Genomic DNA, 110,045 nt, shown 5'->3' with positions numbered 1-110,045 from the left:
CAAGCCGGTGCACGCCAAGCCCGGCGAGTGCGTCAAGGTGACCGGCAGCGACAACGACCCCAAGGTCGACACCGTCGACTGCGGCAGCGCCGACGCCAACTACAAGGTGATCTCGGTCGTCGACAACTCCTTCGACCCGGACGCCTGCAACAACGTCGAGGGCTCCACCGCCGGCCTCGCCCAGCAGCTGTACAGCGACAAGTTCGTCCTCTGCCTGGCCGAGAAGAAGTAACCGCGACGAAGCGGCCGGGGCGCAGCCACCGGCCGCCGCGGACACACCAGTGGGCCGCCGATCACCGATCGGCGGCCCACTGGCGCTGCGCTCCCCGGAGGCCGCGGGACGCGGCCCGGCCTCAGACCCGGGTGCGGTGGAAGTTCAGGTACGAGCGGGACGGCGTCGGGCCGCGCTGGCCCTGGTAGCGCGAGCCGTACCGCTCCGAGCCGTACGGGTGCTCGGCCGGCGAGGAGAGGCGGAACAGGCACAGCTGACCGATCTTCATGCCCGGGTAGAGCTTGATCGGCAGGGTGGCCACGTTCGACAGCTCCAGCGTGACGTGGCCGCTGAAGCCGGGGTCGATGAAGCCGGCCGTGGAGTGGGTCAGCAGGCCGAGCCGGCCCAGGCTGGACTTGCCCTCCAGGCGCGAGGCCACGTCCTCCGGCAGCGTGATCACCTCGAAGGTCGAGGCCAGCACGAACTCGCCGGGGTGCAGGATGAAGGCCTCGTCACCCTCCGGTTCGACCAGCCGGGTCAGGTCCGGCTGCTCCTCGGAGGGGTCGATGTGCGGGTAGCGGTGGTTCTCGAACACCCGGAAGAAGCGGTCCAGCCGGACGTCGATGCTGGAGGGCTGGACCATCGCAGGGTCGAACGGGTCGATCACGACCCGGCCCTTGTCGATTTCCGTCCGGATGTCCTTGTCAGAGAGCAGCACGCAGTCGAGGTTAAAGGCAATGCGGGGCCCCGGACGAATCAGGTCCGATCCGCCCGGGGCCCCGCGACCCGCCCGAACCCTCTCAGGCGAGGAATTCCACGGCCTCCAGCCGCATGGCGCGCGCCAGTTGCGCTCCGGACAGCTCGCTCACGTCCGCCGGCACCGAGCTCCGCAGGCGTCCGCACTGCGGACACCGGATGAGTCTGCCCGGCCCCAGCCGGGCGGCGCCGAGATTCTGCATCGGGAACGTGGTGGTGCTGAACAGGTGCCCTTCGGCACAACGAACGACGGTGCGCTGCTCCATCGATCCCCTTCCCATACTTCCCCGTGGTCCCCGTCCGCCTCGCGCCCCCGGCGCGGCCTGTACGGCGGCCCCGCACGGCTGCCGTGGCCCGCCCGGGCGGCGCCAGCGTCACATTAGGGGATGTTCCGGACATTCCATGTGGCGGCTCGCCGCCTCCCGCGGCCGGAACGGCCCACACAGTACGCCCCTCGGGCACCCGCCTGCACCGGCCCGGCGGCGCGTCCACGCCAGGCCCCGTGCCGCATCGCGGATGGGGTACAGTGGTGCTTGATCGGGCGATCCCTGACGGGTCGTCAGATGCGGGCGTAGTTTAATGGTAGAACATGAGCTTCCCAAGCTTAGAGCGCGAGTTCGATTCTCGTCGCCCGCTCCAGCGAGAAACCCCAGGTCAATGGCCTGGGGTTTCTGCTTTGTCCAGACCTCTTCGGGTGCCTTGCACCGGATCCGCACCAGATCGCTCCCGGACGGACTTCCGGTGTGCCTGGACGCGGGCGTCGAGCGCCTCGGCGATCTCCCTCTGTCGATCGAGGTCCGAGTGCCGGTAGATCATCGCGGCGCGCTCGGACGACTGCCCCGCGCGCACCATGGTGTCCTCGGGCTCGGTCCCGCCCAGGACCCGCCTGCCATTGGCCAGTTCGCCCGCCAGGTGCGCACACGCGAAGGAGTGATCTCGTCCAAGTCCCAGGCCCGAAGATGGGCAGGATGTGCTTCTTCAGGAGCTCCTCGAAGCTCACCCTGCCGGCGTTCGGGTCGCGCCAGTCGCGGCGGGACGGGTCGGCTTCGATCCGGGAGAGCCAGATTTCGGCGGCCTTCTTCGTCCCGAAGGTCTCCGGCGAGCGGTCTCCTGCCCGTCGGGCGCGCGGTAGGACGCCGTCCACCGGCCGGAGCGGTACTGGCGGACAGCACCGAAACTGCGCTTGCAGCCCTTGCTGTTGGCCGTCAGGCAGCTCTCCGCAGACGGGTCCGGCGGACAGCGACCGGCTGGACCGTGTTGGCCGCGATGTAGTCGGCGAGGACCGCCGCAGAGATGCGGACGTGGGGTCCGACCTTCACGAAGGCGACCCGGCGTTCGGCGATCAGGCGCCGCGGGAAGCGCTCCTTGCCGGGGCGGGCAGATGGGTAGAACCGCTCCACCACCCGCGAGCGCAAGGCGACGCGCTGAACCGTACCGAGTCACCGGTTACCGGCCCCCGCCGGCTCTCGGCTTGCAGGACAGAACAGTCACGGCGTGGCGCCGATGGGGACGGCCACGGCCGCGGCTTCGGTGGCGTCGGCGGGCACCGTGGCTTCGGGGCGGCGCAGGTCGAGCACAATGAGGACGGCGGCGGCGACGCCCAGGTAGACGAGCAGGGTGGTCAGGGCCTGGCCGGTTCCGTGGCCGTCGAAGTAGATCGTGTGGTGCAGCAGGATGTAGCCGTTGCGAGGTGGCAGGTAGGGCCCGATGTCACGCCAGAAGGCGGGCAGGTACGGCACTCCGGTCGCGCCGCCGGAGGACGGGTTGCCGAACAGGATGATCACGACGACGGTCACCAGGGTGCCCACCGGCCCGAGCAGCTTCTGCAGGATCGCTGCGACGAAGGCGACCACGGCGACGATCAGCGAGCAGATCGGCCAGGTGATCCAGAACTTGCTGCTGGGGAACCCCTGCAGCCAGTAGCACACGATCACATCGATGACGAGGCCGCTCACGACGGCGAATCCGGCGAGCTGGGCGGCTCGCCAGCGGCCGGCCGCCCTCCCGGTCGCGGCCATGAGCAGGGTCGAGCTCATGTATCCGCCGATGAGCAGCGGGACCAGCATGAGCCCCTGGACCAGGCCGAAGGGGTCCTTGGCCGCCAGTGGTGTCGGGGCGTACTGCTGCACCGTCAGGGTCTGGCCGGTGGCCTTGGCCGCGTCCTCGAACTTCACCGCGAGGTCGAGCGGTGCCAGGTCGCTCATGGACGGCACCACGATCAGGGTGTTCGAGGTGCCCGAGGAGATCAGCGCGCCGAAGAGCCGGGCTTCGTCCATCGCGGTCTTGGCGGCGGCTTCGTTCGGGTACTGGGTGACCTTCAGGGAGATGCTCTTCTCGGCCGCGGCCAGGACGGGGGAGGCGCCGACCGCACCGAACGGCAGGTTGGTGGCCTTGGGGGCGTGCGAGGCGCTCATGTAGTTGGTCGCGAACAGGCACTGCATGACGGCGCAGATACCCAGCGCCACGAGGATTCCGATCAGGGCGCGCCGGCGGTCGGGAGGATTCGCTGCAGGGGCGGTCGACGCCGCTGCGTCGGGCTTCCGGGCTGCCGCCCTGGCCGGTCGGATGCGGCCGTACCAGGCGATGACGGCCGTGCCGGCGAAGGCGTAGAGGAACAGGACGACGAGCGGGGTGGAGATGTCACTCCCGCCGAAGTAGAGCACGTGGTTGATCAGGGTGACCGCGCTCTGCGGCGGGAGGATCACGCCGATGTTGCGCCAGTAGACCGGCAGCAGGTAGGTGCCCAGCCCGCCGGCGGGCGGGCCGCCGATGACGATGAAGAGCACCGCCACGAGCAGGGTGCCCATCTTGCCCACCATGGCCTGCAGCGCGGCAGCGGCCAGTGCCACCGCCGAGGTGATGAGCCAGAAGCACGGCAGCAGCGGCCAGAAGTGGCTGCTGGCGTACGCGCCGATCCCCAATCCGGCGATCAGGTCGGTGAGCAGCGCGCCGACCAGCGCGTATCCGGCCAGGATGGCCGCGCGCCACGGCGCGGCGGCGGTGCCGTGGGCCGCCTTGTAGACCAGTACGGCGGCCAGGTATCCGCCGATCAGCAGCGGCAGCAGCAACAGCGACGTCACTGCGCCGACCGGGTCGGTGGAGGCGAGCGGCTTGACGGTCTGGACGGTTACCGGGCGACCCAGCTTGTGTGCCGCATCGACGAATGCCGGCTCCAGCTCGGTCTGGGCGAAGAAGCTCTTCGACGGAACCACGATCAACGTGTCGGCCGAACCGCCGCTGACGTATGCGCCGTACAGCTCGCCCCGATCGGCCGCATCCGTCACGGCTGAGGCGCTCGGATAGCTGGTCAGGTCCAGCCCGGTTCTGGACGCGACCTCGGCGACCACGGGCGAGGGCGGCCCGGTCACACCGAAGGGCATGTTCCTCGGCACGAGCAGCTGCTGGGCACTGACAAGGGACAGCGCGAGCAAGGCCTGCGCGAAGAGCACCAGCCCCAGCGCGAAGGCGATCTTCGCTGCGGCACTTCGTGTGCCCGCAGCCGAAGCAGCCTGCTTCGCCATCCCCAGTCCTCCAGCCGACCGTCGTTGCGGGCACCTGAGACGTACTCGCGTGCCCGCATGCACGGCACCCCGAGGTCCTGTGCCAGGATCGCGGGCCGCCTGCCGGCCTTCGAGCGGGCGCGTGCTGGATTGCACAAGCTCCGCACCGGAGCTCGACCCCGGCCCCGGCAGGACTGAGCTGCCATCAGCCCGATTCCCTCTTGTGAGCAATCACGACACGGGCCCGATCGCCCGGCAACTCAGGAGACGCCTCCAGGTGAAAGCCGCGCGGGCCTTGCGGCAGCGCTGGAGGTGAATCCTTTCCGGACCTCCCCGTCTCTTATCCGTGTGCCGGCCGAACGGGTCGGCGGAACCGGGAGGACACCAATGATGGTCACTGGCCTCGTAGTGGTCGGAGCCCTGCTCGTGGGCGCGTGCACCTGGCACCTGATGCGGCGCTACAAGGGCCGAGGCTGACCGGTGCCTGTGCACGGGACGCCTTCCGAGTGTGAGCAGCAAATGAACCAACGCTTCCCCTGGCCGGACGAGCGGCTGATCAAGGCCGCTCAGGACGGCGACGTCACCTCGCTCACCGCCGTCGTCATGAAATCGCAGCCTCATGTGCGCAAGTTCGCCGTATCGCTGTGCGCCTCACCGCAGGACGCGGAGGACGCGGCGCAGGAGGCGCTGATCATCCTTTACCGGAAGATCGGCACCTTGCGGGCCACCGGTGCGCTTGCCTCGTGGATGTTCCGGATCGTGCGCAACGAGTGCCTCCGGCAGGTGCGGCTGCTCGTCCCGCGGAGCGACGGGGCGTCGGCCGGACCGGAGGCGTCCGCGGAACCGTCCGCCGAGGATGCGGCGCTGCACAGGCTGGAGGTGGAGCGGATCGCGGCTGCGGTCTGTGCCCTGCCCCGTGACCAGCAGCAGGTCTTCATCATGCGGGACGTGCAGGGCCTGCCCGGCAGGACCGTCGCCCATGCGCTCGGTCTGAGCAGCGCCGCGATGAAATCGCGGCTGCACAGAGCGCGCGCAGCACTGCGTCACTCGCTGGCAGTGACCGATCAAACCGCCGACCGAGCCATCGACCAGCCAGTCGGAGGAGACTCATGACCGTCAACACCATGAAGCCCGTGCAGGGGGCGGACTTCGCCAGCAAGTCCGTCCTGCGCCACCTGGCGCGCGGCGCCATCGGCTTCGGGTTGATCATCGGCTCGATCGGCCTGGTGCCCGTCGTCGGCCCGGCCACCCTGCTGGCGGCCCCGTTGGCCCTGATCGCCTTCCGCGGCTGCCCCACCTGCTGGATGGTCGGCCTGGTGCAGACCGTTTCCCGCGGCCGTCTGGAGCGTCAGTGCGTGGACGGCGTCTGCACCCTCACCAAGGCGCCCCCGGCGGCGAAGGACGGGGACGAGCCGACAGCCGGCATCAAGATCCCCGCCGCTTCCCGGTGACCGGGCCATCCCGGTTCCCTTCGCCCGCTCCAGTGGAAAGCCCCAGGCCGTCGGCCTGGGGCTTTCGCCCTGTCCGGACCTTCCCGGGCGCCCTGCACCGGATCTGCACGCGCGGAGGGCGAGTACGGTGCCGGGCCGGGAGACCGGATGGGGTCAGAGGAGGCCGTGCCACATCTGCTCGAGCAGGACCGACCACCAGGTGGTGTCCCGGTGGAAGGCCTGCGGGTCGATTTCGGCCAGCTCGGTCTGGAGCTTCTCCAGGGCTGCCGCGGCGTCGTACGGGTCGAGCCCGGCCAGGACGGGCCAGGTGGAGGCGAGCAGTGCGAGGCTGCGCACGAAGGCGGAGACCGAGCTGTTGACGAAGCGCCCGCTGCCGGTGCGCGGGTGGACGGCCCAGACCGAGCCCTCGTCGTCGCCCGCGTGCTGGACGGCGACCATGCACAGCCCGTCCGAGCCGATCCGGGTCCAGTCGGCGAGCACGTCGAGGACGTCCTGCCCGGCCGGCGATTCCGCGGCGAGGAAGTGGGTGCGCAGATCGGCGAACAGGCCGCCCGCGGGCGGGTCGGCCGGGCGGTCCGCGGTGAAGAACAGCGGGAGGGCGGTGGGCAGTCCGGCCGACAGGCAGACGGACGCTCGGGCGGACGAGGGCTCGGCCGTGCTGTTCCGGGTGCTCCGGCCGGAGCCCCGGCTGCGCCTCGGCCTGGCCGAGGCGCGGGAGTTGGCGCCCCTGGTCGCCAGCTGGCTGGAACGCGGCAGCGGACCGGCCGACCTGGCCCAGGCCCTGCTGCCGCGCCTGCCCGCCCGGGTCCACTCGGCCTTGGGGATGCTTCGCTATCGCCTTCAGCACCTGATGCCTCCGGAGCCGGGCCCCAGGAGCCGGCGGTTGCGCGGTACTCGGAGTGCGGCAAGTGCCACGACCCGGTGCCGCAGCCCGGAATCTGCCGCGCCTGTGCGGGTCTCGGCACGAGAACGATCGCGGTCGGCAACGGTGCGGCGGCCACCCGCCGCGGGGCGGCCATGGTCCGCGACGCCCTGAGGAGCGCGAGAGGCGCAGTCCTCCGTCCGGGCACCGCGGCTGCCGCAGGCCAGTGACCCGTACGGGTGCCAGGGCCCCTGCTGTGCCGGTCAGACCGGATCGTGGAGCTGGACGAGGGCATGGGTGCCCGCGGTGCGCCAGGCCGGGTGGACGGTGTCCAGGCGGGCGACGGTGGCGGGGGCCAGGCCGACGGCGACGTCGGACTTCAGGGTGCGCAGGGCGGCGACCGCGGAGGGGAAGTGTCCTGCCACCTCGGCGAACGGGGTGGTCGGCGGCCAGTGGCGGTCGCCCACCAGGCGGCGGTAGTTGAGATCGCCCTTGAGGACCGTCACGGCTGCGCCGGCGAGTTCGGCGCGGAGGTCGTCGGGCATGTCGCGGTAGGGCAGCGGCGCGCAGAAGAACGGGTGCGTCCCGATCCGCAGGGCGCCGCTCTCCATCGCCTGCCAGAGGCGGTCTCCCACCGCCCGGGCGGGGGCGGGGGCGGCCGTCCGGAGGCGGTCGACCGTGGCGAGGACGTCCGCCATGGTGGCGTCGGAGACGAAGTACGGCCGGGGCTTCACGTACAGGACGACCCGGGCCGTCCGGACCTCGGCGAGGAGGTGGTCGACGAGGACGAGGTCGGGCAGCAGTTCCCGGCCGGCGTTGTCGGCGACGACGCAGACCGTACGGCCCCGGGCCCGGTCCAGTGCGGCCAGGAGTGCGGGGGTGTCGTCGGCGACGAGGCCGGCGGCCGCCTCTCCGGCGGACTCGGCGGTCATCCGGAAGCTGAGGTCGGCGCGGTTGCCCCAGAGTGCGGAGGACAGCAGGGCCCGGGCCCGCGGCCCCGCGGGCAGGCCGGCGAGTTCGCCGAGGGCGGCGAGTTCCCCGTCCACCGCCTCGCCGGCCAGCTCGGCGTCCTTGAAGGGTGCGAAGGGGTCGATGCCCTGCCAGGGCCCCGGCCTGAAGTACCCGGTGGCGTCGAGCAGCCGTCGGTAGAACCAGCTCTCCGCCCACAGGAAGGGCGCCTCGCGCCACGGTCGGCCCCACAGGCCGGCGCCCCACGCCAGCCAGTCGGCGTGGTCGTGGGCGTCGTCGCCGGGACGCTCCAGGACGCCGCCGGTGCTCTCCGCGAGCAGCCGTTCCACCGCGGCCCGCTCGGCCGGCCCGTACGGCCGCACCGCCAGCACCTGCCGGACGAGTTCGGGGTGCCGCTCGTGGAAGACGCCCCACGGGAACGATCCCGGGACGTTGATGCGGATCACGGGTGCGGTCGGCACGTGCGGGGCCCGTCCCTCGGTCGTCGGCGGCGGTCGGACGGCCGGCGGCAGCGGGCCGGCGGCGCTGCCGACAGTAGAGCAGACCGCCCGCGCGGCGACGCCCCCGCGCCGACCGCCCCGCGTCAACCGGGCGACGCCCTGGCCTCGATCGTGTGACGATGGCGGGATGGTGACGGACGATCGGCCGGACTCGGCGGCCGGCTACCGCGAGGACGCGGCGGCGCTGGCGGTGCAGTACGAGAGCGTGGGCTTCGAGGAGGTGCACGCCCAGGTGCTGCACCTGGTGCCGGAGCGGCCCGGCCGGGTGCTGGACGTCGGTGCGGGGACGGGGCGGGACGCGGCGGCGCTGGCGGCACGCGGCCACCGCGTGCTGGCGGTCGACCCCACCGTCGAGCTGCGGGTGCACCGGGGCTTCCCGTGGCTGGCCGACTCGCTGCCCGAACTGCCCAACACGAACGGCGAGTTCGAGCTCATCCTGGTGACCGCGGTGTGGATGCACCTGGACCGGCCGGAGCGCGAGCGCGGGATGCGGCGGATCGCGCAGCTGCTCGCCCCCGGCGGGCGGGTGCTCATGCTGCTGCGGAGCGGGCCGGTGCCGGCCGGTCGGCGGATGTTCGACGTCGGGCCGGACGAGACCGCGGCCCTGGCCGCCGCCTGCGGCCTGGCCGAGGTGCACCGCAGCGAGCGCGCCGACGCCCACGGCCGGGCCGGCGTCGTCTGGACACACCTCGCCCTCGAGGCGCCGAAATGAGCGGCCTCGGCCGCCCCGCGCGCGTACGGTGAGGCGCAGACAGGGCCCGAGACCACCGCACCGGCACTGGAGCACCCGGGATGACCCGACAGCTGATCACCAGCGCGCTTCCGTACATCAACGGGATCAAGCACCTGGGCAACATGGTCGGGTCGATGCTCCCGGCGGACGTGTACGCGCGCTACCTGCGCCGGCGCGGCCACGAGGTGCTGTACATCTGCGCCACCGACGAGCACGGCACCCCGGCCGAGCTGGCCGCCCAGGAGGCCGGCCTGCCCGTTGCCGAGTTCTGCGCCCGGGCGCACGAGCAGCAGCGGGCGGTCTACGAGGGGTTCCGGCTCACCTTCGACCACTTCGGCCGCAGCTCCTCCGCGCAGAACCGGGAGATCACCCAGCAGATCGCCCGCGAGCTGCACGCCAACGGCTTCGTCGAGAAGCGGTCCGTCCGGCAGGTGTACTCGGTCGCCGACGGCCGCTTCCTGCCGGACCGGTACATCGTCGGCACCTGCCCGTACTGCGGCTACGACCGGGCCCGCGGCGACCAGTGCGAGAACTGCACCCGCGTCCTCGACCCGACCGACCTGCTGGAGCCGCGGTCCGCGATCAGCGGCAGCACCGACCTGGAGGTCCGGGAGACCGAGCACCTGTTCCTGCTGCAGTCGGCACTGACCGGCGAGGTCGAGCGGTGGCTGGCCGACCGGGCCGGCGGCTGGCCCGTCCTGGCCTCCTCGATCGCCCGGAAGTGGCTGGCCGAGGGACTGCAGGACCGCTCGATCACCCGCGACCTGGAGTGGGGCGTGCCGGTGCCGGCCGACGTCTGGCCCGAGCTGGCGGCCGAGGGCAAGGTGTTCTACGTCTGGTTCGACGCCCCGATCGAGTACATCGGCGCCACCAAGGAGTGGGCCGACGCCGCTCCCACGGGCGAGGTCCGCGACTGGAAGTCCTGGTGGTACGAGGCCGACGACACCGTCCGGTACACCCAGTTCATGGCCAAGGACAACGTCCCGTTCCACACGGTGATGTTCCCCGCCACACTGCTCGGCTCGCGCCGGCCGTGGAAGAAGGTCGACCACGTCAAGGCCTTCAACTGGCTGACGTACTACGGCGGCAAGTTCTCCACCAGCCAACAGGTCGGCATCTTCACCGACACCGCACTGGAGCTGCTGCCGGCGGACTACTGGCGCTGGTTCCTGATGGCGCACGCCCCCGAGTCCGACGACTCCAGCTTCACCTGGGACCTCTTCGCCGCCGTGGTCAACAAGGACCTCGCCGACACCTTCGGCAACTTCGTCAACCGCGTGCTGTCCTTCAGCCGCAAGCGGTTCGGCGGAGAGGTGCCGGCCGGCGGCACGCCCGGCGACGCCGAGCGGCGCCTCGGCGCCCGGGCCGCCGAACTGCTCGCCGAGTACGAGGCCCACCTGGACGCGCTGAACTTCCGCAAGGCCGTGCAGAGCCTGCGCGCACTGTGGAGCGCCGGCAACTCCTACCTGGACGAGAAGGCGCCGTGGCTCCAGGTGAGGACCGATCCGGAGGGGGCCGCGCTCACCCTGCGCACGGCGATGAACCTGATGTTCCTCCACGCGGTCGTCTCCGAGCCGTTCGTCCCGACCGCGAGCCGGGCCGTCCGGGAGGCCTTCGCCCTCGCCGACGACGCGCCCGCCCGAACGCAGACCTGGGTGGACGCCGAGCAGGCCGGGGCCCTGGAGCTGGTGCCCGCCGGCACGCCGTTCACCGTCCCGCCGGTCCTCTTCGCCAAGGTCGCCGACGAGGACCTGGCCGCCTGGTCCGCCCGCTTCGGCGGCGGGCCCGAACGGGCGACGGGCAGCACCCCGCTCGGGTAGGGTGGCCGTCGTTCCGGGCAGGAACCGATCGAGGAGGTGGGACCCATCAACGCAGGTGCAGGCAGGGTGCCCTCCTCGTACGGCCGGACGGCCCGACCGCTGTAGCGGTCGCCGGGGGCGCCCTTCGGAAGTTCCCGAAAGGCTCCCGTGTCGCTCTCCCGTTCGCTCCACGACTTCCCGTCCCTCGTCCTGCGGCTGCGCGCCGCCGGCTGCGTCTTCGCCGAGGACGAGGCGGAACTGCTCCTCTCCACGGCCGGCTCGGCGGCCGAACTCGACGCCATGGTGGACCGGCGTGCCGCCGGCCTCCCGTTGGAACACGTCCTCGGCTGGGCGGAGTTCTGCGGCCTGCGGGTCGCCGTGGACCCCGGCGTCTTCGTACCGCGCCGCCGCACCGAGTTCCTGGTCGGCCGCGCCGCCGGACTGGCCGGCCCCGCACCCGTGGTGCTCGACCTGTGCTGCGGCGCCGGAGCCGTCGGGGCGGCCCTGGCCGCGGCCCTCGGCGGGGCGGCCGAACTGCACGCCGCCGACATCGACCCGGCTGCGGTGCGCTGCGCCCGCCGCAACCTGGCCGCGGCCGGCGGCACCGTGTACCAGGGAGACCTGTACACGCCGCTGCCCGAGGCCCTCCGCGGCCGGGTGGACGTACTGGTCGCCAACGCCCCCTACGTGCCGAGCGCGGCCATCGGCCTGCTGCCCGCCGAGGCCCGCGACCACGAACCGCTGGTCGCCCTCGACGGCGGGGCGGACGGCCTCGACGTGCAGCGCCGGGTGATCGCCGACGCACCCGCCTGGCTGGCACCCGGCGGCCACCTCCTGGTGGAGACCAGCGACCGCCAGGCGCCGCGCACCCTAGCGGCCTTCGCCGCGGCCGGGCTGGAGGCCCGGACCGCGGAGTGCGAGGACCTGGACGCCACCGTCGTCGTCGGCCGGCGGCGACCGTAGGCAGGACTCCGGAGGCGCGTGGGTGCCCCAAGGGACGCCGGGGGCACCCACATGCCTCAGGAGGCGCCGGTGATCAGGCCGAGGCGGCCGTCGAAGCGGCGGTACAGCACGCGGCCGCGGCCGTCGGCGGGGCGGGCGTAGAAGAGGAAGGGCAGTTCCGCGCCCACCAGTCGCTCGACGGCCTGCTCATCGGCGAGCAGCGGTGCGCTGTGCGGGCTGACGGTCAGCGGGGCCGCGGTGTTGCGCGGCGGGGCTGCGGCGATCGTCCGGGCGAGCCGGTAGCCGGTCGGGCCGACCCGGAAGACGACTGCGTCGGTCTCGGTGGCCGGGTCGGTGAACAGGTGGATGCGGTAGTCCATCGCGTCCAGCGTGCGGGCCGCAGCGTCGGGCGAACACCACACCAGAGAGGGCGACTTGACCCGGGCGATCGGCGGCGGACCGTCCGCGGGACGGATCGGCGGCGCGGGCGTGCGGTTCGGCTGCGGCCAGGCGCGGGGCGTCCAGGTGCCGGTGACGGAGGTGATCCGGCGGCGCAGCCCGTCCGCGAGGCGGTCGAGCGCCTCGCCGACGCCGCGGGCCGTCTCCTGCACCCTGATCCGCCGTCCGTCGACCTCGGCGTTGACCTGGGCGAGCCCGGCCGGGGAGAGCCGGACCCGCAGGGATTCCACGAGCGCGTTGGCGCAGTCCGCTGCGGCTGCGATCCGGGTACGGGCCTCGTCGAGCATCTCGCGCGGGACTCCGTCGAAGCCCTGAACGGTGATCGCCTCGGTCATGGACCGCTCCTCCTGCCGGTTCTGGTGTCTGCCTGCACCCCTCCTCTACCCAACTCCGGGCCGCGGCCCGCGCACAGGGCCGAACGGCCCGGCCGGAGGACCGCGGATGCGGTCACGGGCGGCTCCGGGCCGCGGTGACGGCGAGGACGGTGCCGAGTGCCGCGGCGGCCGCAGCGCAGGCGGCGACCGCGGGCGCCGGGACGGGGTGCGCCCGGCCCGCGGCGAGCAGGACGGCGGTGGCGACGGAGGCCGCGGCGCTGCCCGCCACCAGCCATCCGAGCAGTGCGGCGCGGGGCCGGACGGTCGGCACCGGCCGCGCCCCGGCCGGGCGGACGGCGGCCCACCGGCGGGCCTCCTCCCGCTGTTCGGCCCGGCGGCGCACTGCGGCAGCGAGCCGGAGCGCGCCGGCCGCGAGCGCGCCGCCGGCCGTGGTGGAGAGCGCCCAGCGGCCGGGCACGGGGGTGAGCAGCAGGGCGCTCGCCGCGGCCGTGCCGAGCCACCAGGTCAGGCAGGCGAGGGCGGCCAGGCGGGTGGAGTGCGGCCGGTCGTCGCCCGCCCGCAGGTCGGCGAGGGCCGGGAGGTACCAGACGCAGCCGGCCGCGGTGACCGCGGCGGCGCCGACGGCCGGAACGGTGTGGCTCATGGCTTCTCCTTGCCGCTGTGCGGCGGTCCGGCGGGGTGGGTGGGGTCGGGGCGGACCGTTCCCGCCCCGGCGGGGGAGTAGCAGGGGCGGGAACGGCGTTCGGTGGTGTCGCCGGCGCCGGGTCAGCCCTCGGAGCGGGGCCGCCGCGGCTGCGGGGTGTCGTACTCCGCGGGGACGACCCCGGCCAGGTGCTTGGCGGGTTCGCCGTGGTTCTCCAGGTGGTCGCGGGCGGCGATCTCCGGGTGGTGCAGCTCGAAGGCCGGGGATTCGGAGCGGATGCGCGGCAGGGTGAGGAAGTTGTGCCGCGGCGGCGGGCAGGACGTCGCCCACTCCAGCGAGCGGCCCCAGCCCCACGGGTCGTCCTCGGTCACCTTCTCGCCGTACTTGGCGGTCTTCCAGACGTTGTAGAGGAACGGCAGGATCGACAGGCCGAGCAGGAAGGAGCCCACGGTCGACACGGTGTTGAGGGTGGTGAAGCCGTCCGAGGCGAGGTAGTCGGCGTAGCGGCGGGGCATGCCCTCGGCGCCGAGCCAGTGCTGGACCAGGAAGGTCGTGTGGAAGCCGACGGTGAGCGTCCAGAAGGTGATCTTGCCGAGCCGCTCGTCGAGCATCTTGCCGGTCATCTTCGGCCACCAGAAGTGGAAGCCGGCGAACATCGCGTACACCACCGTGCCGAACAGCGTGTAGTGGAAGTGGGCGACGACGAAGTACGAGTCGGAGACGTGGAAGTCGATCGGCGGCGCGGCGAGGAGCACCCCGGTGAGGCCGCCGAACAGGAAGGTGACCAGGAATCCGGTCGTCCAGAGCATCGGGGTCTCGAAGCTCAGCGAGCCCTTCCACATGGTGCCGACCCAGTTGAAGAACTTCACGCCGGTCGGCACCGCGATCAGGAAGGTCATGAACGAGAAGAAGGGCAGCAGCACCTGCCCGGTCACGTACATGTGGTGGGCCCAGACGGTGACCGACAGGCCGGCGATGGCGATGGTGGCGGCGATCAGGCCCGAGTAGCCGAACATCGGCTTGCGGCTGAAGACCGGGATGACCTCGGAGACTATGCCGAAGAACGGCAGCGCCAGGATGTACACCTCGGGGTGCCCGAAGAACCAGAACAGGTGCTGCCACAGCATGGCGCCGCCGCTCGCCGGGTCGAAGACGTGCGAGCCGAACTTGCGGTCGCACTCCAGGGCGAGCAGTGCCGCCGCCAGCACCGGGAAGACGATCAGCACCAGGACGGCCGTGAGCAGCACGTTCCAGACGAAGATCGACATCCGGAACATCGTCATGCCGGGGGCGCGCATGCAGATGATGGTGGTGATGAAGTTGACCGCGCCGAGGATGCTGCCGAAGCCGGACAGCGTCACGCCCATGATCCACATGTCGGCGCCGACGCCGGGGGAGTGGACGGCGTCCGAGAGCGGCGCATAGAGGAACCAGCCGAAGTCGGCGGCGCCCTGCGGGGTGGCGAAGCCGGCCGCCGCGATCAGCGAGCCGAACAGGAACAACCAGTACGACAGCATGTTGAGCCGCGGGAAGGCGACGTCGGGGGCGCCGATCTGCAGCGGCATGATCCAGTTGGCGAAGCCGGTGAACAGCGGCATCGCGAACAGCAGCAGCATGATCGAGCCGTGCATGGTGAAGGCCTGGTTGAACTGCTCGTTGGAGAGCAACTGCGCACCGGGACGGGCCAGTTCGGCGCGCATCACCAGTGCGAGCACACCGCCGACCAGGAAGAAGCCGAACGCCGACCACAGGTACAGCGACCCGATCGTCTTGTGGTCGGTCGTGGTCAGCCACCGCACCAGTACCGCCCCGGGCCGCCGCCGCGGGGCCGGGCTCCCGACCCCTTCCTGTGTCGCCTCGATGGCAGCCACCGGACGCCTCCTCACTCGCTCGCCGAACCTCGTACTGCCGCGCGGGCGTACGGGAGGGGAGCACGCGCACGGGCGCCGCTCCCGGCTCCGGCCGGCGGCGATCCATGCTCTGCGGCGGCGGGGCAGGCGCCCCAGGGCCGTTGGTCCCCGCGCCGCCGGGTCCACCGTCCCCGGCCCGGGGCCGGTCGACCGGGCCCAACGGACCGCCGCCGAAAGCAAACGGGCACCCCTCAGGGGTGCCCGATGTCGATCCGGTGCGGCCGGGGTCAGCGGCGGGTGGCGGGTGCCTTGGCGGCGGGAACCTGGGTGGCGAGCACCGCGGCCTGGACGCGGCGCTCCACGCCGAGCTTGGCGAGCAGCCGGGAGACGTGGTTCTTGACGGTCTTCTCCGCCAGGTAGAGCCGCTCGCCGATCTGCCGGTTGGTCAGCCCCTCGCCGACGAGCGCCAGGATCTGCACCTCGCGCTCGGTCAGTGCGGGCAGCGGGGACGGCTGCGGAATCGAGGTCTCGCCGCGCAGGCGGGCCATCAGGCGGCCGGTGGCACCCGGGTCGAGCAGCGACTGGCCTGCGGCCACCGTGCGGACGGCGGAGACCAGGTCGGTGCCGGTGATCTGCTTGAGCACGTAGCCGGAGGCGCCGGCCATGATGGCGTCGAGCAGCGCCTCCTCGTCGTCGAAGGAGGTCAGCATCAGGCAGGCCAGCTCCGGCATCCGGGAGCGCAGCTCGCGGCAGACCGAGACGCCGTCGCCGTCCGGCAGGCGCACGTCGAGCACGGCGACGTGGGGCCGCAGCGCGGGCACCCGGGCGAGGGCCTGTTCGGCGGTGGCGGCCTCCCCCACGACGGTCAGACCGGGTTCGGAGTCGAGGAGGTCCTGTACGCCCCGGCGGACCACTTCGTGGTCGTCGAGCAGGAAGACCCGCACGGGATCCTCGGCACCCGTCCGTACCGTGCCGTCGAGCATGGCACAACTCCTTCCCCGGCCCTTCCACCGCGGAGGGGCCACCGCATTCTGTCCGGCCGCCGAGGACCGCGGACAGGGCCGTCCGGCCCTAATCGGACTGTCGGCCGGCCGTGGTCCTGCTTGCGGCGGGCGGTGCGCGGGCCGAGATTGGGAGACGGAGTCCGCCGCGGCCGTCGCGGCGGCGCGGAGCCGAGGAGGGCCGGGATGGCGGTTCTCGTGGAGGTCGACCTGCTGGGGGCGACCGCCGAACAGTACGAGGAGTTCCACGAGCGGCTGGCCCGGGAGGACGGCATCTTCGCCGGCTGTCTGGCCCATGTCGCCGCGGTGACCGGTGACGGCATCCGGGTGGTCGACCTGTGGGACTCCGAGGAGTCGATGAACCGCTTCGCCGAACGGATGCGGGCAGTGGGGCTGTCGGTGCCCGACGTCTCCTACACGGTCTCCGCGGTGCACCGCTACGACCTGTCCCCGCAGGGCTGACTACGGGAACCACCAGGGGCACACGGGCAACCACCAGGGGCACCTCGTGCCCCTGGTGGTTGTCGGCTAGGCCGGGCAGGTGAGGGCGAGGCGGATGGCGTCGGCGAGGCCCTGGCGGTGGCCCTCGCGGAACTCCTTGCCGCGGGCGGCCAGCAGCGACACCGTCCAGTGCATCCTCGGCACGCCCGGGATCGGCGCCAGGCTCGCGCCGTACGGCTGGGCGGCGAGGCCGGTCGGCAGCATCGCGCAGCCCAGCCCGGCCTGGACGGTGGCGTGCACCCCGTCCATCGAGCCGAGTTCCAGGCTCTCCGGCGTCTCGCCGCCCCGCAGCCGCAGGAACTCCGGCAGCCAGCGCTGCGAGGGGCAGTCCGGGTCGGCCACCACGACCTGGTGGCAGGAGAGCGGGGGACGGGCCGCGGCGCTCGTGCTGGGAGTGAACTCCAGGTCCTGGACGGCGATCTCGGTGGGCGCCTCGGGCCGCTCGCGGACGGCCGAGGCGCGCTCGGCGAGCAGTGCGGTACGGGCCCGGGCGCCGGCACGGCCGGGGGCCGCGGTGAGTGCGGCGACGGGGGCGGCGGCGCGGTGGTCGCGGCCGGTCAGCAGGATGGCGCCGTCCAGGCCGCCCGCGCGCAGGGCCGCGTGGATCTCGGCGGTGCCCATCACGCGCAGCGCGAGCTGTACACCGGGGAGCAGGCGGCGGCCGAACTGGGCGATCCTGGCGAGCTGTTCGCCGTAGGCGAGGGCCGGGACGAGGCCGACCTTCAGCCGTGGCACGGTGGCCGAGGGGCCGCGCAGGGCGTGCTCCATCTCGTCCACCAGGGTGAGTAGTTGGCCCGCGTATCCGCGGAGGGTGGAGCCCGCCGGGGTGAGCCGGACCCCGTTCGGCAGGCGGTGGAAGACGGGGGCGCCGACCTGTCTCTCCAGGGCGCGCATCTGCGCGGTCACGCTCGACTGCGAGTAGCCCAGCCGGTGGGCGGCGCTGGTGAACGAGCCGGTTCTGATGACCTCGCAGAACGTTCTCAGGGTCTTGACGTCGATGTCCACTGCTGCTGCTCCCGCATGCCGCCCGTGTGGTGCCGGTGTGGTGGTGGGTGGGCGGCCGCCGGCGGGCGGCGGGGGCGTCCGGAGTGCTGTCTCCGGGCGCCCCGCGACCGCGGCGGCCGTCAGGCCAGGGTGTGGGCGTCGACCAGCGGGAAGTCGAGCTCCGGCTCGGCGACGTGGTTGAAGTAGTTGGACAGCACGTTCAGGGCGACGTGGCCGACGATCTCGGCGATCTCGGCGTCGGTGACGCCGGCCGCGCGGGCCTCGGCGAGGGCCGTGTCGGAGACCCGGCCGCCGCTGGCCATGATCTCGCCGGTCAGCTTGAGCACCTGGTCCATGTGCGGGTCGGCGTCGGTGCCGCGGCGGGTGTCGAGCAGCTGGCCCTCGCTCAGGCCGACCTTGCCGCCGCGCATGGTGTGCGCGGAGACGCAGTAGGTGCAGCTGTTGCGCTGGGCGATGAACAGGGCGAGCTGCTCGCGCTGCTTGGTGCTGAAGGTGCCGCCGACCAGTGCCTCGCGCATCGCCAGGTAACCGCGGAGCGCGGCAGGGCCGTTGGCGAGTGCCGCGTACAGGTTCGGGACCTTGCCGAGCTGCTTGAGGGTGCTCTCCAGCAGTTCGCGCTGCTCCTCGTCGGCGGTCTCGGTGGTGAGCTGGGGCAGACGGGACATGGGTCTCTCCTCGGTTGCGGCAGAGATGGAACCGATCGGTACCAAACAGCTAGGACGGTACCGATCGGTTCCGTCTTCCGTCAACGCCCATCGAAAAATCAGAACCGAGTGGTACCGTTTTCGGATGCCGAGCAATGCGAGAGAACGACTCCTCGCCGCCGCGGAGCGGCTGTTCTACGAGGAGGGCATCCGCGCGGTCGGGGTCGAGCGCATCCTGAGCGAGTCCGGCGTCGGCCGTGCGTCCTTCTACCGGCACTTCCCGAGCAAGGACGACCTCGTCGTCGAGGTGCTCCGGCGCCGCGACGCCGCCTGGCGCACCTGGCTGGCCGACACCGTCCGGGCCAGCCCCCGCGGCACCGGCGAGCTCCCGCTCGCCCTCTTCGACGGCCTCGCCGAGCGCTTCGCCGCCGACGACTTCCGCGGCTGCGCCTTCATCAACACCATGGTGGAGGAGGCCGATCCGGCCAGCCCCGCCCACCAGGTGGCCGCCGAGCACAAGCAGAAGGTGATCGAGTACCTGGACGGGCTGCTCGCCGCCGGCGGCTACCGCGGCCACCGCGACCTCGCCGGACAGCTCGCCCTGCTGGGCGACGGCGCCATCATCACCGCACTCCGCGAACGCACCCCGGACGCCGCCCCGCGCGCCCGCGCCGTCGCCGAGGCACTGCTCGCCACCGCCGACCGCGGCACGGCACCGCAGGGCTGACGGGCCGCCCCGGGAGAGCCCGGAGCCGCGGACGGCCGACCGGCATCCGGTCAGCCGTCCGCGAACCGTGCGGCCAGCTCCGCACGGCGCACCTTCCCGGACCGGGTCCGCGGCAGCTCCGCCGCGAACTCCAGCCCGCGCGGCACGAACATGGGGGCGAGCCGCTCGGCCGCCCGGGCCAGCAACTCCCCGCGCAGCCGGGCCGCCGCCGCCCCGCTCGGCGGCTCCCCGCGGGTCGCGACCACCGCGTACGGCACCAGCCCGCCGGCCGGGTCCGGGCGGGGCACCACCGCCGCGTCCGCCACCTCCGGGTGCCCGCGCAGGACCGCCTCGACCTCCACCGGCGACACCCGGTGCCCGTACGACTTGAACACCTCGTCCAGCCGCCCGAGCAGCCGGATCGAGCCGTCCGCGCAGACCTCGCCGACGTCGCCGGTGCGGTACAGGCCGCCGGCCAGCGCCGCGGCGGTGCGCTCCGGGTCGTCCGCGTAGCCGGCCATCAGGCCGACCGGCCGTTCCGCGAGGTCCAGGCAGACCTCGCCGGCCGCGCCGAGCTCACCGGTCGCCGGGTCGCGCAGCACCACCCGGTAGCCGGGCAGCGGGTGGCCGAGCGGCGAGAGCGGCGCAGGGTCGTCCGGGGTGCGGCCGATCAGCGCGGTGGCCTCGGTCTGCCCGTAGCCGTCCCGGACCTGTACGTGCCAGGCGGCGGCGACCGCGGCCGACACCTCGGCGGTCAGCGGCTCGCCGGCCGCGGTGGCCTCGCGCAGCCGTACGGCCGACCGGGTGCGGTGCAGGTGCGGCAGCATCGCCCGCCAGGCGCTCGGCGGGCCGCAGAAGCTGTCCACGCCGTGGTCGGCGAGCACGCCGGGCAGCACCTCGGGCGCCAGGCCGCCGTCGGGCGGGGCGAGCACCGCGGCCTCGGCCGTCCACGGCACGAAGAAGCTGCTCCAGGAGTGCTTCGCCCAGCCCGGCGCGGACAGGTTGAGGTGCAGGTCGCCCGGGCGCAGGCCGTTCCAGTACAGGCTGGACAGGTGGCCGACCGGGTAGCTGGCATGGGTGTGCTCGACCAGCTTCGGCAGCGAGGTGGTGCCGGAGGTGAAGTAGCAGAACGCCGGGTCGGCCGCGGGCGTCGGGCCGTCCGGCAGGAACGGCACCTGCACCGAGCGGGTGTCCGGGTAGGCCGTCCAGCCCGGTGCCGGACGGTCGGTGAGGGCGATCCGCAGGCCCGGCACCGGCAGCCCGTCGAGCAGCGCGGCCGCCTCCTCGGCGCAGAGCACGTGCCGGATGCGGCCGCGGCCGATCCGGTCGGCGGCCTCCTCCCGGGTCACGTCCTGGTACGAGGGCACCACCACCGCGCCGAGCTTGAGGCAGCCGAGCAGGCTCTCCCACAGCTCGGCCCGGGTGCCGAGGAGCAGCAGGACGCGGTCCCCGCGGCGCACCCCGAGTCCGGCCAGCGCGACCGCCAGGGTGTCGGAGCGGGCCGAGAGCTCGGCGAAGGACAGTTCCTCGGCGATCCGCGTCCGGCCGTCCGCGCCGGCCGGCGACAGCAGCCGCAGGGCGGTCCGCGGATTGCCCGCGGCCACCACGTCGAACCACTCCAGCGCCCAGTTGAACTCCCGGGCGCGCGGCGGCCGGAAGGACTCGCAGGCTGTCGCACGGTCGCCGCGCAGCCGGATCAGCAGGTCGCGGGCGGCCCGGTACTCCTCGTGCGCGGCGGTCCGCCGGTGGCGCCACCAGCCTTCGTCCAGGCGCCCGTTCACCGGCCGGCCCGCCCGGTCAGCGCGGGCTCGGCCGCGGTCTGCGGTGCCGCGTCGGCGAGCAGCGCCTCGGCGATCGCGTCGGCGTCCCGGGTGAACGCGCCCCAGGGGCCCGGCCGGCCGCTGCCGACCTGGGTGAACCAGCGGGTGTGCTCGCTCGGGATGCCCAGCACGAACATGGTCCGCTCGATCCCGCCGTCCGCCCGCACCGGGTGGAACGGCGAGTCGGTGGTGGCCATCCCGCCGGTGTCGAACGCGCCGCCCGCCCAGGAGTTGACGAAGGTGCGGATCACGCCGTCGGCCAGCAGCCCGCGAATCAGCGGGTCCCGGTCCGAGCGCAGGTCGGTGCCCGGCACCCGGGCGTCGACCAGCGCGTCCAGCCGCACCCGCGAGTCCTCGACCTGGCCGGACTCCACGGTGAAGCAGCCCAGGTCGCGGTCGGCCCGGAACCGGGCCGCCGGACCGACCGGCTCCAGGACGCGGGCCGCCAGCAGCGCCAGGAACTGCTCGGAGCGCATCGCCGGCGGCCCGGTGGAGATCACCGCGGCGGCCGGGTTGAAGTCGGCGAGGAACCGGCGGTGCGAGTCCGGGGTCAGCCCGGCGAAGTCCACCACCGAGCGGATCGTCGCCCGGACGTCGCGCAGCACGTCGCCGGCCGCCTTGACCGGCCCGTCGACATTGCCCCGCAGCGCCTCGGCGAGGTCCTCGCGCAGCCAGGCGGCGAGGTCCCGGCGGTACTCGGCGGGCGAGGCGAACCGCCGCCCGGCGAACGGCCGGGCCAGGCGCCACAGCGCGGCCAGCGGTTCCCCGGCCGGGCCGAAGCCCTCCGCCAGCACGGCCAGCGCGGCCGGGCTGGGCGGCTCCTCCCGGAAGGTCGCCGCCGCCAGGTCGGCGAACTCCTGCTCGGCGTCCGGCCCGGCGGCGTGCCGCAGCCGGGTGCCCAGCAGGACGAGGTTCATCTCCGCCAGCAGCCAGGGCAGCACCTGCGACTGGAAGTCCAGCGGCCCGGCGGCCCGCAGGGCGGCCATCCGCTCAGGAGTGAACAGCCTGGCCCGGTAGCGGAATTCGGCGCTCTTCTGGTTCCGCCCGCGGGTCAGCAGCGGGATGCCGCTGCGCGAGGCGGGGACGATCCGCGGCTCCCGGCCGCTCGGCAGGTAGCGCAGGCCGCCGCCCTCGGCGGGCACGAACCGACCGCCGCGGCCCAGCGTCAGCGCCGCCACCACGTCGTAGAAGGTCAGCCCCATGCCGAGGACGCCCACCGCGGCACCCGGCGGGATCGCGTCCAGCGGCATCTCCGCGGCCGAGTCGCCGACCACGTACCGCACCGGCGGGTGCGCCTCGGCGAAGGCCTGCCACTCCCGCTGCTGCTCGTCGAGCTCGTTGGTGGGGTGGCCGGAGGCCAGTACCAGCCGGTCCACGGTGAGCACGTCGCCGCGGTCCAGCCGGACCCGGTGCACGGGCTCGCCGGTGCCGTCCTCGGCGGGGCCGCGGTCGGCGGTGAGCGCCCGGGCCTTCACCGGACGGATGGTCAGCCCCGGCACCCGGGCGTCCAGCACCAGGCCCAGCACGAACCGCAGGTACCGGCCGTAGACCACGCGCGGGGCGTAGCCGTCCGGTTCGGCGTTCTCCGGGTCGGCGACGGCCCACCACTCGGCGAGGTCGGGGCCGGCGCCGGGCCGCGCCGGGCCGCCGTCGGACGGCCCGGAGAACATGGTGACCTCGCGCGCCGGGGTGTTCATCAGGAACCACGGGGACTGCTCCGGCCGCCAGATCCGGCCGGCGCCGATGCAGTACGGGTCCACCGCGGTGACCTCCACCGGCCGCTCCGGCGGCTGCTCGGCGCAGCGGGCCACCAGCCGCTCCAGGATGGACAGTCCGCGCGGTCCGCCGCCGATCAGGCCGATCCGCAGCGGCGCCGGCTCGGCCGGCACCGCCTCCGGCTCCGGCGCCTGCCGGGCGGCCTCGCGGTCGTGCTGCTCGGCGACCCGGCGGAGCATGCCGGACAGCCGCCCGGAGGTCATCGCCCCGGAGCGGCCGACGGTGGCCAGCAGCGGCATGGCGCCGACCTCGGACCAGCGCAGCCGCCCGTCGTCGCCGATCGTGCCGCGGGCCGCGCCCCGGTTGTCGGGGTGCAGGCAGTACGGGATGTCGAGGATGCCGCGGTGGAAGGCGCGCAGCAGGGCGGTGCCGACGTCGTCCGACAGCGACAGCACCGCGGTGATCAGCGCACGGGCCTCCAGCAGCACCTCGGTGGCCTCGGCGGGGGTCTCGCGCGGGGCGTCCGCCAGGTCGCGACGGGCGCGCCGGGCCTGCGCGGCGGCGGCCCGCAGCGCGGTGAGGTTCTCGGCGACGGTGGGGATGCGGTGCGCCTCGGCGCCGGTCTTGACGATCAGGCGCTCCGCGCCGCCGCGGACGGCCAGTTCGGCGCTGCGCTTCAGCAGCAGGCCCGCACCGGCGGTGCTGCGCGGGAAGACGCCCATGTAGGTGTAGAGCACGACGTGCCGGTCGACGGTGGGCGGCAGCAGCTCCTCGGCGAGCAGGCGGAGGGCGGCGAGCGCCTCGACGTCCTGCTGCGGGCTGGTCTGCTGGGCGTAGCTGAGCGAGACGCTGGTCATGCCGTTCTGGGCGAAGAACAGGCACTCCAGGACGGACATCGCCACCAGCAGGGAGGGCGGGCAGAGCTGCCCGAGCAGGCAGCCGCCGAAGGACTCCAGGTGGGCGCGGACACCGTTGGCCCGGCTCTCCTCGGCGAGGAAACGGGTGGCCTCCCGCCAGGCCGCGACGGATTCGGCGAGCGGGGTGCGCCCGTACGGCAGGCAGTACGAGACCGGGCCGCCCTCGCTGGTGCCGAGGCCGGCGGCGGCCATGGTGCGGAAGATCGCCCGCGGGTCGGCGGAGCCGTGCCGCACCTGCACGGGGGTGTGGCGGCCCGCGGCGGCGGCGACCTTGGCGGTGGTGCGCGGGCCGTGGCCGACCAGCGGGAAGCCGTTGAGCGGCTTGCCGGCCCGGACGGCGACGACGGCGGCGCTGTGGTCGCCGACCCGGGTGTAGCTGTCCAGGGTGATGGTGGCGACGGTGCGTTCGGCGAGGCCCGCGACGGCGGTCAGGCCGGCCGCCATCTCACTGGGGACGGCCATGCCCATGCGGGGCTGGACGACGAGTTCGCCGGCGTTGGCGGCGGCGCGGACGTAGGCGCCGAGGTCCGGTGGGGAGGCGGGTGAGCGGGTCACGCGGCGGCCCGCTCGGTACAGGTGGCGGGCAGCTGGGCGAGGTAGGCGAGCAGCACGTCGGGGCGGGTGCCGTCGGGGTGCACCCGGTCGAAGCCGGCCGCGAGGAGTTCGGCCGTCCGCTGCTCGGCGCCCTCCGGGGAGATGCCCAGCAGGCCGCCGATGACCAGCGGGATGTCCCGGGTGGTGCGCTCGTCGCGCAGCGCGCGGGCGGCCCGCAGCCCGTCCAGGTGGCCGTGGCCGTTGACCGAGCTGAACACCACCAGGTCGGGACGGGTCAGCTGCGCGGTGTCGACGAGCAGCTGCTCCGGCACGCAGGGGCCGAGGTTGAGCACCGAGTGGCCGTTCTCCTCCAGCAGCAGCTGCAGGTGGACGAGGTTCCAGGTGTGCGCGTCGGAGGAACCCGTGGTGAGCAGCACACGGCGGCTCTCGGCGGGCTCCGGGGCGGCGGCAGCGGCGGGGCGCAGCGGGTACGGCGTCAGGGTTCGGGAAGGCGACATGGCTACTCCTCGGGTGGCGTCGGTGCGTGGCCTGGCAGCGGTGCCGGGCGCCTCGGCGGCGGCCGGCGCCCGTCGTGCGGCGGCCGGGTACCGGGTCGCGGTGTCGGTCGCGGCCCGGTACCCGGCGGCGGGTGGACGGCGGGTCAGCTCGCGGCGCCCGCGCCCACGCCGGTGGTGATCTCTTCGGGCTCCGGGGTGCGGGCCGAGGCCGGGCGGGCCCGGACGGCGAGCACGGTGCACCCCTCGGCGCTGGACATCTGGTGCCGGGTGCCGGGGTCCTCGACGACGAGGTCGCCGCGGTGGAAGCGGCGGCCGTCGCTGTGGTCGAGCACGCCGTCGAGGACGAGCATCAGCTCGTGGCCGAGGTGTTCGTGGAAGTCGCCGTGCGCGCCGGGCGGGAAGCGCAGCAGCAGGGCCGCGGAGTCCTCGCCCTGCTCCGCGTCGGGCCCCCACAGGACGACGAACTCGACTCCCACGCGGCCGGGTTCGGTCCACGGCACCCAGGGCAGGTCGGTCTGGTCGAAGCCGTTGCGCAGCACGTCGCGCATCACGGTCACGTCAGGCATGGGCCACCTCCGAGGTACGGACGACGCCCCAGGGCAGCGGCCCGGAGACGATCGGGGCGCCGATCAGGGAGCCGAACTCCCGCCAGGCGCCGTCGTAGTTGGCGACGCCGGGGCGTCCGAGCAGCTCGTTCAGGACGAACCAGCTGTGCGCGGACCGCCAGCCGATCCGGCAGTAGACGACGGTCGGTGCGTCCTTGTCGAGCTGGCTGTAGAGCGCCTCCAGCTCCTCCTCGTCGCGGAAGGTGCCGTCCGGGCGGACGGTCGCGCTCCACGGGATGTGCTGGGCGGACTCGGCGTGGCCGGGCCGCACGCCCTGGTCGTCGGGGACGCCGGGCGGGGCGGTGCGCTCGCCGAGGTACTCCTCCAGGGAGCGGCAGTCGACCAGGTTGATCGAGCCGATGCCGTTGATGACGGTGTCGCGGTGGGCGCGCAGCGACTCGTCGAACGGCCGGACGGGGTACTCGACCGGCGTCCGGACCGGGGCCTCGACGGTGAGGTCGCCGCCGAGCGCCTCCCAGCGGGCCCGGCCGCCGTCCAGCAGCCGCAGTTCGCGGTGGCCGTGCAGCCGGAACTGCCAGAACCCGGCCGCGGCCCACCAGTTGCTGTTGCCGCTGTAGAACACGACGGTGTCGTCCGGGCCGATGCCGTGCCGGCCGAGCAGGGCGGCGAACGCCTCCGGGCCGACGAGGTCGCGGCGGACGCGGTCCTGCAGGTCGGTCGTCCAGTCGAGGCTGACCGCCCCGGGTATCCGGCCGCCCGGGTTGGGGCCCCCGTCGGTGATCTCCACGAGGACGACGCCCTCGTCGGAGCCGTGGGCCCTGACCCAGTCGCAGTCGACCAGGACGTTGTCGCGGTCCATCGTTTCTTCCCTCCTGTCGCTGAGCCGGGCGTACCGGCGGCCCGCGGCCGCCGGTACGCCGGTTGCGGTCACCACCAGTAGGTGGGGTACTTGCCGATCGCGCCGATCCGGGAGGCCAGCAGGCCGACCAGGACCAGCAGGACGCTGCCCGCCGCGAGCAGCAGCAGGAAGCGCACCGGGGCCGGGTGCTGGACGACGACCAGCACGGCGGTGGCGGCGGCCGGGGCGTGGACGGCGCGCAGCACGCCCATCAGTCCGACCGAGAGGCCTGCGGCGACCGAGGCCGTCCACAGCGAGTGGCCGGCGACGGCGGCGGCCGCGTAGCCGATCAGGGCCGAGCCGAGCTGGCCGATCAGCACGCCGCGCGGCTGGGCCGGCGGCAGCGCAGGGCTGGCGCAGATGATCATTGCGGTGGCGGCCAGCGGGGCGATCAGCAGCAGTGAGCCGGTGGCCTCGCCGATCGCCGCCAGCACCAGCAGCGACACGATCGTGGTGAGCGTGCCGGCCACCGTGGCCCGGGTCCCGGCGAACGCCGGGGCGCGGCCGCCGAGGCCCCCGCCGGACGTCCCGGCCGGGGCGGGCGCGGACGGCCGGTTGACGGTCTGGTTCGTCATGGTGTGTCAGCTCCCGTGGGTGCAGCGTCAGTTGTGCTGACCGTGGGCGAGTTCCACGGTCTTGCGGTGCACAACGCGGCCGATCTTGTGGCCCATCTCCAGGCCCGGTCCGTTGTCGAAGCTCCAGTGCATGCCGCCGTAGACGCGGGAGATGCCGGCCTGCTCGGCCGCGGCGGTGAAGGTGGGCCAGGACAGCGTGACGTCCACGGCCGGGGTCAGGCCGGGCTCGACGGTCGAGGTGCCGGCCTTGAACACGAAGGAGTCGCCGAAGGAGTCGCTGCCCGTCCAGCGCCGCAGGAACTCGGCGGCCGCGCCGGAGAAGGTGGAGTGCCCGGACACGGTGGCGGGGAAGCCCGGCACCGCCACGTAGGCCCGCCAGTGCACGCCGTCCATGGTGACGGTGCCCTGGCCGGGGCCGCCCCAGGAACGGATCTGCCGGCCGCGCTGGTCGTACGGGACCAGGGTGGACGGGCGGGCGAAGTCGTACTGCCGCTTGACCGCCCAGGAGCCGATCGCGGCGTCGCACTCGGCCATGTTGAGGCCGAAGAACAGCGGCACGTCCTCGTCGATGCCGTAGCCGTCGCGGGCCGAGACGAAGCGGCCCCACATCTGCTGGGCGCCGGGCGGGGTGACGTCGTTGTTCAGCCAGAACTCGGCGATCGCCTTGCGCTCGTCGTTGAGACCGGCGCTGACCTCCAGCAACTCCTCGACCGCGTCCGACATCCGGGTGGACGGGTAGGCGGGCGGTGCCGGCACGGTGAACTGGTCCGGGCGGCTCAGCGCGAACGGCTTCGTCACGGAGAACTGCGGGGTCAGGAACTTCTGGGTCTTCCCGCCGACGATCAGCGGGGTCCAGTGCTCGGGCGCGGTGACCAGGCCGGGGTCGAAGGCGGCGATCGACTGCGGCTGGTTGAGCGCGGTGTATCCGGTGGTGTCGGCGTAGCCACCGCCCTGGTTGGCGCCGTCCTGGTGGCGGAAGTCGAGCACGGCCCGGGCGGTGCGGCGGCCGATGCCCGCCGGGGTGTCGGGGCCGGCCTGGGCGTCCGGCTCGTAGCCGAGGCTGCGCAGGAAGGAGTCCGCGGCGGCGGCCTGGTTGGGGAAGAGGTCGCGCATCGCCAGGTGCGCGGCGTAGCTGACGGCCTCGTTCTTGTTGGCCAGGGTGCGCTCGCGGCGGGGACGGCGCAGCGAACCGCCGAACCGGGTGCCGACCGCACAGGAGTCGTAACAGGCCCAGGCGTCGAATATGGCGTTGTGGATGACGGCCAGCGCCCGCGCGTTGATGGTGGCGGGGCCGAACACCGTGCCGGCCAGCCGGTACTCGGTCATGATGGCGTCCATCACGGCCTGGTTCCAGCGCACGACGACGCTGACCTGGTGCGCGCCGGGCGCGCGGTGCCCGGTGCGGGTCTCGGCGGCCCAGGCGGTGGCCGGCAGTGCGAGCGCGCCGGCTGCGCCGAGTCCGGCGGCGATGACCCGGCGGCGGGTGGTGTCTCGGGTGGTGAGGGGCAGGGTCATCGGTGTCGTTCCTTCTCGCGTGCGGGCCGACGGCCGGGGAAGCGGCTTTGTGCGGAAGGTATGTGACGGTTCGTGGCATGAACGTTGCAGCGGCATTGCACCGTGTTGCAGCGAGGCTGACGGCGCCCCGTCAAACATTTGTGCGGACACCGATCGATGCTGCTCAGGCGTTCGGCCCGGCCGCAGCGGTCGATCGGCTTCTTCTATGGCTCCCATGCAATGCGGCGATGGCGCTCGCTGCCGCCGACCGGCGGTGGTTAGCGTGGAAATCAGGCCGCCCGACCACAGGGAGCGGATCGACCAGCGGCACCGGGCACGGCACTGCAGCGCGGACGACACCGCGGCGAAGCGCCGGTCCCCGGCGCCGCGACGCCACGGGCACCGCCTGCGGGCGGCACCCGGGTGAGGACACGGGGGCAAGCCATGATCCAAGCACTACCGGGTGGTGGCGGCATCAGGGCCGTCGCCGCCACCGGGGGAGGCCAGGCGCGCCGGAGCGCCGCGGCCGACCTCGCACCACCGCGGCCGCGCACCCTGCGGGCCGCCGACGGCCCGGACGGCCACCGGCCGTGCCCGGCCGGAGGAACGGCCGCCGGCGTCCGGCTCGACCTGTTGGGCGGCTTCGCCCTGCACATCGACGGCGCCGAGGCCCAACCGGGCATCGGCGCCCGCCGCCTGCTGGCCCTGCTCGCCGTCGAACCCGCCGGACTCACCCGGGCCCGGGCCGCCGCCGTCCTCTGGCCCGGCCTCGACCCGGCCAGGGCCGGCGCAGCCCTGCGCACCGCACTGCACCGGCTGCCCGGCTGCCGCACGGACCTGCTCCACGAAGGCCGGGAACGGCTCAGGCTCGCCCCGGACGTCACCACCGACCTGGGCGACCTGCGCGCCACCGCCACCCGGGTGCTCAACCTCGCGCTCCCGATGGACGCCGAGGAACTCGGCCGGGCCGCCGCCTGCGACTTCGGCCACGACCTGCTGCCGGACTGGGAGGAGGACTGGCTCGACCACCACCGGATGCGCTGGCGTGAACAGCGGCTGCACACCCTCGAAGCACTGTCCTTCCGGCTCGTCCAGGCCGGCTGGGTCGGTGCCGCGGTCGACGCCGCCCTGGTCGCCATCCACGCCGACAACCTGCGCGAGAGCGCACACGAGACGCTGGTCGCCGCCTACCTGGCGGCCGGCAACCGGATCGCCGCCAACGCCTACCGGACGTCCTACCGCGACCTGCTCCGGCGGGAGCTCGGCGGCCGCGAACCCGCCCCCGGCGAGGGCGGCGCACCGCAGGTGCGCAGTCTCCGCAGCCTGCACCGCCCCGCCCCGGGACGGCAGGACACCCCGTAGGGGGTGTCCTGCGGATGTCGTCGGGCGGTCGATCGGGGGTGCGGGGAACTGCGCGAGGCGGAAGAGACGGCGCCGCACCTTCCGCCTCGGCCGCCGTGCAGGATCCGCTGCTCGCTGCACCGTCCTGACCCGTCATCAGCCGTGTTCTGGAGGCACACCGCCGTGACCGTGACCCCCGAGCTCAAACCGCCCGGACCCCTGCTGCGCACCGCGCCCGCGCCGGACAGCCGCACCGCCCGCCTGCTGCCCGGTCTGCACCGCTGGGGGCTGACCCTGCTGCGGGGCGGCCTCGGTGTGCTCTACGTGTGGTTCGGCATCCTGAAGATCATGGAGCGCAGCCCGGCCGCCGTCCTGGTGACCGGCACCATTCCCGGGCACCCCGGCGGCTGGGTCGTGCCGGCCCTCGGCTGGCTCGAGGTGCTGCTCGGGCTGTGGCTGCTCACCGGCCGGGCCCTCGTCCTGGCGATGCCCGTGCTCGGCGCGCACCTGTGCGGCACCTTCGGCGTGCTGCTGCTGATGCCCGGCACGGCCTTCGACGGCGGCAACCCGCTGCTGCTGACCCTGGTCGGCGAGTTCGTGGTGAAGAACCTGGTGCTGCTGGCCGCCGTGCTGGTGGTCACCACCAACTCCCGCGATCGGGCGGACACCGCCCGGTAGTAGGCGGGCGGCGGGTAATTCCGTTGCCTCTGCGCCGGGCGGCGCCTACGGTCACCGGGCCGTCCCGTCACCCGGACCCGGAGTCGCCCGTGCCGATCCACCTCACCGCCCTGACCGACCCCGCCGCCCCCACCGGCGGCCGCCGGGCCGCCTGGCTCGCCGCCGACGACGGTGTCCCGGTGGGCACGGCCTTCCTGTGGCTCTCCGACCGAGACGAACGGCGCCACCTCGCCGAGTTGGAGCTGACCGTGCACCCGGCGGAACGGCGGCGCGGCGCCGGCACCCTGCTGTTCGACGCCGCCGCCGCGGCGGCCCGCGCGGACGGCCGGCGGATCCTGCTCGCGGTGGCCGAGGAGGGCGGGCCCGGCGAGGCCTTCCTGGCGGCCCGCGGGCTGCACCGGGCCCTGGTGCTGGTCGAGGCCCGCCTGCCGCTCGCCGAGGCGGACCGGCACCGGCTCACCGCGCTGGTCGAACGCCCGCACCCCGGCTACCGCCTGGTGTCCTGGGAGGGCACCGTCCCGGACGGTCTGCTGGAACGCTACCTCGCCGCCCGCCCGGCGATGGACGACATGCCGATGGGCGACACCGGCCACCCCGCCGTCCGCTGGGACGCCGAGCGACTGCGGGCCGCGGCCGAGGCCGTCGCGGCCCGCGGCGAACTGCTGCACACCGTCGCGGTGCTGGCCGAATCGGACGGTGCGATGGTCGGCTTCACCGAACTGGTGCTGCCGGGCGAAGGGGCCGGCGACGGCCAGCACTACGGCACCGGCGTGCTGCCCGGCCACCGGGGCCGGGGCCTGGCCCGCTGGATGAAGGCGGAGTCGATCCGTACCGCCCTCCGCCGCCGGCCCGCACCGGACGGCCTCATGACCGACACCGCCGAGGAGAACACCGCGATGCAGCGCGTCAACGAGGCCTTCGGCTACCTCCCGACCCGCCGCATCTGCCACTACCGCCTGGACCTGTAGGGCAGAACCACAGGGGCGCCGGGAACTGCGCAGTTCCCAGCGCCCCTCATCGGGTACCTGTTGCCTCAGACGTTGACGCCGTAGTCGAGGGCGATGCCGCGGAGGCCGGAGGCGTACCCCTGGCCGATGGCGCGGAACTTCCAGTCCGCGCCGTGCCGGTAGAGCTCGCCGAAGACCATGGCGGTCTCGGAGGAGGCGTCCTCGCTGAGGTCGTAGCGGGCGACCTCGCGGCCGGTGGCCTGGTCGACCACGCGGATGAAGGCGTTGCGGACCTGGCCGAAGTTCTGCAGCCGGCTCTCGGCGTCGTAGATGGACACCGGGAAGACGATCTTCGTGACGGTGAGCGGTACGGCGCTCAGGTCGACCTTGATCTGCTCGTCGTCGCCGTCGCCGCCGCCGGTCAGGTTGTCGCCGCTGTGCTCGACCGAACCCTCGGGGCTGGTCAGGTTGTTGTAGAAGACGAAGTGCTGGTCGGTCAGCACCCGGCCGGACTCGCCGCACAGCAGTGCGCTGGCGTCGAGGTCGAAGTCGGCCCCGGTGGTCGAGCGGACGTCCCAGCCCAGACCGACGATGACCGCCGTCAGGCCCGGGGCCTCCTTGCTCAGCGAGACGTTGCCGCCCTTGGCCAGCGAGACTCCCATGGCTTCCCCTCCCGGAGTGCCGCACCGGGCCCGTCCGCCCGGCCGATCCGATCACTGTGACGCAAGAATCTACAGCACTGTAGAGGCCGCGCGGACCGCCTCCGGAACGGACTGACGCGACCTCACCGGGCGGGCGGGAGCGAACTGCTCAGTAGGATGGCCGCGCGCCGCCCCACCCGCGGCGTACACGGTCAAGGAGGGCCAGGCCTTCCGGGGACGCACGGGGAGGCGCCGCCATGGTCCAGGAGCGCGAGCCCTCCGCCGGGGGGTTCCGGGCCCGCCGCCGGGGCCAGGGCGAACTGGAGGCCCAGGTGCTGGCGGTGCTGCGGGAGGCGCCGGGCCCGGCCACTGCGGGCTGGGTCCAGGAGCGCCTGGAGGGCGGCCTCGCCTACACCACGGTGGTCACCATCCTCTCCCGACTGCACGCCAAGAACGCCGTGTCGCGCACTCGTTCCGGCCGCTCCTACCGGTGGCTGGCCGCCTCGGACGCGGCCGGCCTGGCCGCCCTGCGGATGCGGCGGGTGCTCGACAGCGAGGCCGACCGCGACGCGGTGCTCGCCAGCTTCGTCTCGGCGCTGCTGCCCGACGACGAACTGCTGCTCCGGGCCCTGCTGGACAGCGCCTCGGAGGGCCCGGGCAGGACCGCCGGCGGACCGTCGGCGGGTGACCGGCCGGCGGGCCGCGAGGGCTGAGCGATGGGCGTCTCCGTCTTCCTCTTCCTCCCGCTCGTCCTGCCGCTCACCGCCCTGCCGATCTCCCGCCTCGCCGAGCAGCACCTGCACCCGCGCTCCGCGACCAGGCTGCTGACCGGCTTCGGCCTCGCCATGGCCGTGTGCAGCATGCTCTGCCTGGGCCTGCTCGGGGTGCTGGGCACCGCCCAGATCCCCGGCAATCCGCTGCCGGACAGCTGGTCCGACCCGGAGGTGCGCGACATCGTGCCCTTCCACGTCGAGGTCGGCGCGGGCGCGATCGCGATGCTCGTCGTAGTGCTCGCCGCGGTCGCCCGCACCCTCGTCCGCCGGCTGCGGGTCGGTACCCGGGCGCGCCGCGCGGTGGCGCACGTCCCGTACGGCGAGGGGCCCGCGGTGCTGCCGGACGACCGCCCGTACGCCTATGCGCTGCCGGGCACGCAGGGCCGGATCGTGGTCTCCACCGGCATGCTGGAACACCTCGCCGAGGACGAACGGGCCGCCCTGCTCGCCCACGAGCAGGCCCACCTGACGCACCGCCACCACCGCTACCTGCTGGCGACCCGGCTCGCGGCCTGCGTCAACCCGTTCCTGCGGCCGCTGCACCGGGCGGTCGCCTACGGCACCGAGCGCTGGGCCGACGAGGAGGCCGCGGGCGCGGTCGGCGACCGCCGGGCCACCGCCCGCGCCGTCGCCAGGGCCGCCCTGGTCACCCACCGCGCCGCCGTGCCCGGGCTGGCGGCCTTCGCCGATCCGTCGCCCGGCCCGGTGCCGCGGCGGGTGGCCGCACTGCTCGGCCCGGTGCCGTCCGGCCGCGCCTGGCCGCCGGCGCTCAGCCCGGCCGGCCCCGCCGCGATGCTCGCCGCGGCCGGCACCGCGGCCTCCGCACTCTCCGCCCTGAACGCCGCCACCGCCCTCCTGCTGGTCCTCAAGGCCGCCACGCCGTTGTAGGGCAGCCGGATGCACCACAAGGGGTGCGCGTCATTGAGGGCGCGCCCCTGAACTGACCGCCCGAGTGCCTTCCGAAGACGCGCCCCCCGGGGCGGACGGGGTCAAGGGTGGGCAAAGTACGATCGTCGCGGCCTCACCACCCGACTCGGTAAGGAGAGCACCGATGGTGTTCAAGCGGCTTCTCGGCGCCCTGGGCGTCGGCGGACCCACCGTGGACACGGTCCTGTCCACGCCGACCGTCCGCCCCGGCGGCACGATCTTCGGACAGGTCAATCTGGTCGGCGGTGAGCGGGACGCCGAGATCAACGGCATCACCCTCAGCCTGATCGCCCGCGTCGAGGTCGAGTACGAGGACCACGAGGGGCACACCAACAAGACCTTCGCCTCGGCGGCGGTCAGCGGGCCGCTCCGCCTGGCGGCGGGCGAGCACCGCGCGGTTCCGTTCTCGTTCCCGGTGCCGTTCGAGACCCCGGCGACCTCCATCGCGGGCCAGCACCTGTCGGGCATGGCGCTCGGCGTCCGCACCGAGGTGGACATCGCCGGCCAGCTGGACAAGGGCGACGCCGACCCGGTGGCGATCGAGGCCCTGCCGGTGCAGCAGCGGGTGCTGGACGCCCTGCTGGCGCTGGGCTTCCACTTCACCCGGGCCGACCTGGAGGCGGGCCACATCCGCGGCACCCGCCAGACGCTGCCCTTCTACCAGGAGATCGAGTTCCGTGCGGCGCCGCAGTACGCGCACCGCTGCAACGAGATCGAGGTGACCTTCATCGCCGACCCGCACGGCGTCGAGGTCGTCCTGGAGTTCGACAAGCGCGGCTTCCTGCACGGCGGCGACTCGGTCCGCACGTACCACCTCGACCACGCGGCGGCCCAGCAGGACCTCACCGCGGTGGTGGACGGCTGGATCCGCGCCGCGCTGTAGCGGCAGCAGAGACCCGAACGACGGCGGACCGCCGGGGCGCATCCCTCGCCCCGGCGGTCCGCCGTTCCCGTTCCCCCGTCCCCCGTTTCCCCGTCCCCCGTTTCCCCGATCCCCCGTGCCCGGCCGGGGTTACTCGACGACGAGCTCGACCGGGATGTTGCCGCGGGTGGCCTTGGAGTACGGGCACACCTCGTGGGCCTTCTTGATCAGCAGCTGGCCGGTCTCGCCGGAGAGCTCCTCCGGCAGCTCGACGCGCAGCACGACGGAGAGCCCGAAGCCGTTGTCGTCCTTGCCGATGTTGACCTCGGCGGTCACCGAGACCTCGCTGGTGTCCACCCGCATCTGCCGGCCGACCAGGCCGGCGGCGCTGGCGAAGCACGCCGCGTAGCCCGCCGCGAAGAGCTGCTCGGGGTTGGTGCCCTGCCCGTTGCCGCCGAGCGCGGGCGGCATGGCGAGCGGCAGGTCGATCTGGCCGTCGGAGCTGACGGCCCGGCCCTCACGGCCGTTGGCGGTGGCGACAGCGGTGTACAGCGCGTCCATGGACCAGTCCCTCTTCTCGGGTCGGATCGGCGGCCCGGTGCCCGGGCCGCCCCGTTGCCACAAGTAGAGCACACAACTGAATTGCGCACAACTTAAATGCTCGCGGCACGGCTATCCTTGGACCATGACCGTGCTGCCCGAGGTGCCCGAGGAGGAGCTGCTCCGCCTCGACCGCCAGATCTGTTTCTCCCTGTACGCCGCCTCGCGCGCGTTCAACGGCCTCTACCGGGTCGTCCTCAAGGACCTCGACCTCACCTACCCGCAGTACCTGGTGATGCTGGTCCTGTGGGAGCACGGCGATCTCCCGGTCAAGGAGATCGGGGAACGGCTGCGGCTCGACTCCGGCACGCTCTCCCCGCTGATCAAGCGCCTGGAGGCGTCCGGCCGGGTGCGCCGCGAGCGCAGCGCCGAGGACGAGCGCTCGGTCACCGTCCGCCTCACCGAGGAGGGCGCGGCCCTGCGCGAGCAGGCCCTGCAGATGCCCCGCGGGATCCTCGCCGCCTCCGGGGTCTCCCTGGAGGAGATCGTCGGGCTGCAGCAGCTGCTCGGCCGCATCACCACCGCCCTCGACACGGCCACCGCGGCCGCGGGCTGACCGCCTTCCGGTCCGCCCCCGCGGGCCGTGCGTGTCGCCGGTCCGGGCGCGGGGTGCGCATGATCGGCTGGGCGCCCATGAGGACCCTGCTCGCCGCGCTTGCCGTGCTCGCCGCCGCCACCCCGTCCGCCGCCGCCCGGGACGCCCGCCCGGCCGGGCCCGACGCCGCCCTGGTCGACGGCTTCCTGCACGCCTACCGGGACGCCGTGCTCGGCCTCGGCGACAACGGGCTCACCCCGTCCGAGGTGCGCGCCGAGTGGCTGGCGCCGGAACTCAACCGCCGCCTCGACGACTGGCAGGCCCGCCACGGCGGCACCGACCCGGTCTTCCGCGCCGGCACCCCCGACTCCTGGACGGTGCACGCCGAGGGCGGCGCCGCCGGGCTCGGCCTGGTCGGGGTCGCCGAACACCGGCCGGGCGGGCCGGACCGGTGCCTCCGGTACACCGTCCGCGACGCGGACCGGACCGTCGCCGACCTCCGCGACAGCCCCGCCTGCACGGGCTGACCCGGACGGGCCGATCCCGGAAGGGCTGGCGTTGACGTCGGCGGCAAGGTCTACCGTCTCAGGCATGCGGATCGGCGAACTGGCCCGCCGCGCGGGCACCACGACACGGGCACTGCGGTACTACGAGTCGCGCGGGCTGCTGCCCGCCCGGCGCGACGGCAACGGCTACCGCGAGTACGACGAGGAGGACCTCCGGCTGCTCCGGCAGATCCGGACGCTGCAGGACTTCGGGTTCGGCCTGGAGGAGACCCGGCCGTTCGTCGAGTGCCTGCAGGCCGGCCACCCGGCCGGCGACTCCTGCCCGGCCTCGCTGGACGTCTACCGGGCCAAGCTCGCCGAGCTGGACGGCGTCATCGGGCGGCTGCAGGCCGTCCGGGACGAGGTCGCCGCCCAGCTCGCCCGCGCCGAACTCGAAGCCGACGCGGACCTCCCGGGCGGCCCCGAACCCCGCTGCGGCCTCACCCCTCACGGGGGTGCCGGCTAGGGGCGCGGGGGCGCCCCTGAACCAACCATCCGAGTCCGACCGAAAGGACCACCCCATGGCCGTCCCCGGAATCGACGCGGTCACCGACGAGACCTTCGCCGCCGAGGTGTTGGCCGCCGACCGGCCCGTGCTGGTGGACTTCACCGCCGAGTGGTGCCCGCCGTGCCGCATGATCGGGCCGGTACTGGCCGAGGTCGCCCGCGAGGAGGGGCACCGGCTGCGCGTCGTCCAGCTCGACGTGGACACCAATCCCGAGACCCAGGCCCGGTACGGCGTGATGTCGATGCCCACCCTGATGGTCTTCCGCGGTGGCGAACCCGTGAAGAGCATGGTCGGCGCCCGGGCCAAGGCGAAGCTGTTGCGCGAACTCGAAGACGTGGTCTGAGCTCGCGGGGGTGGGCGGCGGCCTGTCCAGGACCGCCGCCCGCGAACCCGTCCGTACCGGAACGTACTCCTCCGCCCTGCGGTTGTAAAGTGCAACCTCGTGGCCGGTTCGGGACAGCCGCCCCGGCCGCCGTACGGTGGTCCCCGGCATCCCCCACCGAAGGAGCACGCATGCCCGACCGCGACGCCGCCCTGGACGCCATCCAGCGCGAGCTCACCGCGTTCGCCCGCCGGGCCCGCCACAAGGCCGCGCAGATGCACCCCGGCCTGACGCTGGTCACGTACAGCATGCTCGACCTGGTGAAGGAGCGCGGCAGCTGCCGCGCCGCCGACCTCGCCGCCCACTTCATGCTCGACAAGTCCACGGTGAGCCGGCAGGTCACCGCCCTGGAGAAGCTCGGGCTGATCACCCGCGAACCCGATCCCGACGACCAGCGCGGCCAGCTGCTGCGGCCCTCCGTGAACGGCCTGCGGCTGCTCGCCGAGGCCGCCGAGCAGCGCCGGCTGGCCTTCCGCGAGCGGTTCACCGGCTGGAGCGACGGCGACATCGAGCAGTTCGCCCACTACCTGACCCGGTACGGCGCCGGGGACTGACGGCGCGCCGCCCCTCCGGGCCCGGCCGGACGCACCAGGATGGGCCGCATGACCCGGATGACCGAGCCGCAGTGGCGCGCCTTCCTCAGCCACGGCACCCGCACCGCCAAGCTCGCCACCACCCGCGCCGACGGCCGCCCGCACGTCGCACCCGTCTGGTTCGTCCTGGACGGCGACCACCTGGTGATCACCACCGGCAGCACCACGGTCAAGGGCCGCAACCTCACCCGCGACCCCCGGGCCATGGTCTGCGTGGACGACCAGCAGCCGCCGTACTCCTTCGTCCTGGTCCAGGGCCGCGCCGAGATCTCCGAGGACCCGGAGGAACTCCGCCACTGGGCCGGCCGGCTCGGCGCCCGCTACATGGGGGAGGAGCGCGCCGAGGAGTTCGCCACCCGCAACGGCGTCCCCGGCGAACTCCTCGTCCGCATCCGGATCGACAAGGTGAACGCCCAGGGCGCCGTCTCCGACTGACCGTCCGCGGGAAGAACCCGCCCGCGGCCCGTTGTTGGACGCTGGTGCCGGCCACCGTCGGCGCCGTCACCACGACACCACGGAGCCCCCATGGCCGACCGGGCCCAGCGCCGCTTCCTCTTCCTGCTCGGCTCCACCCGCTCCGGCGGCAATGCCGAACTGCTCGCCCGCCGCGCCGCCGAGCACCTCCCCGCCGGCGCCGAGCAGCAGTGGCTCACCCTCACCGACCTGCCGCTGCCCGCCTTTGCCGACCAGCGCCACGACGGCGAGTACCCGCCGCCCACCGGGCACGCCCGCACCCTGCTGGACGCCACCCTCGACGCGACCGACCTGGTGATCGTCTCGCCGCTCTACTGGTACAGCGTCAGCACGCCCGTCAAGCACTACCTCGACCACTGGTCCGGCTGGATGCGCGTCCCCGGCACCGACTTCAAGCCCCGGATGGCCGGCCGCACCCTCTGGGCCGTCAGCGCCTACGCCGGCAGCGACCCTTCCGACGCCGACCCGCTCGCCGGCATGCTCCGCCGCAGCGCCGACTACCTGTCGATGCGCTGGGGCGGCCTGCTGCTCGGCTCCGGCAGCCGGCCCGGCGACGTGCTCGCCGACGAGGACGCGCTGCTCGCCGCCAAGTCCTTCCTCGCCTCCGCCTGAGCCGCCGGCTCCCCGGAAGCCCCCGGCCGCCCGACCGCTCCCGGCCGCCCGAACAGCAGCGCCGCCAGCGCCAGGCCGGCCGCGGCACCCGCGCACTGCGCCAGCACGAAACCCGGCACCGAGCCGGGCGCGATCCCGGCCGGACCCTCGGCCAGCGCCCGGCCCGCGGTGACCGCGGGATTGGCGAACGCCCCCGAGGAGGTGCCCCAGCACGCCGCCGCGGCCCACCCGGCCACCGCCATCGGCGCCCACCGGCCCCGGCCGCCGAGCAGCAGCCCGCAGACCAGCAGCACCAGCACCCCGGTCGCCAGGCCCTCCGCCAGCCACAGCGGCCCGCCGGCCCGCGGCACCGCGGCCGGCCCCAGCAGCGGCCGGCCGAACATCGCGTTCGCCACGGCGGCGCCCGCCGCCGCACCGGCCAGCTGCGCCGCCGCGTAGCCGCCCAGCTCCCCGGCGGACGGGCCGCTGCCGTCCCGCCGCCCCGCCCACCAGCCGGCCACCGTGACCAGCGGATTGAGATGGGCCCCGGACACCGGCGCGAACAGGGCGATCAGCACGCCCAGCGCCAGGGCCGGGGCGAGGACGCCGCCGACGGCGCCCCCGCCGCCGTCCCCGCCCGTCGCCGCGGCCCGGAGCCCGGAGCCGATCAGCACCGCGGCCAGCACCGCGGTGCCGACCGCCTCCGCGGCCAGCCGCCTGAACAGGGGTGTCGTCCTCATGCCGCCATCGTGTTCGGACGGCGGCGCGGCGACAATTGTCCGGTGCACCAGGCTGTGCCCCGGCCCGGTACCGCCGGCTCGGAGACTCGCACGGCCGGGGCCGGACGGAATCGGCTTGACCCTCACGCACCGTGAGGCCGGAGGGTGGAGGCCACGAGGAGGGAGCGACCGCGATGACCAGCTACTCGGTCGGCCAGGTGGCCAAGGTGGCCGGGGTCACCGTACGGACCCTGCACCACTACGACGAGATCGGCCTGCTGTCCCCGAGCGGACGCACGCCGGCCGGCTACCGCCGCTACGAGGAGAAGGACCTCGACCGGCTGCAGCAGGTGCTGTTCTACCGCGAACTCGGCTTCCCCCTCGACCAGGTCGCGGCCATCCTGGACGACCGGTCCGTCTCGCCCAACGAGCACCTGCGCCGCCAGCGCAGCATCATCGGCGACCGGATCGAGCACCTCCAGGAACTCGCCGCGGCAGTCGAACGAGCCTTGGAGGCACAGAAGATGGGCATTCAGCTGACACCGGAGGAGAAGTTCGAGGTGTTCGGGAAGGACTACCAGGAGAGCTGGGAGGACGAGGCCGAGCAGCGCTGGGGCGGCACCGACGCCTGGAAGGAGTCCCAGCGGCGCACCGGCGGCTACACCAAGGCCGACTGGCAGCGCATCAAGGCCGAGGCCGACGGCCTCAACGCCCGCCTGGCGCAGGCGTTCACCTCCGGCACGGCGGCCGACTCCGAGGAGGGCGCGGCCCTCGCCGAGGAGCACCGGCAGCACATCACCGGGAACTTCTACGAGTGCACCTACACCATCCACCGCGGCCTGGCCGAGATGTACGTCGCCGACCCGCGCTTCACCGCCACCTACGACCGGATCGCCCCCGGTCTGGCGCAGTGGCTGCGCGACGCCATCCTCGCCAACGCCGACCGCCGCGAGTCCTGACCCGGCGCACGGGTCCTGCTCCGGCAGGGCCCGGTTATGCCGCGCCGCGGCCGAAGGTGCGCCGGTAGGCGGTGGGGGAGACCTGCATGGTCCGCCCGAAGTGGTGCCGGAAGGTCGCGGCGCTCTCGAAGCCGACCGCGGCCGCGATCTCCTCGACGGTGCCGTCCGGCGACTCCAGCAGCGGCAGGCTCGCCGCGATGCGCTGGGCGGTGACCCAGCGCATCGGGCTGGTGCCGTTGCGGGCGGTGAAGTGCCGCAGGTAGGAGCGGTCCGACATCCGGGCGGCGCGGGCCAGCAGCGGCACCGTGAGGGGCTCGGCCAGGTGGTCCAGTGCCCACTGCATGGAGCGGGCGACGCCGTCGTCCTCCGCCGCCACCGGTGTGACCGCCGCTTCGATGAACTGGGCCTGCCCGCCGTCCCGGTGCGGCGGCACCACGAAGCGGCGGGCCACCGTGTTGGCCACCCGGGCGCCGTGGTCCCGGCGCACTAGGTGCAGGCACAGGTCGATGCCGGCCGCGCTGCCCGCGCTGGTCAGCACCGAGCCGTTGTCGACGTACAGCACGTCCGGGTTGACCTTCACCGCCGGGTGGCGCTGCTGCAGCAGGCCGGCGTACCGCCAGTGGGTGGTGGCCTCCAGGCCGTCCAGCAGGCCCGCGGCGGCCAGCGCGAAGGCGCCCGAGCAGATCGAGACGATCCGGGCGCCGCGTTCGTGCGCGGTGCGCAGTGCCGCCACCAGCCCGGGGGAGACCTCGCCGCCGAAGGCGTTGGGGACGGCCACCACCATCACCGTGTCGGCGGCGGCCAGTTCGTCCAGCCCGTGCGGGGCGGTGAGGGTGAAGCCGCCGACCGCGTTCAGCGGGGTGCCGGGACGGTCGGCGCAGACCCTGACGTCGTACCAGGGCGCGGCCAGCAGCCCGCTCAGTTCGGGCCGGGCCAGGCCGAAGACCTCGACGACGACGCCCAGTTCGAACGGGGCCATGCCGTCGAAGGCGTACACGGCGACGGTGTGCACCGGCTCCGGGCGGCGGCCGACGGAGACGGCCACCGGGCGGCTCGGCTGGCGGTCGTTCACGGCGCTCCCCTTCGTCCGGGCTGGCGGGATCTTGGCGAGTGTAGTCGTCACCGCCACTGTCGGGCGCCGACGCCCGCCGGAAGGATCGGAGACGTCGCCGCACCGCAGTTCCCGGACCGTCAGGAGCCCGCAGATGACCGTTGCCGTCTCGCCCGTGACCGAGATCCCCGCCCTCGCCCCCGACCGCGCCTTCGCCTTCTTCGCCGAGCGCCTCGGCTGCCAGGCCGACCCCGCCGACGTCCGGTACGCGATGCGCGACGGGCAGCAGGACTTCACCCTGGTCGACGTCCGCGCCGAGGGCGCCCACCGCAAGGCCCACCTGCCGGGGGCCGTCAGCCTGCCCCTGGCGGAGATCACCGCCGAGCGGGTCGCCGAACTCCCGTCCGGCCTGCTGGTCGTGTACTGCTGGGGCCCGGCCTGCAACGGCTCCACCAAGGGCGCCATGAGGCTGGCCGCGCTCGGGCGCGAGGTCAAGGAGATGATCGGCGGTCTGGAGTACTGGGTGCGCGAGGGCTGGCCCACCGAAGGCCGTCGCCCGATCGACCCGAAGGCCGCCACCCCGGCGGACCTCGGCCTGGTCTGCTGACCGCGGGCCCCGGTGGGGTGGAGCCCCTGGCAGGGCCGGACTGTCAGTGCCCGGCCCTAATCTGAAGATGTGTCCGAGACCGGCTGGCGGTCCCGAGGCTGGCAGTGAAAAAGCAGTGGGAGCCCGCCCCGTCCGTCGGGGAGGATGCTGTTTCGTCAGGACGAGGGCCCGGGGGACGGGGCCGGTGCGGCTGAGCCGACCGGTGGGCCTCGCCGTACACATCCACCACCACATCTGCAGCGATCTCTTTGGGGGGTCATGCCTTGAACACGTCCGTTGTCTCCACTTTTGCGAATAACATCCCCGCTCCGATCCGGATGTCCGGCTGGGGCCGCCGCGGCGCCCGCCGCTGATGGATCATTCAGGTGCCCGGCGCTGTCGCCGGGCACCTCTTCGTGTTCTCGGCACGCCGTGGTGCCCGGTGCGGGCGCCCGAAAAAATTCTCCACACCCCACCTGCAACCCCCCGACGGGATGCACGTCTATCAGGACGAGAGCCAGGGGAACGGAGCCGGAGGGCCCGCCCGAGGCCGACCGGCGGCTCTCACTCCGTCCGACGACCATGCCGCACCCTGGGGGAACCTGCCGTGGATGTGCCCGTTATCTCCGTATTCGGGACGAAAAGTGCTCCGCCGATCGGCCGCTCCGGATGGGGCCGCCGGGACCTTCGCCGCCCCGCCGCGACCGGCATGCGGGCCGCCCCGCAGGCGCACTGACGGCTCCTGGCACAGTCGCCCCGCCCATCACCATGATCATTATGTTCCCGGTCGAGGGAGCCCGCGCCGAGCGGTGCCTCCCGGGCGGGGAGAACGGAACCCGCACATGTCCATGGCCGTCGCGCCGATATCGGGGCTGCCGGTACGGCGCCCCGCCCCGATCCGAGGCGTCCTGCGTCTGCTGTTCGGCGCCGATTCCGCCGAGGCCGCGCCCGAGCAGGAGCGTGCCGGCCGTCCCGGTCTGCGCCTGCTGTGAGGCGGACGGAAGCCGGCCGAGGACCGGCCCACCCTCACCGACCTCTACCACGCCCACCGGCTCGGCCTGGTCCGGATGGCCGTCCTGCTGGTCGACCAGCAGGACATCGCCGAGGACGTGGTCCAGGAGGCCTTCGCCGCGCTCTACCAGCGCCACGGCGAGCACCTCGACGACCTCGACAACGCCCTCGGCTACCTGCGCACCTCGGTGGTCAACGGGGCCCGCTCGGTGCTCCGCCGGCGCAAGACCGCCCGCGAGTACGTCCCGCCGCACGAGGCCGACGCCCCTTCGGCGGAGGACCACGCCGTCCTCAACGACGAGCACCGGCGGGTGCTCGTCGCACTCCAGGAGCTGACGCCCCGCCAGCGCGAGGTGCTCGTCCTGCGCTACTGGTCCGATCTGTCGGAGGCGCAGATCGCCGAGGCCCTGGGGCTCTCCCGGGGCGCCGTGAAGTCCACCGCCAGCCGGGCCCTGGACGCCCTGGAGAAGGCCCGATGACCGACAAGCCCACCCCCGAAGAGACGCCCGTGGAGCGCCTGCTGCGCGAGGCCCTCGACGCCCGCGCCTCCCTGGTGACGGCGCAGAGCCTCCGCCAGGACACCCCGCCCTCCCGCCGGCTCCGCCGCCTGCGGCCGGTCCTCACCGTCACCGTCCCGCTGCTGGGCCTCGCCGCCGCCGTCGCGATCGGCGTCGTCCGGACCGACGGCGACCAGGTCGCCAGGCGCGACGACACCCCGCCCGCCGCCACCCTCACCGCCGGGCCCAGCCCCTCGGTCTCCGTCTCCGTCTCCGCCCCGCCCGGCCCGTCCGCCACGGCGACCGGGAGCGCGATCAACCCGGCTGCCACCGCGGGCACCCCGTACGAGTTCGGCGACGTCGGCCTGGAGGTCCCGGCCGGCTGGCGGATCGCAGCGGACGATCCCCTGCGACTCTGCCTGCTGAGCCCCGGCGCCCCGACGAGCGCGACGTACCACGACTGCCAGCCGTACGGAGTGATGATCGCCGCCTACTCCACCGCCGGCCTCGAGAACGTCACCTGGCCGTCCGAGGCAGCTCTCGACTCGCCGTCGGGCTGGTCGCACCAGCCCTTCTGCCCGCTGTGGGGCAACCCGCACTTCCCGGAGACACCACGGACTACAAGCGCGTCGGCCTTCCGCAGCGCTCCACGCAGGCGGTCAACGGGCGCTGGGCGTCGATGACGAAGTGGCAGGTGGACTGTGAGGGGCAGCAGTTCACCGCACGGATGTGGGGCTTCCACAAGGAGCAGGTCTTCGTCGTCGCCGACGGGCTGAAGTCGGACTACGAGGGCGGCCTGACCTCGATCCTGAACAGCCTCGACGTCAGCGGGCGCGGAGACGTCCTGCACAAGGGCAAGGCCGGCGACATCAAGGTCCTGCTCGGAGAGCCGTCCTCGACCACCGAGAACGGCATCGAGACCGTCACCTTCCAGGTGACCTGGACGAACGTCAGCCAGACCTCCTACAGCCACGTCGAGCCGGTCGTCGTCGGGAAGCGCGACGAGAAGGAGTTCGACACCCAGGCCGGCCCGGTCGAGGAGCGGATCCCGACCGGCACGCTGGAGCGCAAGGACGGCTCCACCTGGACGGCGCTGCCGCTCAGGGCGGGTACGGGCACGGACTACGCGGGCCTCGGCCGCTCCGCCGCCTTCTCCCTCGCCGGGCAAGAGCCGCACCCTCACCTACCGGATGAAGCTCACCACCAAGGACCGGACAGCAGCGGTCGGCATGCTGGGCCAGGCCTTCCTCGACGGCGGCTCCTACACCAAGATCGGTGATGCGGCCGGCTCGGTGCCGATCCACCGGAACCGCTGACACGGCGGCGGCCGGACACCCCCCACGGGTGCCCGGCCGCCGTGCGTGCCGTGCGGTCAGCCGGCCAGGCCGGCCATCCAGGACTCGACGTCGTCGGCGGTGCGGGGCAGGCCGGCCGAGAGGTTCTCGTTGCCCTCGGCGGTGACGAGGATGTCGTCCTCGATCCGGACGCCGATGCCGCGGTACTCCTCCGGCACGGTCAGGTCGTCCAGCTGGAAGTACAGGCCGGGCTCGACGGTGAGCACCATGCCCGGAACCAGCTCGGCGTCCACGTACTCCTCGCGGCGGGCGTGCGCGCAGTCGTGCACGTCCAGGCCGAGCATGTGGCCGGTGCCGTGCAGCGTCCAGCGGCGCTGCAGGCCCAGCTCCAGCACCTTCTCGACGTCGTACACCGACGGGTCGAGCAGGCCCCACTCCAGCAGGCGCTCGGCGAGCACCCGCTGCGCGGCGTCGTGGAAGTCGCGGAACCGGCCGCCCGGCTTCACCGCGGCGATGCCGGCCTCCTGGGCGTCGTACACGGCCCGGTAGATCTTGCGCTGCAGCTCGTTGAAGCGGCCGTTGATCGGCAGGGTGCGGGTGACGTCGGCGGTGTACAGGGTGTGGGTCTCCACACCGGCGTCGAGCAGCAGCAGCTCGCCGGGGCGGACCTCGCCGTCGTTGCGCACCCAGTGCAGGGTGGTGGCGTGCGGGCCGGCCGCGCAGATGGAGCCGTAGCCGACGTCGTTGCCCTCGACCCGGGCGCGGCGCCAGAAGGTGCCCTCGATCCAACGCTCCGAGGTGGCGACGGCCTGGCCGAGCTCGCGGACGACGTCGGTGAAGCCCTTCACCGTCGCGTCGCAGGCGGCCCGCAGCTCGCCGACCTCCCACTCGTCCTTGACCAGGCGCAGGCTGGACAGGAAGACCTTCAGCTCGTCGTCGCGCTCCTCGTCGAGCACCCCGGCCAGCGCCTCCTCCAGACCGGCGTCGTAGCCGCGGACGATGCGGGTGGGCACGCCCTCGACGGCGGCGAGCTCCTCGGCGGCCTTGCGGACGTCGCGGGCGGGCAGGCCGAGCAGCGCCTGCGCCTCCTCCAGGCTGTGCCGGCGGCCGACCCACAGCTCGCCCTGGCCGTCCAGCCAGAACTCGCCGTTCTCCCGGTCGGAGCGCGGCAGCAGGTACAGCACGAAGTCGTGGCCGCTGTCGCCCGCCGGCTCGGCGACCAGGACGGCGTCCTCGGTCTGGTCGCCGGTGAGGTGCACGTACTCGCTGGCCGCGCGGAACGGGTAGTCGGTGTCGTTGGCGCGGACCCGCAGCCGGCCGGCCGGGACGACCAGCCGCTCGCCCGGGAAGCGGGCGGACAGCTTCGCCCGCCGCTCGGCCGCGTACGGGGCCTGGGCGACCGGCTGCAGCCCGCGCAGCTCGGTGTCGGCCCAGCCGGACTTCATGGACGCGGCCAGCTCGTCGGAGACCTCCCCGTACAGGCCGTTCTTGCGGCCCTTGATCGGCTGGTCCTCCTCTTCGGCGGCCAGCCCCTCGGGGTTGTCGGACACAGCCGGGGTGCGGTCCTCGGTCACGTACGTCGCCTCCTTGCGCGCGTCTCCCCGCCCCGGGCACGTCGGATCGCGACGTGGGGGACGGCCGTGCCCCCATGGTACGAGGACGGACCGAACGGTTGTCCGGGGCCGTCGGGTACGCCCCGGGGCGGGCGGTCAGCCGAAACGGAGTGCCAGCAGCACCAGGTCCTCGGTGCCCGCGGTGTCGCCGCCGGTGACCTCCAGCAGGTGGCTGCAGAGCCGGTCGGGGTCGAGCCGGACGTCCCGCGGGGCGTCGGCGGCCGCCCGGCGCAGCGCGGCCTGCCCGGCGTGCAGGCTCGGGCCGCAGCGGCGGGCGAGGCCCTCGGTGTAGAGGAGCAGCAGGTCGCCGCGGTCGGCGGTGAGGTCGACGCCGGGCGCCTCCCAGCAGCTGAGCACGCCGAGCGGGGCGGAGAGCGAGGTCTCGACGAACCGGGCGTCGTCGCGGCTGACCAGGATCGGCGGGCAGTGGCCGGCGCCGGCCAGGGTGACCCGCCGCTCGCCGGGCTGCACCCAGGCGTACACGGCGGTGGCGGTGCGCGCGGGCTCGGTGGTCTTGAGGAGGAGTTCGAGGTCGCCGAGGACGGAGACCGGGTCCTCCCCTTCGAGGACGGCGTAGGCGCGCAGGGCGGCCCGGATGCGGCCCATGGCGGCCGCGGCGCCGGGGGCGGAGGACGGGCCGGCGCCCGGGCCGTCCCCGGAGACGCTGCCGACGGTGAGGGCGAGGGTGCCGTCGGGGAGTTCCACCGCGTCGTACCAGTCGCTGCCGGTGGCGTTCTCCAGGCCGGCGGTGACGCAGCGGGCGGCGAGCCGGACGTCCTCCAGGACGGGCAGGCGGTCCGGCAGCAGGCCGCGGCGGAGCGCGTCGCTGGCCCGCCGGGAGCGGTCGGCGGCGAGCTGCCCGGCCAGCACGGGGGCGGCGAACTCGCAGTACCGGCGCAGGAGGTGCTGGCGCCGCTCGCTGGGCTCGGCGGGCTCGTCGTAGAACCAGGCGGCGGCGCCGAGCGGACCGTCCTCCGGGGTGCCGAGCGGCAGGGCGAAGCAGGCGCCGAGGCCGAGCTGGGCGGCGACCTCGCGGAACCGCGGGCCGACCGACGGGTCCCCGGCGAGGTCGGTGACGAGCAGCCGGCCGCCGTCCCCGGCCCGGCTGAGCAGCCCGGCGAACGGGCCGTGCTCGGCGGGGACGGTCTCCAGCGCTCCGATGCCCGAGCGGTCGAGGCCGAGGCCGACCGGACGGCCGGCGCCGCGGGCGGTGGTGGTGATCAGACCGCGCCGGGCACCCAGCAGGGCCGCGCCGGACTCCAGGACGGCGGTCAGCGCGGCGTCCAGCCCCCGTGCGCGGGCGAGCAGTTCGGTGTGCTCGTGGAGGCTGGTGAAATCGGACAGCCATTCGGCCAAACGGTCCTGCAGGCCGCCGTCGGTCGGGTCGCCGAACTCGTCGCCGAACAGTGCGGTCAGCGGGAGCACCGGTGCCAGCACGGCGCCTGCGGGAGCCGTCCCGCACGGTGCCCGGTCCGACCCGAGCGCTCCCGTGCCGGGCAGCGCCGCGCCGGTCACGGCCAGTCCGCTCGGCTGGGCGTCGGTCATGTCGCAACTCCCCACATACTGGTACGTGTCACGCAGGACTCCCGAGACCGGACAGAACGAGTGCTATCTCACTGTTCGGCAGCAATCCACCACTTGTACACAGGCCGATCGGGGCATGTCCAGAAGCGTGACGGGGTCTCTGCCGACCGCTTGCGCGGACCGTCGCGGGAGGCGGCGGTCGTGCCGGGGCGGGCCCGCGGCTGCGCCGTGCGGCCGCCCGGCCCGGCGCGTTGTCTGACGCTCGGTCAACCTGCGGTCCGGATCGTATGCTTCCGCCCCGCGGCCGCTCCCCGGCCGGTGGCCGACTCACTCGTACGGTGGAACCGGCGGCCCACAGCGCGCGTCCATCCGGCCGTATGAGGGATTCTCGTTCCAGGGGCGCACGTCCGAAGATTTTCCGCGCCCCTCCCTCGTCTCGAACCGCCCGCGCCCCGTGCGCCCACGGCGGTCCTGATCCCCACGGTCGCGGAGAGGAACGAGCACCCATGCGTCGGATGCAGTTGCGGTGGCCCGGAAGCCGCCGGCGGGAGCAGGGCGCGCTGCTGTTGGCGGCGCTGGAGGCGGCGGACCGCGGCTGGCCGGTGGTGCCCGGCGCGCGCGCCGTCCGGGGGATGTTCGGCCCGTGCTCCTGCGGGGAGCCGCGCTGTCCGCTGGCCGGCGCGCACCCGCACGACCCGCCGCTCGCGGCGGCCACCACCGACGGCCGGATGGTGCAGTGGTGGTGGGAGCACCGGGCGCCCGGCTCGCCGGTGCTGGCCGCCACCGGCGGCGCGGTGTGCGCGGTGAGCCTGCCGGCCGCCGCAGGGGAGCGCGTGCTGCGGTACTTCGCCGAGCTGGGCGTGCCCGTGGGCCCCGTCCTGGCCACCCCGTCGCGGTACGCGCTGCTGGTGGCGCCGTTCACGCTGGAGGAGCTGGGCGGGCTGCTCGCCGAGCGGCCCTGGGTGCCCGGCTCGCTGCGCTACCACGGCACCGGCGGGTACGTGCTGCTGCCGCCCTCGCAGACCGGCTCCGGCGGAGTGCACTGGGTGTCACCACCGGCCGCGGACGGGCTGTGGCTGCCTCAGGTCGGCACCCTGCTGGAGGGGTTGATCGCGGCGAGCGTGGCCGAGCCGGACGGCAGCCGGCTGGCGTACTGAGCGGCGGCGTCCACCCGGGGCGGGGTCCGGCGGCAGGGGCCCGCGGGCCGACGACACGGGCTCCGCGGGAATGGAAAATCCGGTCGCTGGCGACGGGGGATGCACCAGCGACCGGACTGTTTAAACAGTAACAAAGATCCGGCGGGGAGCCAATTTGTCCGCCCATGGCCGACCTGGCATTTTCGTCCCGCCGCCAGAAATGTGACCGGAGTCACATTCCCCGTCAGTTCAGGGTGATCTGACGGCTCACCAGGTTGGCCCGGGCCCGGCGCTCCTCCGCGCTCAGCGGGGCGGTCTCGGCCAGCGCCTCGGCCAGTCGCCCGGCGAACTCGCCGGCCGGCTTCTCGCAGTCCGCCGCGGTGAACTCCAGCGGCAGGTCCCACACCGGCACGGTCAGACCGTGCGCACGGAACGAGCCGACCAGCTTGGTGCCCTCGCCCAGCGAGGTCCGGTCGGCCGCGGCCAGCCGTGCCAGCGCGTCCAGCAGCTTCTCCTCCGGCACCGTCATGACCCAGCGCAGGTGGTTCTTGTCCGGGGTGCCGCACCAGTAGGCGGCGTCCACGCCGGCGACCTTCTCGGTCGGGATCGCCGAGGCGTTGGCGCGCTCCAGGGAGGCCGCGACCTCGCCGGTCGCGGACTCGGCGTCCTCCAGCCAGAACTCGAAGCCGGTGTGCACGGCCGGGGTGAACTCGGCCGAGGTGTCCAGCAGGTCCTGCAGGCGGCGGCCGCCCGGCACCGTCCGGCGGGACGGCACCGGAGTGCCCGGCTCGGTGGCCAGCGCCAGCTCCAGGGCGTCCGCCAGGTCCCGGCTCAGGTCGCCCGAGCCCGACTGGGTCTGCAGGCCGAGCAGGATCGACCCGTCGGCGCGCCGCAGCGCCGGCCAGGCCAGCGGCAGCACGGTCGCCAGCGTCACCGACGGCACCTCGCCGACCGCGCCGTCGGCCACCCCGGCGGCCAGCGCCAGCGGCACCGTCGCGGCCGGCACCAGCTCGCGCAGCGCGACCCAGTCCGCCTCGCCCGGCAGGCCCTCGAACGGACGGTGCACCAGCTCCTGCACCGCGTGCGCGGCCTCCCGGCCGTGGCAGGCCTTGTACCGGCGGCCGGAGCCGCAGGGGCACTTCTCGCGCGCGCCGACGACCGGGATCTCGCCGGTGGCGGTGGCGGTGCTGGTCTGCGACGAGGACTTTGCGGCCTTCTTGGCCATGGTTTCGGCTCCCGGGTACGGCGACAGTGCACCCGCAGCCTACTGAGGTTCGTGCCGCGCCCCGGTGCGGACGCACCCCCGCGCCCGACCGGCCGCAGCGCCGCCCCGCCCCGCACGCCCCGCGCCGGCCCGTTGCCGCGCCGCCACTGCGCCGCCGCTATGCCGCCGGTTCGTCCCGCTTGTCCGGCCGCAGCGCCAGGGCGGCCCAGACCGTGACCTCGCCTGGCGCGTCGCGGACGCCCCAGGCACTGGCCAGCTTGCCGACGATGCTCAGCCCGCGGCCGCCGCGGGCGGTCAACGAAGGGCTGGCGGGCAACGGCCGGGTGCTCGCCCCGCCGTCGGTGACCTCCACCGTGAGACCGTCCGCATGCGTCCACCAGCGGACCAGGATTCCGTCCTGACCGGGCTCGCCCGGACGTTCCCTGGTGCCGTTCCCGGACACCGTGACCGACCGGGTGAGCAGTGCGTCGACCATGCCGGCCGCCGTCCGATCGCCGAGTTCCTCCAGCTTTCCCAGCGGCCGTGCGTATCGACAGGAATTGCTCAGCAGTTCGGAGAGGATCAACACCGCGTCGTCGATGACCGTGTCCGGTATCGAGCGATCGCCGAGCTCGCTGCGCATCCTCCGCCGTGCCGCTCCGACGCCTGCCGGACCGTGCGGCACCGCCATGGTCGACGAAGTCGGCCCTACCTTTTCGGGCACAGCACGCGCCACCATCAACGCCACCCCCGGGACCTCCTTCAGCGTCTGCCGAGGGATGGATGCCCCTGGAGAATGCGTCGGAAACAGCCGTGAGGCGATCACTCGCGGACATTTCAAGAGGCCGCGACGCACGGTATTCAACCGCCGATAAACCGCTTACGGTCCGTTGTGAAAGTCTTAGGAATTGAGCGTTCTCTGAGCATCTGTCAGCAGTTTGCGCTCCCCCGTGCGCGCTCCTTGCACTCCGATCCGCCGGGGTCGCGCGCTCAGCGGCCGAGCTGCGCCAGCACCTCGCGCGGGCGGTTGGTGATCAGCGCCTCCACGCCCAGCTCCACGCAGAGCTCGACGTCGGCCGGTTCGTCCACCGTCCAGACGTGCACCCGGTGCCCGGCCCGGCGCAGCGCCGTCACCAGCCCGGGGTTGCGCCGCACCAGCTCGATGCCGGGCCCGGCGATGCCGGCCCCGCCGGGCAGCGCACGGGTGCGGCCCAGCACCGGCAGCCGCCGCTCCAGCAGGTACACCGTCGGCACCGCGGGCACCGCACGGCGGATCCGGTGCAGCGACAGCTCGGAGAAGCTCATGACCCGGACGGTGGACTCCTCCGGGGTGCGCGGCAGCAGCCCGAAGCGGTCCAGCAGCCGCACCAGCTCGGCCTCCGTCCGGCCCGCGTGGCGGGTGGGGTGCTTGGTCTCGATCGCCAGCTCCACCGGGCGGCCGGCCTCGGCCACCAGCTCCAGCAGCCCCTCCAGGGTGAGGATCGAGCTCGGCCGCGGCGTGCCGGGCGAGTGCCAGGATCCGAAGTCCAGCTCGGAGAGCTGGGCCAGGGTCATGGCGGAGACCGCGCCCCGGCCGTCCGAGGTGCGCTGCACGGTGCGGTCGTGGACGCACACCAGCCGGCCGTCGGCGGTCAGCCGGACGTCGCACTCCAGCCCGTCCGCGCCGTCCTCCAGCGCCCGCGCATACGCCTCCAGGGTGTGCTCGGGCAGCGCGGCGGAGGAGCCCCGGTGAGCGATGACCTTGACCGTCCGGCGGTCCCGGGCCTGGCCGCCGGCGGCCGGAGCGGCCTGACGGAGTTTCTGAGTGTCCACATCAACACCCTACGAGTGGTCCGATGTCGGGACGGATTCGCCACGGAAAACCCGTGGTGAACAGCTCCGTCCGGCGCCCCGGCGGGGCTGCGCGGGTCAGGCCGCGGTGCGGTCCGTCCGGCGCGAGGTGAGCAGTGCCAGGGCCCAGGTTGCCAGGGCCGGCACCAGGAAGCCGAACAGCGAGGCCGAGGTCCACGGCTGCGGGGTGAAGTGCAGCGCCGACTGCAGTTCCTTCCAGAAGCCGGTCCACCAGTCCGCGATGCCGGTCGGCGCGATGAACTGGTAGGTGGCGAAGCCCAGCGCCCACGGCAGCAGCATCAGCCACCGGGACGGCGCGTCCTGCGAGGTGTTCCAGCCGTACCGGCCGGCGCCGAGGAAGTAGTCCACCGCCAGTACCGCCAGCAGCGGCACGAACACCGCGCCGATCAGGTACAGGAAGTTCGCGTAGGTGGCGTAGAACTCGCCCTCCTGGATGCGCAGCGCCAGCAGCGTCACCAGGACGCCGATGCCGCCGGTGAGCAGGCGCCGGTCCACCTTGGGCAGCAGGTTGTGGACGGACATCGCGGTCGAGTACACGTTCGCGAAGGACTGGTCGGTCTCCCGGATCACCAGTACCAGGAGGAACACCCAGCCGGCCGCGACGCCGGTGAACGAGGAGAAGATCTTCGAGGTGTCGCCGCCCGACTGCAGCAGCGCGATCAGGCCGAGGATGTAGCACCAGGCCTGCGCCAGCGAGTAGCCGGCGAAGGTGCCCCAGTACGCCGAACCGGGGGTGCGGGCGTGCCGGGTGTAGTCGGCGGCCAGCGGCACGAAGGAGATCGACACCGCGATGATCGCGTCCGTCGCGGACAGGAAGCCGTCCCAGTTGCCCGCACCCGGGTCGGGGAAGCCCTGCCGGCCCAGCTGGACGGTGAAGTACACCATCGCCACGCCGACCGCGACCGCCACGTACTTGCGCAGCACCGCGATCGAGCCCAGCGGCCAGATGGTCAGCACCGTGGTCAGCACGCCGGCCAGCAGCACGAACAGCCAGCGCCAGCCCTGGGTACCGGCCACGGTCTGCGCGCCGCCCGCGATCACGATCAGTTCGAAGACGCCCCACCCGATGCACTGCAGGATGTTCAGCACCGTCGGTACGTAGGAGAGGCGGGTGCCGAACAGGCCGCGCAGCATCGCCATGGCCGGCGCGCCGGTGCGGGCGCCGATCAGCGCCGCGACGCCCAGCATCGCCGTACCGATCACCGTGCCCGCGATGATCGCGGTCACCGCGGCGGCGAAGGAGAGCTGGTGGCCGGAGACGACGAGCACGGTGACCGCGCTCTGGAAGCCGATCAGGCTGACGCCGAGGTTGGCCCACAGCGCGAACTGGGCGCGGAAGTCGAGCGTCCGCGGAGGGGCGGTGTCCAGGACGAGCGGCGCCTCGACGCGCCGACCGGCCTCGGCACCGGGAACAGGGGCAGGCGAAACAGCCGTCATGGCCGATACTCCCTACGCCGGCATTACCCGGACAGGTTCAGGCGGTCAGCGCCCCCTCGTCCGGCCCGGAACGGACCCGGCCGGTCGATCGGCGCACTCTCAGCCTGGAAGGTCCAAGCTCCCGCGTGTTCAGATTGGGACGACAGGCTAGCCGGACCCGCCGGGAACGCCAAGGCCCGGAGGTTTCCGTTCCGTATCGCGGGACCGCGGGCCGACATCCGCGCGCCGCCGCCGTCCGGACCCGCTCCGGTGCAGGTCGGAGGCATCCTGTCAGGGACGCCTAAGGATTCTTAGACGTTCTTCAGGGGGCTCCTTACGGCAACCGAATCCGACATGCGAAACACTGTGGGCCAAGGTCCTGTCAGCTATGGAGGTCGTCCTTGAGCACCGAGCACGCGAGTGGATCCACCGGGCCGCAGGAGGCGCAGCAGCAGCCCTCCGGCGAGCCCCGCACGGTGGTTCCGGCTCCCGACACCGCGGCGGCCGACGTGCCGCAGCCGGTCGTCGAGTCCGCGCCGACGCTCGCCCTCAGCAAGCTGAGCGAGCCGGCCCCGGCCGCGCCGTCCCCGTACATCGACGCGCCGCCGCCGGCCGCCCCCGCGGCCCCCGCTTACATCGACGCCCCGCCGCCCGCGGCCCCGGCCGCGCCGTCTCCGTACATCGACGCCCCGCCGCCCGTGGTGGCGCCCCCCGTCCAGCCGCAGCCGGCCAACCCCTACGCGGCTCCGCCCGTCGCCTCCACCGACCCGTACGGCACGCCCGCGGCCCCGCCGCCGGCGCCGCCGATGCCCACCGGAGAGGTGCACCACCCCTTCGGCGCAGGCCACCCGGTCGGCGGCTGGGGGCACCCGGCGGGCGGCCCCGGTACTCCCGGTGCGGGCAACCCGGGCGAGCCCGGCGGCCCCGGCCACCCGTACGCCTCGGCCGGCAGCCAGCCCCCGCGCCGCAAGCGCGGCGGGATGATCGCGCTGATCGCCGCGGTCGCCCTGGTGGCGGGCGTGGCCGGCGGCGCCATCGGTGCCGCCGTCACCGGCGACGACAGCTCCGGCGGCACCAGCCGCACCAGCACCACGGTCAGCGTCAGCGACAGCCGCAAGGTCACCGACCGCGCCCCGGACTCGGTCGCCGGCATCGCCGCCAAGGCGCTGCCCAGCACCGTCACCATCAAGGCGCAGGGCTCGCAGGAGTCCGGCACCGGCACCGGCTTCGTCTTCGACACCGAGGGCCACATCCTCACCAACAACCACGTGGTCGCCCCGGCGGCCTCGGGCGGCAAACTCACCGTCAAGTTCTCCGACGGCTCGTCCTACACCGCCTCGGTGGTCGGCCGCGCCCAGGGCTACGACGTGGCCGTGATCAAGCTCGACAACCCGCCGAAGGACAAGCTCAACCCGCTGCCGCTCGGCGACTCCGACAAGGTCGCGGTCGGCGACGCCACCATCGCCATCGGCGCCCCGTACGGCCTCGAAGGCACCGTCACCACCGGCATCATCAGCGCCAAGGACCGCCCGGTCGCCTCCGGCGACGAGACGGGTGCCCAGGCGTCCTACATGAACGCCCTGCAGACCGACGCCTCGATCAACCCGGGCAACTCCGGCGGCCCGCTGCTCAACGCCTCCGGCGCGGTGATCGGCATCAACTCGGCGATCCAGTCCAACGCCAGCGGCAACGGCCGGGCCGGCTCGATCGGCCTCGGCTTCGCGATCCCGATCAACCAGGCCAAGTGGGTCGCCGAGACGCTCATCAAGGACGGCCAGCCGGTCTACGCCATCCTCGGCGTGCTCCGCAACGACGACTACAAGGGCGACGGCGCCCAGATCCAGACCGCCGCCGTCCAGGGCACCCCGGCCGTCACCCCCGGCGGCCCCGCCGACCAGGCCGGCCTCAAGGCCGGCGACGTGATCACCAAGCTCGGCGGCATCCCGATCGACAGCGGTCCGACCCTGGTCTCCGAGATCTGGACGCACAAGCCCGGCGAGAAGGTCGAGGTCGAGTACACCCGCGACGGCAAGGCCGCCAAGACCACCGTCACCCTCGGCGAGCGCAAGGGCGACAACTGACCGCGTCCCCGGAAACGGAGTGCACCGAACCCGCTCCGACCCGTTAGGCTGACCTCCGCCAGGAGGGTTGCCCGAGCGGCCTAAGGGAACAGTCTTGAAAACTGTCGTGGCCTCTGGTCACCGTGGGTTCAAATCCCACACCCTCCGCACAGGTGGGTGAAACTGCCTGATCAGGGCGGGTGCCGTCAGCAAACCGGCACCCGCCCTGTTGCTCTCTGTGTCAGGGTGTCCCACCCGTGTCCCACCCCGGGCCAGTGTGTCGGGGCCAGACGGGGGCCACTCGGGGCTACTCCGATGGCCTCTCCGAGTGCCCCATGGCTTCGTTCAGCGCCCGCTCGATCTTCTCGTTTGCCTGATCGCGCTTGCCGTCGAGGACCTTGGCGTAGAACCGGTACAACACCGCCACACTGTGGCCGGCGCGGCGAGCGACCTCGGTGGGGTCAACGCCGGAGACCAGCCAGAGCGAGATCCCGGCGTGCCGCAGCGAGTACGGCACGTCGGCCAGCGGTGTGGCCGCCTGCTCCTCACTCAGGCCCACCGCGCGGGTCGCCTTCCACACGGCGGAGTAGTCCTTGGTGAGCACGACACCGCCCTCCGAGGCGCGGAAGAGGCGCCCACCCAGGCCGGTCCCGAAGGTTGCCAGGTGCTCCCGCAACAACTGGACCAGCGTCGGCGGGATAGGCACCTCGCGGGTCGTCTTTCGGGCTCGCCGCTTCAGACCACGCTCGTCGTGCGACTTGCCGTCATCCGTCCAGGTGGAACCCGCCCGGGGCGAGCTGCCAGCCAGCACAAGTTGCCCCCATCCGGACTCGGGCAGAGTGCAGTCCCGCTTTCGCAGGTCCATGACTTCAGCCGGTCGCATGCCCGCGTAGTACATGCAGGCGAAGAACGCCGCCAGGTGCCGCCCTCGGGGGCTGACCGTACGTGCCGCGTTGAGAAGCGCGCTGACCTGCTGTGGGTTCGGGACGTACCGCCAGTCGATCTCATCGTCAGTCGCCGGAGGGGACCAGTCCACGAACTGCAAGGGGTTCGAGTCCAGCTGGCGGCGCTCGATCGCATATCGCAGGCAGTTGTTCAGCACCATCCGCTTCCGCCGGATGGTGGTTGCCGCCGCCTGCTTGCCGTTGAGCTGCAACGTGATCGCGTCGAGGCCTGCCCGCAGAACGTCCGACTCCTCCAACTGTCGGATGGGAACCGACTTCTGCTCGATCCAGGCGAGGGCCGCCGCAATGTCGGCTGGCGGCTCAGGAAGGCGACCCGAGAAGTTGAAGGCCCATCCGGTCAGCGCCCGGCGGAGTACACGCGGAAGGGGAGCACCCCGGCGATCCGTCACCAGCGCCGGCGTGATGGTGGCGAGGGCGTCCGCGCGAGTGCCCCGGCTCTTGGCAGACGAGCCGGGCCACTTCATCTCCGCGTACTTCTTCGCGTGCTGGAACCACGTTCCCTGCTGCATGGCCCGCAGTTCGGACACGGGAAGCCCGGACTCAACGTCGAACTGCTCGCCCTTGCGCATGGCAGTGCGTAGCTCGGACTCTCGCCCCTGGGCCAGGGTCTTGGTGGCAAAGCTCTTGGAGTGCCGTTCGGGGCCCACCGTCCAGCGCAGCTCGAACGGCTTCTTCCGGCGGGCGCGTTCGCGAATCGCGTTGATTCGCACGTCAAAGGTGAGCAATGGCTTCCTCGTAGTTGAGGGCCCCCGGAATGCCGGGGGCCCATGGTGTACGACGGAGATGTCAGGCGGCGGCCTGCCGGTCCCACCACGCGTCGAGGGCAGCGCGGCTGACTCGGATCTGGCCGTTGGGGAGCTGCTTCATCTCCGGAGCCCTCCCACGGGCGCGCATCCGGTAGAAGGCCGAGCGTGACATGTCGATCTCTTCCAGGACCTCGGTGAGCTTGAGCCACTTCTGGTTGGCCACGGTGGGCGTGCTCCTTCTCGCTGGGGCGTGGTGGTGGGAGCTTGGGTCCCCGCAGAACCCGCAGAACCTGCAAAACCTCCTGGGAGGGGTTCTGAGCTGCGGGTTTGCGGTTGATCTTGGGTTCCGCAAAACCTCCGGAAACTCCTGCAAAACCTCCGGGCCCTGGCCTGCGGTTTCGGGGCGGTGGGGTTCTGCGGGAGTTTCCGGGGGTTTTGCGGGAGCGGGCGGCCCGCGTGTTCGCACAGGTCAGATGGGGTGTCGGGGGGTTTTGCAGGTTCTGCGGGTTCTGCGGCGGGGTTCGGCGGGCCGGTCAGGCTCCGCGGTGGGTGACGGTGGGGTGGGTCTGGTAGCGAGGGGACGGCGGCCGGCCGCCGCGGCTGGTGCGCTTGGGCGGCTCGACCTGCCTGATCCAGCCGTGGTCTTCCAGCAGGGCGAGGGCGGGGTCGAGGTCGGCGACGGTGGGGAAGTCCGCGCGGGAGAGGGCGTTGAACAGCTCCCGGCGGCTGATGGACTCGCGGGGGTTGGCGGCGAGCCAGGCGAGGGCGGTGCGGGCCTTGGCGAGGGCGGCGTCACTGCCCATAGCGTCGAACACGGCGAGGGAGTGGGCGGTGAAGTACTCGCCGATGGCGCCCGCGGCGGTCATGGTGTCGCCACTGATGGCGAGGTTGGTGCCGTCGGGGTGGGCGGCGAGGTGGAGCAGGGCGGCGATCCGGCACACCGCGCCGTCCAGCTTTGGGGCCCACTTGTTGGTGCCGGCCTGTGCGAGGGCCGCGCCGGGGCGCTGGGCGGCCTCGGTGCGCCGCTGCTGGGCGAGCAGGATCGCGTTCGCCTCATCGGTGAGGGTGAGCCGCACCGTCTCGGTGCGGGCGTGCATGGTGCGGGTGAGGGCGCCCATTTGCCGGTCGTACTCGGCGGCGACGTCGTCGGGGATCAGCTCGGGGGTGACGTTGCGGTAGCCGATCATCGACTTCGGCAGGGAGTACAGGAAGCGGGCGAGCAGACCGCGGGCGTCGGCGCCCTTGGTGTTGGCGAGGTCCCGGAACACCTCGGGCTGCACCGACAGGCCCATGGTCAGGGCCGGGTCGTCGAGGAACTGGGCGTCGCGGCCCTGCCGGTTGACGCGGAGCAGGTCCCCGGCGTGGCCTTTGAGGAAAACCTCCATGTTGGGGGTGCCGGAGTAGCGGCCGGCCATGATGTCGAAGATCCCGCCCTCCGGGGAGAGGATCGCGGCCCGGCCGCCCTGGTCGGCCATGAGGGTGGCGAGACCTTCGGGGGTGATGTCGTCGGCGATGAGCTGCGGCCGGGTCGGGATCGGCATACTCTCCGCCCGCTGGGCCAGGGCAATGGCCTCGGCGGTGGCCCCGCGGCGCTCCTCCGGGTTGGCGGTGGCGGCGCGCTTGGTGGCGGCCTCGGCGGCGGCGCGGGCGACCTTCGCGGCCACCTCGGCCTCGGCGCGGGCGGCAGCAGTCTGCTCCACCAGCGCCTTCTCGACTACGAGTAGGGGCCGGATCATCTCCGCGACCACGGCGCTTTTGCGGTTGCCGGGCGGCAGGGCCACGGCGGTGTAGAGGTTCACCGGCTCGCGCCACCGGCCGCGGACGGTCACCTTGGCCTTTCCTCCACAGGCGGTGGACAGGGCGGCCAGGGCCATGCATCCGGCGAGGTCGGGCGGGGTCTGGGTCTCCTCGGCGACGGCAGCGACCATGTCGGCCAGCCAGCCGGGCAGCACGGTGGTGGGGAACAGCGGGAGCGCGCGGGCCTGGCCGAGGGGGACGGGGCTGTCCCACACGTCCGCGGCCTCGGGCGGGGGCTCCATGTGCTCCCAGCCCTCGCCGAACAGGCTGGTGACGTTGTCGTACGGTCCGTCAGGCGGGCTGGCGGGGATGGACACGGGCGGTTCCTCTCTGCGCTGCGGTGCAGGGGTCTGAGGGGTTGTGAGGGCCACCGGCCGGGGTGGGCCAGGATGGGCAGGTGCAGGTGAGGGGGAGGCCGGGGAAGGCTGCTTTCCCCGGCCTCCCCCTGGCAGGGGCGGTGGGTCAGGCTGCGGACCGCAGGTGGCGGGTGCCCTTGGCGAAGCCGCGCCGGATGGAATGCGCGCACTCGGCGGGGGTCAGGCCGATGGACAGGCCGGCCGCCTCCAGTTCGTCGTAGGCGGCGTCCTCGCCAACGGTCCCGGCGGCGATGAGGCGGCCGAGCGAGGCGGCGCACGCGAACAGCCGGTTCGCCCGGCCCGGGTGCTGCTGGGCGCGGACCTTGGCAGCCTCGCCCTCGATCGCAGCCCGGGCGTAGGCGCTCTGGTCGTGCACCCGGGCCGGCCGCACCGCACCCGCCACGGCCGCGGGTGCGGGCGGGGGCGTGAGCAGGGCCAGCAGGGCAGGCGGGCACGGGGCGATGCTGCTCGGGTCGGTGCCAGGTGCGAAGACGTAGCGGCCGGCGGTGCCGAGGGAGCCGGGGCCGACCAGGTAGCCGGCCGGGCCGCGTACGTCGATTCCCGGTGCGACCTTGCCGACGGAGTTCGGGAACACCGCGTCGGGTGGGGCGCTGAGCCAGGCGTGGAGCCCGCCGGAGGGCGTGGCGACGGTGGCGGTGGCCGGCACGGTGAAGCCGTGTTCGGTGGCGAGTCGTTGGAGTTCGGCGGCGCCGTCGAGGCCGTTCTTGCGGTCGAGGTCGAGGCCCACCAGGTGGTGCGGGGCGCGGCCGCAGGCGATGCCGTAGCCGGTCGCCCACGGCGCCGCAGCGAACAGGGCGTCGATGCGGTCGTGGTCGGTGGTGGCGTCGTGGACACCGTGCCCCATCCGGCCGCAGGCGGCGCGGCAAGTGTCGCGCTCGCGGCCGGGCGGGTGCGGGCTGGGGATCGCCGGCCGCTTGGACTTGGCGATCGGGAACACCGCGAAGTCGCGGGCGGCGGCGTGGTGGGCGGAGGTGAGGGCGTGCTGCCAGTCGGTCAAGGGCGTCTCCTCACGGGTGGTCAGTAGGTCGGCCACGGCAGGCGCCGCGGGCACCGCGGTGGCGGGCGTTGGCGTGGCTGCGGTGGTGGTCTGGTGCTCGGCGCAGACCTTGTGCGCTGGGCGGCGCTGGTCGTCGCGGAGTGGGGTCGGGGCGCCGCACCAGCGACAGGGCTTGTCGGTGGTGCGGTCGTAGTGGTGGGTGTCGCGCCAGTCGAGGACGGGCACGGCCCGCCCCTACGCGGCGCGGCGGTGGGCGGGGAAGTCGATGACGGTGGCGAGCCGCGGCGGGGCCGCGGGGGGCGCCGGGTGGGGTGCGGGTTCGCGGGCCGGGGGCGGGGTGCCGCCCTCGTCCTGCTGCTGGGCGCGGGCGGCGCGTTCGGCGGCGGACTCGGCGAGGACGGTGCGGACGGCCTCCGCGTCGGTGGTGCTCGATCGCCAGGTGGCGCCGAGTGCCGCGCCGCCGAGGGCGGCGGGGGTGAGGAGGACGGCGGCGGCGATGAGGTCGGCGGCGCTCATGCGGCAGCTCCGTTCGCGGCGGTCTGGGCGAGGACGTCGAGCAGGTCGGTGCCGAGCAGGGCGAGGCGGTGTTCGATGCCCTGCCAGGACTCGTTGTCGATGTGCATGAGCGCAGCGAGGGCGGTGGCGGGGTCGTGGTCGGCGGTGGCGGCCAGGGCCTCGCGGAAGTGGGTGGCGGCGAGCGGCCGGATGACGGGAGCGGGCATGACGGGGCCCCTTTCTCGGGCCGCACAGGGCGAGGAGAGCGGCCCGCCCGCGGCAGGCGGGCGGGCCGAGGTGTTGCGGAGCGTGGCCATACTGGGGTGGGCGCTGGGTAGTGGGCACTGGGGAATCACCAGTACGGGACCCCTCTGGGGGCCTGTGGGGTGGGTTCGGCGGGTAGTGGGGTGGTCCCCACTACCCGCTGCCCGGTAGCTGTGTGTGACGGCCTGTTAGGCGTGGTCGGGGTGGACGAAGACGGACAGCGGGCCGTTTTCGCGGTAGACCAGTTCGCCGCGGGCGGCGGCGGCCTGGAGCCCGTTCCGCACGGTCTTGCGGTCGCGGTTGACGAAGTCGGCGATGGCGGCGACCTTCAGGCCCATGTGGCCGGCGGACTCGATCGCGTCGATCGCCTCCGCCAGCCACTCCGGTCCGGACGGCGCCGCCGGGGCGGGCGCGGGGGCCGGGGTCTGGCCGCGGAGGCTGGAGAGGTTGAGCCCGGCGGGGCGGGCGTTGGGGAACGCGATGATCTCCGCCAGGCCGTCCGCGGTGTCCTGTGCCGCGGGCGCGGTGGCGCGGAGCGATCCGAGGTTCAGCCCGCCGCCAGTGCCGGCCGCCCGCGCGGTCCCGGCGCCCGGGGAGTCCGTGTCCGCGATGGTGGTGCCTTCCCAGAGCCATCCGGCGTGGTCCGCGTCCCAGCGGCGGGCGTAGTCCTCGCCCGCGGCGCGGGCGGAGACCTGGTCGAGGTGCGGGCGGCGGGCGTTGGTGGCCAGCACGGCCTCGCGGACCATGCTCGGGCTGGTCTTCCAGCCCTTGAAGCCGGTTGGGGCGAAGCCGTCCGCGCCGGCGGCGCCGATCACGCCGCAGCCCTTCGCGGTGAGCTGCCTCGTGTCGACCCGCGCGGACGGGAACAGCTTGGCGAGGTTGTTCCCGGACGACTCGCCGGAGGTCAGTGCCGCGCCGACCGGGGAGAACTTCCGCACCGAGGTGTCCCCGAGGGCGGAGACGTTGCCGTCCACCGCGGTCAGCACCAGGCGGATGCCCATGGCGCGGGTGGTCCGCATGGTCTTGCCGACCAGCTCCTGCAGCTCCTTCATGACCGGGTCGCCGAACGAGCGGGCGGACAGCAGCTCGGCGCCCTCGTCCATGACCACCATGATCTGCGGCAGCTTCGCGGAGACCGGCAGGAGCGTGGTGTCGTTGGCGTCAAGCAGGTCCTGGTACTGCTGCTGGCGCGCCTTGTTGATGGCGATCACCGCGCGGAACATCCGCAGGGCCTCGGTGGGCGTGCTGGCGAGCCAGTCCACGCCCGGCCGGGTGCCGGCCGGGGCGGGGTCGGTGCCGGGCTTCGGCGCCTTCAAGCCCTGGGCCTCCAGCCACGGGCGGACCCAGGGGATGCCGACAGCGCCGGCCTTCAGGTCCACGACCCAGGTGATGACGTCGGTGCAGCGGGCGAACCCGGCGAGGACGGAGTCGAGGAACGTGGACTTGCCCGATCCGGGCGGGCCGAGGACCAGCGCGCATGCCTCCCGCAGGAACACGTCCACCAGCTCGGAGTTGGGCAGCAGCCCCCACGGGATGCCGGTCAGGATCGACAGCTCGGAGTAGTCGTCCGGGTAGGGGTAGGCGCCGGCCATCACGTTGACGGTGGCGATGTCGAGAATCACGCGGCCCTGCCGGTCACCCTCCTCCACCCCGACCGTGCAGCCCAGCGGCAGCCGCGCGTCCGTCGCCAGCGCCCGGGCCGCGCCGGCGATCCGGTCCCACGTCGCACTGCCGCCGGGCAGCTCCGCGGCGAGGGAGAACCCGGCGCCGGTCTTCCAGAACTCCACCGCGAACACCGCCACCTCGATGCCGGTGACACGGCGGATGCGGTCGGCCCACTCGCGGGCGATCGCCTCCCGCTCGCCGTTCATCTTCCGCGCCGCGTCGCGGGCTTCCGCGCTCATGCGCTCCAGCTCGACGGCCTCCTCCCGGATGGCCGCGTCGGCGGCCATCGCGCCGATCCCGACACCGAGCGCGGCCAGGGTGCCGGCCGCCACCCAGGACAGCGGGCCGGTGGCGATGGCCCAGGTGGTCCAGCCTCCGGCGAGCAGCCACGACGCGGCCCGGGTGGCCATGGTGCGGCCGGTCAGACGGCGCCGAACACTGGCGCCGATGCCGTGCCCGATCGCCCCGGCCGCACCGACCGCGAGCGGGATGCCGGGCGGCATATGGGTGGCGGCGCCAAGCAGGGCCAGCGCGCCGGCGCCGGTGGCGGCGGAGATCGCGCCGGAGACGGGGCCGTGTTCGGCGGCCCAGTCCAACGGCGGCACCCACGTGGCCTTCGGGTTCTTCGGGCCGCGGGTGCGCGGCTTGGGGGTGTTGGTGAGGTTCAGGGTGGGCTGTGGCTCGGCCACGGCAACTCCAAGGTTGGGTCGGGTGGTGCGGGCGAGCGGGGCATGGGGCGGGCCGCCCCCGGAGAGTCGGGGGCGGCCCGTGGCGGTGCGTCAGGCGTGGTCGAGCGGGGCGGCTACTGGTTGCTGCCGATGTCCCACTTCTCCTCGCCGGTGCGAGGGTCGTCGTGGCGGGCGATGTCGCTCTCGTGCGCGCCGCGGAACGCCTTGCCGACCTCCTCCGCGGCGGAAACGGCCTGCATCAGGAGGGTGTAGACCTCGTTCAGGGACTCGCCGACGACCTTGTCCAGCGGGAACTCGTCGTCGGAGCGCTCCGCGAGGACGCGGAAGGTGTTGGCGATGGACTCCAGCCCCTCGGGCAGGGACTCGATCGCGGCGAGGACGTGCATCATGCCGTCCGGGTCGTAGTTCATGGCGGCGCCGTACATCTCCGAGGCGACCTCGGAGAAGTTGAAACCGGCGTCGGTCGGGTTGGTCACGTCGCCTCCCAGGGCGTCCAGATCGGTGTTGGCGTGGTTCTTCGGGGCCCGCGGCACGGCCTCACCGACCGGCGCCGGGGTATCGGTGGCGGCCTGATCGGCGGCCGTCTCGGCCTCGGCCTGGTCTGCACGGATCTGCTGGTCGCGGGCGGTGCGGGCCTCGGCCGACTTCGCGGCGAGGCGGCGGTAGAGGCGCCGGCCCGGGTACATCAGCCAGGACAAGCCGAGCTTGCGACCGATCGGCGTCAGCACCATGCCGAGCACGCCGACCGGCAAGGCAAGCGCGGCGGCCAGCAACCGCCGGCCGTGGTGCCGGGCGGCGGACTTCACCAGCTCCCGGCGGGCCGCGCGCCGGGCCGGGGCTTTGCGCACCTCGGCCCGCGCGTCACCGACCTTGGCGTTCAGGCGCTTCTCCGACCCCGCCCGGGCCCTGCTCCGGGCGGTGTCGAGCGAGCGGCGAACCGCGGTGCCGGGCTTGGCGAGGGCCTTGCCGGTGGGGCTCTTGGCGGCGGTCTTCCGGTCCCGCTCGGCGGCCTTCACCGTGCGGCGGGCGTCGGTGACCTGCCGGCGGGCGGTGGTCTGGCGCTCGCGCCGCTCGGCCCGCGACGGCGCCGCGGCCCGCTCGGCCTTCCGCACCGCCTTCACCGCGCCGACCTTGTCCGCCAGGCGGCGGCCGGGCGAACCCGGCTTCTTCGCGCCGGTGTTGGGGACCGAGGCGAGGCCGGAGCGCTGCCCGCCCGTACGACTGGTGCCGCCGGCGCCGGGGCGGCTCTGCTTGGGGATGCTGCCCGTGGCCTTTCGGCCGGTGCTGGTGGTGGGTTTGACCAGGGACAGGTGCCCCTTGCCGTTGGTGCGTCCGGCGCGCCGGGCGAGGCGCCCGGCGGCGGCGCGGGCGGTGCGGGTGGCGATCGCCGTGGTAGCGGCGGTGCCAGCCGCCGCAGCCAGCGCCGCGAGGGGACCTGCGGTCAGCACGCCGGCGGAGGCTAGGCCGACCACCGTGTTGGCGCCGGTGATCGCGAGCGGCACGGCGGGCAGGCCGCCGCGCTGGTGCGAGGCCGGAGAAGCACCCTTCTGGCCCGCGGCGGGCTTTGGCTTCTCGGCGGCCGGGTTGGGGTTGGGGGCCGGTGTGGTGACCGGCGGTTCGGCGAACGTCTGGGACATGGCCGGGATACCTCCGGGCAGGTCAGGCCGCGAACGCGGCGGGTTCGGCGCAGGGCAGGCAGGTGCCCAGGTGGGCGGGCAGCACGTAACCGGCGTCCCGCCCGCACAGCGGGCAGGTGCGGCGGGCCCGGTTGGCCGCGGCCAGGGCCGCGGCCCTCGCCGGGGTCATCGGGCGGACGGGCTTGGCCAGGCAGGTGCGGTAGAGGTGGGCGGCCCGCACGGCTTTGGTGCGGCGCGAGCGCCACAGGATCTGTGCGGCGACCGGCTGGCCACCCGGCCGCAGCCCCCGCGTGCGGAGCTGGCGGCGGGTCAGGTAGCCGTCGGGGGCCATCCGCCACGGGTAGGTCGGCAGGCCGAACCGCTCCCCGTGCGGGTCCCAGAAGCGGGGGCGGCTCACCGCGGCCCGCTCTCGTCCGGGTCGTCGGTGTCGTAGTAGGCGATGACCTCGATGGGGATGCCGGCGTAGTCGGCGGTGGCCTTCAGCCACGCGAGGGTGCCGCTCCCGTGCTGGTCGACGTGCTCGGGCAGGATCGCGAGGGCTTCGCGCCACTGCTCGAAGCCGCCGAGGTCGTGGTGGAGGCTCACCCGCACCATCCAGGGCACGCCCTGCGAGGGCAGGGCCTCGCGCAGCTCGATGCCCGCGGCGGGCAGGTCGGTGAACTCGGTGAGCAGGGCCAGTACGGCGCGGGCCGCCGGAGCCTGCCCCGAGGTGGTGGGGGTGTTCATGATGCCTGCTCCTCGCTGCCCTCGCCGCTCTCCGGCGCCGGGTCGATCGGGTCGTCATCGGCGGCGCCGGTGGTGTCGGGGACGGCGCGCAGACCCGGCCGGGCGGCCTCGGTGCGGTCGGCCCTCAGGGTGTCCCGCAGCATCCGGGCCCGGGCCGGCGAGGTCCGCAGCGCGGCACGAATCCGATCGGCCGTCAGCTCCGCCTCGGACCAGTCGGCCGTGACGGATCGGGCCTCTGCGAGCAGCTCCTCCTCGGTGCGGATCGGCACCCGACTGCGGGCCGACTTCGGCACGCTGCCGGTCGTCCGGCGCGGCCGACTCACCGCCGCCGCAACAGCCCGCACCCGCACCGGCTCCGCGGCCGGGATCGGGTCGGCGATCGGCTCGGGATCGGCCGACTCGTACACCGACTCGTTCACGTTGGGATCGGCCGATCCCGGCAGGTCAGACCCCGACCGGTTTGCGGTGGTCTGGTCGTTTTCTGCCGGTTCGGGCCTGTGGTGGAGCACCTTGGCCACCAGGTCCGATCCGAAGAAGATCGAGCCGACCGGCAGGCACGACGCGAGCAGCACCAGCGCGTAGTGCGCGGGCGCCCAGTCGGCCAACCGCACCCGACCGCCGCCGTGCAGCGCGGGCACCAGACCGTGCACATAGTTGAGCACCAGACTGGCGGCGGTGTAGCCGCCCAGCACCCGCAGCGCGAACTTCCGGTCGTCCCCGACCAGGATCAGCGCGGCCACCAGCGCCAGCGCCATCAGGCCGTCCACCACTAGCGGGTAGAGGCCGGCGGCGAGCGGATCGGCGCCGATCGCCCGGGCCACGTCCTTCAGCGCGTTCCACGAGACGCGGAACGCCATGCCGACCACGACCAGCAGCGCGGCGACCATCCACCACTTCGCACGCCGGCTCACGCCGCCACCCCCAGCACCGCCGGGCGGCGGCGGGCGGCGGTACGGCGGGGAGTGTGCAGCGGCACCGGCGCGGTGGAGAGCAGGCGCTCGGCGTAGGCGGCCAGCTCCGGCGCTTCCCGGCGCAGATCCGCCAGCACCGCCACCGCCACGTCCATCCGGGCGGCACGGTCGACGGCCGACTCGCCGGGCACGCCGGCGAACAGCTCCTCGTCCACGCCCAACGCCAGCTCCGCGAACTCGTCCGGGTTCGCGGCGTGCTGGCCTGCAACAATCGACTTCACGGGTCTACCTCTTCGTCCGTCGGGGAGTGGACCCGAGGGCCGCCGCGCGCTCCTTGCCCGGAGCGCGGCGGCCCGCTTTCGTGGGCCCAGACCACTCGTCACGAGCAGCCACGGACCCCGACACCCGCCGCGGTCATGCGCGAGGGTGTCGGGGCCCGAGATCACTGGTGAAGCAAGAGGTTCGGTCTCGGCTGGACGCGGACCGGGCTCGCTCCGGGGAGATCGCTCCCGGAGGTCGTCGCCGGCGAAATGTCTGCCGCGTCGTTCTTTCTGCAAGGCGGCCGCGCACCAAGGTGGCCGCCGCCTTCCAGAGTCGGCTGCGTGTCCCATGTACGGCCGCCGTCTTAAGGGCGACCGAGGTGTCAGGGCATGCGCCCCTTCTCTACCGACTGGTCTCCACTCACCCCGACCGGCGTGGTCACGGAAGGACTGCGGTGGTGGATCACTCTCTTGAGTTGTTGATCGGGTGGTGCATTTGGGCAGGTAATGACGTTTTTGGGCGTGACCCATCGACGCCATCTTGTCCCCCTTGAGCCACTGGCTCAACTGGTAGGTACAAGCTGCTGAACATGATGCTGCACTCACGGAGAGCAAGCGTCAAGCCCATTGGTTCAACATGTAGGAACCAGTTGGCCCAGTGGGGCATTATGGGAGGTATGAGTAGCCAGCCGCTGTACCGCCGAGTCGCAGACGTGCTCCGGAACGAGATCAGCACCGGGGTGTTCCCGCCCGGGGCTCGCCTGCCCTCCGAGCGGGACCTGTGTGACCGGTTCGACGCCTCCAGGAACACGGTGCGCGCCGGCCTGAACGTCCTCGTGACTGAAGGGCTGATCTCAGCTAGCCAGGGGCTCGGCTATGAGGTCCGCTCGCATGAGGTGTTCAACTTGAACGCCTCGCGCTTCGAGAACCTCACGTTCCCCCAGAACGGGGACGCCTACAACACCGACGTGACGCATGCCGGACGACGACCTCACCAAGAGTTCAGGGTGGAGATGCAGCCAGCTCCGGCGACCGTGGCCGAACAGCTACGGGTGGCTGAGGGAGCGACGACCGTTCTGCGGTTCTGCCACCGCTACGTCGATAGCGTGCCGTGGTCCACTCAGGCCACCAACTACCCCATGTGGCTAGTCGAGAAGGCGCCTCGGTTGGCGGAGCCGGGCGACATCGAGGAAGGGACCACCAGGTATCTGGCCGGGCTGGGAGTGGAGCAGGTCGGTTACTTCGACGACATCTCCACCCGGATGCCCACACCGGACGAAGCGCGGCTTCTCCAGGTCGGGGCTGGCGTGCCGGTGCTGGTATGGGTGCGGACCGGCTATTCGCAGGACAAACCGATCCGGTGCACCATCACCACGTTCCGCGGCGATCTCAACCACATGAACTACGAGATCGGGAACCTTGCGGCGCGGGAGGCGGAAGCGTGATCATCGAGTCAGCAACGCCAGCGGACCTGAGTCAGCTTCTCGCCTTCCGGGAAGAGGCGGCAGGGTGGTTGAGTGCACTCGGTAGTGACCAGTGGAGTCGCCCCTACCCGGCAGACAAGCTCCTGGCCACGATCGAGGCCGGCACGGTCTTCATGCTCCGGGACGGATCGGAGACCGTGGGGACCATAACACTCACACCCGATGCCGAGGACGGACTCTGGACGCCGACCGAACTCGGCGAGCCTGCGCGCTACATCAACAAGCTCACGGTGTCGCGCGTCTATGCGGGCCGGGACATCGGGGGACGCCTGCTGAACTGGGCGGGCACCCGTGCCGCCAGCCAAGGTGCACGGTGGCTTCGGCTCGATGCGTGGACAGCAAATGAGCGCCTGCAGCGCTACTACCTCGATCATGGGTTCACGTACGTACGCACGGTCCGGGAGGGAGTGGCGGTGAACGGCGGCCCGCGCGTCTCCGGATGGATCGCGCAGCGGCCCGCGGTTCCTGCCGAACACGGCTTTGAGGACGCCACCGCTGTGGGGGCGGCGGCTACTTACTGACGTCGGCGCGTCAGGGTGAACTGTCCCGAAGCCCCTGATGGGCGTGGTGTGGTGGCTGTATCTGATGGTGTGTGAGGTATGCGGATGGGGGCGGGCTGACAGCTGAGGGTCGGCTGCGCCGGGAGTCAGTGCGGATGCAGGCGGCTGAGCTGTTCGAGCAGGGGGTCAAGCCGTCGGAAGTGGCACGGCGCCTGCGGGTGAGCCGGAAATCGGCTTACTACTGGCATGAGTTGGGCCGGGACACGAGGTCACGGAGGGGCCGGGCAAGCTGGTCGGGTTCGCTTGGCCGGTTCGGCAAGCTCAACGGACGAAACCACAGACCTTGTCGGGCGGGCACGGCCTGACACTACCGCCGCGGTCGTTGGTGAGCGAAATCAGGAAGAACACCGCCATCATCAGCAAAAAGCCGCCTATGGCGACCCACAACGCATTGCGGCCCCACCAAGCCGTCATCTTCTCGCGCCGGATGCGGCGAGCCGGGCCGGCCCCGTCGTGACGGTCACCCGTCATGATTCCCCCCCAGGATTGCTCACTCTGTGGACATGAGTACCTGGGCTATTCCCACCTCTGCCCGACGGCATGCGGATCGCCCGGGACAGTTCACCCTGACGCGCCGACGTCAGTAGAGCTCGTAACACGATCTTGCAACTGTCCTACGCCGCCCCCGTTTCGCACACTTGGCCGACCGAGATACTTGGGGGATGGACAGCTATCAGGGGCTAGCGACGCTGGAGTGGTGGGCCAATGGGTCGACGTGTCTGGGCAAGTTCGACGTGCAGGTATCGATCCGTGTCGCCGACGGCAACTGGGCCTGTGACGCGGTACTCGGCCCTGAGCGCCTGTCGGATGATCATCGCGAGGTCTTCGATCTCCTGATGGATCTCGATCCGGTCTTCACGCTGCGCTTCCACGAGGGCAGCGAGATCCTGGTCAATGCCGTGACAGCCAGGGACGGCGAGCGTCTGGCGCTCACGGTCTACGAGCAGGCTGCCTGAGACGTCGCCAGCAGATGACCGCGCAGGCAAGTGAGACGAGGGCTTCGTGCAGGTCGAGACGCCGTTCCCAGCGGACGGCGAGGCGCTTGATCTGCTGGAGGCGGCTCGGATCATCGAGTGGGCAGTCCTAGAAGGAAGGCCAACAGGATCCGGGGGGAGGCGTGGGGTTGACGCGGCTCCCGTCTCGCATCTCCAGTGGCCAGCGCTGGTCAATGACGGCCGCCGTCTTCTTGCAGGCTCCGCAGGCGTTGCTCCAATCCGGCACCCACAAGTACGGCGAGACGGAGAGGCCGACGTGCTCTATGCCGCACAGGGTCGCGCCGGAACCTGTGTAGGCATAGGCCGTGTCATAGGCGTGGGCCACGTCCTGAGGCAGCGACGGTGAGTCTGCCCGCTCCCAGCGCCCGTACATGGGCTGGTACTGCGGCCGTGAAACCTCACCGGGTTCGTGTCCCAGCTCGGTCCATGCGTAGCACCAGGAGCAGAACCACCGCTCCTTGACTGGCAAGTCCCATGCCATTCGCGGTCCCGCTACCGGTGCCTGCCGCATCTCGTGTCCACACACATCGCACGTCACAGCTGGATCCTGTCATGGTGACTCCGCGCGTACCGTCGGCAGCAGCGTCCCCAGCCAACCCGCATTCCGTTAGGGGTTCTTAGGCCCCAACTAGTACTCCAGCCGTAGATCGTGATCATGGATGTCGAGGCCGGTCGTCGGTAGCCTGCGCGTGTGGCTGAGACCTGGGATGAAGTGCAGCTGATCGCTGACGGCTTCGAGCGTGTGTACGTCGAGTTGGAGTGGTGCAGCGGGCCGCGTGCCGGCCTCGCCGATGTCAATGGCAAGCCCTTCTACTTCCAAGGCAACGACTGGGATGACGCCGACGAGGCCGACGAGTACAGCGTCTGGCCCGCGAGCGACGCGGCAGTGGAGCTTGAGCGCGAGCAGTGGGCGATCTTCGCCAGGTGGATCGAGCGCCATGAGGCAGGGACGGTGGGGCCGGAGACCCACCCGGGCCAGGGCGGGATCGACGCCCGTTACGACGAGCTGGCCCTGCTGCTGGCGCCATACCGTCAGGCGCCGGACGACGCGAGGCTACTGGTGGGCGAGGTGCGCTTTGACGCCGGTGCCCGCTACCGGGCCGAGGGTCTGGACTACTGGTTCCGTTGGCGTCCGAGCAGGTGAGGCCGCCGTTGATCATTAGGTGTTGTGTGGACAACCAATGATCACGCGGCGACCTCGGACGCCAGCGTAGTGCCTGCCCGCTGGCAGGAGGCATTCGAGGACCTGATGGGCCGGATTGCGGGCCGGTTCGCCCGAGTTGAACCCCGCCGCCGGGTGCGGCGGTTCGTCTCCGGGCTGCTGTCAGACCTGCCGCGCAAGAACTGCTGGACCCTGGCCGAGCATGCGGGCGACGCAACTCCGGACGGCATGCAGCACCTGCTCCACCGTGCGAAATGGGACGCCGACGCGATCCGAGACGACGTACGTGGCTACGTGGTCGAGCACCTGCACGACACGGAGGCCGTGCTCGTGGTCGACGAGACGGGTGATCTGAAGAAGGGCACGGCGACCGTCGGCGTCCAGCGCCAGTACACCGGCACGGCCGGCCGCATCGAGAACGCCCAGGTCGCCGTCTATATCGTGTACTCCGCCGGCCGTGGACACGCTGCCATCGACCGGGCCCTGTACGTGCCGCGCTCATGGACGGAGGACCCGGACCGCTGCCGGAGCGCGGGCATCCCCGACGGCCTGGCCTTCGCCACCAAGCCCCAGCTCGCGGCCCGCATGGTCGAGCGGGCCCTGGACGCGGGAACACCGGCCCGCTGGGTCGCGGGAGACGAGGTCTACGGCGACAACCCGCACCTGCGGACCGCCCTGGAACAGCGCCAGTTCGGCTACGTCCTGGCCGTCTCCAGCACCCACCCCGTCGTCACGCCCGCCGGGAAGTTCCAGGCCAAGACCCTGGCCGCGCGGATCCCGAAGCGGGCCTGGCAGCGGTTGTCGGCTGGAGCGGGCGCGAAGGGCGAGCGGTACTACGACTGGGCACAGATCGAGGTTCACGGTCCGGCCGGTCGGCTCGGACAGTGGTGCCTGCTGGTCCGCCGCAACCGGCGCACCGGCGAACTCGCCTTCTACCGCTGCTTCTCACCCCGCCCGGTGCCGATGTCCGAGCTGGTGCGGGTCGCCGGACGGCGCTGGATGGTCGAGGAGACGTTCCAAGCCAGCAAGGGCCTGACCGGCCTGGACGAGCACCAGGTCCGCCGCTGGACCTCGTGGCACCGCTGGGTCACCCTCACCATGCTCGCCCACGCCTTTCTCGCTGTCACCGCAGCCACCGAACGCCGCGACCGACCCGCCCCGGACGGCTTGATCCCCTTGACCGGCAATGAGATCCAGCACCTGTTCGCCGCACTGATCAGCCCCGTCCACGACCTCGCACACCGCCTGCGTTGGTCACACTGGCGACGCCAGCACCAAGCCTGCGCACGTCTGTGTCACTACCGCAGGCAAGCCGCCACCTGGCCGTGAAATTAGCTCGTCAGGCCTTCGCGCCATCGTCGAGCGGCTTCAGGCTGGTCTTCACGCGCATGAGGAGCCGTCTCGATGAGATGCAGGAGCACCCAGCCCACGCCGTAGCACTCGTCCTCGCCGAAGCACTCGGCCAGGGCGTGAGCCTCCTCGTCGGTCACCGGGCGTGCGATGCGGCCCAGAAGATCTGCGGCATGGTCGACGGCAGCTGCAACGATTTCGTCCGGCCTTTCATCGTCCTCGGATGGGAGCTTGCCCAGAGCAATGAATTCAGCAACCTCCGAACGGATCACGACGCACCCTCTCTGCCATGGGATGAAGCCGACGTGGCGGCCTCACCGCAGGCTACCGGGACGGGAGACACCGACCCATGATCACGATCTACGGCTGGAGTACTAGCCTGCGGGGCAGTGGTGAGTGAGGAATGATGCTCGTACACACCCGAGAGGAGCGCGCGAAGATGCCCCAGCCGCACGAGGGAATCCTGGTACCCACGACCCCCGCTCACGGTGACTGGAATATGCGGTGGGAGGTCAGGTGCCCAGCGTGTGGTGAAGAGGGGATCGAGACCGCTGGTGAGGGTGGAGATCACAGTGCCGTGACCGTGCACCCCGACCGAGACGACTACGACAGTCCTATCGGCACTCGGGGCGGATACGTCCAAGTCGATCTTTGGTGCACCGCCGGCCACGAGTTCGCTCTCGTGCTCGCCAACCACAAGGGTGCCCAGTACCTCGGGGTTGTCCCGCGAAAGGCTCGGGGCTGAGCGCTCACCATTCCCCGGGGCCAACTCGGGGCCACCGCTCCGGTGATGCTCGGGAGATCCCTACCGGCGTCCAGGTCAGCCGCGGTGTTTGCGGTGCAGCGTCTTCGGCCTTGAAAACTGTCGTGGCCTCTGGTCACCGTGGGTTCAAATCCCACACCCTCCGCACAGGTGGGCGGTAGTCCCAGCTCAGGGCGGGTGCCGACGTCGGTCGGCACCCGCCCTCTGCGTTTCCCGTCCCGGACTGTCCCGCTCGGACACCCCTCCTGTCAGGGCGTGCGGAACACCCGTGGAACGGATTCGGCGTCCGACGAGCCGGGCCCTCGCCGTTGAGGAAGCGCTCGATCACGGCGTCGGCCTGCTCTTCCCGGCTATTGATGATCTTGGCGTAGAAGCGGAGCGGGACGGCGACGCTGTGGCCCGACACGCGCGGTCGCACCGTCGGAACGACCTACGCCGACCGACCTCCACCACCTCAGCCGCAGTGGGAGCCGAACTGCTGCGCGGAGTCGTCGTCGATCTGGGCAGCCCGGTCGATGCACCGGCCCGGCGCGTACACGTAGACCGGTCCGGCGTAGGTGCCGTAGTAGTCGCCGTCCTTGTGCCGGGGGCTTCCCCCGACGGCGACCCTGATGGATGCGATCACGTACACCGGACTGCCGGGACTGTTGCGGACCGTCACGGCGCAGTTCTGCCCGGTCGAGCTGTCGTACGTCAGGAACGCGGTGTCATCCGCGAGCGACATCGAGTCGACGATGTGGTGGCCCGAACCGCAGACCCCGTTGTAGTCGGCGGCCTGCGCCACCGAGGGGCGGCGACCACGGCGCCAGCGGTGGCGACCACGGCGACACCCACGCGAACGAGAGTCTGCTCGGTGCTTCGCTGCATGAGCGTTGATGCTGCACATGTGACGGTGGATCAGGTGCTGGGTGGTCGTGCGCGATCCCGCGCTGTTACGGCGGTGTTGTCGCGGTCTTTGCCGAAGCCCGGCTCCGGCACGCCGGTACGCCGGTACGCCGGAACGCGTACCGGCGACCGGTTGCCATGTGGGTGGGGCTCAGCAGTCCTCGGCGAACCTCACCGAGGCGTTCTCGTTGTACGTGTTGACCAGGTTCGCGGCATTGCGGTAGTTGAACATGTCCATCGGGCCGCTGTAGTTCGAGTTGTAGTACACCCGGACCGTCATGCACACGTTGGAGACAGCCGATGCGGCGTTGTTCTTGACGTGCTGGCCCTGGCCGTTGCCGGGGCTGGTGAAGGTGTACCCGGCGAGGTCGCGAATGTTCGTCGACATCGCAATGTGGGAGCCCTGCTGGTTCGAGTTGTAGAAAAGGCAGAATTTGCCGTCCGGACAGTCGCGGACGGCGGCCTGCGCGGAGGTGGCGAGGGTGGGGACGAGCAGGGCAGCGCCCAGGGCTGCTGCGGCAAGCTTGAGGGTGCGCTTCATTTCTTTGATCCTCTCTTCATGGGACGTTCCAGGCGTGTGTGCAATCCCCTCGGCGTACCTGGGGAAGGTCGGGCGCGCCCGGACGTGAAAAAGTGTCAGCCCACTACTTCACTGATCGCGCAGCACGGCGTCGGCCTTGGCGAGTTGCTCGGTCTTCGCCGCGAGCACCGCCGTGAATTCGGCTTGTTGCCGTGCGATCAATTCCTTCTGCAAGGAAGCCTCGACCGCGAACCAGGTGTCGACCAGATCCACTTGCTGCTTGCAGATCACGTCAGCCGTCGCCACCTGGAGCTCCAGCGGTGTGGGTGAGTCCCCCAGGAAGCGCCGGTCGCCGATGGCATCCATCGGATTGGGGTAGGAGTAACCCCTGTTCTTCATGCAGCCGGACCACGCCTCGAATGCCTTCGTGACCTGCGCCACCGACATGCTGGCCTTGAAAGTCTGGAAGTTGGCCTGCTGGGCCACGCTGCTCGGGCCCAGTTCCCCCGCACCGGCCAGGCCGCGCTTCGCCTCGTCGTAGCACCCGCCCGGTGGTACCGGTACGCCGTTGACCTGGAGGTTCGTTTCGTCCGCACCGGTCTTCCCCGGGAGGTGCCCGGTGAGCACCTGCTGCTGCTCGGCGGAGAACTGCGGCGGGCGGACCGGGTGGGTGCGCGGGTCGCGGTCGCCGAGGTGGTAGCCGTTTGCCGCCGCCTCGGCCGGGTCCGTCAGGCCGTACCGGCGGTCCATGAACGTGCGCGGTCCGGTCGGCGGGCCGGCGGGGCTGATGGCGTAGTCGAGGCCGAACCGCTGCATGCACGCCTTGCGCAGCACGGCTCCCGCCCTGGTCAGCTTCTCCGCCTCCGCCTCGGAGAAGAGATACGGCTCGACAGGAAGATGCGGATCAGGACTCGCCGGGAGTGCGGACGGCGACTGCGTGGTCGGCACCGCCTCTGCGGCTGGCTGCCCGGATGACGAACAACCGGCCAGGGCAAGGCACATGAGCCCGGCCAGCCCGGCCAGCCCTACCCGCAGACCTCTGCCGGTCAATCGCTGATGCACGGCGGAACTCATACGCCGACAGCCCCGATCGCGGTCACCGTCGGACCCGTGGCCACGTGCTTGCACATCTTCCGCATCTCGTCCCGCGTCCTCTTCCGGTCCGTTGGCAGTGGGCCGCCGGGTGAGCCCTCGCCCTGGACGCCATCGTGGTGCGCGGAGGTATCGCGGCGGTCTCGTGCCCGTATCGTGGTGCGCGGAGGTATCGCGGCGGTCTCGTGCCCGTAATACCCGGCGACGCCGACCGGGAGCCTCGGCGCCCGGGTCAGTCCTGCCGGGCGAGCCGGATCGCCGCGTTGCACCTGAACCAAGGGCAAGCGCCGGCGCACGGTACCGACGGCTCTCGGCGTACCGGCACTCCGAAGACCAGGACGCCGCCGACACCCCCGCCGACCGGCCGACGTACCCGCCCGGCCATCGACTTCGACAGAGCTGCCAGCTCGGACGGGTCTTGGCAAGGCACGGCGTCAAGCTGAATAGCCCTCCCTCGCCAAGTGCCGAGCTCGGTGCGTCACCGGGGCTTTGAGCCACAGGCCATTGTCGCGAGGAGTGACATCCATGACGGCTGGACGAGGTTCGCAGCCGCGCCCGCCCCACGTAGTCGACGTACGCATCGAGCTTCTTCTCGTCCCACCGGACCCGTAAGGCTTGCTTGTGCTTGCTGCGTTCCATCAACTGATTCGTGACGTACGCCGTTAGCGAGCCCAGCAGCACAGCAGCGATGGTCACCAATTGAGTGATGGTGTCCACTCGTCCCCTGCCTCCCGGCTGACCACGATGGCCAGAACCCGGAAGATCATAGAGAGCAGCCCGGTAGGTGGGAGCGTACTTCTACGCCAAGCTTCTGGAGCTGTGACAACTCGGCCCGGTTCGCGAGTGTCACAGCTGTCACTCTGTCACTCAACCACCTCTGAACTGGGGAATGGCAGTGACAGCGCAGTGACGGCCTCGGCGCGGGGTGTCGTCGCTCAAACGGGCAGGCTGGAACATCTTGGTGTTCCAGCCTGCCCGCTCGCCCAGCACCTTCTGTCCCATGCGTGTCCCGGTATCGCGAGGTGCGGGTCGGCCGAGGGGGCGTTTTGCGAGGTCAGGCGGCCCAATGGCTTGGCGGCTACTTTGGACCCTTGAAAACTGTCGTGGCCTCTGGTCACCGTGGGTTCAAATCCCACACCCCCCGACTGATCCGATCAGATCGGGACTGCCCCTGCGTGCGCGTGCCTGCGATGCCCTCTGGCGGATGTGCTGCCGTTGTGCCCCATCGGGATGGTTGATGACACGGGCGTTCCGGGGTTCTTGAAATCTGCTCACACAGGCGGCCGACCCGGGCTCGGGTCAGGCCGTTTTCGGGCCGTCACCCATGCGGTGCGGGACCGCCGGAGAGTAGCCTGGACATCACCGAAGGCATTTCGCATGCCGGCAATGGACACTGGCGTCGTCTCCGGCGAACGGATATGCCGGACCCGGCCGGGTCCGGAGACAGGTCCTTCATCATGACCGCGATCCTCGATCGTGTGACGACGCCGCCCATCCCCGAATCCGCCGTACGGCTCGCCCTCGCGCCCGAGGGCGTGCGGGCCGGTCGGCTTGACGGGGCCTGGTGGCCTCGCTCGCGTGATCTTCTTCTCGAATTCCCTTCCCTGGCCGCCCAACTCGACGAGCGGTGGGGCCGGGTCACCCGGATCACCGTGAACCCTGCGCAGTGGCCGGTCGTCCCACGGCGGATCCCGGTCGCGGGCCACACCGTCCACGCGGGCTGGTTCACCACCGAGCAGGACGAGCACATGATCATGGTCTGCTCGTACGCCCCGCGCCGGTTGAACCTGCTGGTCGTCCCGCCGCAGGCGGATGCCGCCGAGGCCGCCCGGCTGATGTCGGAGGCCGCCGCACCTACGAACACTCGGACCGCGAGCGCCCTGATCGCCACGGCAACGGGCGGAGGGGCGGCCGAGGCGGAAACGGCGAAGCAGGGGCCCCGCTCCGGCTTCCTGCCGTCGGCCACCATGCCCGCCGACGGCGTGGGTGAGGCCGACAGACGTGCGGACGTTGCCCGGTCCCGTGCCGCGTCCTGGCCCGAGCCGGCCCACCGGTGGGGCGGGGCCTCCGTGCGGACCGGGACAGGGCCGACACCCATGGGCCTACTCGCGTGACCACTCGGTCTCGGCCTGTGGCTCGCCGACGGGCTGCGGCCCCTCCCAGAGGCGGATCCTGATCGCCCGAGGGCCGGGTGCGGGCCGGGAGAGCGTGCGCACGAACACGTCGCGCAGGTGGTTGGCCGCCTGCCGGGGCGGACCCTCGTACTCCAGCGGGTCCGGCATGGGATCACCGTCATGCCGGGACCACCGGCCCTCGTCGTCCTGGGTTTCGAGAACCCAGCGGTAGCGCCGCATCCTGGCCTCCTGTGACAACGGACCCGCCCCGGAACACGACCGTAAGGGGACGGACGTGCCGACCGCGACCGGTGGCCCGCCGCCCGCATCGCAGTGCGACCGGGCGACCGTCGGGCTGCCCGGTCCGCGCCCCTGACGACCGCGGGGCGGGTGCGAAAAACACCGCGGTGCCACGATGGAAAGACGAATCACAGGAGGTCGGCCGGTGTTCGATGCAGGTGACATCCGGGACCGGCGCGGCCACGGCGTGGTGAACACCGACGGCCACAAGATCGGCAGGCTCGAAGCCGTCTACGTGGACACTGAGACCGACCAGCCCTCGTTCGCCACCGTCCACGGTCGACCTGCCCACGCGCCACCGTCTGGTGTCCGCCCCGCTCGTGGGCGTGACGGTCGGCCCCGGCTACGTGAGGTCACCCGCTCGAAGAGCCGGGTGAGGCAGCGCCCGCGATCGACACCGACGGAGAACTGCCCGCCGCGGAGGATGCGGCGGTCTTCACCCACTACGAACCGGACTGTGCGCCGGGTACGGGCGGGGAGCGCCGCCCGGCGCTCCGGTGGGGGCCGAGTACGGCGGTAGGACCCCGGGCTGTGAAGGAGACCCAAGATGGCACTCGTGCTGCTTCTGATTCTCGTGGCGATCGTGCTCGGCATCATCGGCGTCGTCGCCGACGGGCTGCTCTACCTGCTGTTCATCGGCATCGTCGTGCTGGTCATCGCCGTGACCGTCTCCGCCGTCCGGTTCCGGCACGGCGGTCGCTCGGCCCAACGGTGAGCCGCCCCCCGTCAGTATGCGGAACCGCTGCGCAGGAAGGTGCCCGCGACCTGGAGCCATGCCCCGGGGCTGAAGCACGCTTCGACGATGTGCGGAGTGTCCTCGAAGACGCGCAGGACCCGCAGCGCGCCGCTCGGGTGGAGGTCGTACTCGAATGTGACGCCGTCGGGGCTGTCCTGGTACTGCAGGTCCAACGGCCCCTTCGACGGCTCCGCCGGTGACCTGGCCTCGGCCGAGAGCTTCACGTAGACGGACATGTCTTCTCACGCCTTCCTTCCACCCGGCCGGCCGAAGCGGGGCGCGACCGGTCAGGTCGGCTCGACGGTCGGCTCGGAGCCGAGGCCGGTGGCGACGAGGATCTGTCGCGCCGAGCCGGTACGGCCGGCCCGGATCGCCCGCGCCATCGCGGCATGCGCTGTTTCCGCGCTCGCCTGCGGCGGGACGACGAGCAGCATGAAGTGGTCGCGGTCACCCCGCGTGATGATCACCGTGTCATTGCCGACCGGGTACTGGTCGATACGCACCGGCCTGCCGCCGATGACCAACCGGGGTGGCACGTTGTCCCACGCATCCGCGTCCAGACCGACGCGGGCGATCGGGCCCGGGTGCTCGGTCAGCGCCATGACCAGACCGGGCAGTTCGGCGCCGATGTCCCGGGAACGCGACCACCGGGCGCCGTCGAACTCTCCCTCGCGCGACTGCGTGGTCTCCAGCCGCAACAGCACGGAACCCGGCTGCGCCGACTGGCGAAACCGGTCCGGAAGGAGCGCAGGGTGCCGGTGCCGGATTCGTCCGCCATGGCCCGCCGCCTATCCACAAGCCCGGCAAGGAGCCCGCTGAGAGGGAGGGGACAACGGCCTGATCTTCTCTGATCCGCGTCGCCCTCGTCTCTCCCACCGTACTCCGGCCCGCCGTCCCGATCGGAGGACCGGTGATCATCCGCAGGAACAGGTACGGAACGCAGGACCCCCGCACCGGTCGCTGTTCGATCGTTGCGGCCGGTCGGAGCCGGATACCTCGCCTGCGGACCGGGTGTCCTTGAAAACTGTCGTGGCCTTGCGTCACCGTGGGTTCAAATCCCACACCGTCCGCGCAGGTGGGCGATAGTCCCAGATCGGGGCGGGTGCCGACTCCGGTCGGCACCCGCCCTCGGCGTTTCCCGTCCCGGACCGTCCCCTCGTGCACCGGAGCGGAAGCCTGTCACGCGGCTTTGCTGCGGTGATTGCGCAAGGGAATGTTTTTACAGAATTTGCGCATGGGTCTGCGTGTTCGTTCCGCCGTTCAGATAGACGGCGATGTTGCGCACTGCTGCAGTGAGCTCTTCGATCACTCGCGAGGCCTGGTCCGTCGTGCGGATTTCCGGATGAATGTCCGGGGTGTATTCGGCCGCGCCTGCGAGCTGCGGAATCGAGGCGGCGGGCCCGAGGTGGGCACTGGGAAGCGGGTGCGCCGTGTTGACGCAGGGCGGCTGGCAGGGATGCATGTGGGGGGTCGCCGGATGAGTTCTGTCCGGCGCGGGGGCCGCCTGCGGCGCGAGTGCGGACGCACTTGCGGCAAGGGGGTAGTTACTGACCCGCAGTGCCATTTCCGGCAAGCTCGCCTGATCAGGCGCAGGCCTCGTCCTGGGAAGTGCGAGGATTTCGGCGTTCGCTTCGGGGAACAGGGGCTCGGGAGCCGGCCGGGAATTTTGAATGTGCGTGTTCTCCCATTCCCTGCGGTAGCGGTCGACCTGGTCGGAGCAGCTGGTGCGGGTGTGGAAGGCCGCGCTTCCGTCTCCGAGTTCGGGGTACCAGAGGTTGGGGCCGGGAAAGGTGATCGCCCGCATCCGGGGTTTGATGAGTTCGGCGCATCCCATGCAGCAGCCGATCGGGACGATGAGCGGGATGGATCCGTTGTGGTCGTCGCGCCTGGGTCCCCCGTCCCAGCGGTGTTCGCCGTTGCGGCAGGGCGGGAGTTCGCCGCACGCGCGGCACACGGCGTAATGCTCGGGAAGGACGTGCCAGTCGTGGCTGGCCGGTGCGCACCAGTGCTTCGGCGCGGATCTGGGGAGATTTTCGTTGCGCAGGGCCAGGATTACGGGGCGCTTGTAGAAGTTGGCCCGGTCGGGGGGCGTGGTGGTTCGGTGTGCGCCGTGGAGGTTTTCGGAGTGCCTCCAGAGTTCTACGTGCTCGCGCCATGATTTCTGGTAAGGCTCCGGCCATTGGAAGTAGGGGTACTCGTTGATCTCGAGGACCAGCCAGGGCTGGCGGTCCAGGACAACGGTTTGCCCCGTCTGCAGGCGCTGGAAGACCTTGTCGTCCCGGTGCTCGGGCCAGTCGATGCGGCCAGTTCGGACAGGCTGGTCGGGGAGCCACTCATTGATCGGCACGGCAGTGCTCCTCGTGGTCTGGGCGAGTCGGCTGTCACTGGGACGGTTCCAGAGATTCTGGTGCAATGCCCGGTCCGCGAGAGCCCTGACACGCGCACGAACCGGCCTTCCCCGCCAAACAGCGCAATAGCAATAGGAGTGCACTCCGGGTCAATGCGGGTGGTGGCGTGCTGCGGAGACGGCCCGTTGATGTGGGCGGCGGTTTTGGCGGTCTCGCCCCCTGTCAGGGGTTGTGGGGACCTGCAGGGCGTCCGGGGCGGTGGTAGACGGCGAGGGTGTCGACGGGGGTGAATCCGGCGTGGGAGAGGAGTCTGACGGCGGGGTCGTGAGGGTCGGTGGCATCGGTGGTCGCGGTCAGGCGGGGGGCTCCGGTGCGGGCGGCGTGGAAGAGGCACTGGTCGAGGAGATGGCGGCCCAGTCCCCGGCTGCGGTCGGCTTCTGCCACTACGAGGCGGTGCAGGTGGGCGGTGCCGCGGTCCGGGGTGTCGATGCGGGCTTCGGCGGCCGGGGTGCCGTCCGTTCGGGTGAGCCGGAGCAGGAGGCCGCGGGGGCCGTGCTGCGGAGCGGTCGTCGCCAGTGGAGGGGGGAGAGGACCTGCCGGTGGATTCCGGCGCAGGTCGCGGTTCCAGTACTGGCGTTCGGCGATGGCGGTGAAGCCGGTGGTGCGTAGGGCATGGGTGGTGGCGGGGCGCCTGCTGAGGGCGAGGCCCTCGGTCGTGCTGGTGGCGGGGATGCCCGGGAACGCGTACCAGGGGCGGTCGGGGCCGAGGCGGACGCGGGCCCAGCCCATGAGGACGGCCATGGTGGAAGGGTCCTCGGCCGCGTGCGCCCACAGGACGACACCGGCGCCGTCGTAGGGACGCAGGGCGTAGGAGATGACCCCGGTGATGTGACGGCGCGCGTCGAGGAGGATCTCGGTGACGGGTGGCTGCAGGGCGCGGGCCTGGGGCCTTCCGTCCGGGCCGCGTGCGCCCAGGGCGGAGACGAGTGCGGTCGCGGTGGGTCGGGGCTGGCCCGGCAGCCGGTCTGCGGCGATCAGGGCGAGCACCGCGCGCCGGTCCGACCTACGGAAACCGCGCATCGTCAACGATTGCATGGCATACCCCACGCCGGGTTCGACACCTGTGGATCATGTTCACCATAGGGCTGCTCCACATCGCCGGCGGTTCGGCGCGCTGTCCGGCCTGCAGGCGGCGGCTCGGCTGCCGACCGGCTTCCTCGGAGGCTGTTCGGCCGGGACCTGACGGTGTTGCAGACCCGTGCTCGGTACGCGGGGCGTGCCCGACCGTCGTCAGGGTCGTTCTTCGTACATGACGAAGCCGACGGCGGTACCGGGACCGCGGCGGGGGAGGACGGAAACGGTCCTCCACTTCCCGGACGTGCCGATCTACACCCAGCTGGCTGTCCTGTGGCGGGAGACCGGTCGGAGCGTGCCCGGCCAGCCCGACCCGGAGTGGGATGCGCTGGCCGGCTCCCCGGAGCCGGGGACGGGGGCTCCCTGATCGCGGGCACGAGCGGTGCGGGTGTCCCCGTTCGGGTCGCCCGCGTTGCCCGGGTTGGGGCGGGGCCGTCGGATGGACGTGTGCCGTGCCCGTGACCGGTGCCGTCCAGGGTGCCGGGCCGACGACAGGAAGCTGCCATGTACGTCCGCACTCTCTACGCCACCGGCGACCCCGCCCTCATCGACGAGGCGCTCGACGCGCTGCGCGCCGAGGCCGTCGGCCTGCTCACCGACCAGCCCGGCTACCGCGGCTACGGCCTTTTCGCCGACCGGACGGTCGGAAAGATCGCCATGGGCTCCTGGTGGGAGAGCGAGCAGGCCCAGCGCGACAGCAACGAGGCGCTGAAGGCCCGCCGCGCCGCCCTGCTGGCACCGTTCGCCGGCACCGTGGCCGTCGACGTGTGGGAGGCGGCCGCCTTCAGCCCGCCGACCCCGGCCTCGCCCGGCGCCGGATTCCGGATGGTGCGCGCGGACATCGACCCGGCCCGCATCGACGGCCTGGTCGAGCGGTTCCGCGAGACCCTGCTGCCCGGGATGGGGCAGATCGACGGTTTTGTCTCCGGCGCCCTGCTGGTGAACCGCGCGGAGGGCCGCGCCTCGGTCGGCACGATCTTCCGCGACCGCGCCGCGCTGGAGGCCTCGCGCGGCCCGCAGGCGGCCCTGCGGGCCAAGAACGCCCCTGCGGCCGGGGTCACCGTCCGCAGCCTGGAGGAGTTCGAGGTGGTCATCCTCGACCGGCCGACCCACCACGGCTGAGCCCGCCCGCCCCGCCGCTCCGGCGCCCCTGACCTTCCGTCAGGGGCGCCGATCGGTGTTTGCGCACCGTCCTTGCCGTGCCCGCCCGGCAGGGGCAGAGTGCAGAGCGGACAGGTGCGCGAGAGGCGGAGGCTGCCGTGGGTGATCTGGTCGACCGGCTGGTGTCGGGGCTCCCGGAGGCGGCGGTCGCCGTCGACCCGGACGTGGTGGCCTCGTACGCGCACGACATGGCCGGGTTCTGCGAGGCCGGGGCGCCGGCCGTGGTGGTGTTCCCGCAGACCGTCGAGCAGGTGCAGCACGTCCTGCGGACGGCCACCGAGCTGCGGGTGCCGGTGGTGCCGCAGGGCGCCCGCACCGGGCTCTCCGGCGGCGCGAACGCCGTCGACGGCTGCATCGTGCTGTCGATGGTGAAGATGAACCGCATCCTCGAGGTCGACCCGGTGAACCGGCTCGCCGTGGTCGAGCCGGGCGTCGTCAACGCCGAACTCTCGCGGGCCGCCGCCGCGCACGGCCTGGCCTACCCGCCCGACCCGTCGAGCTGGGAGTCCTGCACGATCGGCGGCAACATCGGCACCGGCGCGGGCGGGCTCTGCTGCGTGAAGTACGGCGTCACCAGCGAGTACGTGCTCGGGCTCGACGTGGTGCTGGCGGACGGCCGGCTGCTGAGCACCGGTCGGCGCACGGCCAAGGGCGTGGCCGGCTACGACCTGACCCGGCTGCTGGTCGGCTCCGAGGGGACGCTGGGCGTGGTGGTGCGGGCGGTGGTCGCGCTGCGGCCGGTGCCCGCACCGCAGCTGGCGCTGGCCGCCGAGTTCCCGAGCACCCGGAGCGCGAGCGACGCCGTCTGCGCGGTGATGGCGGCCGGGCTCGTCCCGTCACTGATGGAGCTGATGGACGCGACGACCGTCCGGGCGGTGAACGCGATGGCCCGGATGGGGCTGCCGGAGTCCACCCGGGCGCTGCTGCTGGTCGCCTTCGACGGCCCGGCGAAGCAGGACGAACTGGCGGTGGTGGCCCGGCTGTGCCGGGAGGCGGGGGCGAGCGAGGTCGTTCCGGCGGAGGACCAGGCCGAGTCCGACCTGCTGCTGGAGGCGCGCCGGCTCTCGCTGCCGGCGATGGAGAAGCTGGGCACCACCATGATCGACGACGTGGCGGTGCCGCGGTCCCGGCTCGGCGAGATGCTGGACGGCGTGGCCGCGATCGCCGACCGCCACCGGCTCACCATCGGCGTGGTCAGCCACGCGGGGGACGGCAACACCCACCCGGTGGTGATCTTCAATGCCTCGGACCCGGACGAGACGGCCCGGGCGCGGGCGTCGTTCGACGAGATCATGGAGCTCGGCCTCGGCCTGGGCGGCACGGTGACCGGCGAGCACGGGGTGGGGCTGCTCAAGCGGGAGTGGCTGGCCCGGGAGCTCGGCCCGGTCGGGCTGGAGCTGCAGCGGCAGATCAAGGCGGTCTTCGACCCGCTGGGCATCCTCAACCCCGGCAAGGCGCTGTAGCCATGGGGAGAGGCGTGCGGTGGCCGGTGTGCGCCCCCGGCGGAGGGGGACCGCGCGCGGACCGGCCGTGAGCCGGGTGACATCACGCTAAAGGGCGAAAAGGGTTCGTCGAGCTATGACTTTGTCGATTTGTTGCGGGATTCTTCTGTCGACGGTCCCGCCGAGGAACCCTGGACGGAGGACACGCATGGCACGCTTCCCCATCCGAGCAGGCTGAGCCGGGCCTCCGGTCGGTCCGAGCCGGATGTGCCGCTCCATCCCCGGCGGGGGCGCCGGGCGGAGGAGGTGCGGGCGGGCCGAGCGGGGCGACACCGGACGACTGGCGCGGAAAGGGTCTCCGCAGCCTCTCGGGCGGGCGGTGCCGTAGGACGGCACCGCCCGCCCCTGTCTCGACGGCGGCCCCGGCCGCAGCGTCAGCGCCGCGCCGTCAGCGTCGCCCCGACGCTGGCCGCGACCACGCAGCCGATGCCCGCCAGCTGCACCCCGCCGAGCAGCTGCCCCAGCACCACCAGCCCGACCAGCGCGCTCACCGCCGGGTCCAGGCTCACCAGCACGCTGAACACCCGCTGCGGCATCCGCCGGAGCGCCGTCATCTCCAGCGCGTACGGCACCACCGGGAAGAGCAGCGCCACCCCGGCCACCGCGAGCAGCAGCAGCGCCGGCGCGGAGGCGTCGGCCAGCCCGTGGAAGGCCTGCGAGGCGCCGAAGGGTGCGACGGCGAGGGCCGCGATGGTGAAGGACACCGCGAGCCCCTCGAAGCCGCGGAACACCGCGCCGACCTTGTCGGTGAACAGGATGTAGCCGGCGTAGCAGGCCGCCGCGCCGAAGGCGTACGCGAGCCCGACCGGGTCCAGGGCGGCTCCGCCGGTGCCCTCGCCGAGCAGGGTCAGCAGCACCACGCCGCCGGCGGCGAGCAGTGCCCACAACAGGTGGCTCGCCCGGCGGGAGAGGGCGATCGCCACGGCCAGCGGTCCGAGGAACTCGATGGTCGAGGCGGTGCCCATCGGCAGCCGGTCGGTCGCACCGGCGAAGAGCAGGGTCATGCCGGCCGAGGCCAGGCCGAGCAGCACGGCCGAGGCCAGGTCGCGGCGGCTGCGGCCGCGCAGTCGGGGGCGGGTGGCGGCGAGCAGCACCACCGCGGCGACGGTCAGTCGCAGGAAGGTCGCCCCGCCGACGCCCAGCACGCCGAACAGCGACTTGGAGGAGGCGATGCCGAGCTGGCAGGTGACCATGGCCGCCACACACAGCAGCGGCGCCGGGATCGATCCCAGGCGCCGCTGCGAGGTGGTGGTCCGTTCGGGACGGCCGGCCGGTGGCCGGTGCCGTTCGGCTCCGGTGGTGGCCGTCCCGGTGTCCGGGGGTGCAGCGGCTGCCGGGCCGCGTCGTCGCCAACCACCGCGCTCGCCGGCCGGCTCGCCCTTGGGGGAGGGCGGCATGGAGCGTGCGTCGGCGAACGGTTCGCCGGTGGGAGCCGTGAGCACGGGCTCGAAGGAGTTGGCAACGGGCATGCCGCCGAGTCTGACGTAAGGAGTCACATGGCCGCAAACCCGTTACCACTATGCGGGACGGGCCCACCGGCCGGGTGAATCGGCCGCCGGGCGGCGCGCGCCTGCCGCTGGTGTCCGACGGTCCGTCAGTAGGACTGTGGGGTGCGCTTCCTGGGAACCGCCGCGTCGGCCGCGGCCTCGTCCGTCCTGCTGCTCGGCTCGATCGGCGTCCCGGCGGCCGGTGCGGCCCCCGGCGCCGGTGTGCCGCGGCTCACCCGGACCGTCCTCGCCGACCCGGCGACCGATCCGGGCGGCGCGGCCCGGCTGCCGGCGGGCGAGGTCTACCAGGGGCCCGGCTTCGACACCTGCACCGCCCCGCCGCTCGCCACCATGCAGACCTGGTGGGACGACTCCCCGTACGGGGCGGTCGGCATCTACGTCAGCGGCGGCCAGCGCGGCTGCACGCAGTCCCGGCTGACCGCGGACTGGGTGGCGAAGTCCCGGGCGATGGGCTGGCGGTTCCTCCCCACCCACGTCGGCCTGCAGGCGCCGTGCAGCACCAACAGCGCCAAGCCCCGGCACATCGACCCCGCCGACGCGGTCGGCCAGGGGCAGCGGGAGGCCGCCGAGGCCGTCACCGCGATGCGCATCCTCGGCTTCGGCGCCGGGACACCGGTCTACCTCGACATCGAGGCCTACCCGCGCGGCGACACCCGCTGCAGCCAGGCCGTGATCGACTTCACCGTCGGCTGGACGCAGGCCCTGCACGCCGCCGGCCACCTCTCCGGGTTCTACTCCTCCGCCGAGTCGGGCATCACCGACCTGGCCGCCGCCGCCCGGGCCGGCAGCTCCCCGCTGCCGGACGCCGTCTGGTACGCCCGCTGGGACGACCGGGCCAACACCACCGACGGCGCCGGCGCCCTCAACCCCGACCTCTGGACGGAGAGCCGCCGCATCCACCAGTACCGCGGCAACGTCCAGGAGTCGTACGGCGGCAACGCCCTCACCGTCGACCGGGACGAGCTCGACTCCCCGGTCGGCTGACCCGCCCGGCCGACCCGCCCGGCCGACCCGCCCGGCCCGCCGGGCCCCGCTCAGCCCCGGTACGGCGGGGTGATGCCCCAGTCCCAGCGGGGCATCGGGGTCTCCGGCAGCGGCGGCGGATTGGGACCCGAGTAGATCAGCGCCATCCGGGTGCCCCACTCCAGGTAGTACGCGAAGACGGCCCGGAACTCCGGGTCGGCGGGCAGCCCGACCTCGTCCGCGGTGTCCGTCAGCAGCGCCACCCACCGGCGGCGCTGCGCCTCGGTGATGCCCCGGCCCAGGTGCCGGGAGGCCATGTGCCGGTGGCCGCCGTACTCGGCGCTGTACCGGGGCGGGCCGCCGAACACCTCGCCGAGCCAGGCGGCGACGTGCTGCGCGTGCGCCGGGTCCTTCCCGGCGAAGACCGGCGCGAGCAGCTCGTCCCCGTCGACCCGTTCGTAGAACCGGGTGAACAGCCGCTCGAAGGCGGGCGCCCCGCCGGCCCACTCGTAGAGCGTCGGCACCGAGCCGCCGCGGCCCGCGACCGGGGTCTCCTCCTCCAGCAGCAGCCCGTCCGGCTCCGCGTACGGCTCGAGCCCGTCGAAGAAGGAGGAGCCCTCCCGGCTCTCCCAGAAGGCCCGGCGCCCCTCCGCGGACGTCCAGCGGATGCGCAGCCCGTACCCGGGCGGCTCCCCGGCCGAGCGCTCCAGCGCGTAGTCCACGCACTCCCCGGCCTCGGCGAGGGCGGCCACCGCCCGTCGGCAGGCGGCCTCGAAGGCGGCGCGCTGCTGCGGCCCGGCGAGCCGGTACCGGATGTACTCCACGGTCATAGGACGACTGAAGCGCGCCCCGCCGCCGGGGGCAACCGCCCGGCCGCGGGCCCGGGCCGGAGATGCAGGTCTCAACTCCGCCACGGTTGCTGACACCGGGCCCCGGCCGGGGAAAGAATCGGCACGTCAGCGGCGACTACCTGCCAGTAGCCCCGCGAGACCCACCACCGGTCAAGGAGGACCCGCGTGTTCAGCACCATGCAGGACGTACCGCTCACCGTCTCCCGAATCCTGGCGCACGGGTCGACCGTCCACGGCGACTCCACCGTCACCACCTGGGACGGCACCGGCCCCGTGGTCCGCAGCTACGCCGAGGTCGGCGCCCGCGCGGCCCGGCTCGCGTACGCGCTCCGCGACGAGCTCGGCGTGAACGGCGACCAGCGGGTGGCCACCCTCATGTGGAACAACGCGGAGCACCTGGAGGCGTACCTCGCCGTCCCGTCGATGGGCGCGGTGCTGCACACCCTCAACCTGCGCCTGCCGGCCGAGCAGCTGGCCTTCATCGTGAACCACGCCGCCGACCACGTGGTCATCGTCAACGGCACCGTCCTGCCGCTGCTGGCCGGCGTGCTCGACCGGCTGAACGACACCCTCAAGCACATCGTGGTCAGCGGCGAGGGCGACCGCTCGCTGCTCGACGGCTTCGCCGGCACCGTCCACGAGTACGAGGACCTGATCGCCGACCGCCCGACCGACTACCCGTGGCCCGAGCTCGACGAGCGGCAGGCCGCCGCGCTCTGCTACACCTCCGGCACCACCGGCGACCCCAAGGGCGTCGTCTACAGCCACCGCTCGGTCTACCTGCACTGCCTGCAGGTGATGGCCGCCGACAGCTTCGGCATCACCTCCCGCGACACCGCGCTGCCGGTCGTCCCGATGTTCCACGTCAACGCCTGGGGCGTGCCGCACACCGCCTACATGTCCGGCGCGAACCTGCTGATGCCCGACCGGTTCCTGCAGCCCAAGCCGCTCGCCGAGATGATCGACCGGGTGAAGCCCACCGTCAGCGCGGCCGTCCCCACCATCTGGACCGGCCTGCTGGACGAGCTCGACGCCGGCGACTACGACACCTCCGCGCTGCGCATGGTGGTCATCGGCGGCTCGGCCTGCCCGCCCGCCCTGATGAAGGCCTTCGAGGACCGCCACGGGATCAACGTCGTGCACGCCTGGGGCATGACCGAGACCTCCCCGCTCGGCACCTTCTCGCTGCCGCCGGGCGGCCTCACCGCCGAGGAGCAGTGGCCCTACCGGCTCACCCAGGGCCTCTTCCCGGCCTCCGTCGAGGCCAGGCTGATCGGCCCCGGCGGCGAGCGGATGCCGCACGACGGCAAGGCCGCCGGCGAGCTGGAGGTCCGCGGCCCGTGGATCGCCGGCGCCTACTACGGCGGTGCGGGCCGCGACCCGGAGCGCCCCGAGGACAAGTTCAGCGAGGACGGCTGGCTGCGCACCGGCGACGTCGGCACCATCACCCCGAACGGCTACCTCACCCTCACCGACCGCGCCAAGGACGTCATCAAGTCCGGCGGCGAGTGGATCTCCTCGGTCGAGCTGGAGAACCAGCTGATGGCGCACCCGCAGGTCGCCGAGGCCGCCGTGGTCGCCGTGCCGGACGAGAAGTGGGGCGAGCGCCCGCTGGCCACCGTGGTGCTCCGCCCCGGGGCCACCGCCGACCTGCGCGAGCTGCGCGCCTTCCTCGCCGAGCGGATCGCCTCCTGGCAGCTCCCGGAGCGCTGGGCGATCGTCGAGGCGGTGCCGAAGACCTCGGTCGGCAAGTTCGACAAGAAGGTGATCCGGGCCGACTACGCCGCCGAGCGGCTGGACGTGACCGTGGTCGGCAAGGAGTAGTCGGAGTTTCCCTCCCCTCGCGGGGAATACCCCCAAGGGGTATCGCGTTCCCGAACATCGGAACCCGCGAGGGGAGAGGAGCCCGCACCATGGAGCACCACCCGCACCACCCGAGCACCGCACCCACCGGCCACGTGCCCGAGACGCAGCACGCAGGCCACGCGCACCACACAGACCACGCCCACCACATGCACCCGCCGCAGCGGCCCGGGTCGGGCTGGAGCACCGCCGTCCGGGCCACCCTGCACTGCCTCACCGGCTGTGCCGCCGGCGAGATCCTCGGCATGGTGATCGGCACGGCCCTCGGCCTGCACGCCGGCGCCACCGTCGCGCTGTCGGTCGCCCTCGCCTTCGTCCTCGGCTACGCCCTGACCATGCGCGGCGTGCTGAAGGCGGGTCTCGCCCTGGGCGCGGCCTTCCGGGTCGCCCTGGCCGCCGACACCGTGTCGATCCTGGTCATGGAGCTGATCGACAACACCGTCATGGTCGGCGTGCCCGGCGCCATGGACGCCGGGCTCGGCAAGCCGCTGTTCTGGCTGGCCCTGCTGTTCTCGCTGGCGGTGGCCTTCGCGGTGACCGTGCCGGTCAACCGCTGGCTGATCGCCCGCGGACGCGGTCACGCCGCGGTGCACGCCCACCACTGAGCGGGCGTCAGCCGCCGGCGACCGCCCCCGCCTCGGAGAGCGAGCCGATCCGGCCGAGCAGGTCGACGATCCTGGACTGCACGTCCTCGGTCGTCGACCGCTCGGCGAGGAAGAGCACCGCCTCGCCGGTCCGCAGCCGCGGGAGTTCCTTCCGGTCGAGGTCCACCGAGGTGTAGACGACCATCGGGGTGCGGTGCAGCCGGTCGTTGGCGCGCAGCCAGTCGAGCAGGCCGAGCTGGCGGCGCTCGATCCGCAGCAGGTCCATCACCACCAGGTTCGGCTGCACGCTGCTGGCCCGGGCCACCGCGTCGTTCTCGTCGGTGGCGTGCTCGACGTGCATGCCGCGCCGCTCCAGGCTGGCGATCATGGCGCCGGCGATGTCCGGGTCGGACTCCACCAACAGCACCCGCGGGGCGTGGTTCTCGCTGTCCCGCGGGGCCAGCGCCCGCAGCAGGACGGCCGGGTCGGCACCGTACGCGGTGTCCCGGCCGGCCTGGCCGAGGCCGGCCGTGACCAGCACCGGCACCCGCTGGTTGAGTGCCGCGGTGCGCAGCGACTCCAGGGCCGTCCGGGTGATCGGGCCGGTCAGCGGGTCCACGAACAGGGCGGCCGGGAAGCCGGAGACCTGGGCGTCGACCTCCTCCCGGGATCGCACGATGACCGGACGGTAGCCGCGGTCCTGCAGGGCCTGCTTGGTGGAGGCGTCCGGCTCGGGCCAGACCAGCAGCCGACGCGGGCCGCCGTCGAGGGCCGGCACCAGCACGGTCGGCTCCTCGGCGGGTGCCGGCGCGGCCCCGGCCGGGGCGAGCTCGGACAGCGGGCGCGGAGGCGTCCGCGCCTCCAGTGCTGCGGGCGCCGCGGGCTCCTGGGTGCGGGCGGGTGCGGGCAGCGCGGCCTGGGCGCCGTTGCGGCCGCCGGCGGCGGAGGCCGTGTCCGGCTGCTGCGGGAAGGCGCTCGGGAAGGCCGCCGCGAAGGCACTCTGCAGCGGCCGCGGCGGGCTGAGCTCGCCGAGGCCGGTGCCGACCGGCTGCGGCTGGGCGGGCACGGCGGGGCGGGCCGGTTCGAGCTCCGCCGCCGGTGCGGGCGCGTGGGCGGGCTCGGCAGCCGGAGCCGGATCGGCGGCCGGTGCGGGCAGTGCGGGCAGCCCGGCCTGCGGCGCGGGCTCGGCGGGGCGCTCGGCCGTGGCGGCCTCGGGCTCGGCGGGTACGGCGAGCCGGCGGCGGCGCCCGGTGGGCTGGACGGGCGGCGCGGCCGCGACCGGCGGGCCGGCCGGCAGGGCGTGCTCCAGGCCGGGGTAGACCGGGGTGCCCGGGTCGGGGACGCCGGGCAGCGCGATGGCACCGGAGGGGGGCTCGTCGGCCGGGGCGCGGCGGCGCCGGCGGGACTGCCGGGGCTCCTCGTTCGGTGCCTGGCCCTGCTGGGCGTCGGCGGCTCCTGCCGTCGGGGTGCCGGACGGCGGGGTGTCGCCGTCGGCGGCCGGCGCGGCGTTGCCGGCCGGGGCCGCGCCGGGGCGGTCGCCGGCGTCGGTGGGGGCGGCGGCGAGCGGTCCGAGCGGGATCGGCCCGCTGCGGTCGCGGTCCGGGTCCTCGGCGGGCGCGGCGGCGGGCCCGGCCTGGCCGTTCTCCCGCGGCTCGGCCGCAGGCAGCTCGGGGAGGTCCGGCAGCATCGCCGTGTCGGTCTCCTTGGGCACGCTCGGGCGCCCGGCCGCCGCACGGGCCGCGGCCGGGTCGAGCGGCAGCTCCACGACGTACGTGGTGCCGGCCCCGCCGGGCAGCTCGTGCCGCTGCAGGACGCCGCCGTGGCGCTCGACGGTGCCGCGGGCGATCGGCAGGTGGACGGGGCTGCTGCGGCGCGCCGGTCCGCGGACCTCGATCCGGGCGACCTCGCCGCGCTGCGCGGCGGCGACCACGACCATCGGGGCCTCCCCGCCGACCGGCGGCAGGGCGGGCACCCCGAGCGAGGGGGACGCATTGGTGCCCGGCGCGTCCAGCGACGGGGTGATGCCGCTGACGTCCGCGACCAGGTGGGCCAGGGCGCGGGCGAGCCGCTCGCGGTCGGCGGTCACGTCGACGGCGGCCGCGTGCACCGAGTAGCGCACCCGGCCGGGGCCGACCAGTTCGCCGGCGTGCTCCACGGCGCGCTGCACGACCGCGTCCAGGCCGACCGGCTTGCGCTTGAGCTGCTGCCGCCCGCTCTCCGCCGCGGCCTCGAAGGCCTGGTGCGAGAGCACGCCCTCGATCAGGGTGCCGAACCGCCGGCACTCGTCGGCCAGCCGGCGCAGCGTCCAGTTGGCCTCGGGCCACAGCTGCCCGGCCGGGTCGGCGGCCAGTGCGTCGATCCGGCGGTGCAGGGCGGTGAGCGCGTCGCCGAGCTCGGTCTCGAGGACGGCGGTGAGGTGCTCGTTGCGGGCGACGAGGGCGAGTTCCCTCGTCCGGTCGGTGAAGGTCATCACCGCGCCGACCAGCTGCTCGCCGTCCCGGACGGGGGCGGTGGTGAGGTCGACGGTGACCGGGCTGCCGTCCTTGCGCCAGAGCACGGCGCCGCGCACCCGGTGCTTCCGTCCGGAGACCAGGGTGTCCATCAGCGCCGAGCCCTCCACGGGGAGGGGCGTGCCGTCCGCCTGGGAGTGCTGGACGAGCGGGTGCAGCTCGCGGCCGCCGAGCTCGCTGGCGCGGTAGTCGAGTATGTGCGCGGCCGAGGGGTTGACCAGCACCACGCGGCCGTCGAGGTCCACGCCGAGGACGCCCTCGGCGGCGGCCCGCAGGATCATCTCGGTCTGCTTGTGCTGGCGCCGCAGCTCCGCCTCGACGCCGAGCCGGCCGGAGAGGTCGCGGACGAGGAGCAGCAGCAGGTCCTGGCCGGAGCCCTCGCGGTAGGGGTCGTACGGGGTGTAGCCGAGACCCTCGGCCGCGCCGTCGTCGGTGAAGTCGTTGCCGGACACCTCGACCGGAAAGGTGCCGCCGTCGGTGCGGCGGGCGGTCATCCGGACGGGCTTGTCCAGCCCCTCGGCCTCGGTGGTGGCAGGGCGCATGGAGCCGGGGATGCGGCTCGGGTCGAACTCGGGCAGCAGGTCGAGCAGGCCGCGCCCGACCAGGGAGGTGCCGGGCGCCTGCAGGCTCTCCACGGCGGCCTTGTTGGCGTCCACGACGGTGCCGTTGCTGTTCACCAGCAGCAGTGCGTCGGGCAGCGCATCGAGTATCGCGGCGAGGCGAGCAGCGCCTCGGATCGGCCTGCTGCTCACGTCGACAGGTCTCCTCACGGCTTGGGCGCCACGTCGGCGAGGGCTCGCCGGGTGGTCACGGCGGGCGCTCGCGGCTCGCGCTCTCCTCGGGCCCCGGCAGTATCTCATTGTTCTTTGCGCTGTGGACGACCCGCCTAGTAACGTTGTCGGTGGTTGGTGTCGGGCCCGTGGGCTGTGGCATCATCACTTGCGCACGGAGTGCGTCCGGGGTTCCGGATGCGGTCCGGGTGGAGGAGGCTTCGCCTAGTCCGGTCTATGGCGCCGCACTGCTAATGCGGTTTGGGCCTTAAAGCCCATCGAGGGTTCAAATCCCTCAGCCTCCGCCTCGTGGGAGCCCCGTCGGCACATCGCCGGCGGGGCTCTCTGCATGTCCGGGCGGGCCGCGTCGCACGTCCGGCAGTCCCCCGGCCTGCCCGGGGACGGCCCGGCCGGCGCCCGGGATCAATCGATTTCACCCCAGGTCGACGGTCATGTAATGTTGTCCCCGCACCGCCCCGGTGGCCAGCCGCCAGGGCGAGCGCTCATAGCTCAACGGATAGAGCACTTGACTACGGATCAAGAGGTTGCAGGTTCGAATCCTGCTGAGCGCACCACAACCCGCCGCCGCGGCCCCTTCGGGAGTCGCACAGGCGCTCATAGCTCAACGGATAGAGCACTTGACTACGGATCAAGAGGTTGCAGGTTCGAATCCTGCTGAGCGCACAGATCGAAGGCCCCCGGTTCGCCGGGGGCCTTCGCCGTTTCCGCGGCCGACCGGTCAGGCCAGCTCGGTGCGGTTGATCCAGGCGACGTCGCGCCGTTCCAGGAACCAGTCCGACGCGGTCAGCGGGCGGCTCCGGTTGAAGGTGGCCGGCACCGGGTCGTGCCGTACGAGCTCCGGGTCCGCGCCGAGGCCGATCAGCCGGGCGGCCACGGCGGGCGCCAGGTCGGGCGGCCCGCTCAGCAGGACGTCCCGGTCCGAGACGTCGCCGAGCCGGGCCAGGCCCTCGTGGACGAGGGCGACGGCCGCGGCCCGGTCGGCCCGGTCCTCCGGGGCCGCGAGCACGACCTCCAGCCGGGCGTACCGGTCGACCAACTCGCGGACCGCCGCCAGGTCGTAGTGGTCCGCGTCGCTGCGGGCGCAGAGCAGGACGGTGGCCGGCCGGGTGCCGTCCCGGGCGAGCTGCTCGACGACGGCCTTGACCTGCGCCCAGCCGGTGCCGCCGGCCACGGCCAGCAGCGGCCGCGGGGAGGCCCGGTCCAGCACCGCGCCGCCGAGCGGCGGGCCGAGCCGCAGCTGCTCGCCGGGCACGACGTCGTCGACCAGTGCGGTGGAGAGCAGGCCCTCCGGCACCCGGCGGACGTGCACGTCGAGGGTGCCGTCGGCGCGCGGCGCGCAGCCGATCGAGTACGGGCGCCAGACCCGCGGCGCCCGCGGCGAGCAGAGCGTGAGGTACTGGCCGGGGGTGAACGGATAGGGGTGGTCGGGCGCGAGGGTGAGCACCGCGACGTCCGGCGCGGCCCGGCGCCGGTGCACCACCTCCGCCTGCCACCAGGCGGGGCGGTCGGCGGGGACGGCCGCCGCGGCGTCGATCATGGCCTGGGAGACGACCGTCCACGCCTCCGTCCAGGCCTTCTCGTGCTCCTTCGTCCAGGTGTGGCCGCAGAAGTGCTTCAGCGAGGCGATCAGGCTGGCGCCCACGGCGGGGTAGTGCTCGGGCAGGGCGCCGAACTTGCGGTGGTCGCGGCCCAGGGCGGCGAGGTAGCCGGTGAGCCGCTCCGGATCGTCCAGGCGCTGCACCACACGGGTGATCGCGGCGAGCAGCCTGTCCCGCTGTTCGTCCATCCGCTCCGGGAAGAGGTCGCGGACGCCGGGGTTGTGGGTGAACAGGTGGGCGTAGAAGTAGGCGGTCAGCTGGTCGGCGCGCCGCTCGACCACGGCGAGGCCGGCCCGCAGGACCGCGGGGTCGAAGGGCACGGGCCCGGCCTCACCCGTCCGCCCCGGACGTGCCGGCTTCCGCCAGCGCCCGGCCCATGGTGTCGGCGACGATGCCGTACACCGCCGCCCAGGCGGCCTCGGCCTCCGGCGACCAGGTGTCGCCGGCGAAGTGCCGCAGGGCGGCTATCAGGCTGGCGCCCACCGCGGGGAAGTGCTCCGGCAGGGTGCCGTACGCGGCGTGCCGGCGGCCCAGCGCGGTCAGGGTGCCGACCAGGGCGTCGGTGTCCTCCAGCTGGGAGACGAGCGTGCCGAGTGCGGCGAACAGGCGGTCCTGCTGCTCGTCCATGTGCTCGGCGAACAGCGGCCGGACGTCAGGGTGGTGCTCGAACAGGTGCCGGTAGAACCAGGCCGTCACCTCGGTGCCGTGGGACTCGGCGGCGGCGAAGGTGCTCTTCACGAGAACGGGGTCGATGCTCACGGGCGCCGACTCTACTGACGGTGTCTCATGTCGAACAGGGCGCAGCCGGGGACGATCGGAAAAGCGCAGGGAATCCGGATCGTGATTCGGCCGGAACGGCCGAAAATTGCCACCCGCCCCGCGACGGCGGCACGTGGACGACCAATCGGGTACACCTGCGGGCCGGCCCGCGGGTGTCGGAAGGTGACGGGCCGTCGGGCGTGCTTCGCTCAGGTCGGATGTTATGGCCGCGTCATCCCCGGCTCGCGGCCCGTCCACGGCAGCGAAGGAGAGCGGGATGAACCGACGGTTCCCCCCGGCCGCCGTGCCCCGCCGCGCCCTGGCCGCAGCGGCGGCCGCCGGGCTGCTGCTGCCCGCCGCCGCGGCCGGCCGGGCCCCGGCCCAGCAGACCCCCTCGGGCTGGAGCCAGGAGCGCCGCGCCACCCTGCCCTCCGGCCTCACCGTCCAGCTGGATCTCGACACCCTTCCCGGAATCACCGCGAAGGCCTCGCCCGGAACGCTCGGCGAACACGCCGGCAGCGGTGCGGCGTACACGGACGGACTGCGCGCCGGTGATCCCGCCGAGATCTTCGCCGTCACCGCCGACCGCCCCTCCGCGGACGGTTCCTGGCGCACGATCGGCACCCTGCGGATCGCCTTCTCCAGGCCCGTGCGCAACCCCAGACTGCACGTCAGCGGCCTCACCGCGCGCGCCACCGCCACCACGGGCACCACCGCCACCGCCGTCCGGCTCGCCGTCGCCGACGGCACCCCGACCGCACCCGCCCTCGTCGGCCGCACCGCCTGGACGGGCTGGACGGTCACCGGGAACGAACTCTCCCCGCCCGCCGACGCTGACGCCGACGGCATCGGCACCCTCGAACTCACCGGCACCGTCGGCACCGCCACCCTCCGCCTCGAACAGCGGACCACCGCCCGGGACGGCTCCACCACCCCGCCGCCCCCGCTGCGCACCGCCGTCACCGTCACCGTCGACGAGTCGCTCGGCACCGCCCCGCAGGGCTACGGCAACGCCTCGCACCTGCTCTCCGACCTCTGGCTCGGCCGGGACGCCGCCGACGAGGCGCACCGGGCCCGGGCCGTCCCGCCGGCCGCCACCCGGCCGCTGGTGGCCGGCCCCGGCGCGGCCACCACCTCCTCGGACGCCGAACCGGCGGCCACCCGGCCGCTGGTGGAGATCGCCTTCGCCGGCCCGCACAGCATCTGGGCCGCCCCCCGGCAGCCGCGCAGCGGGCCCGGCCGCAGCGAGTACGCCGGCGACGACCCGACCCTGGCCTTCCCCGCCGAGGCGGCCACCGGCGACTACTACCGGCTGGACGTCCCGGTCGCCCCCGGCGGCGGGCCCGCCGTGCTGGCCGGCTGGGTGGACTTCGACCGCAACGGCCGCTTCGACCCGATGGAGCGGGTGCAGGCCGAGGTGCCGACCGGTGCCACCGGCGCCCGGCTGGAGTGGGCCGTCACCGGCCGGGTCGTGGCCGGCGAGACCTGGGCACGGCTGCGCATCGCCCGGGACGCCTCCCAACTGGTCGCCCCCGGCGGCTTCGCCGACTCCGGCCAGGTCGTCGACCAGCGGATCAGGCTGGCCGCCGGCTCCGTCCGCCCCGAGATCACCGCACCGGTCGACGGTGCCGTCACCGCGGACGTCCGCCCGGAGATCGCCGGCGCCGGTGCGCTCGCGAGCGCGACGGTGGCCGTCACCGAGGCCGGTGCGGAGCTCTGCCGGGCGGGGGCGGCGAAGGACGGCGGCTGGAGCTGCCGCCCCGCTGCGCCGCTCGCCGACGGGCCGCACACCCTGGTCGCGGTGGAGACCACCCGCACCGGCGCGGTGCTGCGCAGCGAGCCCGTCCGACTCGCCGTCAAGACCGCGCCGCCCGCCGCCCCCGTGCTGACGCTGCCCGAGTTCACCAACGACCCGGGGCTGCCGATGGCCGGCAGCGGCGAACCGGGCAGCACCGTCTCGGTGACCGACCCGGGCGGGACGACCCCGTCCGCCGGGGAGCTGTGCAGCACCGGCGTCGGTGCGGACGGCGCGTGGTCCTGCCTGCCGGTGGAGAACCTCGCCGACGGCGTGCACCGGCTGACCGCCACCGCCGTCGACCCGGCCGGCAACAGCACCCACGGCCGGGAGGCCGCGCTGACCGTGGACACCGCCGCTCCGCCCCGGCCCGTCCTCGACGCGCCGAAGGCCGGTGAGACCGTCGGCGCCCGCCCGAGGTTCGCCGGCCGGGCGGAGCCCGCGGCCACCGTCGCCGTCACCGCCGGGGGGGCAGACGGCCGGCGGCGAACGGCTCGCGCTGTGCACGGCCACCGCGGCGGCCGACGGCGGCTGGGCGTGCACCGCCGACCGCCCCCTCGCCGACGGTGACCAGGTGCTGCTCGCCACCGCCACCGACCGGGCCGGGAACGGCACGCCCGGGGAGCTGGTGGCGGTGCACGCGGCGGCCGCGCCCGTGCCGCCGGAGGCTGCTTCGCAGCCCCCGTCCGGCGCTTCGTCGGAGATCCCCGCTTCGGCCGGGCCGTCGCCGGAGCCGTCCGCGTCCGGGGGAGAGGACGGCGGGTCCGCCGCGCCTTCCGGGCGGGTGCGGGCGGTGCCGCCGCCCCTGGAGCGGCCGGCCGCGGAGCCCTCCGCGCTCCCGGTCGCCGGGCTCCTCGCGGTGTACGGGGGTCGGTGGCGGCGCTGGTGGCCGCCGGGCTGCTGCTGCGGCGCATCCTGGCCCGTGGCACGGGGAGCCGCAGGCGCCGCTGACAAAGCGTCAATTCACTTGCCCGGCAGGCTTCGACACGCCCACCGGCGTCCGAAATGTCGCATTTGATGACCGGTCAATTTAGCCTGAAACCGGCGTTGCCCGCCCGTTCTCGCAGACGGGCCGCCCGTTGCGCCGCACCCGAACCCGAGGACCGTGCATGGACGTCACCCGCGACTCATCGCCACGACCCGTTTCCCGGCCCGCCGGTCCGCCCGACCTCCCGGCCGGCGGCTCCGGAGAGGCCGGCGCGGCCGGGTCCACCGCGGCCACCGGCCGGGCCCAGCCCGTCCGCGCCGCGTCCGGCGGCCTCGCCGCGCCACCCACCGGGAAGACCCCGCCCGCACCCGCGGACGACCCGGACGGCCCGCCCACCTGCCGGCTCACACCCGTCCGCCCCGAGGTGGACGCCGCCGGGCCCGCGAGCCGTCGCCCGCCGCGGGTCGACCAGGCACTGCGCGAGCGGCACGCCCTCGCCGCGCCCGGCTGGCTGGCCCTGTTCGTCCTGCTGCTCGGCACGGCCGGGCTGCTCGTCGTCCTCGTCCGGGCCGGAGTGGTACCGGAGTTCGAGGCGCTGCCGGACATCCGCAGCGAGGCCGTACGGCGCGGGGGGCCGACCGGACTGACGCCCGCCGAGATCGCGGCGGTCGCCGCCATCGGCCTGCTGATGGTCACCGTCCTGGCCGGACTGCTGTCCAACCCCGGCGGCGAGGCCAGGGTCCTGACCCGCTGGGGCCGCTACCGCGGCACCGTCCGGCGGGCCGGGCTGCTCTGGGTCAACCCGTTCGTCCGGCGCCGCCGGGTGGACGTCAGGCTGCGGCACTGGCGCAGCGACCAGGTGACGGTCACCGACCGCACGGGCACCCCGATCGTCGTCCGGCTGCTGGTGGTCTGGCGGATCCGGGACACCGCCCGCGCCGTGCTCTCCGTCGCCGACCACGAGACGTACCTGCGCGAGCAGATCCACGCGGTGCTCAGCCGCACCGCCAGCCGGCTGCCCTGTGACTCCAACGCCGGCCCCGGGCCCGCGCTGCGTGACGGCCAGTGGTTCTCCGACGAGCTCAGCCGCTCCCTCGCCGCCGAGGCGCACGCGGCGGGCCTGGAGGTGTACTCCGTCCAGCCCGTCGCCCTCGAGTACGCGCCCGAGGTCGCCGAGTCCATGCGCCGCCGTCGGCTCGCCGACCTGGACGCGGGCCTGCGCACCGTCCTGGTGGACGACGCGGTGGAGGCCGCCGCACTCGCCGTCCGCCGCCTGGAACGCGCCACCGCCCACCAGCTCGACGAGGCGGCCCGCAGCGCCCTGATGGAACAGCTGTTGGTCGCCTTCGTCGCCCCGGCCGGCGTCACTGCCCCCGTGCCCGCCCCCGCCGTTCGCGCCGCCCGCAAGGAGGGCACCGCCCGCAAGGAAGGCCGGCCGGCGTGACCGGACGGTCCACCGCAGCGCCCACCCGGACCGGACGGCCGCCGCGCCGGCCGGCAAGGCGCCGGGCGCGCGGCCGGCCGTACGGCCCGGAACCCGGGCACCGTCCGCATCGCCACCCTGTGGGGCGTGTCATCGACCCCGGCTGTGGGCCGCCCCGGGGGCGCGAGGAACTGTGCGAGGCGGAAGGTTCCACGCCGTTTTCCCGATTCGCGCGGCTCCCGTGCCCCCGCCGGGCTCAGTCGGAGGCCGCGTCCAGCAGGGCGATCTCGTCCTCGGCGAGCTGCAGGCCGGCCGCGGCCAGCAGCGGCGGCAGCTGGTCGACGGTGCGGGCGCTGGCGATCGGCGCCGCCACCGTCGGCCGGGAGGCCAGCCAGGCCAGTGCCACCGTGGCGGGCTGCACGCCGTGCACGGCGGCGACCTTGTCGAGCGCCTCCAGCACCAGCGGGCCGCGCGGCTCCGCCAGGTAGCGGGCGGCGCCCTGGGCCCGGGCACTGGCCACCCCGGTGCCGCCCGGTCGGTACTTGCCCGTCAGGAAGCCCGAGGCCAGCGCGTAGTACGGCACGGCCGACAGCCCGTTCGCCGCGACCACCGCGGCGAGCCCGCCCTCGTAGGTGCCGCGGGAGACCAGGTTGTAGTGCGGCTGCACGGCCACGTAGCGGGCCAGGCCCTCGCGGTCGGAGAAGGCGAGCGACTCGGCGAGCCGGTCCGCGCCGATGTTGGAGGCGGCGATCTCGCGGACCTTCCCCTCCTTCACCAGCTCGTCCAGGGCGGTGACGATCTCCTCGACCGGGGTCTCGGGGTCGTCCCGGTGGGTGTAGAAGAGGTCGATCCGCTCGATGCCGAGCCGGACGAGCGACTGCTCGGCGACCCGCTTGATGTTGGCGGCCTTGAGCCCTGGAGCGTCCGGGTGCATGCCGGCCTTGGTGGCGACCACGATGTCGTCGCGGTTGCCGCGGCTGCGCAGCCAGTTGCCGATCACGGTCTCGGACTCGCCGCCGGTGTTGCCGGGGACCCAGGCCGAGTAGACGTCGGCGGTGTCGACGAAGTTGCCGCCGGCCGCCGCGTAGGCGTCGAGGACGGCGAAGGACTCGGTCTCGTCCGCCGTCCAGCCGAAGACGTTGCCGCCGAGGGAGAGCGGCGAGACGGCCAGGTCGGAGGCGCCGAGGGCCACCCGGCGGGCGTCGTTGCGGGTTTCGGTCATGCCGCGAGTCAACCCGATCGCCGCTCCGGCCATTCCGCGGTCCGGTACGAGTTCACGATCCTGTCGCACGGGCGTTGCACGCGCAGGTGGGGGGAGCCTGTGGAGATCCCCCCGGCGAGGGGTCCGGGCTGTTCCGCGGGCGGCCGGGTTGGCTAGAGTCCCTGCCATGGCTGACAACGACTACGACCCCGCCGGCAGCACCCAGATGTTCCGGGCGTTCGTCGACGAGACCCCGGCTCCGCAGGCTCCCGGCTCCGTGAACACCTACGGCACCAGCTCCAACCGCAGCGGCGCGATCATCGCCGCCGTGGTGCTGGCCCTCCTCGTCATCGGTGGCGTGGTCTGGCTCGCCGTCAAGTAGGCAGGGGACGGGCGCGCGGGTCCCGCCGGACGGGGCGGTCCCTAGACTGATCGGGCCCGCGCCCGCCGCACCACCGCGCCCCAGGAGGCCGCCGCCGTGACCCAGCCCACCGAGACCGCTCGCAGCCTGGGCCTGAGAGGCGCGGTCAACGCCCGCGACCTGGGCGGCTACCGGACGGCCGACGGCCGGACGGTGCGGCCCGGTGCTGCGCTGCGCGCGGACGCGCTCAACCGCCTCACCGAGGACGACCTGCACGCCCTCGCCGACCACGGCCTGCGGCAGATCGTCGACCTGCGCAGCCTCGACGAGGTCCGCGAGGCGGGCCCGGACCGGGTGCCCGGCCTGCCCACCGCCGAGATCTCCGCGGCGGAGCTGTCCGCGACCCCGGTCACCGTCGAGCGCACCGCCGCCGACGGCATCACGCTGCACCACCTGCCGGTCTTCGCCCGCGACTTCGACATCTACGTCGCCCTGCGCAACGCCCTCGCCGACCGGGACGCCGACAAGCAGCGCGCCCTGCTCGGCCACGGCAAGGCGGAGGCGATGATGGTCGGCCTCTACCGCTGGTTCGTCACCGACGCCGTCGCCCGCGACCGCTTCGCCACGGTGATCCGGCTGCTCGCGGAACCCGGCGGCACGCCGCTGCTCTTCCACTGCACCGCAGGCAAAGACCGCACCGGATGGACGGCCGCGCTCCTGCTGACCACACTAGGCGTTGACCGGGACACCGTCTTCGACGACTACCTGCTCACCAACGAGCGCACCGCCGCGATCGTCGAGCACGTCGTCGACAGCTTCGGCACCCGCGGCCTGATGGAGGAGCCGGCGCTGCTGCTGCCCGTCTTCCGGGCCGACCGCAGCTACCTGGACGCCGCCTTCGAGGAGGTCGCGGCCGGCTGGCCCACCTTCCAGGACTTCTGGCGGGACGGTCTCGGCCTGGACGGTGCGGTGCTCGACGGACTGCGGGCCAACCTGCTCTCCTGACCCGCCGGACAGCGCCGCCCGCCCCACCCGGGCGGGTGCCGCGGGCAGGGCGTCGGACAGCCATCGCCCCGGTCAGCCCTCCGCGGTGAGGCCGGCCCGGAGCTGTGCCAAGGTCCTGGTCAGCAGCCGGGAGACGTGCATCTGCGAGATGCCGATCTCCTCGCCGATCTGCGACTGCGTCAGGTTGCCGAAGAACCGCAGCATGATGATCCGCCGCTCGCGCGGCGGGAGCTTGGCCAGCAGCGGCTTCAGCGACTCGCGGTACTCCACGCCCTCCAGCGCCAGGTCGTCGTAGCCCAGCCGGTCGGCGAGCGGCCCCTCGCCGTCCTCCTCGCCGGGGACGGAGTCCAGCGAGCTGGCGGTGTACGCGTTGCCGACGGCGAGGCCCTCGACGACGTCCTCCTCGCTGACGCCCAGGCAGACCGCCAGCTCGGCGACGGTGGGGGAGCGGTCGAGCTTCTGCGCCAGCTCGTCGCCGGCCTTGGTGAGGGCCAGCCGGAGCTCCTGCAGCCGCCTCGGCACCCGCACCGACCAGCTGGTGTCCCGGAAGAAGCGCTTGATCTCGCCGACCACGGTGGGCATGGCGAAGGTCGGGAACTCCACCCCGCGGTCCGGGTCGAACCGGTCGATGGCCTTGATCAGCCCGATCGTGCCGACCTGGACGATGTCCTCCATCGGCTCGTTGCGGCTGCGGAACCGCGCCGAGGCGTACCGCACCAGCGGCAGGTTGAGCTCGATCAGCGTGTCCCGGACGTAGGTGTGCTCCTCGCCGCCCGGCTCCAGGGCGGCCAGCCGCCGGAACAGCGAACGCGAGAGCGTCCGGGTGTCCAGCGGGCGGTCGCCCACCAGCGGCTGCCCGCCGCCGCCCGGCGCCGGCCCGGCCTCCTGCACCGCGGCCGCACCGCTGCCTTCCTGCGGTGCGCCCTGCTGGCGCGGGATCGCCTGCACCACGGCCCGCACGGCGGCCACCCGCTCCACAGGGATCTCCTCGACGACCGCACCGACCGGCGGCTCTCCGGACACGCGCCCCACCCCCTCGTGACTGACTGTTCAACGGGCACCACCAGTGCGTGGTTCCCCCCGACGTGCCCTCCCTCCACCCCCATACCGGCCCACCGGCCCCGGCAAACCCGGCCGTTGCGAGATGTCACACGGCGGTAACGCGGCGCGACCCCCGCGGGGGCTCACTCCTCCCAGGAGTTGCCGGTCCGCAGCCGGGTGAGGATGCGCGAGAGCAGCCGCGAGACGTGCATCTGGGACATCCCGAGCTCGGTGGAGATCTGCGACTGCGTCAGGTTGGCGAAGAACCGCAGCATGATGATCCGCCGCTCCCGCTCGGGCAGCTGCACCAGCAGGTGGCGCACCATGTCGCGGTGCTCGACGTCGGCCAGCGCGGAGTCCTCGTAGCCGAGCCGGTCGAGCAGGGCGAGACCGCCCTCGTGCTCCTGCGCGGCCTCCAGCGAGGCGGCGTTGTACGCCCGGCCGGCGTCCAGGCAGGCGCGGACGTCCTCCTCGGGGATGCGCAGGCTGGCCGCGATCTCCGGCACCTTGGGGGCCCGTCCGTGGGTGACGGTGAGCTCCTCCATGGCACCGCTGACCTGCACCCACAGCTCCTGGAGCCGCCGCGGTACGTGCATGGTGCGGACGTTGTCACGGAAGTACCGCTTGATCTCGCCGAGGATGGTCGGCAGCGCGTAGGTGGGGAACTGCACCCCGCGGCTGGGGTCGAACCGGTCGATCGCGTTGATCAGCCCGATCGTGCCGACCTGGACGATGTCCTCCATCGGCTCGCTGCGGCTGCGGAACCGGGTGGCGGCGTACCGGACCAGCGGGATGTTGATCTCGATCAGGGCCGCCCGGACGCGTTCCCGCTCCGGGGCGTCGGGGGGCAGCTCGGCGAGCCGCTCGAACAGGACCCGGGTGAGCGTGCGGACGTCCACGGGCGTGCGGGTGCCGTTCTGGCGGTCCCTCAGCCCGGCAGCCTTCAGCTCCGCGACGAGGCTCTCCGCGGGCTGCGGGGCGGACTGCTCCCCGTCGGTGCCCCGCGCGCTGTCCTGTGTCCGCACGGACACGTCACCCCTCCCAGAGTCGGCATCTGCGATTCGGCCGCCGTCCGGGCGGTCCGGCCGCGCTCACCACCTCGTCAGATCCGGCAAAACTGGTCATAGCATCACAAGTCGTCCACAGCGGCGGCAAGCACCACTCGTACGCGTGTTGGCTGACAGTGGTGCGGCTCCGGAACGCACCGAAGCCCTCCGCCCGGGGTCGGGCGGAGGGCCGCAGGGGTGGTGCGTATGCGATGTTCTGGGCGGGGGATCAGACCTCGATGTCGGCGATCACCCAGGTGGCGAACTCCCGCCACTGCCCGGCGGCGGCCTGGTGGGCCGGGTGGGTCAGGTACGACTGCAGCGCGTCCCGGTCCTCGACCAGGCTGTTGATCGCGTAGTCGTAGGCGATGTCGCGCACGGTGGTGTTCCAGCCGCACTCCCACTCGCGCAGCTCCGGGATCTGCGGGCCGAGCTCCTCGAACGCCTTCGCGCCGGCGATCGCCCGCTCGTCGTCCCGGGAGACGCCGTCGTTGAGCTTGAACAGGACCAGGTGCCGGATCACGATGCCGCTCCTAGCTGAAGAGGGTGGACGAACCCCGCCACGGTAGCCGCTCGCCGGCCGGCCTCAGTTCACCAGCCCGGTCATGAACGTCCCGACCGCCTTCGCCGCGTCCGAGATGCCCACGAACCCGGACTGCACCAGCTCCGCCGCCCTGGTCGGTGAGGTGATGATCGTGTAGATCACGAAGATGAGCAGGAGATACATGCCGATCTTCTTCGCCTGAGCCATCGAACTGGCCTGCCTCCCTGCCACGGGCCGCCCCCGCTCTCCCCGGACGCCCCTCCGCTGCTGCGCAGCTTATCCACCGGACGGCCCATCGGGTGAGGGCGGCGTTCACTCCCCGGGACGAAGGTCCCCGCGAGTGGGGGCTTTGTACGGGTGCCCGGCACCGCCCGGTGCCGCACGATGGAGGTGTGCCGCGGGATCTGGCAGGAATCCCCGGTGCTGGGAACCGGGACTCCCCGCTGTGGGACCGGGCGCCGCTGCTTCCCCCTGACGCGGCGCCGGTAGTGGGAGACCCGACGGGGGCGCGGCCCCTCCCCCGAGGCCGCGCCCCCTCCGACTCCGAAGAGGCCGCCGGGTCACCGACCCGGCGGCCTCTTCGCGCGCCTGACGCCCCGCCACCGCCGCCCGGGCGGCCGCTCCGGGGCGGTCCACGACGAACAGCACACGACGAAGGGCCCCGACCGCTGAGGTCGGGGCCCTTCGGAGAAGCGGTAGCGGTGGGATTCGAACCCACGGTGGAGTTGCCCCCACACACGCTTTCGAGGCGTGCTCCTTTGGCCGCTCGGACACGCTACCGAGGGAGACTCTACCGGACGGATCGGGCGGTCACGAAATCCGTATTCAGCGCTGGGTCTCGAAGAACGCGAGCAGCTGTGCCGAGCACTCGTCGGCGAGGACGCCGGGGACGACCTCCGGCCGGTGGTTGAGCCGGCGGTCGCGCATCACGTCGAAGAGCGAGCCGGCCGCACCGGCCTTGGGGTCGAGGGCGCCGTAGACCACGCGGTCGATCCGGGAGAGCACGATGGCGCCGGCGCACATGGTGCACGGCTCCAGCGTGACGACCAGGGTGCAGCCGCTCAGCCGCCACTCGCCGACGGCCGCGGCGGCCTGCCGGACGGCCACCACCTCGGCGTGCCCGGTGGGGTCGCCGTCCGCCTCGCGGACGTTGTGGCCGCGGCCGATCACCTCGCCGCCGGGCCCGAGCACGAGCGCCCCGACCGGTACGTCGCCGGTGGCGGTGGCCAGTGCCGCCTCGTCCATGGCGAGGCGCATCAGGTCCTTCCACCGGTCACGTACCGGGTCGGGGCGGACGGGGGCGGGCAGGGGGGTGATCTGCGGGGCAGGTGCGGACTGCATGGCACCAGTGTCGGGCACCGGCACGACCGCTACCGAACGGCCTCCAGCACCTCGCCGGCGCCGAGCGCATCGGCGATCTCGGCGAGCGCGTCGCCGGGGACGGCCCCTTCGCCGGCCAGCGCCAGCAGCTCCCGGGCGGAGAGCCCGAAGTCGGCGAGCAGGTCGGAGTCGCCGAGCGGACCGGCCTGGGCGCCGATCGGGCCGTCGGCGTCCTCGTCGTCGGCGTCCTCGCCGGACTCCGCCGCCGCCTCCTCGTCGTCCTCCTCGACGTCCGCGACGAGGGCGTCGAGGTCGTCGAAGTCCTCCGTGTCGATCAGCTCGTCGGTCAGCACCGAGCCGTACGAACTGCGCGCCGCGGCGGCGCCGTCGGAGACGAAGATGCGCGGGTCGTCCTCACCGTCCACGCGGACGACGCCGAACCAGGCGTCCTCCTGTTCGATGAAGACCAGGACGCTGTCGTCGTCCTGAGCGGCCTCGCGGGCCAGGTCGGCCAGGTCGGCCAGGGTTTCGACGTCGTCGAGTTCCGTCTCGCTCACATCCCACCCGCCATCGGTGCGAGCAAGCACTGCAGCGAAGTACGCCACCAGGGACACTCCCAAGATTGGTCTCGGCTGTAGGCGATCTCGGGCGAACGCGGTCTGGCCGCCCCCGCGCCAGAGGCGGTCCGCTGTTCGGACCGTCCCTCCGGCATCGTGACAGAAAGCCCGGCGCTGCGGGGGGTGTTCGGCAGCGCGTCTTTGCAGGTCGTGTCGGAATGGCTGGTCGGCGGCCGACGAGTCGGGAGCTCCCGCGTCAGATCCGGAAGGTTCGCATCCGCATGGCCTCGCGCATCCGCCGCTCCTTGGTGCGCCTGGGCTGGACCCGGGCCCGCAGCTCGCGCGCCTCCGCGAGCTCGCGGAGGAACACGGCGCGGCGCTTGCGGCGCTGGGCCTCGGTCTCGGGGGCGTCGGGCCCGGACTCGTCTGTCGAGCCGGCCCCGGTGTCCGGGTTGCTCTTCATACGGTCCGACTTTCCCAGAAGTGTCCGCTTGATACCACGCGGAAGGTCTCGGTTCGGCTTCCCCGGTTCGCCCGCCGTCACACCTGGTTCCGGGCCGTTCTCCGGCGAGTCGTACGCATGTGCCCCAGGCCGTTATCGTCGAGACATGCGTCTCCACGTCGTCGACCACCCCCTGGTCGCCCACAAGCTCTCCACCCTGCGCGACGAGCGCACCGACTCGCCGACCTTCCGCCGCCTCACCGACGAGCTGGTCACCCTGCTCGCCTACGAGGCCACCCGGGACGTCCGGACCGAGCAGGTGGAGGTCACCACTCCGGTCGCCGTCACCACCGGCACCCGCCTGAGCCACCCGCGGCCGCTGGTCGTCCCGATCCTGCGGGCCGGCCTCGGCATGCTGGACGGGATGACCCGGCTGCTCCCGACCGCCGAGGTCGGCTTCCTGGGCATGGTCCGCAACGAGGAGACGCTGGAGGCGTCCACCTATGCGACCCGGATGCCCGACGACCTCTCCGGCCGCCAGGTCTACGTCCTCGACCCCATGCTGGCCACCGGCGGCACCCTGGTCGCCGCGATCCGGATGCTCCTGGAGCGCGGCGCCACCGACGTCACCGGCGTGGTGCTGCTGGCCGCCCCGGAGGGCGTCGAGGTGGTCGAGAAGGAGCTGGCCGACCAGCCCGTCAGGATCGTGACCGCGGCCCTGGACGAGCGCCTCAACGAGCACGGCTACATCGTCCCCGGCCTCGGCGACGCGGGCGACCGGCTGTACGGCACCGCGGGCTGACCGCCCCCGACCTGCCCGAAGGGCCCCGCTCCTCCCGGGAGGAGCGGGGCCCTTCGGCTGTCGTGCGGGCTTGCGGCGCGGTCCGCGCTGCTCAGCAGGAGCCGGGCTGCGGGGAGGGGGTCGGGGACGGCTTGGTGGCCTCGGCCAGGGCGGCCGCCGCCTGGGTCGGGTCGAGCAGGGCGGCGAAGCTGTCGCCGATCACGAAGTCCACGGTCGCGTCGGTGCGGGTGTCGGCGGTCTTGGACGCGCTCGCCACCTGCGAGCCGAGCAGCGTCGCGGCGCCCAGGCCGGCCGGGCCGCTGATCACCTGGACGGTGCCGGGCACCTTCTTGTCCAGTGCGGCCGGCGCGTTGCCGACCTGGCCGACGGTGAAGCCGCGCTTCTTCAGCTCCTCCGCGGTGCGGGCGGCCATGCCGGACTTGTCGGTGGCGTTGTAGACGTTCACCGTCACGGCCTGCGGCTGGGGCACGGCCGTACTGGTGGCGCCGGGTGCGGGCGAGGCCCCGGCGGAGGCCGCGTCGGAGGCCGGGGCGGCCAGCGGCTTGCCGGAGGTGCCGGAGGTCGGGCACGCCTGCGCGGAGGCGTGCCGCCCGCGGAAGATGTCCACCAGCTGGACACCGCCGAGGGCGATCAGAGAGAGCGCGAGCAGGGTGCCGAGAACGGCCAGCACCTTGCGGCTCCTGCGGGGCGGGCGGCCCAGGCGGGGGTAGGAGTTGCCGGTGACCCGGTACTGCTTCCCCTTCAGTCCCTGGGGGGTCAGCATGCTCACGTCGGTGTCCCCCTCGTGCCAGGACAGGCTCGGTCTCGGGTGCGGCCAAAAAAGGGGCGTACGCCGGGAAATCGGCCGTTGGTCAGCAGATTAGTGCTACAGCTGCTGTGAAGGTACTAAATGATCATCATCTGGAGTACCCGGGCACCCGAAAGGATGTACCGGCGCCGTCCGGAGCCGTGCGTGAGGGCTGGCGGGAGGGTGGTTCGTGTCCGGCCCGATGTCGGTCAGTCCATCTCCAGCACACGCGCGTGCAGCACCTGGCGCTGCTGCAGCGCGGCCCGCACCGCGCGGTGCAGACCGTCCTCCAGGTAGAGGTCGCCGTGCCACTTCACCACATGGGCGAAGAGGTCCCCGTAGAAGGTGGAGTCCTCCGCGAGGAGCGTTTCGAGGTCGAGCTGACCCTTGGTGGTGACCAGCTGGTCCAGCCGCACCGGACGCGGCGCGACGTCCGCCCACTGGCGGGTGCTGGTCCGGCCGTGATCCGGGTACGGCCGCCCGTTGCCGATGCGCTTGAAGATCACA

General features: G+C 73.2%; 111 protein-coding genes, 6 tRNA genes and 2 pseudogenes (1 of these 119 cut by a window edge). 52 read left to right on the top strand and 67 right to left on the bottom strand.

The features are described from left to right. Positions 1-232: the end of an LppU/SCO3897 family protein gene (locus tag ACQ614_RS18000; RefSeq protein WP_431679570.1), read on the top strand. Its footprint begins 329 nt before the window's first position; 232 of the gene's 561 nt are visible here — the last part of the coding sequence; its start codon lies beyond the left edge, outside the window; the stop codon is at positions 230-232. A gap of 121 nt (positions 233-353) precedes the next feature. Here ACQ614_RS18000 and dcd read toward each other — a convergent pair whose 3' ends face one another. Then, positions 354-929 carry a dCTP deaminase gene (gene dcd, locus ACQ614_RS17995; RefSeq protein WP_363500499.1) on the bottom strand — a complete coding sequence of 192 codons (576 nt, stop codon included), beginning with the start codon at positions 927-929 and terminating at the stop codon, positions 354-356. Between the two features lie 82 nt (positions 930-1,011). Next, positions 1,012-1,248: a hypothetical protein gene (locus ACQ614_RS17990; RefSeq protein WP_363510769.1), complete on the bottom strand. Its 237-nt coding sequence runs from the start codon at positions 1,246-1,248 to the stop codon at positions 1,012-1,014. Between the two features lie 284 nt (positions 1,249-1,532). On the opposite strand from ACQ614_RS17990, the gene ACQ614_RS17985 reads away from it, so the two are divergent. Beyond that, positions 1,533-1,606 (top strand) — tRNA-Gly (locus tag ACQ614_RS17985). A gap of 566 nt (positions 1,607-2,172) precedes the next feature. On the opposite strand, the gene ACQ614_RS17980 is transcribed toward ACQ614_RS17985, so the two are convergent. Next, entirely contained in the window at positions 2,173-2,382 is a 210-nt protein-coding gene (locus tag ACQ614_RS17980; protein WP_431679569.1) for a DNA-binding protein, read from the bottom strand. A gap of 72 nt (positions 2,383-2,454) precedes the next feature. Then, positions 2,455-4,488, bottom strand: a complete 2,034-nt coding sequence (locus ACQ614_RS17975) for a hypothetical protein (RefSeq protein ID WP_431679568.1) — start codon at positions 4,486-4,488, stop codon at positions 2,455-2,457. Between the two features lie 498 nt (positions 4,489-4,986). Between ACQ614_RS17975 and ACQ614_RS17970 the strand changes: the two genes are divergently transcribed. Together ACQ614_RS17970 and ACQ614_RS17965 are read left to right on the top strand one after the other, a co-directional pair. After that, the gene (locus tag ACQ614_RS17970) at positions 4,987-5,580 is read left to right on the top strand and encodes an RNA polymerase sigma factor (RefSeq protein WP_431679567.1); all 594 of its coding nucleotides are present in this window, start codon (positions 4,987-4,989) and stop codon (positions 5,578-5,580) included. Further along, the gene (locus ACQ614_RS17965; RefSeq protein ID WP_431679566.1) at positions 5,577-5,918 is read left to right on the top strand and encodes a hypothetical protein; all 342 of its coding nucleotides are present in this window, start codon (positions 5,577-5,579) and stop codon (positions 5,916-5,918) included. The genes ACQ614_RS17970 and ACQ614_RS17965 overlap by 4 nt, the downstream gene beginning before the upstream one ends. Before the next feature lie 153 nt (positions 5,919-6,071). Here the strand turns inward: ACQ614_RS17965 and ACQ614_RS17960 are convergent, their stop codons facing one another. Both ACQ614_RS17960 and ACQ614_RS17955 read right to left on the bottom strand, forming a co-directional pair. Further along, positions 6,072-6,509, bottom strand: coding sequence for an SUKH-4 family immunity protein (locus tag ACQ614_RS17960; RefSeq protein WP_431683953.1), 438 nt, complete (start codon positions 6,507-6,509; stop codon positions 6,072-6,074). A 534-nt stretch (positions 6,510-7,043) separates the two neighbouring features. Beyond that, positions 7,044-8,210 (bottom strand): damage-control phosphatase ARMT1 family protein, encoded by a 1,167-nt coding sequence (locus ACQ614_RS17955; protein ID WP_431679565.1) that lies wholly within the window; start codon positions 8,208-8,210, stop codon positions 7,044-7,046. A gap of 166 nt (positions 8,211-8,376) precedes the next feature. On the opposite strand from ACQ614_RS17955, the gene ACQ614_RS17950 reads away from it, so the two are divergent. From ACQ614_RS17950 to ACQ614_RS17940, 3 genes are all read left to right on the top strand, one after another. Next, entirely contained in the window at positions 8,377-8,961 is a 585-nt protein-coding gene (locus ACQ614_RS17950; protein WP_431679564.1) for a class I SAM-dependent methyltransferase, read from the top strand. Positions 8,962-9,041: 80 nt separating this feature from the next. Further along, positions 9,042-10,802, top strand: coding sequence for a methionine--tRNA ligase (metG, locus tag ACQ614_RS17945; protein ID WP_431679563.1), 1,761 nt, complete (start codon positions 9,042-9,044; stop codon positions 10,800-10,802). A 147-nt stretch (positions 10,803-10,949) separates the two neighbouring features. Next, positions 10,950-11,744 carry a putative protein N(5)-glutamine methyltransferase gene (locus ACQ614_RS17940; protein WP_431679562.1) on the top strand — a complete coding sequence of 265 codons (795 nt, stop codon included), beginning with the start codon at positions 10,950-10,952 and terminating at the stop codon, positions 11,742-11,744. 56 nt (positions 11,745-11,800) lie between these two features. Here the strand turns inward: ACQ614_RS17940 and ACQ614_RS17935 are convergent, their stop codons facing one another. The 4 genes from ACQ614_RS17935 to ACQ614_RS17920 all read right to left on the bottom strand — a co-directional run bounded on the left by ACQ614_RS17935 (position 11,801) and on the right by ACQ614_RS17920 (position 15,993). After that, a complete protein-coding gene (locus ACQ614_RS17935) occupies positions 11,801-12,517 on the bottom strand; it encodes a sigma 54 modulation/S30EA ribosomal C-terminal domain-containing protein (protein WP_431679561.1) in 717 nt (238 codons plus the stop codon). 112 nt (positions 12,518-12,629) lie between these two features. Then, on the bottom strand, positions 12,630-13,160 hold the full coding sequence (locus ACQ614_RS17930; protein WP_431679560.1) for a hypothetical protein: 531 nt from the start codon (positions 13,158-13,160) through the stop codon (positions 12,630-12,632). 122 nt (positions 13,161-13,282) lie between these two features. Continuing rightward, entirely contained in the window at positions 13,283-15,031 is a 1,749-nt protein-coding gene (ctaD, locus tag ACQ614_RS17925) for an aa3-type cytochrome oxidase subunit I (RefSeq protein ID WP_431679559.1), read from the bottom strand. Positions 15,032-15,297: 266 nt separating this feature from the next. Then, entirely contained in the window at positions 15,298-15,993 is a 696-nt protein-coding gene (locus ACQ614_RS17920) for a response regulator (protein ID WP_431679558.1), read from the bottom strand. Positions 15,994-16,197: 204 nt separating this feature from the next. On the opposite strand from ACQ614_RS17920, the gene ACQ614_RS17915 reads away from it, so the two are divergent. Further along, complete coding sequence (locus ACQ614_RS17915) at positions 16,198-16,473, top strand: hypothetical protein (protein WP_431679557.1); 276 nt, start codon at positions 16,198-16,200, stop codon at positions 16,471-16,473. 66 nt (positions 16,474-16,539) lie between these two features. Here the strand turns inward: ACQ614_RS17915 and ACQ614_RS17910 are convergent, their stop codons facing one another. After that, positions 16,540-17,517, bottom strand: coding sequence for a LysR family transcriptional regulator (locus ACQ614_RS17910; RefSeq protein ID WP_363500411.1), 978 nt, complete (start codon positions 17,515-17,517; stop codon positions 16,540-16,542). A 119-nt stretch (positions 17,518-17,636) separates the two neighbouring features. Beyond that, positions 17,637-18,182: a carboxymuconolactone decarboxylase family protein gene (locus ACQ614_RS17905; protein WP_363500414.1), complete on the bottom strand. Its 546-nt coding sequence runs from the start codon at positions 18,180-18,182 to the stop codon at positions 17,637-17,639. A 124-nt stretch (positions 18,183-18,306) separates the two neighbouring features. Between ACQ614_RS17905 and ACQ614_RS17900 the strand changes: the two genes are divergently transcribed. Continuing rightward, positions 18,307-18,888 (top strand): TetR/AcrR family transcriptional regulator, encoded by a 582-nt coding sequence (locus tag ACQ614_RS17900; protein WP_431679556.1) that lies wholly within the window; start codon positions 18,307-18,309, stop codon positions 18,886-18,888. A 50-nt stretch (positions 18,889-18,938) separates the two neighbouring features. On the opposite strand, the gene ACQ614_RS17895 is transcribed toward ACQ614_RS17900, so the two are convergent. The 7 genes from ACQ614_RS17895 to ACQ614_RS17865 all read right to left on the bottom strand — a co-directional run bounded on the left by ACQ614_RS17895 (position 18,939) and on the right by ACQ614_RS17865 (position 27,926). Then, positions 18,939-20,648 (bottom strand): AMP-binding protein, encoded by a 1,710-nt coding sequence (locus ACQ614_RS17895; protein ID WP_431679555.1) that lies wholly within the window; start codon positions 20,646-20,648, stop codon positions 18,939-18,941. After that, entirely contained in the window at positions 20,645-23,875 is a 3,231-nt protein-coding gene (locus ACQ614_RS17890) for an FAD/NAD(P)-binding protein (RefSeq protein ID WP_431679554.1), read from the bottom strand. Before ACQ614_RS17890 ends, ACQ614_RS17895 begins: the two co-directional genes overlap by 4 nt. Continuing rightward, complete coding sequence (locus ACQ614_RS17885) at positions 23,872-24,372, bottom strand: cobalamin B12-binding domain-containing protein (protein WP_431679553.1); 501 nt, start codon at positions 24,370-24,372, stop codon at positions 23,872-23,874. The genes ACQ614_RS17890 and ACQ614_RS17885 overlap by 4 nt, the downstream gene beginning before the upstream one ends. A 143-nt stretch (positions 24,373-24,515) precedes the next feature. Further along, a complete protein-coding gene (locus ACQ614_RS17880; protein WP_431679552.1) occupies positions 24,516-24,938 on the bottom strand; it encodes a cupin domain-containing protein in 423 nt (140 codons plus the stop codon). Further along, positions 24,931-25,797 (bottom strand): sulfurtransferase, encoded by an 867-nt coding sequence (locus tag ACQ614_RS17875; RefSeq protein ID WP_431679551.1) that lies wholly within the window; start codon positions 25,795-25,797, stop codon positions 24,931-24,933. The genes ACQ614_RS17880 and ACQ614_RS17875 overlap by 8 nt, the downstream gene beginning before the upstream one ends. A 68-nt stretch (positions 25,798-25,865) precedes the next feature. Next, positions 25,866-26,411, bottom strand: a complete 546-nt coding sequence (locus ACQ614_RS17870; protein ID WP_431679550.1) for an HPP family protein — start codon at positions 26,409-26,411, stop codon at positions 25,866-25,868. Positions 26,412-26,438: 27 nt separating this feature from the next. Further along, positions 26,439-27,926, bottom strand: coding sequence for a vanadium-dependent haloperoxidase (locus ACQ614_RS17865; RefSeq protein ID WP_431679549.1), 1,488 nt, complete (start codon positions 27,924-27,926; stop codon positions 26,439-26,441). Positions 27,927-28,349: 423 nt separating this feature from the next. Between ACQ614_RS17865 and ACQ614_RS17860 the strand changes: the two genes are divergently transcribed. The 3 genes from ACQ614_RS17860 to ACQ614_RS17850 all read left to right on the top strand — a co-directional run bounded on the left by ACQ614_RS17860 (position 28,350) and on the right by ACQ614_RS17850 (position 30,892). Further along, a complete protein-coding gene (locus tag ACQ614_RS17860) occupies positions 28,350-29,267 on the top strand; it encodes an AfsR/SARP family transcriptional regulator (RefSeq protein WP_431679548.1) in 918 nt (305 codons plus the stop codon). Between the two features lie 162 nt (positions 29,268-29,429). After that, positions 29,430-29,924, top strand: coding sequence for a hypothetical protein (locus ACQ614_RS17855; protein ID WP_431679547.1), 495 nt, complete (start codon positions 29,430-29,432; stop codon positions 29,922-29,924). Positions 29,925-30,013: 89 nt separating this feature from the next. Beyond that, entirely contained in the window at positions 30,014-30,892 is an 879-nt protein-coding gene (locus tag ACQ614_RS17850; RefSeq protein WP_431679546.1) for a GNAT family N-acetyltransferase, read from the top strand. 65 nt (positions 30,893-30,957) lie between these two features. On the opposite strand, the gene ACQ614_RS17845 is transcribed toward ACQ614_RS17850, so the two are convergent. After that, on the bottom strand, positions 30,958-31,533 hold the full coding sequence (locus ACQ614_RS17845; RefSeq protein WP_431679545.1) for a TerD family protein: 576 nt from the start codon (positions 31,531-31,533) through the stop codon (positions 30,958-30,960). A gap of 236 nt (positions 31,534-31,769) precedes the next feature. Between ACQ614_RS17845 and ACQ614_RS17840 the strand changes: the two genes are divergently transcribed. From ACQ614_RS17840 to ACQ614_RS17830, 3 genes are all read left to right on the top strand, one after another. Further along, entirely contained in the window at positions 31,770-32,225 is a 456-nt protein-coding gene (locus ACQ614_RS17840) for a BlaI/MecI/CopY family transcriptional regulator (protein WP_431679544.1), read from the top strand. Positions 32,226-32,228: 3 nt separating this feature from the next. Beyond that, positions 32,229-33,173 (top strand): M56 family metallopeptidase, encoded by a 945-nt coding sequence (locus tag ACQ614_RS17835; protein WP_431679543.1) that lies wholly within the window; start codon positions 32,229-32,231, stop codon positions 33,171-33,173. A gap of 163 nt (positions 33,174-33,336) precedes the next feature. Continuing rightward, on the top strand, positions 33,337-34,095 hold the full coding sequence (locus tag ACQ614_RS17830; protein WP_363492286.1) for a sporulation protein: 759 nt from the start codon (positions 33,337-33,339) through the stop codon (positions 34,093-34,095). Between the two features lie 129 nt (positions 34,096-34,224). Here the strand turns inward: ACQ614_RS17830 and ACQ614_RS17825 are convergent, their stop codons facing one another. Beyond that, positions 34,225-34,635: an organic hydroperoxide resistance protein gene (locus ACQ614_RS17825; RefSeq protein WP_431679542.1), complete on the bottom strand. Its 411-nt coding sequence runs from the start codon at positions 34,633-34,635 to the stop codon at positions 34,225-34,227. Between the two features lie 124 nt (positions 34,636-34,759). On the opposite strand from ACQ614_RS17825, the gene ACQ614_RS17820 reads away from it, so the two are divergent. From ACQ614_RS17820 to ACQ614_RS17790, 7 genes are all read left to right on the top strand, one after another. Beyond that, entirely contained in the window at positions 34,760-35,230 is a 471-nt protein-coding gene (locus ACQ614_RS17820; RefSeq protein ID WP_431679541.1) for a MarR family winged helix-turn-helix transcriptional regulator, read from the top strand. 77 nt (positions 35,231-35,307) lie between these two features. Continuing rightward, positions 35,308-35,736 (top strand): hypothetical protein, encoded by a 429-nt coding sequence (locus ACQ614_RS17815; RefSeq protein WP_431679540.1) that lies wholly within the window; start codon positions 35,308-35,310, stop codon positions 35,734-35,736. A 64-nt stretch (positions 35,737-35,800) separates the two neighbouring features. Then, positions 35,801-36,220 (top strand): MerR family transcriptional regulator, encoded by a 420-nt coding sequence (locus ACQ614_RS17810; RefSeq protein WP_431679539.1) that lies wholly within the window; start codon positions 35,801-35,803, stop codon positions 36,218-36,220. Between the two features lie 55 nt (positions 36,221-36,275). Further along, positions 36,276-36,605, top strand: a complete 330-nt coding sequence (gene trxA / locus ACQ614_RS17805; protein ID WP_431679538.1) for a thioredoxin — start codon at positions 36,276-36,278, stop codon at positions 36,603-36,605. Between the two features lie 170 nt (positions 36,606-36,775). Next, positions 36,776-37,198 (top strand): MarR family winged helix-turn-helix transcriptional regulator, encoded by a 423-nt coding sequence (locus tag ACQ614_RS17800; protein ID WP_431679537.1) that lies wholly within the window; start codon positions 36,776-36,778, stop codon positions 37,196-37,198. Between the two features lie 39 nt (positions 37,199-37,237). After that, on the top strand, positions 37,238-37,672 hold the full coding sequence (locus ACQ614_RS17795; protein ID WP_431679536.1) for a PPOX class F420-dependent oxidoreductase: 435 nt from the start codon (positions 37,238-37,240) through the stop codon (positions 37,670-37,672). A gap of 90 nt (positions 37,673-37,762) precedes the next feature. After that, positions 37,763-38,323, top strand: a complete 561-nt coding sequence (locus tag ACQ614_RS17790; protein WP_431679535.1) for a flavodoxin family protein — start codon at positions 37,763-37,765, stop codon at positions 38,321-38,323. On the opposite strand, the gene ACQ614_RS17785 is transcribed toward ACQ614_RS17790, so the two are convergent. After that, on the bottom strand, positions 38,209-39,042 hold the full coding sequence (locus ACQ614_RS17785; RefSeq protein ID WP_431679534.1) for an aquaporin: 834 nt from the start codon (positions 39,040-39,042) through the stop codon (positions 38,209-38,211). The two genes, ACQ614_RS17790 and ACQ614_RS17785, sit on opposite strands and share 115 nt — an antisense overlap. A 173-nt stretch (positions 39,043-39,215) precedes the next feature. Between ACQ614_RS17785 and ACQ614_RS17780 the strand changes: the two genes are divergently transcribed. Then, entirely contained in the window at positions 39,216-39,980 is a 765-nt protein-coding gene (locus ACQ614_RS17780; protein ID WP_431679533.1) for a MerR family transcriptional regulator, read from the top strand. 34 nt (positions 39,981-40,014) lie between these two features. On the opposite strand, the gene ACQ614_RS17775 is transcribed toward ACQ614_RS17780, so the two are convergent. Further along, entirely contained in the window at positions 40,015-41,052 is a 1,038-nt protein-coding gene (locus ACQ614_RS17775; RefSeq protein WP_431679532.1) for a helix-turn-helix domain-containing protein, read from the bottom strand. Positions 41,053-41,185: 133 nt separating this feature from the next. Here ACQ614_RS17775 and ACQ614_RS17770 point away from each other — a divergent pair, with 133 nt between their 5' ends. The 5 genes and pseudogenes from ACQ614_RS17770 (at position 41,186) to ACQ614_RS17750 (ending at position 44,404) form a co-directional block, all read left to right on the top strand. Further along, the gene (locus ACQ614_RS17770) at positions 41,186-41,638 is read left to right on the top strand and encodes a rhodanese-like domain-containing protein (RefSeq protein ID WP_431679531.1); all 453 of its coding nucleotides are present in this window, start codon (positions 41,186-41,188) and stop codon (positions 41,636-41,638) included. 821 nt (positions 41,639-42,459) lie between these two features. Next, a complete protein-coding gene (locus tag ACQ614_RS17765) occupies positions 42,460-42,609 on the top strand; it encodes a hypothetical protein (protein WP_431679530.1) in 150 nt (49 codons plus the stop codon). A 24-nt stretch (positions 42,610-42,633) separates the two neighbouring features. Then, positions 42,634-43,107, top strand: a pseudogene (locus ACQ614_RS17760) (SigE family RNA polymerase sigma factor); the annotation flags it as partial. Next, entirely contained in the window at positions 43,104-43,808 is a 705-nt protein-coding gene (locus tag ACQ614_RS17755) for a hypothetical protein (RefSeq protein ID WP_431679529.1), read from the top strand. The pseudogene ACQ614_RS17760 and the gene ACQ614_RS17755, both read left to right, overlap by 4 nt. Beyond that, entirely contained in the window at positions 43,805-44,404 is a 600-nt protein-coding gene (locus tag ACQ614_RS17750) for a hypothetical protein (RefSeq protein WP_431679528.1), read from the top strand. Before ACQ614_RS17755 ends, ACQ614_RS17750 begins: the two co-directional genes overlap by 4 nt. A 93-nt stretch (positions 44,405-44,497) precedes the next feature. On the opposite strand, the gene ACQ614_RS17745 is transcribed toward ACQ614_RS17750, so the two are convergent. Together ACQ614_RS17745 and ACQ614_RS17740 are read right to left on the bottom strand one after the other, a co-directional pair. Beyond that, positions 44,498-45,994, bottom strand: a complete 1,497-nt coding sequence (locus ACQ614_RS17745) for an aminopeptidase P family protein (protein ID WP_431679527.1) — start codon at positions 45,992-45,994, stop codon at positions 44,498-44,500. A 135-nt stretch (positions 45,995-46,129) separates the two neighbouring features. Beyond that, complete coding sequence (locus ACQ614_RS17740) at positions 46,130-47,578, bottom strand: PP2C family protein-serine/threonine phosphatase (protein WP_431679526.1); 1,449 nt, start codon at positions 47,576-47,578, stop codon at positions 46,130-46,132. Between the two features lie 485 nt (positions 47,579-48,063). On the opposite strand from ACQ614_RS17740, the gene ACQ614_RS17735 reads away from it, so the two are divergent. After that, a complete protein-coding gene (locus ACQ614_RS17735) occupies positions 48,064-48,714 on the top strand; it encodes a bifunctional DNA primase/polymerase (protein ID WP_431679525.1) in 651 nt (216 codons plus the stop codon). 223 nt (positions 48,715-48,937) lie between these two features. Here ACQ614_RS17735 and ACQ614_RS17730 read toward each other — a convergent pair whose 3' ends face one another. The 4 genes from ACQ614_RS17730 to ACQ614_RS17715 all read right to left on the bottom strand — a co-directional run bounded on the left by ACQ614_RS17730 (position 48,938) and on the right by ACQ614_RS17715 (position 53,185). Then, positions 48,938-49,918, bottom strand: coding sequence for a DUF5926 family protein (locus ACQ614_RS17730; protein WP_431679524.1), 981 nt, complete (start codon positions 49,916-49,918; stop codon positions 48,938-48,940). A gap of 157 nt (positions 49,919-50,075) precedes the next feature. Further along, positions 50,076-50,645, bottom strand: a complete 570-nt coding sequence (locus tag ACQ614_RS17725) for an ATP-binding protein (RefSeq protein ID WP_431679523.1) — start codon at positions 50,643-50,645, stop codon at positions 50,076-50,078. A gap of 242 nt (positions 50,646-50,887) precedes the next feature. After that, a complete protein-coding gene (locus ACQ614_RS17720) occupies positions 50,888-51,709 on the bottom strand; it encodes a glycerophosphodiester phosphodiesterase family protein (RefSeq protein ID WP_431679522.1) in 822 nt (273 codons plus the stop codon). 96 nt (positions 51,710-51,805) lie between these two features. Next, positions 51,806-53,185, bottom strand: coding sequence for a purine-cytosine permease family protein (locus ACQ614_RS17715; protein WP_431679521.1), 1,380 nt, complete (start codon positions 53,183-53,185; stop codon positions 51,806-51,808). 380 nt (positions 53,186-53,565) lie between these two features. Here ACQ614_RS17715 and ACQ614_RS17710 point away from each other — a divergent pair, with 380 nt between their 5' ends. Further along, a complete protein-coding gene (locus tag ACQ614_RS17710; protein ID WP_431679520.1) occupies positions 53,566-55,245 on the top strand; it encodes a S1C family serine protease in 1,680 nt (559 codons plus the stop codon). Positions 55,246-55,306: 61 nt separating this feature from the next. Beyond that, positions 55,307-55,392 (top strand) — tRNA-Ser (locus ACQ614_RS17705). Between the two features lie 139 nt (positions 55,393-55,531). On the opposite strand, the gene ACQ614_RS17700 is transcribed toward ACQ614_RS17705, so the two are convergent. The 12 genes from ACQ614_RS17700 to ACQ614_RS17645 all read right to left on the bottom strand — a co-directional run bounded on the left by ACQ614_RS17700 (position 55,532) and on the right by ACQ614_RS17645 (position 66,774). Beyond that, a complete protein-coding gene (locus ACQ614_RS17700) occupies positions 55,532-56,914 on the bottom strand; it encodes a tyrosine-type recombinase/integrase (RefSeq protein ID WP_431679519.1) in 1,383 nt (460 codons plus the stop codon). Between the two features lie 61 nt (positions 56,915-56,975). Continuing rightward, positions 56,976-57,158, bottom strand: a complete 183-nt coding sequence (locus tag ACQ614_RS17695; protein ID WP_431679518.1) for a helix-turn-helix transcriptional regulator — start codon at positions 57,156-57,158, stop codon at positions 56,976-56,978. Positions 57,159-57,468: 310 nt separating this feature from the next. Beyond that, on the bottom strand, positions 57,469-59,049 hold the full coding sequence (locus ACQ614_RS17690; RefSeq protein WP_431679517.1) for a YfjI family protein: 1,581 nt from the start codon (positions 59,047-59,049) through the stop codon (positions 57,469-57,471). 145 nt (positions 59,050-59,194) lie between these two features. After that, positions 59,195-60,331 carry a bifunctional DNA primase/polymerase gene (locus ACQ614_RS17685; protein WP_431679516.1) on the bottom strand — a complete coding sequence of 379 codons (1,137 nt, stop codon included), beginning with the start codon at positions 60,329-60,331 and terminating at the stop codon, positions 59,195-59,197. Positions 60,332-60,340: 9 nt separating this feature from the next. Then, complete coding sequence (locus ACQ614_RS17680) at positions 60,341-60,622, bottom strand: hypothetical protein (protein WP_431679515.1); 282 nt, start codon at positions 60,620-60,622, stop codon at positions 60,341-60,343. Continuing rightward, on the bottom strand, positions 60,619-60,828 hold the full coding sequence (locus ACQ614_RS17675; protein ID WP_431679514.1) for a hypothetical protein: 210 nt from the start codon (positions 60,826-60,828) through the stop codon (positions 60,619-60,621). The genes ACQ614_RS17680 and ACQ614_RS17675 overlap by 4 nt, the downstream gene beginning before the upstream one ends. Positions 60,829-61,053: 225 nt before the next feature. Then, positions 61,054-63,219, bottom strand: coding sequence for a hypothetical protein (locus ACQ614_RS17670; RefSeq protein ID WP_431679513.1), 2,166 nt, complete (start codon positions 63,217-63,219; stop codon positions 61,054-61,056). A 113-nt stretch (positions 63,220-63,332) separates the two neighbouring features. Beyond that, complete coding sequence (locus tag ACQ614_RS17665) at positions 63,333-64,856, bottom strand: hypothetical protein (protein WP_431679512.1); 1,524 nt, start codon at positions 64,854-64,856, stop codon at positions 63,333-63,335. Positions 64,857-64,878: 22 nt separating this feature from the next. Continuing rightward, on the bottom strand, positions 64,879-65,253 hold the full coding sequence (locus tag ACQ614_RS17660; protein ID WP_431679511.1) for an RRQRL motif-containing zinc-binding protein: 375 nt from the start codon (positions 65,251-65,253) through the stop codon (positions 64,879-64,881). Beyond that, a complete protein-coding gene (locus ACQ614_RS17655; RefSeq protein ID WP_431679510.1) occupies positions 65,250-65,582 on the bottom strand; it encodes a hypothetical protein in 333 nt (110 codons plus the stop codon). The genes ACQ614_RS17660 and ACQ614_RS17655 overlap by 4 nt, the downstream gene beginning before the upstream one ends. Next, complete coding sequence (locus tag ACQ614_RS17650; RefSeq protein WP_431679509.1) at positions 65,579-66,493, bottom strand: DUF2637 domain-containing protein; 915 nt, start codon at positions 66,491-66,493, stop codon at positions 65,579-65,581. Before ACQ614_RS17650 ends, ACQ614_RS17655 begins: the two co-directional genes overlap by 4 nt. After that, entirely contained in the window at positions 66,490-66,774 is a 285-nt protein-coding gene (locus tag ACQ614_RS17645; RefSeq protein ID WP_431679508.1) for a hypothetical protein, read from the bottom strand. The genes ACQ614_RS17650 and ACQ614_RS17645 overlap by 4 nt, the downstream gene beginning before the upstream one ends. A gap of 656 nt (positions 66,775-67,430) precedes the next feature. On the opposite strand from ACQ614_RS17645, the gene ACQ614_RS17640 reads away from it, so the two are divergent. From ACQ614_RS17640 to ACQ614_RS17630, 3 genes and pseudogenes are all read left to right on the top strand, one after another. Next, positions 67,431-68,198, top strand: a complete 768-nt coding sequence (locus ACQ614_RS17640; protein WP_431679507.1) for a GntR family transcriptional regulator — start codon at positions 67,431-67,433, stop codon at positions 68,196-68,198. Next, positions 68,195-68,758: a GNAT family N-acetyltransferase gene (locus tag ACQ614_RS17635; RefSeq protein ID WP_431679506.1), complete on the top strand. Its 564-nt coding sequence runs from the start codon at positions 68,195-68,197 to the stop codon at positions 68,756-68,758. Before ACQ614_RS17640 ends, ACQ614_RS17635 begins: the two co-directional genes overlap by 4 nt. A 71-nt stretch (positions 68,759-68,829) precedes the next feature. Beyond that, a pseudogene (locus ACQ614_RS17630) lies at positions 68,830-69,000 on the top strand (helix-turn-helix domain-containing protein); the annotation flags it as partial. Positions 69,001-69,058: 58 nt separating this feature from the next. Here the strand turns inward: ACQ614_RS17630 and ACQ614_RS17625 are convergent. Beyond that, positions 69,059-69,268, bottom strand: a complete 210-nt coding sequence (locus tag ACQ614_RS17625; RefSeq protein WP_431684131.1) for a hypothetical protein — start codon at positions 69,266-69,268, stop codon at positions 69,059-69,061. Positions 69,269-69,459: 191 nt separating this feature from the next. Between ACQ614_RS17625 and ACQ614_RS17620 the strand changes: the two genes are divergently transcribed. From ACQ614_RS17620 to ACQ614_RS17610, 3 genes are all read left to right on the top strand, one after another. Further along, positions 69,460-69,753 (top strand): hypothetical protein, encoded by a 294-nt coding sequence (locus tag ACQ614_RS17620; protein WP_431679505.1) that lies wholly within the window; start codon positions 69,460-69,462, stop codon positions 69,751-69,753. 730 nt (positions 69,754-70,483) lie between these two features. Beyond that, on the top strand, positions 70,484-70,936 hold the full coding sequence (locus ACQ614_RS17615; protein WP_431679504.1) for a hypothetical protein: 453 nt from the start codon (positions 70,484-70,486) through the stop codon (positions 70,934-70,936). A 105-nt stretch (positions 70,937-71,041) separates the two neighbouring features. Then, entirely contained in the window at positions 71,042-72,283 is a 1,242-nt protein-coding gene (locus ACQ614_RS17610) for an IS701 family transposase (RefSeq protein WP_431679503.1), read from the top strand. A 2-nt stretch (positions 72,284-72,285) separates the two neighbouring features. Here ACQ614_RS17610 and ACQ614_RS17605 read toward each other — a convergent pair whose 3' ends face one another. From ACQ614_RS17605 to ACQ614_RS17590, 4 genes are all read right to left on the bottom strand, one after another. Further along, positions 72,286-72,576, bottom strand: coding sequence for a hypothetical protein (locus ACQ614_RS17605; protein ID WP_431679502.1), 291 nt, complete (start codon positions 72,574-72,576; stop codon positions 72,286-72,288). 945 nt (positions 72,577-73,521) lie between these two features. Next, entirely contained in the window at positions 73,522-73,851 is a 330-nt protein-coding gene (locus ACQ614_RS17600) for a spore-associated protein A (RefSeq protein WP_431679501.1), read from the bottom strand. A 252-nt stretch (positions 73,852-74,103) separates the two neighbouring features. Beyond that, a complete protein-coding gene (locus ACQ614_RS17595; protein WP_431679500.1) occupies positions 74,104-74,493 on the bottom strand; it encodes a peptidase inhibitor family I36 protein in 390 nt (129 codons plus the stop codon). 108 nt (positions 74,494-74,601) lie between these two features. Next, positions 74,602-75,546 carry a hypothetical protein gene (locus ACQ614_RS17590; protein WP_431679499.1) on the bottom strand — a complete coding sequence of 315 codons (945 nt, stop codon included), beginning with the start codon at positions 75,544-75,546 and terminating at the stop codon, positions 74,602-74,604. A 1,496-nt stretch (positions 75,547-77,042) separates the two neighbouring features. Here ACQ614_RS17590 and ACQ614_RS17585 point away from each other — a divergent pair. After that, a complete protein-coding gene (locus ACQ614_RS17585) occupies positions 77,043-77,678 on the top strand; it encodes a DUF5994 family protein (RefSeq protein WP_431679498.1) in 636 nt (211 codons plus the stop codon). On the opposite strand, the gene ACQ614_RS17580 is transcribed toward ACQ614_RS17585, so the two are convergent. Further along, positions 77,667-77,846 carry a hypothetical protein gene (locus ACQ614_RS17580; RefSeq protein ID WP_431679497.1) on the bottom strand — a complete coding sequence of 60 codons (180 nt, stop codon included), beginning with the start codon at positions 77,844-77,846 and terminating at the stop codon, positions 77,667-77,669. The two genes, ACQ614_RS17585 and ACQ614_RS17580, sit on opposite strands and share 12 nt — an antisense overlap. 679 nt (positions 77,847-78,525) lie before the next feature. On the opposite strand from ACQ614_RS17580, the gene ACQ614_RS17575 reads away from it, so the two are divergent. Continuing rightward, on the top strand, positions 78,526-78,693 hold the full coding sequence (locus tag ACQ614_RS17575) for a hypothetical protein (protein WP_431679496.1): 168 nt from the start codon (positions 78,526-78,528) through the stop codon (positions 78,691-78,693). Between the two features lie 11 nt (positions 78,694-78,704). Here ACQ614_RS17575 and ACQ614_RS17570 read toward each other — a convergent pair whose 3' ends face one another. From ACQ614_RS17570 to ACQ614_RS17555, 4 genes are all read right to left on the bottom strand, one after another. Continuing rightward, on the bottom strand, positions 78,705-78,950 hold the full coding sequence (locus ACQ614_RS17570) for a hypothetical protein (RefSeq protein ID WP_431679495.1): 246 nt from the start codon (positions 78,948-78,950) through the stop codon (positions 78,705-78,707). Positions 78,951-79,001: 51 nt separating this feature from the next. After that, positions 79,002-79,418, bottom strand: coding sequence for a DUF5994 family protein (locus tag ACQ614_RS17565; protein WP_431679494.1), 417 nt, complete (start codon positions 79,416-79,418; stop codon positions 79,002-79,004). A gap of 515 nt (positions 79,419-79,933) precedes the next feature. Next, the gene (locus tag ACQ614_RS17560; protein ID WP_431679493.1) at positions 79,934-81,061 is read right to left on the bottom strand and encodes a hypothetical protein; all 1,128 of its coding nucleotides are present in this window, start codon (positions 81,059-81,061) and stop codon (positions 79,934-79,936) included. Between the two features lie 223 nt (positions 81,062-81,284). Continuing rightward, positions 81,285-82,142, bottom strand: coding sequence for a GNAT family N-acetyltransferase (locus ACQ614_RS17555; protein WP_431679492.1), 858 nt, complete (start codon positions 82,140-82,142; stop codon positions 81,285-81,287). A 558-nt stretch (positions 82,143-82,700) separates the two neighbouring features. On the opposite strand from ACQ614_RS17555, the gene ACQ614_RS17550 reads away from it, so the two are divergent. Together ACQ614_RS17550 and ACQ614_RS17545 are read left to right on the top strand one after the other, a co-directional pair. Then, positions 82,701-83,318: an antibiotic biosynthesis monooxygenase gene (locus ACQ614_RS17550; protein WP_431679491.1), complete on the top strand. Its 618-nt coding sequence runs from the start codon at positions 82,701-82,703 to the stop codon at positions 83,316-83,318. A 137-nt stretch (positions 83,319-83,455) separates the two neighbouring features. After that, entirely contained in the window at positions 83,456-84,820 is a 1,365-nt protein-coding gene (locus ACQ614_RS17545) for an FAD-binding oxidoreductase (RefSeq protein WP_431679490.1), read from the top strand. A 413-nt stretch (positions 84,821-85,233) separates the two neighbouring features. Here ACQ614_RS17545 and ACQ614_RS17540 read toward each other — a convergent pair whose 3' ends face one another. Next, complete coding sequence (locus ACQ614_RS17540; RefSeq protein WP_431679489.1) at positions 85,234-86,328, bottom strand: EamA family transporter; 1,095 nt, start codon at positions 86,326-86,328, stop codon at positions 85,234-85,236. Between the two features lie 141 nt (positions 86,329-86,469). On the opposite strand from ACQ614_RS17540, the gene ACQ614_RS17535 reads away from it, so the two are divergent. After that, positions 86,470-87,351: a DUF1906 domain-containing protein gene (locus tag ACQ614_RS17535; protein WP_431679488.1), complete on the top strand. Its 882-nt coding sequence runs from the start codon at positions 86,470-86,472 to the stop codon at positions 87,349-87,351. 50 nt (positions 87,352-87,401) lie between these two features. Here the strand turns inward: ACQ614_RS17535 and ACQ614_RS17530 are convergent, their stop codons facing one another. Further along, positions 87,402-88,160 carry a group II truncated hemoglobin gene (locus ACQ614_RS17530; protein WP_431679487.1) on the bottom strand — a complete coding sequence of 253 codons (759 nt, stop codon included), beginning with the start codon at positions 88,158-88,160 and terminating at the stop codon, positions 87,402-87,404. 186 nt (positions 88,161-88,346) lie between these two features. Between ACQ614_RS17530 and ACQ614_RS17525 the strand changes: the two genes are divergently transcribed. Both ACQ614_RS17525 and ACQ614_RS17520 read left to right on the top strand, forming a co-directional pair. Next, the gene (locus ACQ614_RS17525) at positions 88,347-90,005 is read left to right on the top strand and encodes a long-chain fatty acid--CoA ligase (RefSeq protein WP_431679486.1); all 1,659 of its coding nucleotides are present in this window, start codon (positions 88,347-88,349) and stop codon (positions 90,003-90,005) included. A 188-nt stretch (positions 90,006-90,193) separates the two neighbouring features. After that, a complete protein-coding gene (locus ACQ614_RS17520; protein ID WP_431683952.1) occupies positions 90,194-90,649 on the top strand; it encodes a DUF4396 domain-containing protein in 456 nt (151 codons plus the stop codon). Between the two features lie 7 nt (positions 90,650-90,656). On the opposite strand, the gene ACQ614_RS17515 is transcribed toward ACQ614_RS17520, so the two are convergent. Next, the gene (locus ACQ614_RS17515) at positions 90,657-93,890 is read right to left on the bottom strand and encodes a PAS domain-containing protein (protein ID WP_431679485.1); all 3,234 of its coding nucleotides are present in this window, start codon (positions 93,888-93,890) and stop codon (positions 90,657-90,659) included. Positions 93,891-94,122: 232 nt separating this feature from the next. Here ACQ614_RS17515 and ACQ614_RS17510 point away from each other — a divergent pair. From ACQ614_RS17510 to ACQ614_RS17500, 3 genes are all read left to right on the top strand, one after another. Continuing rightward, a tRNA-Ser gene (locus tag ACQ614_RS17510) sits at positions 94,123-94,213 on the top strand. A gap of 194 nt (positions 94,214-94,407) precedes the next feature. Continuing rightward, positions 94,408-94,483, top strand: a tRNA-Arg gene (locus tag ACQ614_RS17505). A 36-nt stretch (positions 94,484-94,519) separates the two neighbouring features. Continuing rightward, positions 94,520-94,592: transfer RNA gene (locus ACQ614_RS17500), tRNA-Arg, on the top strand. Positions 94,593-94,647: 55 nt separating this feature from the next. On the opposite strand, the gene ACQ614_RS17495 is transcribed toward ACQ614_RS17500, so the two are convergent. Both ACQ614_RS17495 and ACQ614_RS17490 read right to left on the bottom strand, forming a co-directional pair. Next, positions 94,648-95,847: a globin domain-containing protein gene (locus tag ACQ614_RS17495; protein WP_431679484.1), complete on the bottom strand. Its 1,200-nt coding sequence runs from the start codon at positions 95,845-95,847 to the stop codon at positions 94,648-94,650. 10 nt (positions 95,848-95,857) lie between these two features. Then, the gene (locus ACQ614_RS17490; RefSeq protein WP_431679483.1) at positions 95,858-96,286 is read right to left on the bottom strand and encodes a globin domain-containing protein; all 429 of its coding nucleotides are present in this window, start codon (positions 96,284-96,286) and stop codon (positions 95,858-95,860) included. 277 nt (positions 96,287-96,563) lie between these two features. Between ACQ614_RS17490 and ACQ614_RS17485 the strand changes: the two genes are divergently transcribed. Next, positions 96,564-98,651 (top strand): Ig-like domain-containing protein, encoded by a 2,088-nt coding sequence (locus ACQ614_RS17485; RefSeq protein ID WP_431679482.1) that lies wholly within the window; start codon positions 96,564-96,566, stop codon positions 98,649-98,651. Between the two features lie 539 nt (positions 98,652-99,190). After that, positions 99,191-100,453: an SPFH domain-containing protein gene (locus ACQ614_RS17480; protein WP_431679481.1), complete on the top strand. Its 1,263-nt coding sequence runs from the start codon at positions 99,191-99,193 to the stop codon at positions 100,451-100,453. Between the two features lie 235 nt (positions 100,454-100,688). On the opposite strand, the gene ACQ614_RS17475 is transcribed toward ACQ614_RS17480, so the two are convergent. Continuing rightward, positions 100,689-101,654 carry an aldo/keto reductase gene (locus tag ACQ614_RS17475; RefSeq protein WP_431679480.1) on the bottom strand — a complete coding sequence of 322 codons (966 nt, stop codon included), beginning with the start codon at positions 101,652-101,654 and terminating at the stop codon, positions 100,689-100,691. Positions 101,655-101,820: 166 nt separating this feature from the next. Here ACQ614_RS17475 and ACQ614_RS17470 point away from each other — a divergent pair, with 166 nt between their 5' ends. Beyond that, positions 101,821-102,015 carry a hypothetical protein gene (locus tag ACQ614_RS17470; protein ID WP_363492245.1) on the top strand — a complete coding sequence of 65 codons (195 nt, stop codon included), beginning with the start codon at positions 101,821-101,823 and terminating at the stop codon, positions 102,013-102,015. Positions 102,016-102,111: 96 nt separating this feature from the next. Continuing rightward, positions 102,112-102,999, top strand: a complete 888-nt coding sequence (locus ACQ614_RS17465) for a tyrosine-protein phosphatase (RefSeq protein ID WP_431679479.1) — start codon at positions 102,112-102,114, stop codon at positions 102,997-102,999. Between the two features lie 72 nt (positions 103,000-103,071). Here ACQ614_RS17465 and ACQ614_RS17460 read toward each other — a convergent pair whose 3' ends face one another. The 8 genes from ACQ614_RS17460 to ACQ614_RS17425 all read right to left on the bottom strand — a co-directional run bounded on the left by ACQ614_RS17460 (position 103,072) and on the right by ACQ614_RS17425 (position 107,970). Next, positions 103,072-103,890 carry an RNA polymerase sigma factor SigF gene (locus ACQ614_RS17460; protein ID WP_431683951.1) on the bottom strand — a complete coding sequence of 273 codons (819 nt, stop codon included), beginning with the start codon at positions 103,888-103,890 and terminating at the stop codon, positions 103,072-103,074. A gap of 293 nt (positions 103,891-104,183) precedes the next feature. Next, complete coding sequence (locus ACQ614_RS17455) at positions 104,184-104,987, bottom strand: RNA polymerase sigma factor SigF (RefSeq protein WP_363492293.1); 804 nt, start codon at positions 104,985-104,987, stop codon at positions 104,184-104,186. A gap of 328 nt (positions 104,988-105,315) precedes the next feature. Next, positions 105,316-105,609 carry a Dabb family protein gene (locus tag ACQ614_RS17450; protein WP_363492242.1) on the bottom strand — a complete coding sequence of 98 codons (294 nt, stop codon included), beginning with the start codon at positions 105,607-105,609 and terminating at the stop codon, positions 105,316-105,318. 63 nt (positions 105,610-105,672) lie between these two features. Further along, the gene (locus ACQ614_RS17445; protein ID WP_263104601.1) at positions 105,673-105,837 is read right to left on the bottom strand and encodes a hypothetical protein; all 165 of its coding nucleotides are present in this window, start codon (positions 105,835-105,837) and stop codon (positions 105,673-105,675) included. A gap of 486 nt (positions 105,838-106,323) precedes the next feature. Further along, a tRNA-Ser gene (locus ACQ614_RS17440) sits at positions 106,324-106,410 on the bottom strand. Between the two features lie 45 nt (positions 106,411-106,455). Next, positions 106,456-106,971 (bottom strand): tRNA adenosine(34) deaminase TadA, encoded by a 516-nt coding sequence (gene tadA / locus ACQ614_RS17435; RefSeq protein ID WP_363492241.1) that lies wholly within the window; start codon positions 106,969-106,971, stop codon positions 106,456-106,458. Between the two features lie 29 nt (positions 106,972-107,000). Further along, on the bottom strand, positions 107,001-107,573 hold the full coding sequence (locus ACQ614_RS17430) for a hypothetical protein (protein WP_431683950.1): 573 nt from the start codon (positions 107,571-107,573) through the stop codon (positions 107,001-107,003). Positions 107,574-107,763: 190 nt separating this feature from the next. Continuing rightward, on the bottom strand, positions 107,764-107,970 hold the full coding sequence (locus ACQ614_RS17425) for a hypothetical protein (RefSeq protein ID WP_431679478.1): 207 nt from the start codon (positions 107,968-107,970) through the stop codon (positions 107,764-107,766). Between the two features lie 145 nt (positions 107,971-108,115). On the opposite strand from ACQ614_RS17425, the gene upp reads away from it, so the two are divergent. Continuing rightward, a complete protein-coding gene (gene upp, locus ACQ614_RS17420; RefSeq protein WP_363492238.1) occupies positions 108,116-108,751 on the top strand; it encodes a uracil phosphoribosyltransferase in 636 nt (211 codons plus the stop codon). Between the two features lie 91 nt (positions 108,752-108,842). On the opposite strand, the gene ACQ614_RS17415 is transcribed toward upp, so the two are convergent. After that, positions 108,843-109,514 carry a LytR C-terminal domain-containing protein gene (locus tag ACQ614_RS17415; RefSeq protein ID WP_431679477.1) on the bottom strand — a complete coding sequence of 224 codons (672 nt, stop codon included), beginning with the start codon at positions 109,512-109,514 and terminating at the stop codon, positions 108,843-108,845. A gap of 233 nt (positions 109,515-109,747) precedes the next feature. Continuing rightward, a complete protein-coding gene (locus tag ACQ614_RS17410) occupies positions 109,748-110,044 on the bottom strand; it encodes a type II toxin-antitoxin system VapB family antitoxin (protein ID WP_030273186.1) in 297 nt (98 codons plus the stop codon). Position 110,045: the final 1 nt, after the last annotated feature.

Origin of the sequence: Kitasatospora dryopteridis (genome assembly GCF_050749075.1) — a bacterium.
In the GTDB taxonomy this organism is placed as follows: Bacteria; Actinomycetota; Actinomycetes; order Streptomycetales; family Streptomycetaceae; genus Kitasatospora.
Note: the sequence above shows the minus strand (reverse complement) of the source record. Positions and strands in the feature narration are given on the sequence as shown.

Bases quoted from the DNA above. Each gene is read 5' to 3' on its own strand.
- ACQ614_RS17990 (WP_363510769.1), bottom strand. From the start codon at position 1,248: ATGGGAAGGGGATCGATGGAGCAGCGCACCGTCGTTCGTTGTGCCGAA.
- ACQ614_RS17975 (WP_431679568.1), bottom strand. From the start codon at position 4,488: ATGGCGAAGCAGGCTGCTTCGGCTGCGGGCACACGAAGTGCCGCAGCG.
- ACQ614_RS17970 (WP_431679567.1), top strand. From the start codon at position 4,987: ATGAACCAACGCTTCCCCTGGCCGGACGAGCGGCTGATCAAGGCCGCT.
- ACQ614_RS17965 (WP_431679566.1), top strand. From the start codon at position 5,577: ATGACCGTCAACACCATGAAGCCCGTGCAGGGGGCGGACTTCGCCAGC.
- ACQ614_RS17950 (WP_431679564.1), top strand. From the start codon at position 8,377: ATGGTGACGGACGATCGGCCGGACTCGGCGGCCGGCTACCGCGAGGAC.
- metG (WP_431679563.1), top strand. From the start codon at position 9,042: ATGACCCGACAGCTGATCACCAGCGCGCTTCCGTACATCAACGGGATC.
- ACQ614_RS17935 (WP_431679561.1), bottom strand. From the start codon at position 12,517: ATGACCGAGGCGATCACCGTTCAGGGCTTCGACGGAGTCCCGCGCGAG.
- ACQ614_RS17930 (WP_431679560.1), bottom strand. From the start codon at position 13,160: ATGAGCCACACCGTTCCGGCCGTCGGCGCCGCCGCGGTCACCGCGGCC.
- ACQ614_RS17920 (WP_431679558.1), bottom strand. From the start codon at position 15,993: ATGCTCGACGGCACGGTACGGACGGGTGCCGAGGATCCCGTGCGGGTC.
- ACQ614_RS17915 (WP_431679557.1), top strand. From the start codon at position 16,198: ATGGCGGTTCTCGTGGAGGTCGACCTGCTGGGGGCGACCGCCGAACAG.
- ACQ614_RS17905 (WP_363500414.1), bottom strand. From the start codon at position 18,182: ATGTCCCGTCTGCCCCAGCTCACCACCGAGACCGCCGACGAGGAGCAG.
- ACQ614_RS17900 (WP_431679556.1), top strand. From the start codon at position 18,307: ATGCCGAGCAATGCGAGAGAACGACTCCTCGCCGCCGCGGAGCGGCTG.
- ACQ614_RS17885 (WP_431679553.1), bottom strand. From the start codon at position 24,372: ATGTCGCCTTCCCGAACCCTGACGCCGTACCCGCTGCGCCCCGCCGCT.
- ACQ614_RS17880 (WP_431679552.1), bottom strand. From the start codon at position 24,938: ATGCCTGACGTGACCGTGATGCGCGACGTGCTGCGCAACGGCTTCGAC.
- ACQ614_RS17875 (WP_431679551.1), bottom strand. From the start codon at position 25,797: ATGGACCGCGACAACGTCCTGGTCGACTGCGACTGGGTCAGGGCCCAC.
- ACQ614_RS17870 (WP_431679550.1), bottom strand. From the start codon at position 26,411: ATGACGAACCAGACCGTCAACCGGCCGTCCGCGCCCGCCCCGGCCGGG.
- ACQ614_RS17865 (WP_431679549.1), bottom strand. From the start codon at position 27,926: ATGACCCTGCCCCTCACCACCCGAGACACCACCCGCCGCCGGGTCATC.
- ACQ614_RS17860 (WP_431679548.1), top strand. From the start codon at position 28,350: ATGATCCAAGCACTACCGGGTGGTGGCGGCATCAGGGCCGTCGCCGCC.
- ACQ614_RS17845 (WP_431679545.1), bottom strand. From the start codon at position 31,533: ATGGGAGTCTCGCTGGCCAAGGGCGGCAACGTCTCGCTGAGCAAGGAG.
- ACQ614_RS17840 (WP_431679544.1), top strand. From the start codon at position 31,770: ATGGTCCAGGAGCGCGAGCCCTCCGCCGGGGGGTTCCGGGCCCGCCGC.
- ACQ614_RS17835 (WP_431679543.1), top strand. From the start codon at position 32,229: ATGGGCGTCTCCGTCTTCCTCTTCCTCCCGCTCGTCCTGCCGCTCACC.
- ACQ614_RS17830 (WP_363492286.1), top strand. From the start codon at position 33,337: ATGGTGTTCAAGCGGCTTCTCGGCGCCCTGGGCGTCGGCGGACCCACC.
- ACQ614_RS17825 (WP_431679542.1), bottom strand. From the start codon at position 34,635: ATGGACGCGCTGTACACCGCTGTCGCCACCGCCAACGGCCGTGAGGGC.
- ACQ614_RS17820 (WP_431679541.1), top strand. From the start codon at position 34,760: ATGACCGTGCTGCCCGAGGTGCCCGAGGAGGAGCTGCTCCGCCTCGAC.
- ACQ614_RS17815 (WP_431679540.1), top strand. From the start codon at position 35,308: ATGAGGACCCTGCTCGCCGCGCTTGCCGTGCTCGCCGCCGCCACCCCG.
- ACQ614_RS17810 (WP_431679539.1), top strand. From the start codon at position 35,801: ATGCGGATCGGCGAACTGGCCCGCCGCGCGGGCACCACGACACGGGCA.
- trxA (WP_431679538.1), top strand. From the start codon at position 36,276: ATGGCCGTCCCCGGAATCGACGCGGTCACCGACGAGACCTTCGCCGCC.
- ACQ614_RS17800 (WP_431679537.1), top strand. From the start codon at position 36,776: ATGCCCGACCGCGACGCCGCCCTGGACGCCATCCAGCGCGAGCTCACC.
- ACQ614_RS17795 (WP_431679536.1), top strand. From the start codon at position 37,238: ATGGGCCGCATGACCCGGATGACCGAGCCGCAGTGGCGCGCCTTCCTC.
- ACQ614_RS17790 (WP_431679535.1), top strand. From the start codon at position 37,763: ATGGCCGACCGGGCCCAGCGCCGCTTCCTCTTCCTGCTCGGCTCCACC.
- ACQ614_RS17785 (WP_431679534.1), bottom strand. From the start codon at position 39,042: ATGAGGACGACACCCCTGTTCAGGCGGCTGGCCGCGGAGGCGGTCGGC.
- ACQ614_RS17780 (WP_431679533.1), top strand. From the start codon at position 39,216: ATGACCAGCTACTCGGTCGGCCAGGTGGCCAAGGTGGCCGGGGTCACC.
- ACQ614_RS17770 (WP_431679531.1), top strand. From the start codon at position 41,186: ATGACCGTTGCCGTCTCGCCCGTGACCGAGATCCCCGCCCTCGCCCCC.
- ACQ614_RS17765 (WP_431679530.1), top strand. From the start codon at position 42,460: ATGTCCATGGCCGTCGCGCCGATATCGGGGCTGCCGGTACGGCGCCCC.
- ACQ614_RS17755 (WP_431679529.1), top strand. From the start codon at position 43,104: ATGACCGACAAGCCCACCCCCGAAGAGACGCCCGTGGAGCGCCTGCTG.
- ACQ614_RS17750 (WP_431679528.1), top strand. From the start codon at position 43,805: ATGACGAAGTGGCAGGTGGACTGTGAGGGGCAGCAGTTCACCGCACGG.
- ACQ614_RS17740 (WP_431679526.1), bottom strand. From the start codon at position 47,578: ATGACCGACGCCCAGCCGAGCGGACTGGCCGTGACCGGCGCGGCGCTG.
- ACQ614_RS17735 (WP_431679525.1), top strand. From the start codon at position 48,064: ATGCGTCGGATGCAGTTGCGGTGGCCCGGAAGCCGCCGGCGGGAGCAG.
- ACQ614_RS17730 (WP_431679524.1), bottom strand. From the start codon at position 49,918: ATGGCCAAGAAGGCCGCAAAGTCCTCGTCGCAGACCAGCACCGCCACC.
- ACQ614_RS17715 (WP_431679521.1), bottom strand. From the start codon at position 53,185: ATGACGGCTGTTTCGCCTGCCCCTGTTCCCGGTGCCGAGGCCGGTCGG.
- ACQ614_RS17680 (WP_431679515.1), bottom strand. From the start codon at position 60,622: ATGAGCGCCGCCGACCTCATCGCCGCCGCCGTCCTCCTCACCCCCGCC.
- ACQ614_RS17675 (WP_431679514.1), bottom strand. From the start codon at position 60,828: ATGCCCGCTCCCGTCATCCGGCCGCTCGCCGCCACCCACTTCCGCGAG.
- ACQ614_RS17665 (WP_431679512.1), bottom strand. From the start codon at position 64,856: ATGTCCCAGACGTTCGCCGAACCGCCGGTCACCACACCGGCCCCCAAC.
- ACQ614_RS17655 (WP_431679510.1), bottom strand. From the start codon at position 65,582: ATGAACACCCCCACCACCTCGGGGCAGGCTCCGGCGGCCCGCGCCGTA.
- ACQ614_RS17640 (WP_431679507.1), top strand. From the start codon at position 67,431: ATGAGTAGCCAGCCGCTGTACCGCCGAGTCGCAGACGTGCTCCGGAAC.
- ACQ614_RS17625 (WP_431684131.1), bottom strand. From the start codon at position 69,268: ATGACGGGTGACCGTCACGACGGGGCCGGCCCGGCTCGCCGCATCCGG.
- ACQ614_RS17620 (WP_431679505.1), top strand. From the start codon at position 69,460: ATGGACAGCTATCAGGGGCTAGCGACGCTGGAGTGGTGGGCCAATGGG.
- ACQ614_RS17610 (WP_431679503.1), top strand. From the start codon at position 71,042: ATGGGCCGGATTGCGGGCCGGTTCGCCCGAGTTGAACCCCGCCGCCGG.
- ACQ614_RS17595 (WP_431679500.1), bottom strand. From the start codon at position 74,493: ATGAAGCGCACCCTCAAGCTTGCCGCAGCAGCCCTGGGCGCTGCCCTG.
- ACQ614_RS17590 (WP_431679499.1), bottom strand. From the start codon at position 75,546: ATGAGTTCCGCCGTGCATCAGCGATTGACCGGCAGAGGTCTGCGGGTA.
- ACQ614_RS17580 (WP_431679497.1), bottom strand. From the start codon at position 77,846: ATGCCGGACCCGCTGGAGTACGAGGGTCCGCCCCGGCAGGCGGCCAAC.
- ACQ614_RS17575 (WP_431679496.1), top strand. From the start codon at position 78,526: ATGGCACTCGTGCTGCTTCTGATTCTCGTGGCGATCGTGCTCGGCATC.
- ACQ614_RS17570 (WP_431679495.1), bottom strand. From the start codon at position 78,950: ATGTCCGTCTACGTGAAGCTCTCGGCCGAGGCCAGGTCACCGGCGGAG.
- ACQ614_RS17555 (WP_431679492.1), bottom strand. From the start codon at position 82,142: ATGCGCGGTTTCCGTAGGTCGGACCGGCGCGCGGTGCTCGCCCTGATC.
- ACQ614_RS17550 (WP_431679491.1), top strand. From the start codon at position 82,701: ATGTACGTCCGCACTCTCTACGCCACCGGCGACCCCGCCCTCATCGAC.
- ACQ614_RS17540 (WP_431679489.1), bottom strand. From the start codon at position 86,328: ATGCCCGTTGCCAACTCCTTCGAGCCCGTGCTCACGGCTCCCACCGGC.
- ACQ614_RS17530 (WP_431679487.1), bottom strand. From the start codon at position 88,160: ATGACCGTGGAGTACATCCGGTACCGGCTCGCCGGGCCGCAGCAGCGC.
- ACQ614_RS17520 (WP_431683952.1), top strand. From the start codon at position 90,194: ATGCACCCGCCGCAGCGGCCCGGGTCGGGCTGGAGCACCGCCGTCCGG.
- ACQ614_RS17485 (WP_431679482.1), top strand. From the start codon at position 96,564: ATGAACCGACGGTTCCCCCCGGCCGCCGTGCCCCGCCGCGCCCTGGCC.
- ACQ614_RS17480 (WP_431679481.1), top strand. From the start codon at position 99,191: ATGGACGTCACCCGCGACTCATCGCCACGACCCGTTTCCCGGCCCGCC.
- ACQ614_RS17475 (WP_431679480.1), bottom strand. From the start codon at position 101,654: ATGACCGAAACCCGCAACGACGCCCGCCGGGTGGCCCTCGGCGCCTCC.
- ACQ614_RS17470 (WP_363492245.1), top strand. From the start codon at position 101,821: ATGGCTGACAACGACTACGACCCCGCCGGCAGCACCCAGATGTTCCGG.
- ACQ614_RS17445 (WP_263104601.1), bottom strand. From the start codon at position 105,837: ATGGCTCAGGCGAAGAAGATCGGCATGTATCTCCTGCTCATCTTCGTG.
- tadA (WP_363492241.1), bottom strand. From the start codon at position 106,971: ATGCAGTCCGCACCTGCCCCGCAGATCACCCCCCTGCCCGCCCCCGTC.
- ACQ614_RS17425 (WP_431679478.1), bottom strand. From the start codon at position 107,970: ATGAAGAGCAACCCGGACACCGGGGCCGGCTCGACAGACGAGTCCGGG.
- upp (WP_363492238.1), top strand. From the start codon at position 108,116: ATGCGTCTCCACGTCGTCGACCACCCCCTGGTCGCCCACAAGCTCTCC.
- ACQ614_RS17415 (WP_431679477.1), bottom strand. From the start codon at position 109,514: ATGCTGACCCCCCAGGGACTGAAGGGGAAGCAGTACCGGGTCACCGGC.